This window comes from Microbacterium sp. Soil_C_42, assembly GCF_057656735.1.
The window spans coordinates 1-97,954 of record NZ_JBDGJU010000014.1; the positions used below are offsets into that span (position 1 = coordinate 1).

The window sequence follows — 97,954 nt, forward strand, 5'->3', positions numbered from 1 at the left end:
GCCCTCCGCTCAACGAGCGGGGGTGAAGTACCGGTCGTTGAGCGAGCGAGGAACGAGCGAGTCGAAACGCGCCGAACCCGCGAGTAACACCGACCCGAGGCATCCGCTCAACGACCGGGACTTGGCGCCCGCCTATCAGTTGCGCAGGGTCAGCGAGATCGTCGGGCTGTACCCCGTGTTGCCGGCGGCGTCGACCGCCCGTGCGTGCACGGGGTAGGTGGCGTTCGGGTAGCTGCGCGACGGCAGCGTGCCGGCCCACGAGCCGTCGGACTGCTTCGCCAGCGTGCCGAGCCTGGTCGCGCCCGACCACAGCGTGACCCCGGTGACCGCCACGTTGTCGGCGGCCGTGACCCGCACGGCTACGCTGCCCGACACCGTCGACCCCGAGACCGGCGCCGTGATCGTCGCCGTCGGCGCCTGCGTATCGGGCGTCGGAGTCGGCGTCGGGGTCGGCGTCGGCGTCGGAGTCGGCGTCGGCGTCGGCGTCGGAGTCGGCGTCGGCGTCGGCGTGGGCGTCGGGGTCGGCGTCGGCGTCGGCGTCGGAGTCGGGGTGCTGCCGGTCGGCACCGTCGACGCGAGCCAGCCGGAGTAGCGGCCCGAGATCGGGCTCAGCGGGTCGCCCGCGAAGCGCTTGCCTCGAGCAGTCGCCGCGGCCTGCGCCTGGCCCTCGAGGATCTGGAACACCTCGCGCGGGGTGCGGCCCTCGCACGACCCCTCGGCGAAGCACGCGAGCACGACGCCCGACATCACCGCCGCCGACATACTGGTGCCCGACGCGATGTAGCCGTACCGATTGCCCTTCTTGGTCGTGTACGGGCACGTGCCGGGAGCAGCGATCGTGTGCGCGCGATCAGCCGCGCTCACGGCCCAGTTGCTCTTCGGGTTGATCGTGTCGTCGACCGGGGCGTTGGTCTCGGTGCACGCCTTCGCGCCGCGCGAACCGGGCTTGCCGTCGTAGTCGGCGACGTTGGTGACCGTGATCACCTCGTCGAAGTTGCCCGGCGAGTACTGCGCCAGATCCCGCGTCGAGTTGCCGGCGGCCGCGACCACGACGACCCCGTCCTCCACCAGGGCGCAGATCGCCTGGTGGATGACGTCGCCGTTGGTGTACCCGCAGTTGCCGTCGTCGGCCTGACCGAACTGCATGCTCATGTTCATCACGGCGATGTCGTAGCGCTCGTGGTTCTCCATGACCCACTCGAGGCCGCACATCAGCGTGCCGAGCGTGCCCTGCATCTTGTTGTCGAGCACGCGCACCGAGGTGATCGGGGCGCCCGGCGCGACGCCGAGCAGCCCCACGCTGTTGTTGATCGCCGCCGCGGCTCCGGCGACCCCTGTGCCGTGCCCGTTCCCGTCGGTGCCGTCGCCGCTTCCGAAGCAGTTGATCTGGCGCGCGACGTTCAGGTCGGTGTGCTCGCTCACGCCCGAGTCGATGATCGCGAGCCCGGGGCCGTCCCACGCGCCCGCCGTCGTGGCGCTGGTCGGCGGCAGGTCCGCCTCCACCGTGCCCACCGCCGGCGTCACGGTCTGTGCGGCGCCGCTCACGACCTTGTTCGCCGAGATCCCCCGCACCGTCGACGACACCCGCAGCACGGCGACCTCGTCGGCCGTGAGATACCCGGTGAATCCCTTCACCACGCTGTCGTAGACGGCGTCGGGCTCTGCGGTGATACCCTCCAGCGCAGCATCCAACCCCTCCGCCGTCCGGAAGCTGACGGTGTACACGCCCGCCTCGTCGCCGGCGGCGAACGAGGCCGTGGCCACACCGCCTCCCAGCAGCGACGCCACGACCGCGGTTCCCACCGCGAGTCCGGCGACGCGCATCGCCCTAGTCGACTCTCTCCTTCTGAGCTTCCCCACGGCTCGTCCCCACTTCCTGGCCCGAGGGCCTCTCGCCGATGACCCGCGCCGGAACCCCTCCGACGATCGAGAACGCCGGAACGTCCTTCGTCACCACCGCCCCGGCCGCGACCACGGCGCCCTCGCCGATCGTCACGCCCGCCAGAACCACCACGTTCGCGCCCAGCCAGGAGCCGGCGCCGATCACCACATCGCGCTCGATCTTGGGCTGGTCCATGATCGGGACCGGCCCCCTCTCGACGCCGTAGTTCGATGCCGTCACCATCACGTGCGGCGCGAACAGGCACTTCTCACCGATCTCGATGCGACCGGTCTCGTTGCCCGCCCAGATCAGGCTGAACTCGCCGATGTGCGTGCCGGCGCCGATCGAGATGCGCTCGCCGTTGCGGAACGACACGTTCGGCGCCATCGACACCCCCGGTCCCACCTGGATCAGCGGCACCTGCCGGACGAACGAGTAGCCGTGGAAGTGCGCCAAGCGCAGCGCGTGCAGCAGCGTGCGCGGGTCGAGCACCGACCCGAGCGCACCGCGGAGGCGGCTCATCGCGCCGCCCCCGCAGCATCCGTTCCCGCCGACACGGGGGCGGGCGCGAGCAGCTCGCGGTAGACCGCCATGAGCGCCGGCAGGTCGACCGTCGAGCGTGCCGTCACGCTGACCACGAGCTCGCGGCGATAGGAGCAGGCGAGGCACGCCACCTCGTCGCGCGGATCGCCGGCCGGCCACCCGGTCACCGTCTCGACGGGAGCGGTGCCGAAGAACCGCTCGTCGCGGCCCCACGTCACGGAGGTGGCGTAGCCCACCCAGTCCTCGGCGCCCTCGACGACCGAGCCACCCGAGTCCACGGCCGCCTGCACCTGCGCACGCACGCTCGGCACGATCTCTTCCAGAGGAGCGGATGCTGCGGCAGACACCTTCACGACGCTGATGTCGTTGCGCACGCCGCCGTCACCGGCCCCGCGTCGCGAGATGGGCACGAGGATCGACAGCGTCTCGGCGTCGGGGCGCTGGCGCGCCATCGCGATGAGGGTGGCGGCCGTGACGAGGTCGTTCACCGTGCCGCCGAGCTTGTACGCGCGGCGGGTGGCGGCAGCCAGGTCGACCGCCTCGTACGCGGAGCTGCGCCCTTCCCGCACGTCGGCGAGGAGGCCGGTGCGTGCGATGCGCGCGTTCTTGACCGGGCGCAGCAGCCGCCCGCCCCAGCGCCGCAGCCGCATGCGGAACGACTTGCGCCAGTACGCAGGCCACCCCCGCCGCAGGCCCGGGTTGCGCTCGCGCCACTGGGCGAACGCGAGGGCGAGCACCTCGAAGCCGTTGCGGGGCGGGATGCCGAGCTCGGCGCGCTGCGCATCGCCCGGCTCCGGTGGCTCGGGCGTCGGCGCGGTGCCGGCGATCACGTCGCCGATCCGCAGGCCGTACATCGCGTCGCCGACCACATGGTGGTAGCGCATGACGATCGCCACCCGCCCGGAGTCGAGCTCGACGAACTCGAAGTCCCACAGCGGCCGCGACGGGTCCATCGTCGGGCTGAGGCGCCCCGTGAACCGCTCGACGCGCGTCGGGTCGTCGGGCTCGATCCCATCGTGGAATCGGACGTGGTAGTCGAGGTCGAGGCTCGTCACCGGCACCCACGCCGGCGTCGTGAGACGCAGCGGCGTCGGCACGAGCCGCTGGCGCATCGCCGGCGCGAACCAGCTCAGCCGCTCGACGCGGCTGCGGATCGCGGCGCGGTCGAGGTCGCCGTCGGGCCCGCGCAGCGGTGCGCCGTCGACGATCATCGTGCCGGCGGCGTGCATCGCGGCGAACGTGACCGCGTTCGACACGTACTTCTCGTCGAGCGAGCTGATCAGCTGCGCCCGTCGGGCGAGTCCGGGGTGCGCGCTCATTGCTCTCCTCCGTGCGTCGCGACGCCGAGCGTGATCGGCGCCGGCGGGTCGTCGTCGACGAAGACGCGCCCGTCGAGTGCGAAGCGCACGGCGGTGAAGAACCCGCCGAGGATTCCGCGGAACAGCGCGAGGTCGGCGTCGCGGCGCCGGTGCTCGCGCCGGTTGTGCACCGCGCGCGACAGCGTGCGCTTCGCGACCACTGCGAACAGGCGCAGGCCCACCCCGGAGCGCAGCCGCACCCACTTCGCGGTGAGCGCGCCGAGGCCGAGCCCGTAGCCGTGGTGGAGGGCGGTGTACGCATCGTCGGCACGCGTGTGCACGTGGTGCACGACGCACGACGGGTCGTAGACGATGTGCGCGCCGTCGTCGAGCACGCGGCAGAACATGTCGAGGTCCTCTGCACCCGCGAGGCGCCGCCCCGCCCCCAGCACCGGGTCGAATCCGCCGAGCGCGACGATCCGCTCGCGCCGGAACGCCATGATCGCGCCGTGACCGGCGTCGATGCCCTCGATCGTGCGGGTGAAGCGCCGCGGGGGCGGCGCCTGCTGCGTGCCGACGAGCGTGTGGTCCAGCATCCGTCCCGTCACCGCGCCGACGGTCGGATCGTCGAATCCCTCGAGGATCGGCGCCATCCAGCCCTCGACGGCGGCGCAGTCGTCGTCGGTGAACACCACGATCGGTCGGCGGCTCGTCTCGAGCGCGAGGTTGCGGGCGATCGAGAGCCCTTTGATGTCGCTGCGCACGTAGTCGACGCCCGCGGCGTCGGCCACCTCCCAGGTCGCCGGCGTGGTCGAGGCCGAGTCGACGACCAGGATCTGCACCCCCGGCGGGGTGACCGCGGTGAACGAAGCGAGCGCCGCGGCGAGCATCTCCGGCCTCTCGCGGGTGCAGATCGCGAGGGTCACGTCCTCAGGCCGCGGCATCCGTCGACCCCCTCAGCAGACGCGCGGCCTCTCGGTATGCGGCGAGCGTGGCCTGCGTCGCGGCCGCCCAGCTCAGCTGATCGGCCCGAGCCATCGCGGTGCTCGACATGCCGGCCAGCACCTCGGGGCGCTCGACGAGCAGGTCGAGCTGCGCCGTCAGCACCTCGACATCGCCGACCTCGTGCGTCATTCCGGTCACGCCCTCGTCGATCACCGCGCCCGCGGCGAGAGAGACGAGCGGGACGCACCCGGCGACCTGCGCCTCGTAGGTCACGAGGGCGCTGCCCTCTTCGACCGTGGGCAGCAGCATCACGTCGGCCGACGCGAGCACGCGCATGGGCTCGGACGTGAGGCCCCGCACCTCGACGCTCGGGTGCGCGAGCAGCGGCGCCAGGTGCGCGGCATAGTCCTCGTCGAGCAGTCCGTAGACGAGGAACCTGCCCTCGTCGGAGGCCTTCGACGCCGTCCACGCCACGAGCGCGGTGTGCAGCCCCTTGCGCGGCGATCCGCGGCCGAGGAACACGGCGGTGAACGGCCCGTCGCCGGCCCGCGTGGGCGGCGCGGTCACCGTGCAGCCGTAGCGGTGCCGCAGCAGCCGGTCGTCGTCGAACCCGCGCGCGAGGAACGTGCCGGCGACGGCCTCACTCGGCACGAGCAGCCCCGCCGCCGCGGCGTACTCGCTGTCTTCGATCGCGAGCCGGCGCGGGTCGACGGTGTGGCTCTCGCCGCCCCGCGGCTCGAGGCCGAGCGCCGCGTACTCCCGGGTCACGACCTCGTACGCGTGCTCGGTGTGGGTGTTGGGCACTTCGCGCAGTCCCGGGATGCCGCGCCGCCGCGCCGCCTGGAGCGTCCGGGCCGACGCGAGCGGCCACGCGTGCACGACGTCGTCGGCGTCGCCGTCGAGCAGCCGGCCGACCAGACCCGCGGTGACGGCGTCGTGGATGCGCATCGCGCGCGTGCGCCCGACCAGGCGATGCGGCACGCGACGGCCGGCCACGGTGAGGGTGGTGCGCACGGACGCCGCGCCCTCGACCGGCTTCGCGATCGACGCGGCGACGATGTGCACGTCGACCCCGGCGCGGACCAGTTCGTTCGCCTGATTCCACGCCGTCCAGCCGATTCCTCGCGACCCGAGTGCGAACGGGAAGCTGTACAGGACTGCCAGAACGCCACCTCCCCCAGGACGAGGCCCGCCTCCATAGGAGCCGTGCCGGCTCTCGCTGACCACTCTGTGGGAGCCGTTCGAAGCGGCACAACCCGGGCCGTCGAATGTCGCCCAGTCTTTACACCCGTGCAACAAAGCCACAGGGCGCCGTTAACAATCCGGGGCGACTATTGCAGGGCAAGTCTTGTCGCGACACCTGCGGTTCGGGGATACGGTGCGCGACGCGGACGGCCCGATGACGTGCTGGGGGGTTTCGGGCGGTCTGCGTCCGGAAGCACACGGAGAGAGGTGTCTGATGGAGACTCCGAAGTACCTGCAAGTGCTGTGGAACTACAAGTGGGTGCTGGCTTTCGGCGCCCTCGTCGCCGCGGTGGCGGCCTTCTTCGCCGGCTTCGCGATCGTCGACGGACAGGTCGTCTCGAGAGCTCAGCAGACCTGGTCGGCCGCGACCACCATGCTCCTCACGAGCGAGTCCGACCGGCTCTACCAGGCCCAGGTGCCCGGCGTCCCGATCGAGCAGGGCACGTCCGACCCGCAGGTCATCGACATGTCGTCGACCGCGCTTGTGTACGCGTACATCCTGTCGAGCGACATCATCCAGGACGCTGTCGAGGCCGAGATCGGCCCGCTCGACGACGACACCGAGTCGATCACGGCGCTGCGACGCACGACGCAGCCCACCGGCGATGAGCGCTTCCCGGGCCGGTACAACCTGCCCGTGCTCGAGGCCGTCGGCGCCGCCGAGACCGCGGACCGTGCCGAGGAGATCTCGCGCGCCGCCGCCACGGCCTTCACCACCTACGTCGTCGCGCAGCAGGACGCGCAGCAGCTCGCACCCGAGCTGCGCGTGCTGCTCGAGCCGCTCGGGGCGAGCCCTGCGGTCGAGGGCGACTCGTCGAACCCCGCGATCCCCGTCGTCGTCACCTTCGTCGGCGTCTTCCTCGCGTTCGTCGTGCTGGTGTTCGTCATCGCGGGCCTCCGCTCGCGCTCCGCGAAGCGCAAGGCCGCTCACGCGGAGACCGCGGCGGCGGATGCGGCCGAGGCCGAAGAGCCGGTGAGCGGGACGGATGCTGCGCCCCTCACTCCTGCGGACGCCTCCGACGACATCCCCCTCGACGCCGAAGCCGGCGAGCTGGTGGGCGCCGGGCCGCCGTCGCGCCGATCCGGCCGGTCCCCCCGCGAGGACGAGACCGCGTAGGCGACGGACTCCCTCTTCGGAGCACCGACATGTCGACCGGCACCGCACCGCCCGTCACACCCGCCGACGACACCGGCGTACCACCGGCCCAGGTCGCCCCCGGCGACGGAGCACGGCCTCACTGGGCCGCCGTCGCCGGGATCGCGCTCCTCCTCGCCGCGATCGTGATCGCCGGGGTGATCCTGCTCCCGCCCATCGCGATGGGCGCGGCCCTCCTCGGCATCGCACTCATCGTGCTGCTGCGCCGCATCCTGTTCACGTGGCCCGCGCTGCTGTTCCTGCTCGCGGCGACCATCATGTTCATCCCGGCCCGCCGCTACGCGCTCCCCATCCCGCTGCCGTTCGCGCTCGAGGCGTACCGCCTCATGATCTTCGTCGCGATCGTCGCGCTCGGGCTCGCGTTCCTGTTCGACAGGTCGCGGCGCTGGCGGCCGGTCGCCTTCGGCTGGCCGATCGGCATCTTCCTCGCGACCCTGCTGGTGTCGTTCATCGTGAACGGCATGCGGCTCGTGAACGAGGGCCTCGCCACGACGGCACTGTCGGGCTTCTTCCAGCTCGGCGTCCTGCTGTCGGTGTTCTTCTCGGTGCGCCAGCTGCTCACCAGCGAGCGCATGGTGATGGGCTTTCTCATGGTGCTGTCGTGGATGGCCGTGATCGTGGCCTTCTTCGCCGTCATCGAGCGGGTGGCGCGCACCAACGTGTTCCTCATGCTCGCGAACGTCCTCCCGCTGATGGTGCTGCGCGAAGACGGCGGCGACGCCACGCGGGCCGGTGTGAACCGGGCGTACGGGTCGGCGCAGCATCCGATCGCCCTCGCGGTCATGCTGTGCATGTTCCTGCCGATCCTCATCTACCTGGCCAAGTACGCGATCTGGCCCCGGAACGTCTGGAACCGGCGCATCGCCTACGGGATCGGCACGTTCCTCGTGTTCGGCGGCATCATCGCCGCCATCTCGCGCACCGCGGTCGTCGTGATGGGCGTGATGTTCCTGATCGCACTGGTGCTGCGACCCAAGGTCGCGCTGCTGCTGCTGGCCTTCGCGGTGCCGGGGCTGCTGCTGGCGATGTTCGTGGTGCCGGCACAGGTCGAGTCCATGCTGCTGTCGTTCCTCGACGTCGACACGCTGATCGCGTCGCAGTACACGTCGGCGGGGATGGCGGGGGCCGGGCGCCTGGCCGACCTGGAACCCGCGTTCGTCGAAGTGCGGCAGTACCCGTTCTTCGGGCAGGGATACGGCAGCCGCGTCGTCGTGGGCGACGAGGCGAACTCGTTCATCCTCGACAACCAGGTGCTCGGCATCCTGATGGAGGCCGGCGCCCTCGGGGTCATCGGGTACGCCGTGTTCATGCTGGCGCCGGTCGTCATGCTCATCGTCTACGCGCTGCGCTGGGCGGCCGAACCGCGGCACGCCCTTCTCGCCTTCGCCCTCGCGGTGTCGATCGCGGGGTACAGCGCGGCGCTCTTCTTCTTCGACGCGTTCGGCTTCTTCCAGTCGTTCCTCGTGCACATGATGCTGCTCGCCGTCGCCGCGTGGGTGTACACGGAGGGCTCGCGCAAGACCTCCGCGCCGAAGCCGGCGTGGACGGCGGAGGCGGAATTCCCGCTCGTTGAGCGGAGCGCGCTCTGGCGCGCGCAGTCGAAACGCCCCGGGTATTCGGGATCGCCGGAGGCGGGGCGATGAGCCGGGAGGCGCAATTCCCGCTCGTTGAGCGGAGCGCGCTCTGGCGCGCGCAGTCGAAACGCCCCGGGTATTCGGAATCGCCGGAGGCGGGGCGATGAGCCGGGAGGCGGAATTCCCGCTCGTTGAGCGGAGCGCGCTCTGGCGCGCGCAGTCGAAACGCCCCGGGTATTCGGGATCGCCGGAGGCGGGGCGATGAGCGCGCGCGTGAGCGTCGTCATCCCGGCGCACAACGAGGGCGCGGTGATCGACCGGGTGCTCGGGGCGCTGCGCGCGTCGCCGCGGCGGGACGAGTTCGAGATCATCGTCGCGGCCAACGGCTGCACTGACGACACCGTCGCGCGGGCGCTCTCGTACGAAGGGGTGCGCGTGGTCGAGACGCCGCGCGCGTCGAAGATCGCGGCTCTGCAGGCCGGCGATGACGCAGCATCCGTCTTCCCGCGCGTCTATCTCGACGCCGACGTGCTGATCGACCCCGAGACGCTGGTGGCCCTCGCGGATGCACTCGAGGAGCCCGGTGTCGAGGTCGCCTCGCCGCGGCTGCACGTCGACACGTCGTCGGCGTCGTGGCTCGTGCGCCAGCACTACCGCATCTGGGAGCTCAGCGACTATCGCCGCCGAGGCCACATCGGCTCGGGCGTGTACGCGATGACGGCCGCCGGCCGCGCACGGTTCGACGCGTGGCCCGACGTCATCGCCGACGACAGGTTCGTGCAGCAGCTGTTCGCTCCCGCCGAGCGCGCCACACTCGCCGACCACTCGTTCAGCGTGCACTCGGCTCGCGACATGCGCGCGCACCTGCGCCGCTCCGTGCGCATCGCGCGCGGCAACCGGGAGCTGCCCGACGGCGCGCAGCACGAGGACGCCGCCGGGCCCACGGCCGCGACCCGCGGCGGGCTGGCGAGGCGGGTCGCGACGCGGCCCCGCCTGTGGGTGCCGTTCGCCGTGTACTGCGTGAGCTGGACGCTCCCGAACGTGCTCGCCCGCCGCGACATCGCACGGGCGCGCGCACGGACCTGGAACCGCGACGAGACGAGCCGGGTGATGGCATGAGAAGACGAGCGACCACGACCGCAGCGATCGCACTGCTGCTGGCGGTGCTGACCGCTTGCGCAGCGGCGCCGGCACCCGAGCCGGTCGACCTCGACGAGCTCGAGTCGAGTCCCACGCTCTCAGACGTCGCCACGATCGGCGCGCTGGGCGACTCGATGACCCTCGGCGTGAACGCGTGCGCCGAGCCCGGGCGGTGCACCGCCGCGAGCTGGGCGACCGGCGACGATCCGGCCGTCGGGTCGATCGCGATGCGCATCGGCGCGGCGAGCGGCACCGTTCCCGACACCGTCAACGCCGCGAAGGACGGCGGCACCGTCGCCGATGCCGTCGCCCGCGTCGACGAGGTGATCGCCGCGCAGCCCGAGCTCGTGCTCGTCCTGCTCGGCGGCAACGACGTCTGCGACGCCGACGTCGAGGGCATGACGAGCGCCGACGACTTCCGCGCGTCGTACACGGCCCTGCTCACCGCGCTGCACGAGGGTCTGCCCGAAGCGCAAGTGCTCGCACTGTCGATCCCCGACCTCTACCGGCTGTGGGAGGTCGGCAGCGACGACGAGAGCACGCGGCAGATCTGGGACAGCAGCCCGTCCTGCAGCAACCTGCTCGGCGACGCCGCCGCCGCCGACGCGGCCGCGACCGCCCGGCGCGACGCGGTCGCCGCCCGCACCGACGAGTTCAACGCGATCATCGCCGAGGCGTGCGCCGCCGACAGCGCCTGCACCTCAGACGGCGGCGCCGTCTTCGACTACGAGTTCTCGCCCGCCGAGATCTCCGCGATCGACCACTTCCACCCGTCTGTGGCGGGGCAGCAGGTGATCGCCGAGATCGCCTGGAACACCCTCGTGGAGGCTGCACCATGACCACGCTCCTCGTCGCGATCTCCGGCGGCCACCTCACGCAGCTCACGATGCTCGCTCCGCGGGTCACCGACGGCGACGACGTCGTGTGGCTCACCGACGACACCGCGCAGAGCAGGTCGCTGCTCGAAGGGCAGACGGTGTACCACGTGCCCACCCGACCGCCGCGCGACTACCCGGGTGTCATGCGCGACACGGGCATCGCCCTGCAGGCGATGAAGGACCACCGGATCGACCGCGTCATCAGCACCGGCGCCCAGATCGCGCTGTCGGCCCTCGTGCCCGCGTCGGCACGGCGCCTGCCGTTCACCTACATCGAGAGCGCGACCCGCGTCACCGGCATCTCGGCGACGGGCAAGGTGATGGAGCGCGTGCCGTGGGTCGACCGGTACGTGCAGTACCCGCACGCCGTGAACGCCCGCTGGCGGTACGCGCTGTCGGTGTTCGACGGCTTCCGCGTCGAGCCCGTCGACAACCCCGCGCCGATCCGCCGGGCCGTGGTCACCGTGGGCGGCAACGGCGACTTCGGCTACCGGCGCCTCGTCGACGGAGCCCGGGCCGCGATCGACGACCTCGACTGCGACGTCGAGACGCTGTGGCAGGTCGGCGCGACCGACGTGTCGGACCTTCCCATCCCCGCGGTCGCCTCACTGCCCTCGAGCGAGCTCGGCGAGGCGCTGCGGCGGGCCGACGTGGTGATCGGACATGCCGGCACGGGCACGGCGCTGGCCGCGCTCTCGGCGGGCAAAGTCCCCGTGCTCGCCCCGCGCTCGGTCGAGCACGGCGAGCACGTCGACGCCCATCAGCAGGATCTCGCGCGATTCCTCGGCGGTCGCGGGCTCGCCATCGTGTGCGAGCCCTCGTCGATCCGTCCGTCGACGCTCGACACCGCGCGGCGCTGGCGCGCCGTGCGGTCCTCAGACCTCGCGCCGGTGCCGCTCTGAGCGCCGGCACTCGCCCCGCCCCTGGAGGACAGACCGTGCAGACCCCGGCGCCCGACGTGACCGTCGTCATCGTCAACTACGAGACGCGCGACGACACCGTCGCGTGCGTCGGCTCGGTGCTCGAGCACCTCGGCGGCGTCACCACGCAGGTGGTCGTGGTCGACAACGGCTCGCGCGACGGCAGCGCGGAGGCGCTGCGCGCGGCCTACCGCGGGATCGACGTGATCGAGGCCGGTGAGAACCTCGGGTTCGCTCGCGCCGTCAATCGCGGGGTCGCACTTGCGCGGGGCGAGTTCGTGCTGCTGCTCAATCCCGACGCGGTCATGCTCGAGCACTCGCTGCCGAAGCTGATCGCCTTCGCGCGCGAGAACCCGCAGTACCGCATCGTCGGCGGGCGCACGCTGCGCGAAGACCTCACGCTCGAGCCGTCGTCGTGCTGGGGCGCTCCGACCCTGTGGTCGCTCACGATGTACGCGACGATGCTGTCGACGGTCTTCCGGCGTTCGCGGGTGTTCGACCCGGAGTCGCTGGGCGCCTGGCAGCGTGACACGATCCGCGAGGTGCCGATCATCACCGGCTGCCTGCTGCTCATCCGCCGAGACGACTTCGCCGAGCTGGGCGGCATGGACGAGGACTTCTTCCTCTACGGCGAGGACGCCGAGTTCAGCATGCGGGCAGCCGCTCAGGGCATGGCGCGGGTCGTGTATCCCCCGGCGGCGATCATCCACACCGTCGGCGGGTCATCGGCGGGCTCGTCGAAGGGCTCGATGGTGCTGGCAGGCAAGGTCACCTACCTCGCGAAGACCTGGCCGCCGCGGCGGGCCGCCGTCGGCGTGCTCCTGCTCAAGGCGGGGGTGGCCGTGCGCGCCGGGCTCGAGGCCGTGACCCGGCGGTCGCGCCGGCCGTGGACGACGGTCTGGCGCCGCCGCGCCGACTGGGGCTCGGGCTACCCGCACGCCGAGGCCGCGCTGTTCGGCCGCCCGGTGCCGGAGCCCACCGCCGCGTAGGACTGCCCGGGCCAGGGTTGTTCGTAGGCCCGGGGCGTTTCGACTCGCTCGTTCCTCGCTCGCTCAACGACCGGCACCCTGGGTTCGGTCGTTGAACGGAGGGCGCTCTGGCGCCCGCAGTCGAAACGCCCGGGTGCCCGGGAGCGTCGGGGTCGAGGGACGGATGCCTCGGGTCGGTGTTGCTCGGGGGTTCGGCGCGTTTCGACTCGCTCGTCCCTCGCTCGCTCAACGACCGGCACCCTGGGTTCGCTCGTTCCTCGCTCGCTCAACGACCGGTACTTCACCCTCGGTCGTTGAGCGGAGGGCGCTCTGGCGCCCGCAGTCGAAACGCCCGGGGTGCGCGGGAGAGTCCGGGTCGAGGGACGGATGCCTCGGGTCGGTGTTGCTCGGGGGTTCGGGGCGTTTCGACTCGCTCGTTCCTCGCTCGCTCAACGACCGGCTGAGGGAGGTTCCTCAGCTGTGCGCTTCATGTGCTCTCACCGAGAACACACGATCCGCACGCGCACGACGTGTGATCTCGGCGAGAGCACCCGATGTGGACGCCCACCGCTGCGGTCAGGCCGACACACGCACCGACTGCTCACCCGCGGACGAGGGCGCAGCATCCGTCCCGGCCTCCCCCAGCACCCACGTCCGCACCTGCGCGGTGAAGCGCGAGATGTCGAACTCGGCCGCGCGGGCGCGCGCGGCGGCGGGATCGATGCGGTCGAGGCCGGCCACGGCCGCGGCGAGCTCGACCGGGTCGTCGGGGTCGACGGTGAAGCCGGTAGCGCCATCGACCACCGACTCGGCGGCGCCTCCGACGCGGTTGACGATCACGGGGCAGCCCGCGGCCATCGCCTCGACCGGGATGATGCCGAAGTCCTCCACCGGCGGGAACACGAACGCGAGGGCCCGCTGGAAGAGCGCGCGCATGAGGGCATCCGACACGAACCCCAGCATGTGCACGGGCACCGAGGCCGACTCGGCGAGCGCCTGCAGGTGCTCGCGCTCGGGTCCGGTGCCCGCGACGACCACCGGCACGCCGAGCCGGTCGCCCATGCGGATCACCGCGTCGTGGCGCTTGTACGGCACGAGCCGCGAGGCCGCCATCAGGAAGCCGCGCTCGGGCAGCGCCTCGAGCACCGCGGACTCCTCGGCGGTGAGCGCCTCGGCCCAGTCGCCGCCCGCGATGATCTCGTGCGCCTTCACCGGCGGGTGGATCACCCGGGCATCGCGCCCCCACGAGCGGTGGATGCGCCGGCGCACGAACTCGCTGTTGGCGGCGAGGTCACCGGCGTGCCGGGCCGCCTCGCGATCCACGTGCTTGAGCACGCTGCGGGCGGCCGCGAGCGCGGGAGAGCTGCCGCGCGCGTCGAGCTCGGGCTCCCACAGGTACCGCGCGGGCGAGTGCACGTACGAGAACTTCGGAACACCGCCCCGGCGGGTACCGAAGTCGCAGTGGTGGGCGAACACGTAGCTGCTCGTGAGCACCCAGTCGGGCCGCGCGCCGACCTTCGCCGCGCGCCACGTCGCCGGCATGAGGGGAAGCCCCATCGCCTTGTGGTGGCGCAGCGGGGTGCGGGCCATCCACGACTCGCGCACGGTGCTGCGGGGGAACCGCTCGCCGTCGTCGCTCCACAGGGCGAACATGCGCGAGTCGGGGAGGGCCGTGCGGAACGCGTCGAGCACCTGTTCAGCGCCGCCGGAGCGTTCGATCCATTCCTGGACGATCAGACCTGACATGAGTCATACGACCTCTCGGGTGAGTGTCAGTACGCGCCGTCGCTGTGCAGGACGGCTTTGACGGTCTTGGCGAGCACGACGATGTCGCCCGTGATGGACCAGTTCTCGACGTAGTAGAGGTCCAGCCGCACGCTGTCCTCCCACGAGAGGTTGGAGCGGCCGTTGACCTGCCAGAGGCCGGTGATACCGGGACGCGTGAGCAGCCGGCGACTGACCGGCCCCTCGTACTGCTCGACCTCGCTCGGCAGCGGCGGCCGCGGGCCGACCAGGCTCATGTCGCCCCGCAGCACGTTCCACAGCTGCGGGAGTTCATCGAGCGAGTACGCACGGAGGAAGCGGCCCACGCGCGTGACGCGGGGGTCTTCCTTCATCTTGAACAGCACCCCGTTGCCCTCATCGAGGGCGCGCAGCTGCGCCAGTCGCGCCTCGGCGTCGACGACCATGGAGCGGAACTTCAGCATCGTGAAGCGCATGCCGTGAGCACCGACCCGCTCCTGCCGGAAGATCACCGGTCCGGGGCTGTCGAGCCGGACGGCCAGGGCGATCGCGGCGAACACCGGCGCCAGCAGCAGCAGGGCGACGGTGACGATCGACACGTCGAACAGGCGCTTCACCGCGTGGCTGTAGCCCGAGTAGCGCGGCAGGTCGACGTGCACCATCGGCAGTCCGTTGATGGGCCGCATGTGGATGCGCGGGCCCGCCACGTCGGTGAGCCGCGACATGAGGATGAGTTCGACCTGCGAGTTCTCGAGGTCCCACCCGAGCCGCCGGATCGCGTCGTTGCCGCCCGGCAGGCTCCCCGCCACGATCACCGCGCGCGCCCGGCGCCGCTTCGACACCCGGGCGACGTCTTCCAGCGGCACGAACGGCAGCACGTGATCGTCGGCCTGTGCCGCCCGCGCGCCGGCGCCCGGGTCGGCGGGCATGCTCACGGCGATCGCGCGATAGCCGATGCGGTAATGGCTGCGCAGCTGCGACAGCACCCGCAGCACGTCTTCGCGCCCGCCGACCACGATCGCGCCGGTCATGCACCGGCCCACCCGCCGGAGCGCGTGCAGGTACGTGCGCCACAGCCCGCGCGCCAGGAGCAGCAGCACCAGGCCGAGGGGCAGCGCGATCGCCAGATACCCGCGAGCGGTCTGCAGCTGGAACAGATAGGCGACGACCGCGAAGGCGCCGAACGTGAACAGCGTCGACTGCAGCACCCGCTGATACTCGACCATGCCCGTGCCGATGTTGCGCAGCAGCCTGCTGCGGGTCGCCGCGAGCGCCACGAGCCACACCACCACGAGCGCGAGGCTGGTGAGCGCGTAGGCGATGTCGGCGGTCCATCCCCCGGCGGTCCGCACCGGGTCGCCGAACCTCAGCAGCTGGGCGGTGAACACGGCGACGGCGATGGCCGCAGCATCCGTCGCGAGCATGCCCCACGCGAGGCGCCTTCGCCAGCCGAGCCGGCGCGGCTGAGGCGCGATCTCGGCCACGGTCGAGAAGAGATCGACCGCAGACGCGGGTCGGGCGGTGGAACGAAGATCGAGAAAAGCAGATGACACGGGCGCACCCCCAAAGAACGCAACCGACATGCAGAGGGGCCATCGGCCCCAGTGCCCGTCGATGCGATCCCCGCTCGCGAAGGCCACGCTAGCCCGGGCCCGGGAGCGGCACCAGCGAGGTCACCACCTGTTTACACAGGCTTCGGGCGTGCGTGACACGCGCGAAACACCGCGGGCGTCAGACGCCGCGAGCGAGCGCGATGATCCGCTCGTGGCGCGCGGTCCACGAGTTGGCCTCGACGAAGGCCACCCGCGCCGCCTCGTCCGCCGGTCCCGCCTGCAGTGCGGTATCCACCACGTCGATGAAGTCCGACACCGCGGCCGTGAGCCACACGCGGTCGCTGATGCCCCGCACCGGGGGCAGGTCGATCGACAGCACCGGCAGCCCGGCCGCGAGGTACTCGTAGAGCTTCAGCGGGCTCATCGCCTCGGTCAGCGCCGTGCGCCGGTGCGACACCAGCGCCAGGTCGCAGTTGCGCAGCGTGGCGATCAGCTCGGCGCGTCCGACGCTGCCGTGCACGTGCACGTTGGCGAGCGCGCGCAGCGGCGCGATGTACGAGGCGTCGGGCAGCGGTCCCACCAGCACCGTGTGCACGTCGGGCCGGGCCCGAGCGAAGTCGGCGATGCCCTCGACGTCGAGCCGACTGTCGAGCGTGCCGACGTACACGGCGCGCGACCGCGGCACGCGGGCGAGCCACCCGGGCTCCGGCGGCGGCGCCTGCAGCCACTCGGCGGGCTCGACTCCGTTCGCGACGACCTCGTGGGGGCCGGTGGGCTCGATCCGCTCGAGGATCTGCGCAGACACGGCCACCACACCCCGGCCGGAGGCGGAGATGCGACGGTACGCCTCGCGGAAGGCCGGCCAGTAGTCGCTGCGCCCCGGCGAGCTCAGCCAGTCGTCGCGCGCGAAGAAGGTCACCTGCCGCGCCCAGTCGAAGGGCGAGAAGCCTGCGACGAGCGGGTTGCAGGTGAGCGCCACCGGATCAGCGAGCTCGCGTCGCTGCACCTCACGCCGGAGCGACGCGTCGTACGCCGCGTACTCGGCGGCGACGTCCGGCGGGTCGAGGCGGTCGGCGCGGCGACGGCGGGCGGGCGAGTGCAGCCAGATCCGATCGGATGCCGGGAACCGGGCGTCGCGGTCGAGCACCGGCGACATCGTCACCCGGGGCAGCCAGCGGAACGGGTTCGCGACGACCATGCGACCGACGTTCGGGCTGCGCATGAGGCTCGAGACGATCCGGTCCGGCGGGCGCATCATGCCGCGTCGCACCGCGTCGGCGTAGGTCTCGAACGAGAACGTGAACACGAAGTCGTCGGTGCCTTCGGCTGTGCTTCCGACCGCGGTGCGGCCGATGCGCGACTCCGTCTCGGTCACCCGGGCACCAGCTCTCTCACCACCCGCGCGGGCGCGCCGACGGCGACCGTACGCGGCGGGATGTCGCGTGTCACGACCGCGTTCGCCCCGATCACCGCCTGCTCCCCGATCGTGACGCCGGGCATCACGACGACGTTCTGGCCGAGCCACGCGCCGCGGCCGATCCGCACCGGGCGGGGCTCGGTCAGCGGCTGGTCGCGGATCGGCACGTCGATGCGGTCGAAGCCGTGGCTGTGATCGGAGATGTACACCCCCGCGGCGATGCCGACGGCCTCTTCGATGACGACGCTCTGCACCGCCGAGATCGACGCGCCGCGCATGCGCACCCGGTCGTGCAGCTCGATCACGGGCCCGGGCTCGTCGCGGGACGGGACCATGAGCCATGAGCCGGCACCGATGAGGACGCCCGCCCCGACGGCGATGCGGTCGGGGTTGGCGATGCGCGTGGGCAGCAGGATGCGCGAGCCCGCGCCGAACGACCGGAAACCGCCGGCCACGAGCCGGCTGTATGCCGAATCCCGCAGCCGCTGTGCCCCCAGCAGAACCCCATACCCATTGATCCGCCCCACGCGGCTCAGAGTAGCCGCCGCGATCGGCGCCGCCAGGCGGGTGCCGGAGAGTTAACGAGCGTGTAACAGCGGCGTCGCTTGCGTCAGCCACTCTGGACCACGAGGGTGCCGCAGTGTCGCCGCTGGATCCGTCGGCCGGCACGGCTATGGGCAATTTTGGGGACGGACTCGCGGGAACATACGGCGTCAGGACCGAGGGGAGTCCGCGATGACCGAGATCGAAGTGCACGTGCCGAGGGCTGAGGCGCCCGAGAGGGAGGGCGGCGCAGAGGACCGCGGGAGCGAGTTCGTGCGGCGACTGCGCCTGACGGCGACGACGGCCGAAGGACGCGGCATCCGTTTCCATCGCTCGCCCACCGACTTCACGGAGGCGACGTACGCGCAGCTCGACGCCGACGCCCGGTCGCGCGCCGTGGAGCTGGCCCGCGCCGGTCTGGCACCGGGCGACGTCGCGATCCTCGCCTTCGAGCCGGGCCTGCCATTCGTCAGGGCGCTGCTCGCCTGCCTGTATGCGGGTGTCGCCGCCGCGCCGGTGCCGATCACCGCGATGCGCAACGCGGATGCTGTGCGCCAGCGGCTGCTCGCGATCCTGCAGGACGCGGGCGCCAAAGCCGTGCTCACCGAGACCGGCGCGCTCGACGGGCTCGGCCTCGCGGGCGAGACGTCGGTCGCGGACGCGGTGGTGATCCCGGTCGACGGGCCGTCGTCGGCGTCGCCGGACGACTGGAGCGTCCCCGACATCGACGAGTCGGCGCTGGCGATCCTGCAGTACACGTCGGGATCGACCGGGTTGCCCAAGGGCGTCATGGTGTCGCACGGCAACCTGTACGCGAACCAGCACGCGATCGGCGGTGTCGTCGGCATGACGGCGGACTCGGTCGCCGTGGGGTGGCTGCCGCACTACCACGACATGGGTCTGATCGGTCAGATCCTGCAGCCGGTCTTCGCCGGTGCCAGCCTGCACATGACGTCGCCGTCGCAGTTCCTGCGCAGGCCCGTGCTGTGGCTGCGGCTGATCAGCGAGCACAGGGCGACGCACACCGTCGGGCCGGATTTCGCGTTCGCGCTGTGCAGCCGCCTGGTGACCGACGACCAGCTCGCCGAGCTCGACCTGTCGTCGCTCGAGACGGTGATCACCGGTGCCGAGCCGGTGCGGATCGACACCCTCGACGCGTTCACGGCGCGGTTCGCCCCCGCGGGGTTCCGCGGCGAGGCGTTCGTGCCGGCGTTCGGCATGGCCGAGACGACCCTCCTCATCACCGCGCACCGCGACACCGTGCCGCCGCGCGCGATTACGGTCAGCGCCGAGGCGCTCGAACGCGACGAGATCGCGCCCGCGACCGGCGGCGAGCGCAGCGCGCAGCTCGTGCCGTGCGGGGCACCCGGTGCGGGCATGGACATCGCGATCGTCGACCCGGCCAGTGCGGTGGAGCTGCGCGACGGGCGCATCGGCGAGATCTGGGTGCGCGGCACCAGCGTGACCCAGGGCTACTGGCACCGCCCGGAGCAGACGGCGGAGGACTTCGGCGCGACCCTCGCCGGTGTGCCCGACGAGGTGTACCTGCGCACCGGCGACCTCGGCGCGATGATCGACGGAGAGCTCGTCATCACCGGCCGCCTGAAGGACCTCATCATCGTGCGCGGCCGCAACATCTACCCGCAGGACCTCGAGCACAGCGCCGCCGCGCTGCTCGGAACCGGATGCCTCAGCGCGGCGTTCGAGCGCCCGGGCGCGGCGCCGGAGGTCGGCATCGTCGCCGAGGTCGAACCCGCGACGACCGCCGAGGAGCTCGACGCCCTCACCGCGGCGCTCCGTGCCCGCGTCGGCGGGGAGTTCACCCTGCCGGCGCTGGGTGTGGCGCTCATCCGCAAGGGCACGCTGCCGCGCACCACCAGCGGCAAGGTGCAGCGCGCGCTCACCCGCCGGCTCCTCCACGAGCAGCGGCTGCCGCTCGTGCATCTCGACGGGTTCGAGGCGGTCCCGGCATGACCGCGCCCGCGACCGGCGCGGATGTCGACGTTCTCGGCCCCGTCCGCGCGTTCGACGCGTTCCTCGGCGACCCCGCCGACGACGGGGCCGTGATCTCGACGCGGCGGTCGGTGGTCCTCGACGAGCGATCGGCGTTTCCGGAGGACGAGATCGCGGCCGTCACCGCATTTGGCCTGCAGCGCTGGTACATCCCCGCCGCCCACGGCGGGATGCTGACCGATGCGCTGGTGCCCCTCCTCATGATCCGCCACCTGGCCCGCCGCGACTTCACCGTCGCCGCCGCGCACGGCAAGACGTTCCTCGGCGCGATCTGCGCGTGGGTCGCCGACGGCCCGATGGCGAACCGCATGGCGGACCTCGTCGGCACCGGCCGGCCGGTGTCGTGGGGGCTCACCGAGCGCGGTCGCGGCTCCGACCTTTCACGATCGGCGACGACGGCGCGGATCGGCACCGGGTCGGTGCGCGTCGACGGCGGCAAGTGGCCGATCAACAACGCCGTCCGCTGCCGCGCGATGACGGTGCTCGCCCGCTCCGACGACCGCGGGGGGCCGCGGTCGCTGTCGCTCGTGCTCGTCGACAAGGAGGAGGCCGGCCCGGCCACGATCGCATACGAGCCGAAGGTGTCGTCGCACGGGCTGCGCGGCGCCAACCTCGCCGGCATCCGGTTCGACGGATCGGTGGTGGGTGCCGATGCCGTCGTCGGCCCCGAAGGGCACGGCCTCGAGCTCGTGCTGAAGAGCCTGCAGCTGACCCGCCCGTTCACGACCGGCCTGTCGATGGGCGCGGTCGACCGGGCGCTTCAGACCGCGCTCGATGCCGCGACCGTGCCGGATGGTGCGGGCCGGCGCCTGCTCGACTCCCCTGCCGCTCGGCACGCCCTGGGCGTCGCCATCGCCGACGCGCTGCTCGTCGAATGCCTGATGCTGGTCGGCGTGCGCTCCGCCCACGCCTTCCCCGGCGAGATGGCGCTCGTGAGCGCACTGGTGAAGTTCCTCGGCCCCGACACCGCCGACCTGCTCTTCCGAGACCTCACTCATCTGCTCGGCCCGCGCGCGCTCGTGGTCGGAAGCGAGACCGCGGGCACACTGCATCCGTCCGCCTTCAGCGCGTTCCAGAAGGCCGCACGGGACAGCCGCGTCGTCGGCATCTTCGACGGGAACTCGGTCGTCAACCTCAACATGATCGTCAACGAGCTGCCGAACCAGCTGCGCCCCGCGGCGGCGCCGCCGCTGGCGGAGCTGCTCGCGCCCCTGCGAGCCGACGCACAGTTCGATGCGCTCGACACGACCACCCTGCGACTGGTGACGCGGCACGGCTCCAGGCTGCTGCGGTCGCTCCCCGCCCTCGTCGACGCGACCGACGACGGGCGCACGTCGCCCGCCGCCGTCACGGCGGCGCGTCGCATCGGCGCCGAGTACGCCGCGCTCTTCGGGGAGGCCGAGGCGCTCCCCCGGCAGTCGCAGCCCGATCCCCTCGCCTTCCACCTCGCGGAGCGGTTCGCCCTCGTCTTCGGCGGCGCGTGCGCGCTGGCGGTGCACCTCGCGCGGACCGGCACCGTGCCGGGTCCGCTGGGCGAGACCGACGCGTGGCTGGCGGCGGTGCTCGAGCGCATCGCGAACCGGCTCGGCGCAGAACCCGTCGACCGTTTCGTCGCCGACGCGCTCCTCGACGCCGCGCTGCGCGCGCACGCCGGCGGTGGCGTGACACTCCTGCCCTCGTGGACGGAGCGACCATGAGCATCGCCGAGAGCGTCGAGCGGGCGCGCCCCGCCTTCGGGCGCGACGTCGCGGCAGGCCTCGACGCCCTGGAGCCGCTCATCGGACGCCTCCCGATCGACGACGCCGTGGCCGGAGGCGGCGAGCGCGTCGTGACGAGCGCGCTGCGGGGCTACCGCTTCGAGGCCGGGCGCGGGCTGGAGCCCGGGGTCAGGCTCGTGCCCGATGCCGCCTCGGCCACCACGGTCCGCGCCGCCGTGCCCGCGGGCGCCCTCGGGGCGCTCGACGCCGCGCTGCGCGAGTGCGTGCAGTACGCGCACGCCCGCCACCTGTACGGCGGGACCGTCCTCGACATCCCGCATGCGCGGAGCCTCCTGGCCGCAGCCCTCGCCGATGCGCTGACCGCCGACGCGCTGAGCAGTGCGGCCGTGTGCCTGGCCGACGCGCATGCGCCCGCAGCATCCGTCGCCGTCGCCTTGAGTGCCCATCTCTCGTGCGTGCTGCTCGCCGAGGCGGCGCAGCAGGTGTCGGTGCTGGCCGGCTCGACGTTCTACGCGCGCATCGCGCCGTTCGAGCTCATCGAGCAGCACGTGCGCGATCTGTCGGCCCTCCCTGTGCTCGTGCCCGACCTCTCCGACGCGCTGCCGTCGGCGCTCGCCGAATCGGACGCGTGGTGCGCGAGCACGGATGCTGCCGCCCCGGGCTCGCTGCTGCGCTCCGAGGTCGCGCCGGCGATCGCGTCGGACGCCCCCGGCGCCGTCGAGGTCCACGCCGCGCTGGCCGCTGCGGCGAGCCGGACCCTGGCGGAGGTGGGCGGCGGGGCGACGGAGCCCTACCAGGAGCTGGAGCTCGCTCACCGGGTCGCGCTGCTCACCGCGGGCGCCGCGGTCGTCGACGGCTGGATGCACGCGCGCGGCGGCGAGGCGATCGCCGGCGACCCGCTCGCGCTGGAGGCGTGCCTCCGACGCATCCTCGGGCGGGTGACGCGGCGGCAGCCGCCGCTTCCCGCCGACCTCGTGGCGCGGCTCGTCGCGCACGCCGAAGCCCGCGCCGCGAGCGGCGAGGAGATGGCGATCGGTCCCGCGCGCGCGACCGTTCCGCCGATGTGAGAAGAGAGAGGACGACCCATGCCTGTACAGCTGACCGCCACCGAGATCGAGCAATGGCTCGTCGGACGCGTCGTCGCCTACGGCAAGATCCAGGCCGACGCCTTCACGGTCGACACGCCGCTGGCCGAACTGGGGCTCGACTCCGTCTACGCGCTCACGCTCTGCGGCGACATCGAGGACGAGTTCCAGCTCGAGGTCGACCCGACCATCGTGTGGGACCACCCCACGATCCGGGAGCTCGCCGAGGGGATCCTGCAGCGTGCCGAGGAGTGAGACCGGCGGCGACGCGCGACGGACGCTCGTGTCTGCGCGGGGCGTGCACGTCGTGACGGGCCGCATCCCGACGCCCGCTCGCGGCTTCGACGCCGAGGACGCCGCGGATCTTCTGGGGGCGGATGCTGCTGCCCTGGGCTCGCTCGACGGATCACGTCTCGCCTCGTACCTGACGGCGCGGCGCTGGGTGCGCGACATCGTCACCGTGCGGCTGCGACGCCCGTGGCGAGGCTTCGAGGCGACCCCTCGCGGTACGAAGCCGCGGCTCGCCGCCTCGCCGCTGGACGTGAGCATCGCCCACGCCGGCGACCTGCTGGTGGTCGGCGTCGTCGAGCACGGGCGCATCGGCGTGGACGTCGAGCTCGTCGCGCCCGTGTTCGACCAGCCGGCGCTCGCCCGGCGCCTGTGCACGCTGGTGGAACGCCGCCGCGCCGACAGCCTGCCGCCGGCCGATCGACGGGCCTGGCTCACCCAGCTGTGGACGGTGAAGGAGTCGTACGCCAAAGCTGTCGGCGCGGGACTCGCGCTGGATTTCCGACAGCTCGGCGCCGCGGAGCTGCGTCACAGTGGCACCGTTCGCGGTGTGCTGACTCCCGCATCAGGCCGCACTCATGCGAAGATCGCTGTCAGCTGGGTCGACGCCGCCCCTTCCTCGTCTCCTTTGCCCGTTCGGGCGATCTGATCCCATCCCGGAAGGGCACACTCATGCGTCTGTCTGTCATCGGCTGCGGGTACCTCGGCGCGGTCCACGCTGCCGCGATGGCGTCCATCGGCCACGACGTGGTCGGCATCGACGTCGACGAACGCAAGGTCGCCTCGCTCTCCCGTGGCGAGGCGCCGTTCTTCGAGCCCGGGCTGCAGGAGATCCTCACCGAGGGCATCGCCTCCGGTCGCCTGAGGTTCACCACCGACATGGCCCAGGCGCAGGGCGCGAAGGTGCACTTCGTGGGCGTCGGCACCCCGCAGCAGAAAGACGGCTACGCCGCCGACCTCACCTACGTGAACGCCGCCGTCGACGGCCTGCTGCCCTACCTGTCACCCGGCGACATCGTCGCCGGCAAATCCACCGTCCCGGTCGGCACCGCCGCCGACCTCACCCCCCGCGTCGACGCCACCGGTGCGACGCTGGTGTGGAACCCCGAGTTCCTCCGCGAAGGGTTCGCCGTCAAGGACACCATCGACCCCGACCGGCTCGTGGTGGGCGTGCCCGCCGGCGACGCCGGTGACGCGGCCGCCGACGTGCTGCGCGAGGTGTACCACCCCGCCGTCGCGAAGAACACGCCCTTCATCATCACCGACCTCGCGACCGCCGAACTGGTCAAGGTCGCCGCCAACGCGTTCCTCGCCACCAAGATCTCGTTCATCAACGCGATGGCCGAGATCGCCGAAGTCACCGGCGCCGACGTCACCCAGCTCGCCGACGCCATCGGACACGACGCCCGTATCGGCCGCCGCTTCCTCGGCGCCGGCATCGGCTTCGGCGGCGGTTGCCTGCCCAAAGACATCCGCGCGTTCTCCGCCCGCGCCGAGGAACTCGGCCGCGGCGAGTCCGTCGCGTTCCTCCGCGAGGTCGACGCCATCAACCTGCGCCGCCGCGACCGCGCCGTCGACCTCGTCGTCGACGCGCTCGGCGGATCGGTGTTCAAGAAGAACATCACCGTGCTCGGCGCGGCCTTCAAGCCCTACAGCGACGACATCCGCGACTCCCCCGCCCTCGACGTCGCCGTGCGCCTGCACGGCCTCGGCGCCTGGGTCACGGTCACCGACCCCGCCGCGATCGAGAACGCGCAGCGTCTGCACCCTCAGCTGAACTACGTCGAAGACCGCGACGAAGCACTCCGCGAAGCCGACGCCATCATCATGGTCACCGAATGGGACGAATACCGCCGCGAACTCACCCCCGAACACGCCGCGTCCCTCACCCGCGGCCGCGTCGCCATCGACGGACGCAACGGCTGGGACGCCGCCGCCTGGCGCGCGGCAGGCTGGACCTACTACGGCATGGGACGCCCGTAGACGTCAGAGCGAGTGGACGCTGAGGAGCTGCCAGCCCTCGGGAACCTTCGCCTCGAGCGCGGCCATGTCGTCGGCCTCGATCTGCTCCACGCCGTCGCGGCGGGCCATCGTCGCGGTCGATGTCAGCAGCTGCGAGCCTTTCGGCATCGCCGCCGGGACGTCGGTCACGACCCACCCCTCCGACAGCTGCGCCGTGACAGCGGCACTCAGGGCCTCGAGCGAGGCGCCCTCGACATCGACGGTTCGGGTTTCGACAGGGCGGATGCGGCCGACGAGCATGGATCCGATCCTACGAGCCGAACACCGTGGGGACGGATAGTGGACCCACGCAGCCGACTTCTGTCTCGCCACGGAGGACACGACATGACTCAGCGCCCGCTCGGCGTCACCCTCGTCGCCATCATCGCCTGGATCTCGGGCTTCCTGCAGATCATCGGCTCGATCTTCGTCATCATCGCCGGGCTCTTCATCACGTGGCCCGCGATCGTCGGGTGGATCAGCCTCATCATCGGCATCGTCACGCTCGCCGTCGGTGTCGGGCTCTGGCGCGGCAACCACACCGCCCGCACGATCGCGACGATCGTGTTCATCGCCAACATCGTGCTCGAGGTGCTCGGGATGTTCAACGGCGAGAGCCTCTGGTCGGCCATCAGCGGCAGCATCCTGTCGGTCATCGGTCTGATCCTGCTCTACACCCGCTCCGCGCGGGAGTACTTCGGCAGCTGACGCGGCCGAGGTTCAGAACAAAGTCAGACGAGACGGATTTCCTTCCCTAGAGACAGAAAAGTGTCTCTGGGGATATCGGACCGCCGTGGATCGCGGCCGCGTGGCTTCTACTTGGCGAGGTGGGCGAGCAGCTCCTTGAGGAGGACGTCCAGGCTCTTGTCTTCCGGCTTGTCCGACTCCGGGGCTTCCGGCTTCTTCTCCGTCATCGTGCGGGGCACGAGCACGGTGCCCCGCACCGACGTCATCTCGGGGTCCACCGGGAACCACTCGCGCAACGATTCACTGAGCGCAGCGACGGCGAGGAGGTCGTCGACGTCCTTCAGGTAGACGTCGTCGGTCACCTTGGTTCGCACCGCCGCGTCGACCTTGGCCAGGGCGTCTGTGACCTTTCGGTAGGCCTTCGTGAGCTTCTCGAGCTTCTCGGTCGTCATGGCGAATTCGGCCGTGGCCGTCCTGAGCTCGGCCGCCCCGGCGGTCACCTGCTCCGCAGCCGTCACGAGGAGGTCCGGTTCGGCGGCCTGAAGGGGCGGAGGCGGCGGGGGTGACGGGGGCGGGGGTGGTGGCGGTGGCGGAGGCGGAAGAACGGATGCTGCGCCGCCGGCGTTGGTGCCGCCACTGCCCGCGGGTACGGAGGACGAGACGGTCTGTTCCGCAGACCCTCGTGGTTTCTGGCTCTCGCGATCGCGAGGTTCAGCGGTGCTCATGACGGGCTCCCTCGGTACGAAGCGAACAGGACGGCTCGGTAGCACGCGAGCGAGTACGCGACGATCGGGTCGTGGGCGAAGTCGCCACTCGCCGAGAGCGCGGCCTCCTCGCACGCGAAGCGGTCCGCATCCGTGAATCCGGCGTGCGACGGGGACGAGTCGGCGCCCGGACTCGGCAGCGCAGCATCCCAGGCGGTGCGCTCCGCCGCGAACTCGGGGAGATCGAGCGCGCTCGGCAACTCGGTCGGTTCGTCTGTCAGCCGCGAGGCGCGGAACTCGTCGAGAAGGAGCAGCTGACGCCGCCGCACCGCGAGCTTCGGCGGCTCCCGCTTCGACAACGGACCGCCGAAGGTCTCACGCCGCAGCTTCATATAGCCGGCGTCGTCCGTTGCCTGGCTCGGGTCAGGAACCGCGCCGCTCAGCTTCGCGGCGGCCTCCGCATTCATCGCCGCCACGACCCGGGTCTGCAGCAGGCGCAGGAGCAGGCCGTTCTGGCGCATCTGCGACAGGCGCACATGTTGCTGTGCACGCTCGAAGGCGGACTCGCCGGAGTTCCGGCCGGCATCCGTCCGATGCGGGAACTGCGTGCGCCGCCACACCCATGCGTCGACCCCGCCGACGCGTCCGCGCGTCAGTTCCTCGAGGATCGCGCGGTCGAGGAACTCCCGGTACGCGACATGCGGCAGCGGGTTCCTCGGGTCGTGGATCTTCGGATCGCGGTACGCGTAGTTGGCGAGGGTGGTCCAGGCGGCCCGGTTGTGCGGATCGAGTTCGACGGCACGAGCAAGAATGGGGATGCCTTTCGCCCGGGCCGCTCGGTTCGCCGAGAGTGCGCTGCTGGCGATGTAGTGCAGCGCGATCGACTCGCCGTCGGTCGCGCCAGACAAGTCGGTATCGAACTCCGAGCGGTACCTCGAGCGGAGCGTCGCGATCAGCTCACCACTGATGAGCGCGGCCAGCAGCTCCGCGGCGGTCATCTCGCTCACGTCCGCGAGCGTCTCACCGATCTTGACCCGCTTCGCTCTCATGAGCGCGCCGTTGCGCGAGATCGTGACGGAGGCCGCTTTCTCGCCCTCGTTCTCGATCGTCAAGGTCCACGGCGTCGCCCCGACGATCGCGCTCACGGCGACCTGGAGCGTGGCGACGAACTTGTTGTCGGAGAGCTCGCTGACGGCGGCCGCAGCAGTGGTCAGGTCGGTGCCGACGGGAAACTCGAGACCGCGGTTCGTCGGGCCTGCCATCGCATCCATCGAGGCCATGATGTGCGCGCTGTCGAGGCCGGTGCCGTCGTCCTTGCTCTTCAGCTTGATGGCGACGCCCTGCCTCGTCGCGAATGCGAATGCGAGGACGGCGAGAGTGACGAGCGCGACCAGCAGCACGACCCACCAGGCACCCGAACGCCACAGCACATCGGGCACGAACCGCTCGAAGCCGTAGCCCTCGGCGTCCACGTCGGCATCGCTCTTCGGCCCGCCCTGCGCCATCACCCACATGCCGCGCAGTGCGACGTAGGCGGGCACCACGACAGCGAGAGCCAGCCCGACGATCCAGGCAGCGATGCGCCCACCCCGCGTCGACCGCATGTTGCGCACCTTGGGAAGAAGAGCGAGCAGACGGGCGAGCACGAGCAGCGCGAGGGTGAAGAGAGCGACGAACACCAGGATCGGGACGAGCGCGTCGAGGGTTTCGGCGAATGCCTTCCACAGAGCACCGAGGTCGGCTCCGTCGTACCCCGTCGGTTCCTTCACGGGACGGAGGCACTCCGCGACGTCGTCGGGGTCCCAGCCCGGCTGCGCGTCGAGAAGCTCAGCCGCAACGCGCAGCGCGTCTTCGCCGCCACCGTTCGCGATGGCCACGGCCGCCTCGCACTCAGGCTCCGCTGCGAAGGCTGCTGCGGGCGGCGCGAGCGCTGTCAGGGCAGCGGCTGTGAGGGCCGCGCCGACGCCGGTGCTACCCGATAGACCTCGCCAACCTGGCATAACGGCCCCCACCGCTCGCCGGAAACCCCCGAATAGCGCATATCGTGGCCCTGCGTCGGCGGCGCGTCAAGAGCCCTCGTCGACGGCGGTGCGCAGCATCCGTCGATCCGGAATCCTGCGCCGCTCCATCAGGTGCACGATCGCGAGGCCGATGGCGGCGCCCAGCACGTTGGCGACGATGTCGCGCAGGCTCGGCGTGCGCTCGGTGAGGAGCAGCGCCTGCCCCGACTCGATGACGAGCGTCGTGGCGAGGGCGATCGGCACGACGAGTCCGCGGTGCAGCGGAAGAACGAGCGCCAGCAGGACCCCGAACGGCACGAACAGCGCGACGTTCGCGGTCGTCTCGATGAGGTCGTACGTCAGCCACGGAACGGCGCGCGTGATCGCGTCGAGGAGGGCCGACGCTCCGCGATCCACGGGCGTCGGCCAGAACGCGACGAGCGCGAGCATCACGCCATAGATGACGAGCAGACGGATGCCTCGCCCCTGCGCGCGACGCCGGTGGAGGGTGGCGACGGCCGCGGTGGAGGGCTGCGCGGGCACGACCGTGGGTGCGTCGGTGATGGCGGGCTCCCCTCAATCGGGCGCCGCGACACTGCCGCGCAGTGCGGCGATTCTACTCGGCACCGCATCGGAGCGAGAGTGCGAGATCGATTATCGAATCTCTGTTCTATTTTGCGATCATGTTCGCTTCAAAGCCATCGGCGCGCCAGGGTTGTCGGCACCGCATGCTCGATGACTGCGGCGCAGACGCGGCCGGCGGACCGGTCACCCTCAGCCCATGGGTCCCACTGAAAACTGCCGGGCTTCGGATGTCTTCCTCCCGACTGAGCGAAGAGATGGATCGGGCAGATTCATTCGAACAAAGCTTTGACACTCACGCCCACCTCCGATACGCTGAATCCATGACCAGCGCACTGTCGTCCCTCGCCGAGGCGATCGACGTTGCGCGGGGAATCCTGCCCGACGAGCGCGACATCGCGTCGCTCGCGCCGGCCGAGCTGATCGCGCTCAACGAGCAGATCGGGCGCGGCAAACGTCTCGCCGAGAGCGTTCAAGCGCTGGTGGCATCCGAGATCCAGCGGCAGTCACGGCCCGAGCTCGGGCCTGACAGCCTCGCGAAGGTCCAGGGCTTCCGCAACCCCACGCAGTTCATCGCGGCGACGTTGGGAACGACCACCGGCGACGCCGCCCGGCTCGTAAAGGTCGGCGAGGCCACGACTCCGCGCATGCTGCTCTCCGGCGACAAGGCGCCGGCCCGGCATCCGCACGTCGGACAAGGGTTGAGCGACGGCGGCATCGGCGCACAGGCGGCGGCGGCGATCATCGCGATGCTCGACCGCGTCGCGATCCGCGCCGGCGCTGAGAAGGTCGACCAGGCCGAGAAGCTCCTCGTGTCGCAGGCCGCCGGGCTCCCCCTCGACGCCCTGTCGAAGCTCATTCTCCGCGCCGAGGCCTGGCTCGATCCCGACGGTGTCGAGCCCCGCGAAGCGGACCTGGCGGCCGAGACGGCGCTGACCATCCGCCGCGATCGCTCCGGCATGATCGTCATCAACGGCAAGTTCGACCCCGTGAGCGGCGCGCCGGTCGTGACCGCGCTCGAAGGCATGGTCACCGCGAAGCTCCGCGCCCAGCGTGATGCCCAGAACGCCCAGGTCACGCCCGCGCCCGATGCGCCTTCGACGCCCCTGCTCGATGAGACGACGGATGCTGAGCGCCGCACGATCCCGCAGATGCAGGCCGACGCGCTCGTGAGCATCTGCGAGCACGCCCTCGGCTGTGACGAGAAGGACCTCCCCCTGAACGGGGTGACGGTGGTCGTGCGCATGGACCTCGAGACCCTTCGCGAGGGCATCGGCACCGCCGAGATCGACGGCATCGATGCTCCCATCTCGGCCTCCGCGGCCCGCAAGCTCGCGTCCAGCGCCTCGGTGATCCCGGTCGTGCTCGGCGGCGACAGCGAGATCCTCGACTGGGGTCGCGAACGGCGGCTCTACTCCAGGTCACAGAAACTCGCCCTCGGCGAGCGCGACGGCGGGTGCACCGGGTGCGGACTTCCGCCCCAGTTCACGAAGGTGCATCACATCCGCTGGTGGGCGCGAGACGCCGGCCCGACAGACCTCGACAACGGCGTGCTGCTCTGCGAATCGTGTCACCACCGCATACACGACAACGGGTGGGACGTGCAGGTCGAAGGCACCGGCAGAAGAGCCAAGGTGTGGCTCATCCCGCCCGCCTACGTCGACCCCGCGCGCACTCCGCGCCTCGGCGGGCGCGCCCGCTACGACTTCGCCGCCTGAACCCCCGTTATCGTGGGCCCGTGCCCACCGACGTCTCGACCGACGCGACGGTTCTGCTGCGCCTCGACGAGGCCGACGAGCTCGCTGCCGCCTGGGTGTGCGCGCTTGCCGAGAGGCGAGGCATCCGCGCCGTGCTCATCAAGGGGCCCGCGCTGCACCTCCACGGTCTTCGCGAGGAGCGGGTGTCGGCCGACGTCGACCTGCTCGTCGAGCCATCGCGATTCGAGGAGCTGTGCGAGGTGATCGCCGAGTCCGGGTGGACGAAACGACCCGGCGGGCTGATCAGCGAGCTCACCACTTTGCACTCCGAGACGTTTCTGCACGACGGATGGCCGTGCGATCTGGATGTGCACAGCTTCTTTCCGGGGTTCCTCGCCGACCCCGCCGACGTGTTCGAGGCGCTCTGGCGGCACCGGTGGACGTTGCAGCTCGCGCACCGCGACTGCCTCGCGCTCGACAAGGTCGCCGGCGCACTCGTGCTCGGCCTGCACTCGCTGCGCGGGGCGACGATCCAACCCCGCCACCTCGACGAGCTCGAGCAACTGGTGCGCACACCCTTCACCGACGAGGAGCGAGTCGATCTCGGTGTGCTCGCCCGCGAGACCGGCTGCGTGGCGACGCTCGAGACGGTGCTGCCTCGGCTCGGGGTCGACGTCGAGCCGTCGACGACGGAGCTGGCGTCGCCCGACCTGCGCGACTGGCGCGAGCGCGTGACCGCCGGATCGCACGGCTCGTATTTCTGGATGCTGGCACTCCGGCGCGCGCGGTGGGCTCAGCGCCCGCGCATCCTGTTGCGCGCGGCATGGCCCACCCGGCGTGACCTGCTCGTCGCCCGACCCGAGACGGTCGACACCCTTCGCGGGCGGACGCGTGCGCGGCTCGCGCGTTGGGGACGCGGCATCCGTTCCGCCCCTGCCGGCGTACGGGCCGTCTGGGCTCACCGCCGCTGACTCAGCCCAGGGCGAACCACAGCACGCCGACGCCCACGAGGAACACCGCCGCGATGCAGATCAGCCACATCGGCGCCCCGCCGTATTCGCGAAGCAGCCACGGCTCCTGCCCGATTTCATAGCGCCGCCGCCGGCGTCGTCGTGGTTGTGCCATGTCGAGCCCCCACTCGTCGTTCCGATACACAACGCCATCGTCTGGGCCCGACGGTACGCCCGCCCGGTTGCCGATCGGCGACGCGGATGTTTCGGGCTCGCCGCGGGACGCTCAGGATCGCGTAAAGAAGCGGATGCTCCCACCCCGCGGTAAAGGGACCCCTCTGCCGTTCCACTAGGGTGAGGATCACGTCGGTTACCTGGGGTGACCGCACGGCGGGCGAGGGGTCGCCCGTTCTGTTCACGGCTGTGGGAGCCCGAACGCCCGTCAGCCACGACTGTTCTCTGGGGGAACACAGTGACCGACACGCTCGCGCGCGCCGCCGCATCCACCGCTGACCACACGATCGACCGCCGCAAGCTGCTGAAGGTCGGCGCGTGGGCCGCACCCGTCGTGGTGCTGGCTGCCGCTGTGCCCGCGGCGAGCGCGTCGGGCGCGATTGCGCTGAGTTTCGCACCGGGAGTGATGGCCTACACGTGGGGCACGACCTCCGGGTCGGGGGTCGCCGGCATCGGCGGCGAGTTCCCGATCGCCTTGACGCAGACCACGGGCACGAACGGCGCAGCCAAGAACATCACCGTCATCGTGACAGTCGGCTCCCAGGGCCTCGCTGCGACCGCACCTCAGGTGCCTGCGGGTTGGTCTGCGAGCGCGGGCACGGTCGCCGGTAACAACCTGGTGTTCACCTTCATCCACACAGGAGCGATGTCGGCTGGAGGCGCCACCCCGCCAACGCTCACCTTCACGCTGGCTCCGGCGACAGCGGCTACCGCCACGGCCCCGTCTTCGATCGACCCTTCAGCTACCCGCATCTGGTCGGCATCCGTCTCCGGAACGTCGGACACCGGAACAGTGACCCCGGGCGCGGCAGGCAACCTTTCCGTCGCCCTCGCCGCCTCTGGCGCGGTGGTCGCGGTCCCCGCCACACCGACCATCTCGGCACCATCCACTGGCGAGAACAAGCAGGCGACGGTGTCGATCGCTGTGTCACCCTCCGCCAGCGTCGTTGCGCGTCTCACCGTCAGCCGGGGCCACAACGCCGATATCGGCTTCAGCGGGAGCTTCGGGTCGAATTCACCGACCGGCACCTACGCCAACGGAACCTCCTCGACCGGGGTCAACGTGGCGACGACAGTCCCGTTCACGGGCTCCCAGGTTGTGACCTTCCCGCCGCACACGGCGAAGTCCGGCAGCGGGCGCGGTTACACACTGGAATTCCTCGTCAATGGAGTGGTCTTCGCGCCTGCGACTCGAAACGGGACGCTTTAGCGTGAACGTGTGACTGAGAACGCTGTTCAGGCCCGCCCTCTGTGGCGGCGGCTGATCGGCAGCCCCTGGTTCCATCTCGTCGCGGCATTCGTCGTGGTCGGGCTCGTGCTGTCTTTCGTGGCGAAGCCGTACTGGGTGCCATCCGGTTCCATGGAGACGACGCTGGACCCGGGCGACCGCATCCTCGTCAACCGACTCGCGTACGTCGGCGGGGCGCCAGGGACCGGCGACATCGTCGTATTCGATGCGGACACCGCCTGGGATTCAGCACCTGCGCCGCCGACGGATCCACTGCGTACTGTGCTGCGCCGGCTCGGGGCGGCAACCGGATTCGGGCCCTCCAGCGCCCACACCCTGGTGAAGCGGGTCATCGGTATGCCAGGTCAAACCGTGAAGTGCTGCTCCGTCGAGGGCTCGGTCCTCGTCGATGGAGAGCCCCTCTCGGAGCCCTACGTGACGAACGACCCGCCGTTCGAGCCGGGGACGCTCGACTGCACCACCGAACCGAGATCCATCCGCTGCTTCGACCCGGTCACGGTCCCCGACGATTCCTACCTCGTGCTCGGCGACAACCGCGCCGGCTCGTCGGATTCGGCCGCGCTCTGCCGGAGCCGCGACGCCTCCGCCGACTGCTGGCGCTGGGCCAGCAGGTCGGGAATCGTCGGCAAAGCCTCTCTCATCCTCTGGCCCGTTGACCACTGGGCTTTACTCTGAATCGTTTAAATCAACGGTTGTCCGGTTGCGGGTGGGTCTCATAAGCTGACAGCAGGCCGTCGCGCCGAGACAACGATGTCGCTCAGAAAATGACACTCACCAGAAGTCCTCCGGGGGGAGACCAATGGATCGTCTCGACGCTGTGCCGTACGACGGCGGAATCGACCGCCGCCAACTGCTCCGCATCGGCGCCTGGACGGCACCGGCCCTTGTTGTCGCCGCCGCCGTGCCGGCCGCGGCGGCATCGGTCCAGACCAGCCGCCTCGTCGCGTCATCGTTCACGAACACTATGCAAGACGTCGGCGGCTATATCTTCCACGAACCGCTGACTGGCACCGTGAACCCGACCGGTACGCTCACCATGGTCGTCAGCGTGCCGCCCGGTTACACGTTCACTCGCACCGATGCGGACTCACGATGGCAAGGCCCGGCATCTGTATCGGGAGGGAGCAGCGGCTCATTTATCCATGTCCCGGCGGCCGGACAATACGTCGCCTATGGCGGCACCACAGCGATCCGCGGCGTCTACACCGGATCCGGTGACTTCGTAGGGCAAGGGTCGATCGTGTTCACCGCTGCCGCTGCCTCCGTTCAGGGCACCACCGTGCTCACGGGTGGTAGTACCGCTCAGCACCCCAGCGCGCCGGCAACTCCCTGAGCGAAATCAGCCGGTGAACACCAGGTCCTGATCGCGAAGCGTTCCGAGGAAGGACTCGACGTCGGGACGGATCGCATCGGCATCGACGTCGGCCGACTCAGCGACGCGCGCCACGATGTCATCGGATTGGCCCGGGCCGTCGGCGAGGGCGACCCAGATCAGCGCCGCAGAACCCTCGAGGGCCAGCGGCGAAGCCGCGGGATTCGCCAGCGCCAGCACGACCACGCGCGAGGACTCCCCCGTCCAGGCGACGTCGTCGTGGATGCGCCACAACGCCGGGCCCGAAGCTTTCGCCGGCGACGAGACCTTCAGCACGTCGGCCGCGACCAGCTCATCGACGGCGGCTTCGACGGCGACGGTGGCGTCCTTATCCCCAGGAGTGCCGTAGGCGGAGATCGCAGCATCCACCAACGCCTCGAGACCGACGCCATCGGCGGCGCGCCACAGCGCGGGAGCGATGCCCGCCAGCACGCGCACCGTGCCGGCGTGGGCGGCGTCGACGTGGAGGAGGGCGAGTCGATCGGGGTCGATGAGCGGCAACTCGTCCAGCGGCGCGACGCGACGGAACACCCGATCCGGTGCCGAACTGACAACAGCCGCACCGCCCAGAGACACGGCCTTCGACACCTGCGGTCGCGACGGCGACTCCACGGCCAGCTCGGGGAGGACCGAGACGAGGGCCGCAGCATCCGTATAGGAAACCCGACGTACGCCGCCGACCGACGCGACGTGCGCGGCGATCGTGCGCAGCGGCGCAGGCAGGTTCGTGAGATAGCTCGACTGGGCGACGAGTTCCTCGAGCGCATCGCCGAGGTCGACGTCCGAGACGACCGCCCCTGAGACGCCCTCGCGCCGGTCGAGGAGCACGATCCCCGCGAGCTGCAGTTCACCATCCGGCAGCGGGCCCAGACCCAGCACCGACGGCGAGCGTTGCGCCTTCTCGGACTCGCCGGTCTCGATGATCGACAACGGCTTGCGGTACGGGTGCACGCGACCCGACGAGTCGACGGCCACCGTCTCGTCCGAGACGTACCCGTACGCCTCGCCGAGCACCCGCGACGCCGTCGTCTTGCCCCGCCCACTCGGCCCCACGAGCGCGACCACCCGGCCGTCGGGCAGGGCGATGCCGGCGGCGTGCAGCATCCACAGCCGTCCGCGCTGGGCCTCGATCGCCGCGAGCGTCACGCGCTGAGACAGCGACGACAGCAGAGAACGGATGCTGCCACCCGCGTCCGCGACCACCTCGATGTCGGCGACACCGGTGGTCGCAGCATCCGTCCATGCGTCCTCGACAGCAGTCCGTGCAGCCGCCTCCAGGCCGTCGCACACGATGCCCACCCGCACCCCGAGGGCAGCGATCACGAGGTTGCCGGTCACACGCGGTAGTGTACGGGGGACTGGGAGGGGGCCCATGGAGCTGCGGGATTACCTGCGCATCTTGCGAGCGCATTGGCTCGCCATCGTGATCCTCACCCTCCTGGGCGTGGCCGTGGCGTGGGGGTGGACCGCCCTGCAGCCCAAGGTCTACACGGCGAACGCCAGCGGGATCGTCACGGCGACCAACGCCGGCTCCGACACCGGCTCCTCCCTCGTCGGCGACCAGCTCGCCCGCAGCAAGGTCACTTCGTACGTCGAGCTCGGATCATGGCGCGCCGTCGCGGAGTGCGCGATCGACGAGCTCGACCTGAGCACGACCCCCGAGTCCCTCGTCACCCGCGTCGACGTCTCGAACCCCCTCGACACCGTCATCGTGCGCGTCACCGCGAGCGCGTCGAGCCCCGAAGAGGCCCGCGATCTCGCCGAGTCGTGGCTCGGATGCATGGTCGAGCAGATCAACAACGTCGAGGGCACCGACGAGACCGGCACGGCCGCCGTCACACTCGTCACGGGCGACTCCGCCCGCCTTCCCACGGCGCCCTCGTCGCCGAACGTGCGCCTCGCGCTCGCCCTCGGCGCACTCGTCGGACTCGCCCTCGGCATCGGCTACGCGGTCGTGCGTCACGTGCTCGACCGGCGCCTGCGCGACCCGCGCGACATCGAACGCGAGACCGGCGTTCCCGTCGTCGGAACGCTTCCCGTCGACAAGGGCCTCAGCGTCGAGCGCGGCCTCGCCGACTTCGAGAGCCAGCACTCCTCCTCCGCCCCGCTCGCCGAGGCGATGCGCGAGCTGCGCACGAACCTGCAGTTCATGGACGTCGACAACCCGCCCCGCGCGATCGTCGTCACGAGCCCCCTGCCCGGCGACGGCAAGTCGACGATGGCCGCGAACCTCGCCGTGAGCCTCGCGGCCGCCGGCCGCCACGTCGTGCTGCTCGACGCGGATCTGCGCCGTCCGATGGTCTCGACGGTGTTCGGCCTGCCCGACGGCGCCGGCCTCACCGACGTGCTCGCGGGACGCGCCGAGCTCAACGACGTCGTGCACAACGTCGGCGCGAGCAGCAACCTCGCCGTCATCACCGCCGGCCGCGTTCCGCCGAACCCCAGCGAGGTGCTCGGCTCGAACCGCATGCAGGCGCTCGTGCGCAGCCTCACCGAGCACGCCCTCGTCATCATCGATTCCCCGCCTCTCCTTCCGGTGACGGATGCTGCGGTCCTCACGACCGCCGCGGACGGAGCGCTCATCGTGGTCAGCGCCGGCAAGACGACGTACGACATGCTGCACAAGGCGCTCGCGAACCTCGGCAAGGCCAACGCCCGTGTGCTCGGCGTCGTGCTGAACCGCGTGCCCCGCAAGAACGGCGGCTACTACGGCTACCAGTACCAGGGCGACTACGCGGGGGCGGACACCCGCTGAGCTCGCAGCGACTGCTCGGACCGGCCCCGTAGGGTGGAGCGGTGACCGACTCTCCCCTGCCCCGCTCCGTGCGCCGCGGGGGAGTCGTCTTCGCCGCCGTCCTGGGCGGCCTGCTCATCCTCGCCGTGATCGCCACCGTGTGGATCGGGGTGCGCGGAGCCCTCGCCTACGGCCATCTCCGCGACGCCCAGCAGACCGCGGCCGCGGTGCGGGAGAACCTCGCCGACCCGGCGGCCGCGAGTGACGCGATCGCCGCCCTCGCCGCCGACACCGGCGCCGCGCACGCGATGACCTCCGACCCGGTGTGGAACCTGGCCGAAGGCCTTCCCTGGGTCGGCCCGCAGCTGGCCGCTGTCGCGACGGTGGCAGAGTCGCTCGACGGCGTCACGAGCATGGCGCTGCGTCCCCTCTCCGAGGTCGCCGCCTCGTTCCAGGTCGACGCCCTGAAACCGCAGGACGGGCAGCTCGACCTCGCGCCGCTGCAGCAGATCAGCGGCGCCGCGCAGACCGCGAGCGAGGGGGTCGGGGCGGCGGCAGCATCCGTCTCGTCCATCGATCGCACCGCGCTCATCGCGCCCGTGCGCGCAGCCGTGGACGAGGTCGACGCGCTCCTCGTCGAAGCGGGAACGGCCACCGACGCCCTCGCCCGGGCGACGCAGCTCATCCCCTCGATGCTCGGCGCGGACGCCCCCCGCGACTACCTCGTGCTGTTCCAGAACAACGCCGAATGGCGGTCGCTGGGCGGCATCCCCGGCGCGATGGCGCTGATCCACACCGAGGGCGGTGCGATCAGCCTCGCCGCGCAGGAGTCCTCGAGCGACTACCCCCGCTACGACGCCGCCGTCCTGCCCCTCGGGGACGAGATCACCGCGATCTACGGCGAGCGCCCGGGCCGCTGGATCCAGAACGTCACGCAGGTGCCCGACTTCGCGGTCAGCGGTGCGCTCGCCCGCGAGATGTGGGCACGACAGCACGGCGGACAGCAGGTGGACGGCGTGATCGCCCTCGACCCGGTCGCGCTCTCATACCTGCTCGAGGCGACCGGTCCGATCGCCCTCCCCACCGGCGACGTGCTCGCCCCCGACAACGCCGTGCAGCTGCTGCTCAACGACGTCTACTCGCGGTACACGCGCCCTGCCGACCAGGACGCCTTCTTCGCCATGGCGGCGGCCGCCGTGTTCGAGAAGCTTTCCGGAGGCGACGTCGACCCGGCCGCGCTCGTCGGCGCACTCACCCGCGCCGGCGATGAAGACCGCCTGCTGCTGTGGAGCGCGCACGAGAACGAGCAGAGCGTGCTCGCCGACACGACCCTCGCGGGCGGCCTGCCGGTCTCGGACGACGAGGCCGCGCGCTTCGGCGTCTACGTCAACGACGGCACCGGCTCGAAGATGGACTTCTACCAGAACGCGACGACGACGCTCGAGTGGTCCAGCTGCACGCTCGACGCCGCGGGAAATGCGACAGGCGACGCCGTGCTCACGGTCACGATCGGCAACACGGCGCCGGCGGATGCCGCATCCCTGCCCGCGTACATCACCGGCGACAGCGCCTTCGGCGTGCCGGCAGGCGTCACCCGCACCATCGGCTACCTGTACCTGCCCGAGGGCTTCGAACTGGTGGATGCGACCATGTCGGACGGCACCGGATTCGGCGGCGGCACGCACGCCGGGCGCCGGGTCGTGAGCTTCGCGATCGACCTCCCGCCGGGCGGATCGGCGACAGCGACGCTCACCGCACGGGCGAGTGCGCCCGTCGCGGCGACGCTCGAGGCCGTGACGACCCCGACGCTCACCCCGCCCGCCGCAGTTGCCGTGGTGTGCGGCGCTTCGTAGACTGCTCTCGATGCCCCACATCACTCGATCGACCACGCCCCGGCTCCTCCCCCGAGCCGCCTTCGCTGCGACGCTAGCCCTCGGAGCGGTCCTCGCGGTACCCGCCGCCGCGAGCGCCTCGACGATCTATCCGCCCTCGGGCTCGTGCACCACGACGCCGACGGCGCAGGCCGGCGGCACCATCTCGTTCGAGTGCGCCGCCGAGACGTTCTCGGCCGACGAGGCCATCACCATCACCGTCACCGGTGAGAACGGCGCCGCTGCGCGCATCGGCATGGTGAAGTTCGCGATCACCACCGCGAGCGGCACCGCCTCATCGGAGGCCGACGGGTCCCTCGCGGGCGTCGACATCACCCTCCCCTCGAACGCGACGGGCACGTACAACATCGCCGCAGTGTCGTCGACGTCCGCCGGCGGCACCGCCGCCGTGACCATCACCGGCGCTGACGGCCTCCCCGCGACGGGCCTCGACCAGGGCCAGACCATGGGCCTGTGGATCGGCGGCGGCGCGCTCCTGCTCGCCGGGGCCGCCCTCGCGGTCGTCGCGGCGGTGCGCCGCTCGCGCGACTCGCACTGACCCGCGAGTCCGGTCGGCGCCGCCGTCGGGGCCGACCGCTATCGTGATCGCCATGGTCTCCGCTGCGTCGACGTCGCTCGAGCGCACCTACCGCTACCTGCGCATCGGGCTGGCCGGCACCGTCATCGCGATCTTCGTCGCCATCGGCCAGGCGGCGACGACGTACGGCTGGCTCACGTCCATCAGCGACTACTTCTACACCCCGGCACGCGACGTGTTCGTCGGGGCGCTGATCGCGGTCTCCCTCGCACTGTTCGCCCTGTCGGGGCGCGGAGCGGAGCGGGCTCTCCTCGATGCCGCCGCACTGTTCGCGCCGCTCATCGCCCTGGTGCCGACGACTCTCGCACCCGGCACCGTGCCCGGCGTCGACGTCCCGCGCACGGGACGCTGCTTCCCGCCCGCGTACGAGGCCGACGTCGCGAACGGCGTCGTCGTCTACCTCGTGCTCGGGATGCTGCTGCTCCTCGTCGCGCTGCTGCTCGGTGCGCTCGGCCAGGTCTCGCTCGCGGCGGTGTGGCCGTCGCTGCTGATCGCGGCCGTCGTGCTCGCCGTCACGGGGCTCACGTGGGCATTCGCGCGAGACGCGTTCCTGCAGAACGCGCATTTCGTCGCGACGACGGCCTTCTTCGCGCTGTTCGCGGCGGTCGCCGTGCGCAGCGCGTTCCCCCGGCAGGGCCCGCCGCCGGCCCCGGTGTTCCGCGTGCTCTACACCGCGATCGCGCTGGGACTCGTGCTGGTGCTCGTGGCGTATGTCGCGCTGCTGCCGCAGGCGAGCGGCTCCGCCGTCCCCATCGTCCTCATCGTCGAAGCGATCGCCCTCGCGCTGTTCTTCGTGTTCTGGGTGGTGCAAGGGATCGAGAAGTGGAGCGACCCCGACCCGTCGCTTCTCTAAGCGGCGCCGCTGTCCGCCGCGGCCGTCTCGGGATCGGCGATCCCGACCTCGCGGCGCACGCCGGCAGCGGGATGCGCGGTCACGAGGATCGGCAGGTGGTCGCTGAGTCCCTGCGGCAGCGTCCGCACGCGGTCGATCTCGAAGCCGATCGAGGTCGCGAAGTCGTAGTGGCCGCGGAAGAAGCGGTAGCGCGTGTACGTGCGCGAGTCCGACAGATTCAGCTCGTACCCCTGCTCGCGGATGTGCTGGCCCAGCCGCTCCTTGAACACCGGGTAGTTGTAGTCGCCGACCATGAGCGCCGGCAGCCCCTCGCCGAGCTGCTGCAGCTCGCCGAGCGCCGTGCGGATCTGGTGGCGGCGCAGGGAGTTCAGCGCCGTGAGCGGCGCGGCGTGGAACGAGGCCACGATGAGGTCGGTGTTCTCGTCGATGTCGTGCAGGCGTACGCCGAGCAGCCGCTCCTCCGCGGGCTTGAGCACGCGGTCGTGCAGCGACTTCTTCAGCGCCAGCGCCCGCACCTCGACCGCGCGGTAGGTGTTCTCGCGGTAGTACACGGCGAGCCCGAGGCGATTGCGCTGCGTGGAGTCCGCGAGCCGCAGCCCCGAGATCTCGTCGGGGATGTCGGACGTGTCCGCTTCCTGCAGGCACAGCACGTCGGCGCCATGGCGCTCCACCAGGTGGGCGAGCTCCCCCGCAGCCCGGTGCTTGCGCAGGTTGTACGAGATGACCTTCATGACGACCACAGCCTATTCCGCCGACGTGGCGAGCGGATGGCCTTGACAGGAAGCTCGTATGTACGAAAACCGGATGCTGCTGCTCTTCAGTGGTGTGCCGGTTCACGGCATCCGAGCGTGAACCCGCACCCCGATCCTGGAGGAACCCATGACCGCTGCATCCCCGAAGACCGTCCGTGCCGAGCTCGCCGACGCTCTCGACGCGAGCCGCCTCGCCCGTGAGACCGCGGAGCGCGAGCTGCACCGCAGCATCGCACTGCGCTCCCGCGCCGCCGAGGCCCTCGAGCGCACCGCGCGGCGAGCCGGGCTCGACGAGTCCGAGCGCGAGCGCCTGCGGGCCGAGTACGCCGCCGCCGACCGCGTCGTCGCCGAGCGCCGCGCGGCCGCCGTGAAGGCGCAGGAGTTCGAGCGCGCCGCATCCGTCGTCGCGAGTGCTTTCGAGGCCGAGGCGACGTCGGCGAGTCCGCTGGCGGCCGCCCTGCTGCAGCTCGTCGGGTCGAAGCGCGGCAGCACCACCCGCCGTGGCGCGCTCGCGACCGGACGCACCGCATCCACCCCGCGCGTACGGAGTCCCCGCCCGCGCACGGCCTGAGCACGACACGCCGCGGCACGTCGCCGCGGTGGAGGTCTCGTAGGCTCGCCTTCGTGCCCACTTCGCGACGGACCATCACGATCCTGGCGATCACGGGCGTGGTCGCGGTCGTCGCCGTCGTCGCCGCCGTCGCCCTCCTGCGAGGCCAGTCGCCCGAGGCGCCCGCCCGCGGCACGAAGATCGTCGCCTCCGGCCTCTCGACGGCGACGGATGCTGCGACCCGCGCCGCCGACGGCAGTCCCGAGCAGGCCGCGGCGAGGTATCTGAGCGAACAGCCCACGGCCGTCTGGCTCACGCCGGAGGGCGAACCCGTCGGCGTGGTGGGCGAGCGCATCGCGGGCCTCGCCGCGGAGGCGCGCGACCAATCCGCGCGTGTCGCGGTCGTCGTGTACGGCCTGCCCGAGCGCGACTGCGGCGGGCACTCCGCCGGCGGCCTCGACGGCGACGCGTACCTCGAGTGGACGCGCGCGATCGGCGACGCCTTGGGCGACGCCGCCGACACGTCACCGATCGTGATCCTCGAACCCGACAGCCTCGCCCTCGCGCCCGAGTGCGGAAACGCCGGCGAGCGGGTCGAGCAGCTGAGCGCGGCGGTCGAGGCGCTCGCCGCCGAGAGCACCTGGATCTACGTCGACGGCGGCCACTCGAACTGGCTGGCCCCGGCGGAGATGGCCGACCTCATCGACCGCGTCGACCGCGCGACCCGCGGCGACGGAGACCGAGGCATCCGTGGCTTCGTCACCAACGTGTCGAACTTCGAGGCGACCGACGACGAGGTGGACTACGCCCACGACGTCGCGGGACGCCTCGACGGGCTTCACGCGATCATCGACACCGGCCGCAACGGCGCGGGCTCGAACGGCGAGTGGTGCAATCCGCCCGGGCGTCTCGTCGGCGAACCCGGCGGCACGGTCGGCGACGACGTCGTCGACACGAACCTGTGGATCAAGCCGCCGGGTGAGAGCGACGGCGACTGCAACGGCGGCCCGGCGGCCGGACAGTGGTGGCCGGAGGCCGCCGTCGAGCTCACCCGCGACGTCATGACGGATTGAGCTCCGACCAGGCCTTCCCGGGGTTGTGTAGCATCGGGAGTACTTTGCGCATGCGTCGGGGGCCGCGGCTGGGGTCGGTAATCGGCGCATGTCCGGTTCCACCGTCCCAGAGAGCACGCACGCATGAGCACCCCTTCTGACGAGCTGAAGACAGCGGTCATCATCGAGGACGACAAGGAGATCCGCCACGTCCTGGCCGAGGTCCTCGAGTCGTCGGGGTTCTCCACGGTCTCGGTCGGCAACGGCATCGACGGCGTGCGGGCGGTGCTCACCTACCAGCCGGTACTGACCACGATCGACGTCAACATGCCCGGCATCGACGGCATCGAGGCGGCCAAGCGCATCCGCGCCCAGTCCGACACGTACATCATCATGCTCACCGGCATGAACGATGAAGCCGATGTGATCGCCGGGCTCGGCGCCGGCGCCGACGACTACCTCCTCAAGCCCTTCCGGCCGCGCGAGCTCCGCGCTCGCGTCGAGGCGCTCATGCGGCGGCGGACCACCGACGTGGAGCGCGCCGTCGCAGCGCCCGCCGCGCCCTCGCAGGGGAGCGTCGGCCCGTCGTTCCCCGGCACGCGGCCGACCACCACCGCGACGCCCACCGCACCCGCGATCGAGGACCGCGACCTCACGACACCCGCGACCGTGATCGTGCCGGCGGGCGCAGCATCCGTCCCCGCCGTCGTCGATGCGGACGGCGAATGGCTGACGCACCGCGACCTGCGGCTGCACCCCGAGAACCGCATCGTTCTCATCGGCCGTGAGGAGCTCGACCTCACGCGCACCGAGTTCGACCTGCTCGCGACCCTGCTCGAGTCGAAGCGGCGCGTGCGCAGCAAGGCCGACCTCACCCTGGTGCTGCGGGGCGAGTCCTACGTGACGAGCTACTTCGTCGGCGATGCCGACAAGCGTGCGGTCGAAGCGCACATGACGAACCTGCGACGCAAGCTCGGCGAGAGCGCCGCCAACCCGCGCTACATCGAGACGGTGCGCGGCGTCGGATACCGGCTGACCTCGGAGGGCTGACACCCTCGCGGAGGACCGACGGCGGCGGAGGCATCCCCTCTGCCCCAGACAGAGCGGATGCCTCCGCCGTGCGATGTCGGTGAGGGTGCCCGCCTCTCCCCCAGGCGGGCCCCTCACCTCCTCCCCCGCGCCGTGCTCCCCAGCCCCGGCGCTCTCCCCAGTTCCGACCCGATTCGGGTTCGGGTCAGACCTTGTATCCGTGCTGACGACGGATGAGCTTGAAGAACATGGACAGCGTCTGCAGCACCGTGACGACGCCGACGATCGGCCAGCCGATCCACAGGACCGTGGACTGCACCATCACGGGCAGCATCATCCAGATCGCGACCATCGCGGCGATGACCCCGACCGCGAGGATGAGCGGCGTCCAGTGGCCGAAGCCGCCGCCGCGCTCGGCCTTGGCCTGCATCGCCCAGTTGTCGACCTTCTTGCGCGACAGGAATCGCGTCCATGACCGCACGAAGTGGCTGCAGCGGATCCACATGTAGATCTCGGCGGGCACCAGCGTGAGGCCGAAGAGCACATCCCGCGTGTTGCGGTTGTGCATCGTGAGCGCCATGCGGGTGTTGAGCGCGATGGCGACCACCGGCGGGATGAGCCACCAGTACGAGAAGACGAACGCGCCGATCGACAGCGACGCCGCGAGCAGCGTGACGAACGCGATGCGCACGAACATGTTCATGAGCATGTCGAAGTGCTCGAGCCAGCGGACGCGCAGGTTCGGGTGGAACGGCTGCCCTTTGGTGTCGCCGCGCTGGCCGGGCCACATGAGCTCGATGGCGCCGTAGGTCCACTTGACCTGCTGCGCGTCGAGCGCGCGGAGGGTCGTCATGCCGCCGACATCGGCCCGGGCGAACGGGCTGATCTTGGTGAGGTAGCCGGCGCTCTTGATCTGCAGCGAGAGCAGCGAGTCCTCGACCTCGGAGTCCTTCACCCACGGCGTCGACTGGTGGTTCTCCTTCATGACGTCGCGCAGGGCGTGCGTCGAGAAGATCGAGAACTGCCCGCCGAGCACCGCCATGTTGCGGCCGCGCAGCAGGTTGTGCAGGTTGAACGCCGCGAACTGCGAGCGCTGGCCGGTCGTGAGGAACTTCGCGAGAGCCCCCTTGATCGGCTTGTCGTCGATCGAGTAGATCGCCGAGATGCCGCCGATGCGGGTGTCGCTGGTCGCCTCGGCCTCGAGGTATTCGACCGCCTTCGCGTCCGCGACCGTGTCGCCGTCGACGCCGAGCAGGTAGTCGTAGCCCTCGACGAGCGTGTAGCCGTAGTTGAGCGCGCCGACCTTCTTGTCGGGGTTCTTGCCGATGTCGTGGACGAACACCTCGGTGAACTGCTCGCCGAGCTCGGTGACGACCTCGTGCGGGCCGGCGTACTGCGACGCGATCTTGACGGTGGCGTCGGAGGTGTTGTTGACGACGACGTGGATCACGTCGGGCACGCGGGTCTGACCGAGCAGCGACTCGATCACCTGGGCGATCGACTCCTCCTCGTTGTACGCCGGGATGACGCAGCCGATGGTCGAGCGGTGCACCGAGGTGTCGTCGAGGACGGCCTCGAAGTCGTCGGCGAATCCGTGAACGGTCGTGACATCCTCCAGCGCAGCGGCCGGCTCCGCGCGGTGCGTGCGCTGGCTGCGGGTGAGGGGGACGATCTCGGTCACGTTCGTCGCCTTTCGGATCCTCGGCCGGTGTCTCCGGCACATGAAGAGCTTCTCCCACCGACCGCAAGGCCCCTTCGAGAGACCGCGAACGCCACCGCAAGGTTTGCGCAAGGCATCCGCAAGAGAGCGTTTGCCGGCTGTCGGCTCGGCGCCGAAATGCCAGGTGGCCGGGTCAATAGAATCGGCCTATGGCTACCGGGGCTGCACGATCGACCTTCGTCGTGAGCGCGCCCGACAGCCGCACCCGGTCGATCTGGCTCACGCAGCTCGTGCTCGCAGCGTCCGTGCTCATCACCGCGATCCTCGTGATGGCGCTGCAGCCCGAGATGTTCGGCCGCTGGAACTTCCTGCTCGGCACGCTCCTCGTCGTCATCCTCACGCTGGCGACCCTGGCTCTGCCGTGGTCGCGCCTGCCCGCATGGGCTGTGCTCGCGGTGCCGTTCGCCGACGCGATCGCCATCGGCCTGATGTCGAGCGGGACCGAGCTGCGCCTGGGCTACCTCTGGGCGTTCCCGGTGATGTGGGTCGCGATGCATTTCCGCACGATCGCCCTCGCCGCGATGCTCGCGATGATCGGACTCATCCTCCTCGTCGACTCCGCGATCGCATCCAGCAATCTCGCGGCGCTGCGGGTGTTCGTCGTCCTGCTGTCGCTGACCTTCATCGGCATCACCGCCCATCTCGCCCTCCGGCGCACTCGCGCGCTGCGACACCTGCTGCGACGTCAGGCGGCGCGTCTCACCGCGACCTACACGCGCCGCGCCGATCAGGAGCGCCGCACCAGCGAGATCCTCAACGGCGTCGACACCGGCATCGCGCGCATCTCCGAGGACGGGTCCGTGCTCGCCGTCAACGACGCGTACTCGCGCCTGTACGGGCTCGACCCGCTCGACCCGACGCTGCCCGCCCGCTCGGTCGAGTACACCGGGCGGCGCGGCATGCCCGTGCCGTTCTCCGAGCGGCCCTTCGCACGCGCGGCACGCGGAGAGACCTTCACGGATGCCTCGGTCTGGCTGTTCACCGCGGACGGCGAGTGGCGTGCGCTCTCGGTGACCGCCAAGCGCCTCGCCGCCGGCGGAGACGAGGGATCCAGCATCCTTCTCCTCGTCCACGACGTGACGGCCCTCACCTACGCGCAGCGCGAGCGGGAGCGGTTCACCGCGATGGCGTCGCACGAGCTGAAGCACCCCCTCACTGTGATGATCGGCAATGCGGAGCTCGCCCTCGAACTCGACGACCTCACCCCGCGCACGCGCGAGCGGTTCGAGTCGATCGTGGCGGCGAGCGACCGCATGCTGACGATGGTCCAGAGCCTGGGGACGACCTCGAAGCGCGGCTTCACGGCCCGCGACGAAGTCGACGACATCGACCTGCGCCAGATCCTGCTCGAATCGGTCGCCTCGTTCCGCCCGACCGCGGTCTCGGGCGACATCTCGATCGACGTGCGCGCCGATGAGGCCCTTCCGATCACGGCCGACGGTTTCCGGCTCCGGCAGGTCGTCGACAACGTCGTGAGCAACGCGATCAAATACACCCCGCGCGACGGCCGCGTGCGCATCACCGGTGCCGTCGAGGACCACCACGTCGTGCTGTCGGTCGCCGACACCGGCATCGGCATCGCCGCGGACGACCTCCCGAACATCCTGACGCCGTACTTCCGCACCGAGGAGGCGAAGAAGAAGTCCGGCGGCACCGGGCTCGGACTCGGCATCACCAACGACATCGTGCTCGCCCACGGGGGCACCCTGTCGATCGACAGCGAGCCGGGCGCGGGCACGACCATCACGATCCGCCTGCCCCTGGCGGGCGAGCTGACCGAGGCTCCCGCCGCGCGGCAGGACGACCGGCGCGACACAGAAGGACGAGCATGACCGACCTCACCGCCGGAGCCGGCGTGGACCTCGGCATCGCCCAGGCGGTGATCACCACCCTGGCGACGATGCTCACCATCGGCATCGCGTTCCTCCTGCGGCCCGGACTGCCGACGCTCTACTGGAGCATCGCCTTCACCCTCGCGATGCTCGCCACCTACGGCGTCGTCGCGGGCGACGTCGCCGGCATCGAGCAGCTCCGTCGCGCATCGCTCGGCGCACTGATGGGCGCACCGGCATTCCTGTGGTCGGGCTTCCGCGCGGCATGGGGGCTGCGTCCGCACATCTGGGCGGGAGCGGCCATGGCCGCGGTGTCGGCGTTCTCGCTGGCGATCGTCGACGACCTGGCATGGTTCACCGTGGCGTACCGCACCGTCTTCTTCGCGGCATCCGTGTTCGCGGGCCTCTTCGTGCTCGATTGGGCGCGCGCCTCATCGCGGCGCCACGACCGCCTGCTGCTGCCGCTGGTGATCGTGTCGATCGCGTTCTTCGTCACCGGCGTCGGCATCTTGATCGCGGGCTTCGTCTACCCGCCGTCCGGTGGTGACGACTTCGCGCTCGTGCGGCTGATCTCGTCGGTCGGGATGCTGGTGTACGTGGCCTGCGCGCTGATCGCGGTGGTCGGCACCACCGCTCGCGACGGCGGGCTGGGCCGCACCGCAGCCGTCTCGACGGCGTGGCAGCAGTTCGAGCGGACCGCCGGCGACCGCCTCGCGCGGGCGCAGAAGACCTCGGAGCCGTGGTCGGTCGTCTATCTCGGGCTCGACGACGCCGCCGACATCCGCCAGACCGCGGGAGCCGCCGCGTTCGCGACCCTGTCGGAGCGGCTCGAGGACGAAGTGCGCGCCGCCTTCCCGGCCGAATCCGACGTCGGGTCGCCCTCTGCGGGCGCCGTCGTGGTGCTCGTGCCCCGACCCGACGCCGTGGTGCGCGATCTGCTGCGCACGACGCTCGAGCGCGTGACCCTCATCGACGTGCACGGCGCGCTTCCCATCCGGCCCACGGCGAGCGCCGGCTGGGCGCCGGTCTCGGTACTCGGCTACGACCTCGACACCCTCGTGTACACCGGCCGGGAGGCCGCGCGCGTCGCGAGCGGCAAGGGCGGCGACCGATGGGAGCGCGTCGGCGCCACCATCGTCAACCGCCTGATCAGCCAGTCAGAGCTACCGTGAGCGTGTCGGTCGCCGTCTGCTTGGCGTACTCGCTCGAGGTCGGCGTCGTCTGCACCAGGAAGTCGTAGCTGAACTGCAGCGTCACGTACGTCGCCTCGGCCGGCACCGGGCCGACGTTGAACGTCTGAGAGTAGCTGTACGGGTCCAGCACGAGGTAGCCGGGGCTCACCGTCGCGGCGTCGACCTGGGGCGGGAGGGCATCGAGCGCGCCCGTCGGCGTCGAGGGGATCGCCGTCATGGTCGCGCGCTGCAGGTACACCTTCTGGCCGTCGTTCGGTGTGACGGTCGTGATCAGCGAGATGCTGACGGGTTTGACCGCCTCGGCCGTCCACTTGTCCATCGACAGCGTCGACCAGTAGTCGATCGTCGCCGCGACGGCGCCGGCGGTGAGCTGGCGCTCGGTGGCACCGCCTGACAGGTCATTGGGCACGGGGGTCGGGACGGCGGTCGATGTGGGGGTCGGCGTACTCCCGCCGGCGCCCTCTTCCCACGGGGCGGGCCCGCAGCCGGCGAGCGCCGCCATGCCCACGAGCGAGATCGTCACGACACCGGCGAACCGGTTCCACCTGCGCATAGAACCCCCGAGTCGCGCCGGAAAACGTCCGGTCAGTCTAGCTGGGCGGTGTCACTCGCGGTCGCGCCGCGCGCGCGTCTGCTCTGCCCGCTGTGCGAGCAGATCGTCGGCCGGGTAGCCCACCTCGGTGAGCGTGAGCCCGCGCGCCGCGAGCACCTTGACCTCGGGCACGCGCTCCTGCGCGTCGCGGATGTCGACGACGTCGTCGACGTCGAGGCGCCCCTCGCCGACCGCGACGCACGCGCCGACGAGCGCGCGCACCATGCTGTGGCAGAACGCGTCGGCCTTGACGTTCGCGACCAGTACGCCGGCGTCGTCGCGGTGCCAGTCGAACTCGAGCAGCGTGCGGATCGTCGTGGCCTCTTCGCGCGGCTTGCAGTACGCGGCGAAGTCGTGGAGTCCGATGAGGGCGCGAGCGGCAGCATCCATCGCCTGCGCATCGAGGGATGCGCGCACCGAGGTGGTGCGATGGCGCTCGAGCGGGTCGTAGCCGGTCACGGTGTCGCCGATGCGGTACTCGTAGCGGCGCCAGACCGCCGAGAACCGCGCATCGAAGCCCTCGGGCGCGATGCGCGAGCCCGTGACCGCGACGTCGGAGTACGCACCCACCACGCCCGTCATGCGCGCAGCGAGCGCCGCGGCGCGATCTTCGGCGGTGGGGGCGCCGGCGCCCGGACGCGCGTGCCTGGCGAGCATGCGCTGCTGCTGCGCCTCGTCGAGGTCGACGTGAGCGGCCTGACCGGTGGCGTGCACCCCCGCATCGGTGCGGCCGGCGACCACGAGCCGGGGGTCGCCGCCGACGACGCGTGCGAGGGACGACTCGAGCGTCTCCTGCACCGTGCGCAGCCCGGGCTGACGCGCCCACCCGCGGAAATGCGTGCCGTCGTAGGCGATGTCGAGGCGGATCCGCACGGACTCCAGCCTACCGAGGCGCCCTCACCCGACGACGACGCAGCCCCGGGGCAGCGCCTCGCCGACCGTCGCGAGCGCCGCGTATGATTGCCGTTTCCCCTCCTTCGTTCGCGAGAACCCATGACGTCGACTGCGCCCTCCCTCACCCCGCCCTCCCGGTTCGCCGGGCTGGACGGCATGCGCGCGATCGCCGTCCTGCTCGTGGTCGTCTACCACCTGTTCCCGCCGGCGGTGCTCCCGGGCGGGTTCGTCGGGGTGGACGTCTTCTTCGTGATCAGCGGATTCCTCATCACGAGCCTGCTGCTGCGGGAGCAGGTCTCGACCGGACGGGTCGCCCTCGGCCGGTTCTGGCAGCGGCGCGCGCGGAGGTTGCTGCCGGCCCTCGCGGTGGTGGTCGTGGTGGGCTCGGCGCTGGCCTGGATGGTGGGCGGCGACGTTCTCGTCGACCTCGACGAGCAGGTGCTGGGCGCGGCGACCTTCAGCTACAACTGGGTCTCGCTCGCGGGCGGCGGCGGGTACTTCGCCGCGGCGGCGCCCGAGCTGTTCCGCAGCTTCTGGTCGCTCGCGGTCGAGGAGCAGTTCTATGTGCTCTGGCCGCTGATCTTCCCGCTGTTCCTTCTGCTGCCGCGGCCGTGGGCGCGCACAGCCGCGGCTTTCGCCCTCGCGGCCGCATCGGCCGCCTGGATGGGCGTCGTGGTCTCGGGCGGCGGCGACGTCACGCGCGCCTACTTCGGCACCGACACGCACGCGTTCGGCCTGCTGCTCGGCGTCGGCCTCGCGTTCCTGCCGGCACCACTCCCGCGCCTGCAGTGGGCCGTGTCGCGCGTGGCGCGGAACGTGACCGGCGTGACCGGCGTGCTCGCTCTCGGCGGCCTCGTCGCCCTCGCGATGCTGCCGCCGAGCTCCTCCCTCCTGACGTTCCCCGGCGCCCTCCTCGCCGCGAGCCTGCTCGGCGCCGTCGCGATCGTCGCGGGCGTGTGGCCCGGCTCATGGTTCGCACGCGCGATCGACGTGCGGCCGATGCGCTGGATCGGCGACCGCTCCTACGGCCTCTACCTGTGGCACTGGCCGCTGCTCGTACTCGCGGTCGCGGCCTTCGCGCCCGACGCGACGGTCGCCACCGCGCCGGTGTGGATCGGCCTGGGCGTGCTCGCGGCGACGGTCGCAGCATCCGCCCTGTCGTTCCGCTGCATCGAGACGCCCGTGCGCCGGCACGGGTTCCGCGCCTCGGGGCGCACGCTCGCCGCACGCCTTCGGGGCGGGCCCGGCGCACGGCTCCGCGCCGTCGGCGTCGCACTCAGCGGCGCGCTCGTGCTCGCCGGTGCGGGCACCGCCATCGCGGTCTCGCCCGACGAGACCCGCGCCGAGGCCGCCGTCGCGGCGGGTCGCGCCGCCCTCGAGAAGACGCTGCGCGAGGCCCCCGCGCCGATCGCCCCCACCCCTTCGGCGACGGATGCCGCCACCACCCCCGCCGACATCCCGGGCGACCAGATCACCGCCGTGGGCGACTCCGTCATGCTGGCGTCCGCCGGCGGTCTCGTGGAGCGCCTGCCGGGCATCGACGTCGACGCCGAGGTCTCGCGCTCCATGTGGGCCGGACCCGAGATCGTCGACGACCTCGACGCCACCGGCCGGCTGCGGCCGTACGTCGTCGTCGCCCTGGGCACGAACGGGGAGGTCGACCCCTCGACGCTGGAGCAGCTCGCCGAGACGGTCGGCCCGAAGCGGGGCCTCGTCCTCGTGAACGCGTACGCGCCCCGCGACTGGATCCCCGGTGTCAACGCCGAGCTCGCCGCGTTCGCCGAGGACCACCGCAACGTCATCGTCGCCGACTGGTCGGGCGCCATCGCGCCCCACCAGGACCTCCTCGCCGGCGACAGGATCCACCCCGGCGCCGCCGGCGGGCGCATCTTCGCCGACACCGTCGCGGCCGCCGTGGACGAGCTCGCCGACGAGCGCCGGGCCTACGCCGCGGACCGCGCCAACCGACTCGCCGAGATCCTCAGCGCCGACCTCACCCCCTGAACCCCCCTGAACCGGGCCCCCTGCACCGCGGCACGAGACGGGCACACGCAGCGAGGCCCGTCACCCAGGGGGTGACGGGCCTCGCGGTGCAAGGGGTGCCGGGCTGCTGCGCCCGGCGGGATCCGAATTACTCGGACTTCTCCTCGGCGGGGGCCTCGACGGCCTCCTCGGCGGCGGCCTCAGCGGCAGCGCCCTCCTCCTGCGACTCGGCGCCGGCCTCGGCGGCCTCGTCCGTGGCGGGGGTCTCCTCGGCGGGAGCCTCCTCGGTCGGAGCAGCCTTCGCGGCGGCGGCCTTCTTGGCCGACGGCTTCTTCGTCACGGGCTCGAGGACGAGCTCGATGACGGCCATGGGGGCGTTGTCGCCCTTGCGGTTGCCGACCTTCGTGATGCGGGTGTAGCCGCCCTCACGGTCCGCGACCAGCGGAGCGATCTCGGTGAACAGGACGTGCACGACTTCCTTGTCACCGATGACCGACAGCACGCGACGACGCGCGTGCAGGTCGCCGCGCTTCGCGAACGTGATGAGACGCTCGGCGAGCGGACGCAGGCGCTTCGCCTTGGTCTCGGTCGTCTTGATCGACTTGTGGGTGAACAGCGCGGCGGCCAGGTTCGCAAGCAGCAGGCGCTCGTGGGCGGGGCCGCCTCCGAGGCGGGGACCCTTGGTGGGCTTGGGCATTCTCAGTTACTCCAGGATGAAATTCGGTCAGGGGATACGGGATGCCGGGAGTCCCGGCATCCGATCACACGGTCTCGTCGTCGTAGCCGCCGTAGAAGTGCGCGCCGTCGAACCCGGGGACCGAGTCCTTCAGCGACAGGCCGAGCGAGATGAGCTTGTCGCGCACCTCGTCGACCGACTTCTGACCGAAGTTGCGGATGTTCATGAGCTGCGTCTCCGAGAGGGCGACGAGCTCCGACACGGTGTTGATGCCCTCGCGCTTGAGGCAGTTGTACGAACGCACCGACAGGTCGAGGTCCTCGATGGGCATCGACAGCTCGTTCGAGAGGACGGTCTCGACCGGCGCGGGGCCGATCTCGATGCCCTCGGCCTCGACGTTGAGCTCACGGGCCAGGCCGAAGAGCTCGGTCAGGGTGCGGCCGGCCGAAGCGACGGCGTCGCGCGGGGCGATCGAGGACTTGGTCTCGACGTCCAGCACGAGCTTGTCGAAGTCGGTGCGCTCACCGGCACGCGTCGCGTCGACGCGGTACGAGACCTTGAGGACCGGCGAGTAGATCGAGTCGATCGGGATCTGACCGGCCTCGGCGTACTCGTTGCGGTTCTGGGTCGCCGAGACGTAGCCGCGGCCGCGCTCGATGGTGAGCTCGAGCTCGAACTTGGCGGTGTCGTTCAGCGTCGCGATGACGAGCTCGGGGTTGTGCACCTCGACACCGGCGGGCGCGGAGATGTCGGCGGCGGTGACCTCACCGGCGCCGGTCTTGCGCAGGTACGCGGTGATGGGCTCGTCGCGCTCGCTGGAGACGACCAGCTGCTTGATGTTGAGGATGATCTCGGTGACATCCTCCTTGACACCGGGAATGGTGCTGAACTCGTGGAGGACGCCGTCGATGCGGATCGACGTCACGGCTGCGCCGGGGATGGACGACAGGAGGCTGCGACGCAGCGCGTTGCCGATCGTGTAACCGAAGCCGGGCTCCAGCGGCTCGATGACGAAACGGCTGCGGAACTCCCCGATCTTCTCCTCGGTCAGAGTGGGACGCTGTGCGATGAGCACTATGTGTTCCTTTCGATCACGTGCCCGCTATATGACACGTGCGGTGGGTGAGGTGTTGAGTTTTGCTCGGGATGCTGCGGCCGACGCGCGGGCGAGCGGTCGCGGCATCCGTGGGAAACGTGCCGGAGCCGGGGCACCGACCAGCGGCGCCCCGGCTTACGGGATGTCAGACGCGGCGGCGCTTGGGCGGACGGCAGCCGTTGTGGGCCTGCGGCGTCACGTCCTGGATCGAGCCGACCTCGAGGCCTGCGGCGGTCAGCGAACGGATCGCGGTCTCGCGGCCCGAGCCCGGGCCCTTCACGAACACGTCGACCTTCTTGACACCGTGCTCCTGCGCCTGGCGGGCAGCGGACTCCGCGGCCATGCCGGCGGCGTACGGCGTCGACTTGCGCGAGCCCTTGAAGCCCACGCCACCCGACGACGCCCAGCTGATGACGGCGCCCGACGGGTCGGTGATCGAGACGATCGTGTTGTTGAACGTCGACTTGATGTGGGCCTGGCCCAGCGCGATGTTCTTCTTCTCCTTGCGGCGCGGCTTGCGCGCGGCGGACTTGGCCTGTGCCATTGCTCTTGCTCTCCTAAACCCTGGGGGCCGCGCCTTAGCGCGCCTTCTTCTTGCCGGCGACGGTGCGCTTCGGGCCCTTGCGGGTACGGGCGTTCGTCTTCGTGCGCTGACCGCGCACCGGGAGGCCGCGGCGGTGGCGCAGGCCCTCGTAGGAACCGATCTCGACCTTGCGGCGGATGTCGGCGGCAACCTCACGACGGAGGTCACCCTCGACCTTGTAGTTGCCTTCGATGTAGTCGCGGAGCGCGACGAGCTGGTCGTCGCTGAGGTCCTTGACGCGGATGTTCTCGTCGATCTCCGTCGCGGCGAGGATCTCGTTCGAGCGGGTACGGCCGACGCCGTAGATGTACGTGAGGGCGATCACCACGCGCTTGTCGCGCGGGATGTCAACGCCGGCAAGACGTGCCATGCGATTCTCCTGAGAGTTGGTGGAGGTGTGGAGCAGTGTCGGTGCCCGGGCCCCCAGCCCGAGGTGTCCCCCGCTCGATGCGGGTTCTGACGCTGCCTGTAGTCGTATTCAGTTGTGGGCCTGCGTGCGTCGCGGGGTTTCGACTCGCTTCGCTCGCTCAACCTTGAGCCGATCGCGCATCAACGCTCGCTTGCGCTCGCATCGATCCGCATCGGCTCAACCCTGGCGCTGCTTGTGACGCGGGTTGCTCTTGCAGATCACCATGACGCGACCGTGGCGACGGATGACCTTGCAGTGGTCGCAGATGGGCTTGACGGAGGGGTTGACCTTCATGACTTCTTCTCTTCGCTGTCTTCACCGGGCAGGCCGGAGCCTGGGGTGTTACTTCTCGACCGGTCTAGCGGTAGCGGTAGACGATGCGCCCGCGGGTGAGGTCGTAGGGCGACAGCTCCACGACGACACGGTCCTCGGGAATGATGCGGATGTAGTTCTGCCGCATCTTGCCGGAGATCGTCGCGAGGACCTTGTGGCCGTTGCTGAGCTCAACGCGGAACATCGCGTTGGGCAGCGCCTCGGACACGACGCCCTCGATCTCGATGACACCGTCTTTCTTCGCCATACGCTCGCTAACACTTGTGCAGACCGGTAGATCTGCGGTGGATGGGATTCGGTGCGGCGACACGCCAATACAGGCGCAACGCACCAAAGATCAAGCATACGTGATAGTGGATGCCTCGGCAAATGACCGCGGTGCGGTCACGGCTCGCACTCAGGATCGCCGGCGACGCACCCCGGTGCTGAGCACCACCGCGGCTCCTCCGCCGAGCAGCGCCCCGCCCACCGCGACGGCCCACCACGGCACCGTGGTGCCGGTGGCCGGCAGCGCGCCGCCGCCGGTCGCGGGCGCGTCGGCGGTGAGCGTGTTGGTCACGGTCACGGTGACCCGGGTCTCGGCGTCTTCGACGACGAAGCTCGCCGGTGCGATCTCGACGTCACCCCATGTGCCGCCCGCCGGGTCCGCGGGCGCATCCTCCGTCACGCTGCAGGTCGCCCCCACGGCGATGTCGTCGACCGCGAAGGGCTCCGTCGTCGTAGCCGTCCACGAGCCGCCGGCGACCTCACTGCCCTCCGCCGTGCACGACCAGGTGCCGCCGAAGGAATCGTCGAAGCCGACGCCGTCCGGGTCGTCGACGACTTTGACGATGTCGAACCCGCCGAGTACCGGGTCGGGGACGAACGTGTTGGTGACCACGAACGTCAGCGGCTCCTGGGCGGACGCTGCCGTGATGGTCACGGATGGCGGATCGATGACCGGGGCCGACCAGCTGCCGCCGTCGGGATCGCTGGGCGCGATCTCGGCGACGGTGCATGTCGCGCCGACGAGCGCTTCGATCGGCTCCGTCGTCTGCCCCGCCTGCAGCGACCACTCGCCGTCGCCGACCGCCTCGCCGGCGAGAGTGCACGACCAGGTGCCGGTGAAGGCCGCATCCGGCGCGCCCTCGCCCTGAACGACCTTCTCGATCGTGAACGCACCGCGCACGAGCGCATTGCTGACGGCGAAGGTGAACTGCACGGGATCGTCCGAAGCCGGCACGACGAACTCCGGAGGCGACGGATCCCAGACCGGCGTCTGCCACAGGAGGTAGGTGGGAGCGAGCACCGGACCGACGAGCGCCAGCGGCGCGACCGCGCGGGCGCCGACGCCGATCGACTCCTGGATGACACAGGACGCGTCGACCGGCAGCCCGCCCACCACCACGGACTCGCCGGGTGCGACGTACCACTCCTTCACGACCTCGCCGCCGTCTTCAGGCAGCTCGCACACGACGGTGCCGTAGAACAGCACGCCGTCAGGGAGGAATGCAGCATCCTCGGGCGAGATCTCCTTGGCGATCGTGACCGATCCCGTCGCCAGCGGCTCGATCGGCTCAGGGATGCAGTCGAACGGCGGGTCGATCCACGGATAGTTGTGGTGCTCGTTGCCCACGCCGTCCATGACGATCGTGCCGTTCGTGTAGAGGCGGCCGTTGGTGCTCGCGGTCACGCGCAGCGCGGGCTGGTCGGCGGCAGGATCGGCCGCGGGCAGCAGGATGGAGCCGAGCACCTGCGACGGCCCGGCGACGTGCAGCGAGGTCGCGGAGACGAAGTTCCACAGGGTGCGCTGCGCCACGGTCCCGAAGTCCGCGGAGTCCGGGGCGTCGACACGGACGCCGTTGTCGCTGAAATAGTAGGGCGCCCAGGTCGCGGGGCCGGAGCCTGTCACATTGATCACGACGGACGCCCCGTCAGGGATGCCGGTGAAGTGGATCTCGGGATTGGCGGCGAGGTCGGCCGACGTGACCGTGAACACCTGCTGGGCGGCCACCCCGTCGCCGACGAAGTCGATCACGGTGAACGCCGGGGCCACCGTGCCGGTCGGAGCGAGCGCCGCGTACTCCGCCGACATCGTGGTGATCTCTGTGCCCCACGTCGACCAGTTCGCCGTCGCGTCCGCGCCGAGGTCCTGTGTGAGCGTGCCGTTGTTGAGCCGGTAGCGCGAGCCATCGGTCTCGTAGTCGGGAGTCGTGATGCCGCCGACGTCGACGTTGCCGCCGACGAGCTCGTTCTCGGCGTTGCGTGCGTTCGCGCCGACGTCGAGCACGGTGCCGGCGCCGACCGACACGTCGCCCCCGACCGCGAGCATGGTGTCGCCGGGAGTGGGGACCACACCCGACCCGACCCCGACCCAGCCGACGTTGAAGGTGCCGCCTGCCGACTTGGTGAAGTCGGCGTCGCCCTGCACCACCAGAAGGCCTTCGGCCTCCGCCGCGCCGGCCGCGGCGCGGAAGTCCTGCCCCGCGTAGATCGCGACGTTGTTGTCTGTCCAGATCGGGTTCGTGTTGCCCGGTCCCGGGATCGTGCCGGGTGGGCACTCCCCCACGGCGGCGACAGCAGCCGGCGGGTCCGCGAGCGGTGCGACCGCGACCACCCCGGCACCGGCCAGCGCGCCGATGGCGACAACCATCCCGATCCGACGAACACCTGTCTGCAGCATCCGCGCTTCTCCACTTCGCCCGTCAGTGCGACTCTATTGGCCCGGCGCCGACGTCGCACGGAATATTCGGCGCGCCGACGCGACCTCGTGGCGAGCCCGGGTCGGCGGACGTGATCGGGGGACGGATGCTGCGACCGCAGCATCCGTCCCCCGGGAGCTTCTTCTACTCGAAGAGCGTCGCGAGCGAGCCGGCGGGCGGCAGCGCCGAGTTCGCGATGACCTGGCCGTTGACCGTGATGGTCGGGGTGCCGATGCCGGAGGAGCCGGGTTGGATCGGAGTCTGCTCGGTCATCGTCGTCACGTAGCCGGCGTAGGTGCCGTCGTTGACGCACGAGTCGATGCCCGTGACGCCCACGCCCGAGGCGATGTCGAGGATCTCGTTGTTCGTGAGGCCCTTCGAACCTTCGGAGGGCTGGTTCTCGAACATCGCCTGCTGGAACGGCAGCGACGCGTCGGCGTCGGCGACGGCTACGCAGTAGGCGGCGTTCGCGGCGCGGGTCGAGTACTGGGTGCCGCTCGACTGGCCGTCGAGGATCGAGATCGGGTGGATCTCGAGTGTCATGCTGCCGTCGTCGACCATGCTCTGGATCTCGGCGCCGTAGACCTGCTCGAACTGGTTGCAGACGGGGCACATGAAGTCGACGTAGGTGCCGAGGGTGTCCTCGCCGGTGCCGACGACGATCGCGCCGGTCTCGCTGTCGATGTTCGACGCCGACGGCGTGTTCACCTCGGTCGGCAGGGGCTTGGGCGTCGCTGCGTTGTTCAGGGTGACCACGAGCACCGTGACGAGCACGAGCGCCACCACGACACCCAGGGTCACCCAGATCGCGAACCAGTTGGTCTTGCGTGACGTCTGTGCCATGGGGAGCCTCCTAGGCGATCTCGCGCGGGGTCACGCCGAAGGGCGCAAGGCCCGCGGCGCCGCCGTCGGGTGCGGTGAGCACCCAGATTCCGTCTTCGTGGACGGCGACGCTGTGCTCCCAGTGGGAGCCGGCGGTGCCGTCGATCGTGGAGACCGTCCATCCGTCGTCCTCGACGAACGTGGCCTGGTCGCCGATGACGACCATGGGCTCGATGGCGAGCACGAGTCCGGGCCGCACCTCGGGGCCCGGGTCGGCGACGCGGTAGTTGAACACCGAGGGCGACTCGTGCATCTTGCGCCCGATGCCGTGGCCGACGTACTCGCGCAGGATGCCGTACGTTCCGGCAGACCCGTCCGAAGAGCGCGGCGAGTTGGCTTCGATGTACTCCTCGATAGCCGTGCCGATCTCGCCGATGTGCTTCGCGGTCGCGAGCGCGGCGATGCCCGCCCACAGCGACCCCTCCGTCACGTCCGAAAGGTGCTGTCGCTGGGCGACCACCTCAGGACGGCTGTCGTCGGGCAGGACGAACGTGAACGCGGAGTCCCCGTTCCAGCCCTTGTACTCGGCGCCGGCATCGACGGACAGGATGTCGCCGGGCGCGAGCACCCGGTCGCCGGGGATGCCGTGGACGACCTCCTCGTTGACCGAGGCGCAGATGGTGTGGCGGTACCCGCGCACCATCTGGAAGTTGGACTTCGCGCCTCGGCCGGTGATGAGAGCGGATGCCGCGGCATCCAGCTCCGCCGTCGTCACGCCCGGCGCGATCAGGCTGCGGGCGGCGTCGAGCGCCGCTGCCGTGATGAGCCCGGGCTCCACCATCGCCCGCAGCTGGGCGGGCGACTTGTAGATCGAACGGCGGAGGGACACGGGATCAGGCAGCAGCGGTGCGACCGAGGCCGCGACCCTTGAGCGCCGCGATGATCCGGTCGGTGATCTCGTCGAGGGTGCCCACACCGTCGACCGGCACGACGAGGTCGCGCGTCTCGTAGACGCCGAGGATGGGCGCCGTCTCGCGCTCGTAGATCGCCAGGCGGTTCGCGATGACCTCTTCGGTGTCATCGCTGCGTCCCTGCTCGGCAGCACGGCCCGCGATGCGCGAGATGCTCTCCTCACGCGGCACATCGAGCAGGATCACGGCGTCCAGCTCCTCGTCGCGCCCCTCGAGGAACTCGTCGAGGTGCATGACCTGAGCCACGTTGCGCGGGTAGCCGTCGAGCAGGAAGCCGCCCTCGGCGTCACCCTGCGAGAGACGCTCGCGCACCACGGCGCTGGTCAGCTCGTCGGGGACCAGGTCGCCCGCCTCGATGATGGCCTTCACCTGGCTGCCGAGGTCCGAGCCATCGGCGACGGCGGCGCGGAACACGTCGCCGGTCGAGATGGCCGGGACGCCGAACGCCTCGGCGATGCGGATGCCCTGCGTGCCCTTGCCCGACCCCTGCGGGCCGACGATCAGAAGTCGCGTCATCGGAGGAGCCCTTCGTAGTGGCGCTGCTGCAGCTGCGCGTCGATCTGCTTCACCGTCTCGAGACCCACGCCGACGATGATCAGGATCGAGGCGCCGCCGAACGGGAAGTTCTGGTTGGCGCCGACCGTCGCGAGGGCGATGAGCGGCAGGAGCGCGATCAGACCGAGGTAGATCGAGCCCGGGAGGGTGATGCGCGTGAGCACGTAGTCCAGGTACTCCGCCGTGGGACGCCCGGCACGGATGCCGGGGATGAAGCCGCCGTACTTCTTCATGTTGTCGGCGACCTCGACCGGGTTGAACGTGATCGCCACGTAGAAGTACGTGAAGCCGACGATGAGGAGGAAGTACAGCGCCATGTACAGCGGGTGGTCGCCGCGCACGAGGTACAGCTGGATCCACGCTACCCAGGCCGGAACCTCTTCGCCCGCCTGCGGCTGGTTGAACTGCGCGATGAGCGCCGGGATGTACAGCAGCGAAGAGGCGAAGATGACGGGCACGACGCCGGCCATGTTGACCTTGATCGGGATGTACGTGTTCGTGCCGCCGTAGGTGCGGCGTCCGACCATGCGCTTGGCGTACTGGACCGGAATGCGGCGCTGCGACTGCTCGACGAAGACGACGAGCGCGACGACGACGATGCCGACGGCCAGGACGAGCAGGAAGACCTCGAAGCCCTTGGACTGCCAGATCGCCCACATCGAGGCGGGGAACGCGGCGGCGATCGAGGTGAAGATCAGCAGCGACATGCCGTTGCCGATGCCGCGCTCGGTGACGAGCTCGGCGAACCACATGATGAGGCCGGTGCCGGCGGTCATCGTGATGATCATGAGCAGCTGAGCCCACCACACGTCGTTCGTGAGGAGGTTCTCGCACTCGGGAACACCGGTGGTCCCGAAGAGCTGGCCGCTGCGGGCGACGGTGACGAGCGTGGTCGACTGGAGCAGTGCGAGCGCGATCGTGAGGTAGCGCGTGTACTGCGTGAGCTTGGCCTGGCCCGCCTGGCCCTCCTTGTAGAGGGTCTCGAAGTGCGGGATGACGACGCGCAGCAGCTGCACGATGATCGTCGCCGTGATGTACGGCATGACGCCGAGGGCGAAGATCGACAGCTGCAGGAGGGCGCCACCGGAGAAGAGGTTCACCAGCGAGAGGAGGCCCTCGGTGCCGGCGGACTGCCGCAGACACGACTGCACGTTCGGGAAGTCGACGAACGGCGCAGGAACATGCGCGCCGAAGCGGTACAGGGCGATGATCGCCAGGGTGAATGCGATCTTCCGCCGAAGGTCGGGGGTGCGGAAGATCCGCGCGATGGCGCTGAACAAGAGGATTCCTCCAGAGGGGGCGTCGGCACGCAGACGTACCGACGTCCAGGGTAACCCAGTGGGGGCCGGAGCAAGCTCCGGCCCCCACTGTGTGCGTATTACTTGACGGCGCCGCCCGCGGCGACGATCTTCTGCTCAGCCGAAGCCGAGACCTTGTCGACCGACACGTTGAGCTTCACCGAGATGTCGCCGGTGCCGAGCACCTTGACCTTCTCGTTCTTGCGCACTGCACCCTTGGCGACCAGGTCGCCGATGGTGACGTCGCCACCCGCGGGGTACAGCTCCGCGAGCTTGTCCAGGTTCACGACCTGGTACTCGACGCGGAACGGGTTCTTGAAGCCGCGGAGCTTCGGGGTGCGCATGTGCAGCGGCATCTGGCCACCCTCGAAGCCGACCTTGACCTGGTAGCGGGCCTTCGTACCCTTGGTACCGCGACCCGCCGTCTTGCCCTTCGAGCCCTCACCGCGACCGACACGGGTCTTCGCGGTGTTGGAGCCGGGGACCGGACGAAGGTGGTGCACCTTGAGCACGCCCGGGCGCGAAGCCGGAGCGTCCTTCTTGGGAGCAGCCTTCTTGGCCGGAGCCTTCTTGGCCGGAGCCTTCTCAGCCTTGTCCGCCTTGGCGGCGGACGCCTTGGCGGGGGCCTTCTTCTCGGCGGCAGCCTTGGGAGCAGCAGCCTTCTTCGGGGCCTTCTCGGCCTCGACGGCGTCGTTCTTCTCAGCCATCAGTCGATCTCCTCAACCTTCACGAGGTGTGCGACGGTCCGGACGTAGCCGCGCGTCTGCGCGTCGTCGGGGCGGACGACCGAGTCGCCGATCCGCTTCAGACCGAGCGAACGCAGCGTGTCACGCTGGTTCTGCTTCTCGCTCACCTTGGACTTGACCTGCGTAACCTTCAGGCGCGCAGCCATCAGACACCTGCCTTCGCAGCGGCCGCGGCCTCAGCCTCGGCACGGACGAGACGGGCGGGGGCGACCTGGTCGAAGTCGAGACCGCGACGCGCGGCGACCGCACGGGGCTCCTCGAGCTGCTTCAGGGCCTCCACCGTCGCGTGGACGATGTTGATCGTGTTCGACGAGCCGAGCGACTTCGACAGCACGTCGTGGATGCCGGCGCACTCGAGGACGGCACGCACCGGGCCACCGGCGATGACACCGGTACCGGCGGCGGCGGGGCGCAGCAGCACCACACCGGCAGCGGCCTCACCCTGCACGGGGTGCGGGATGGTCGAGCCGACGCGCGGCACGCGGAAGAAGTTGCGCTTGGCCTCTTCGACACCCTTCGAGATCGCCAGCGGCACCTCACGGGCCTTGCCGTAGCCGACGCCCACCACACCGTTGCCGTCGCCGACGACGACGAGCGCGGTGAAGCTGAAGCGACGACCACCCTTGACGACCTTCGACACGCGGTTGATGGTGACGACGCGCTCGAGGAACTGGCTCTCGTTGCGATCGCGACCACCGCGGTCACCGCGGGTCTGGTTGCGCTCGCGCCCACCGCGGCGCGGCTCGCGCTCGCGCTCGGCGGGAGCCGTCGCGGCGGCGTCGGCCGGAGCCTCGGCAGCAGCCTGCTCGGTCACGATGTTCTCCTTGTTGTCACTCACAGGTTCAGACCTCCCTCACGGGCGCCGTCGGCGATCGCCGCGACACGGCCGGCGTAGCGGTTGCCGCCACGGTCGAACACGACGTCCGAGACGCCGGCGGCCTTCGCGCGCTCGGCGACGAGTTCGCCGACCTTGCGGGCCTTGGCGGTCTTGTCACCGTCGAACGTGCGCAGACCGGTCTCGAGCGTCGAGGCCGATGCCACGGTGTGGCCCTTGCTGTCGTCCACGACCTGCACGAAGACGTGGCGGGCCGAACGGGTGACGACGAGGCGCGGACGCAGCTCGGTGCCGACGACCTTCTTGCGGAGGCGGGCATGACGGCGCGAACGCGCCTGGGTCTTTGTCTTGACAGCCATGGTTACTTACCACTCTTTCCGGCCTTGCGACGAACGACCTCGCCGGCATACCGCACACCCTTGCCCTTGTACGGCTCGGGCTTGCGGATCTTGCGGATGTTGGCGGCGACCTCGCCGACCGCCTGCTTGTCGATGCCGCTCACGGTGACCTTGTTGTTGCCCTCGACGGTCAGCGTGATGCCGGCGGGCGGGTCGACCAGCACCGGGTGCGAGAAGCCGAGGGCGAACTCGATCGAGCTGCCTTTCTGCGCGACGCGGTAACCCGTGCCGACGACCTCGAGACCCTTGGTGTAGCCCTGGGTGACACCGATGATGTTGTTGTTGATGAGCGTGCGGGTCAGGCCGTGCAGCGAACGCGAGGCGCGCTCGTCGTCGGGACGGGTCACGACGACCTGTGCCTCTTCGACCTTGACTTCGATGGGACGGGCCACGGTGAGCACGAGCTCGCCCTTGGGGCCCTTGACGGCGACATCCTGGCCATCGACCGAAACGGTCACGCCGGCGGGGATGTCGATCGGAAGACGACCGATTCTCGACATGTCAGATCACCACACGTAGGCGAGGACTTCCCCACCCACGCCCTTCTGCTCTGCCTGGCGGTCCGTGAGAAGACCGGAGGAGGTGGACAGGATCGCGACGCCGAGGCCGCCGAGGACGCGGGGGATCTCGGTCGACTTCGCGTACACGCGCAGGCCGGGCTTCGAGACGCGCTTGATGCCGGCGATCGACCGCTCGCGGTTCGGGCCGTACTTGAGCGTCAGGGTGAGGGTCGAGCCGACGCGGGCGTCGCTGACCTCCCACGCGGAGATGTAGCCCTCCTGCTTGAGGATCTCGGCGATGTGGGTCTTGAGCTTGGAGCTCGGCAGCGACACGGAGTCGTGGTGCGCCGAGTTCGCGTTGCGCAGACGGGTCAGCATGTCTGCGACCGGGTCTGTCATTGTCATTTCTTGATTCCTTTGTTCACGAGGTATCGGCAGGCGTTACACGCCGGACGACCTTCCATGATTGCCATGTTCAGTTATCGGATCCGGATGCCTCGACCCGCGCGCACGCGCCCGGGTCGAGGCATCCGATTCAGGAATTACGCCTGCGCGTCGTCCGACTTGAACGGGAAGCCCAGGGCGCGCAGGAGTGCGCGGCCCTCGGCGTCCGTCTTCGCGGTCGTCACGATGGTGATGTCGAAGCCGCGGACGCGGTCGATCTTGTCCTGGTTGATCTCGTGGAACACGGACTGCTCCTGGAGACCGAAGGTGTAGTTGCCGTGACCGTCGAACTGGGCGCCCGACAGGCCGCGGAAGTCGCGGATGCGGGGCAGCGCCAGGTTGACGAGGCGGTCGATGAACTCCCACGCGCGGTCACCACGGAGGGTGACGTGCGCGCCGATGGCCTGACCCTCACGCAGCTTGAACTGCGCGATGGACTTGCGGGCCTTGGTCACGACCGGCTTCTGACCGGTGATCTTGGTGAGGTCGTCGACCGCACCATCGATCACCTTGCTGTCGCGAGCTGCCTCGCCGACACCGGTGTTCACGACGACCTTGACCAGGCCGGGGATCTGCATGACGTTGGCGTAGCCGAACTCGTCCTGCAGAGCCTTCTTGATCTCGCCGTTGTACTTCTGCTTCAGGCGGGGCTGGATCTTGCCAGCCTCCACGGCAGTGGTGCTGCTCATGTTCAGAGGTCCTTGCCTGACTTCTTCGCGTAGCGCACGCGGACGGTGCGCTTCACGCCGTCCTTGGTCTGCTCCTCGACACGGTGGCCGACACGGGTCGGCTTCTTGGTCGAGGGGTCGACGACCTGGACGTTGGAGATGTGGATGGGGGCTTCCATCGTCTCGATGCCGCCCGTCTTGGTGCCGCGCTGCGACTGACCGACACGGTTGTGCTTCGTGACGTAGTTCACGCCCTCGACGATGACGCGGTTCTGCTCGGCGAGGATCTCGAGGACCTTGCCCTGCTTGCCGCGGTCGCCGCCCTTGTCCTGCTTCTTGCCCGTGATGACCTGAACCAGGTCACCCTTCTTGATCTTGGCCATGGGGTCAGATCACCTCCGGTGCGAGCGAGACGATCTTCATGAACTTCTTGTCACGAAGCTCACGACCGACCGGTCCGAAGATGCGGGTGCCGCGGGGCTCCCCGTCGTTCTTCAGGATGACGGCGGCGTTCTCGTCGAACTTGATGTACGACCCGTCGGGACGACGGGTCTCCTTCTTGGTGCGAACGACGACGGCCTTGACGACGTCGCCCTTCTTGACGTTGCCGCCCGGGATCGCGTCCTTGACGGTGGCCACGATGATGTCACCCAGACCCGCGTAACGGCGGTTCGAGCCGCCGAGAACGCGGATGGTGAGCAGCTCCTTGGCGCCCGTGTTGTCGGCGACCTTGAGGCGGGACTCGTTCTGAATCACTTGGCCTTCTCCAGGATCTCGACCAGACGCCAGCGCTTGGTGGCGCTGAGCGGGCGGGTCTCGTTGATGAGGACGAGGTCGCCGATGCCGGCGGAGTTCGTCTCGTCGTGCGCCTTCACCTTGGAGGTGCGGCGGATGACCTTGCCGTAGAGCGGGTGCTTCACGCGGTCCTCGACCTCGACGACGATGGTCTTGTCCATCTTGTCGCTGACGACGTAGCCACGGCGGGCCTTGCGGTAGCCACGGGCGTCGGCGTCGCGAACGTCGTGCTCGCCGTGCTCGACCTCTGCGGCCTGCTTCTTGTCAGCCATCACTCGGCCTCTTCCTTCGCGGCCTCGTCAGCGGCATCCGCCTTCTTGGCCTTCGTCTTCTTCGCCTTCGTCGCGGTCTCCAGCGGCGCGGGCGTGGCACGGATGCCGAGCTCGCGCTCACGGATCACGGTGTAGAGCCGCGCGATGTCGCGCTTGACCGCACGGATGCGGCCGTGGCTCTCGAGCTGGCCGGTCGCCGACTGGAAGCGCAGGTTGAACAGCTCTTCCTTGGCCTTGCGCAGCTCCTCGACGAGGCGCTGGTCTTCGAACGTGTCGAGCTCGCTCGGGGCGAGCGTCTTGGTGCCGATCGCCATTACGCGTCGCCCTCCTCGCGCTTGATGATGCGTGCCTTCAGAGGCAGCTTGTGGATGGCACGGGTCAGGGCCTCACGAGCGAGTTCCTCGTTGACGCCGGCGACCTCGAAGAGGACGCGACCCGGCTTGACGTTTGCGACCCACCACTCGGGCGAACCCTTGCCGGAACCCATGCGGGTTTCGGCCGGCTTCTTGGTGAGCGGACGGTCGGGGTAGATGTTGATCCACACCTTGCCGCCACGCTTGATGTGACGGGTCATCGCGATACGAGCGGACTCGATCTGACGGTTCGTCACGTAAGCGGGCGTCAGGGCCTGGATGCCGAACTCACCGAACGACACCTTCGTGCCACCGGTGGCCTGGCCGGAGCGGCCGGGGTGGTGCTGCTTGCGGTACTTGACCTTGCGGGGGATGAGCATTACGCCGACGCTCCTTCTGCCACGGGGGCCTCGTTGCGGCGGTCGCCGCCACGCTCGCCGCGGTCGCCACGCGGGCCGCCACGACGGTCGTCGCGACGACGGTCCGACTTCGGCGCGTTGGCCTGCTCGCGAGCGAGCTCCTTGTTGGTGAGGTCGCCCTTGTAGATCCAGACCTTCACGCCGATGCGGCCGAAGGTGGTCTTCGCCTCGTAGAAGCCGTAGTCGATGTTCGCGCGCAGCGTGTGCAGCGGCACACGACCCTCGCGGTAGAACTCCGAGCGGCTCATCTCGGCGCCGCCGAGGCGGCCGGAGACCTGGATGCGGACGCCCTTGGCGCCGGCGCGCTGAGCGCCCTGCAGGCCCTTGCGCATCGCGCGACGGAACGCCACGCGAGCGGTGAGCTGCTCGGCGATGCCCTGCGCGACGAGCTGAGCGTCGGCCTCGGGGTTCTTGACCTCGAGGATGTTCAGCTGGATCTGCTTGCCGGTGAGCTTCTCGAGGTCGGCGCGGATGCGCTCGGCCTCGGCGCCGCGGCGACCGATCACGATGCCCGGACGGGCGGTGTGGATGTCGACGCGAACGCGGTCACGGGTGCGCTCGATCTCGATGTTGCTCACGCCGGCCCGGTCGAGCTGGGTCTGCAGGAGCTTGCGGATGCGGATGTCCTCGGCGACGTAGTCGGCGTAACGCTGGCCGGGCTTCGTCGAGTCCGAGAACCAACGCGACACGTGGTCGGTCGTGATGCCGAGGCGGAAGCCGTACGGGTGGACTTTCTGTCCCATTACTTGCTCGCCTTCTTGCTCTTGGCAGCCGGTGCCGTCTCCGCGACCTCGGGGGTCGAGAGCACGACGGTGATGTGGCTGGTGCGCTTCTTGATCTGGAAGGCACGACCCTGCGCGCGGGGCTGGAAACGCTTGAGCGTCGTGCCCTCGTCGACGTACGCGTTCTTCACGTACAGGTCCTGCTCGTCCAGGTACTCGCCGTCCTTGTCTGCCTTGACGCGAGCGTTCGCGATCGCGGCGGCGACGAGCTTGTAGATCGGCTCGCTCGCACCCTGCGGTGCGAACTTGAGGATGGCCAGGGCCTCCTCAGCCTGCTTGCCCTTGATGAGCGCAACGACACGACGAGCCTTCTGAGGGGTCACGCGGATGTGTCGCACGCGTGCGATGGACTCCACCATTTCTCTCTCCTCTGCCCCCGCGTCAGCGGCGGCGGCCCTTCTTGTCGTCCTTCACGTGGCCGCGGAAGGTGCGGGTGGGCGCGAACTCGCCCAGCTTGTGGCCGACCATGGTCTCGGACACGAACACGGGGATGTGCTTGCGTCCGTCGTGCACGGCGATGGTGTGACCCAGCATGGCCGGGATGATCATCGAACGGCGCGACCAGGTCTTGATGACGTTCTTGGTGCCGGCTTCGTTCTGGACGACGACCTTGCGAAGCAGGTGCTCGTCGACGAAGGGGCCCTTCTTAAGGCTGCGAGGCATCTTCCTCTACTCCTACTTCCGCTTCTTGCCGGCGTTGCGACGACGGACGATGTACTTGTCGCTTTCCTTGTTCGCGTGACGGGTGCGGCCTTCGGCCTGACCCCACGGCGAAACCGGGTGACGACCACCAGAGGTCTTACCCTCACCACCACCGTGCGGGTGGTCGACCGGGTTCATGGCGACACCGCGGACGGTCGGGCGGATGCCCTTCCAGCGGTTACGGCCGGCCTTGCCCCAGTTGATGTTCGACTGCTCGGCGTTGCCCACCTCGCCGACGGTCGCGCGGCAGCGCGCGTCGACGTTGCGGATCTCGCCCGAGGGCAGACGCAGCTGGGCGTAGGGGCCGTCCTTCGCCACGAGGCGAACCGACGCGCCGGCCGAGCGGGCCAGCTTCGCGCCGCCGCCGGGGCGGAGCTCGATCGCGTGGATCACGGTACCGGTGGGGATGTTCTTCAGCGGCAGGTTGTTGCCCGGCTTGATGTCGGCCGACGGACCCGACTCGACGATGTCGCCCTGCGACAGCTTGTTCGGCGCGATGATGTAGCGCTTCTCGCCGTCGAAGTAGTGCAGGAGCGCGATGCGCGCGGTGCGGTTGGGGTCGTACTCGATGTGAGCGACCTTGGCGTTGATGCCGTCCTTGTCGTTACGACGGAAGTCGATGACGCGGTACTGACGCTTGTGGCCACCACCGATGTGACGCGTGGTGATGCGGCCCTGGTTGTTGCGGCCACCGGTCTTGCTGAGCGGGCGGAGGAGCGACTTCTCAGGCGTCGATCGGGTGATCTCGGCGAAGTCGGCCACCGACGAGCCGCGGCGACCCGGGGTCGTGGGCTTGTACTTGCGAATAGCCATATCTCTAGTCCTCTATCCCGACCGTCAGCCGACTGCCGTGAAGATGTCGATGGTGCCCGACTTCAGGGTCACGATGGCGCGCTTGGTGTCCTTGCGCTTGCCCGTGCCGAAGCGGGTGCGACGGGCCTTGCCCGTGCGGTTGAGCGTGTTGACCGCTGCGACCTTGACGCCGAAGATCTTCTCGATGGCGAGCTTGATCTCGGTCTTCGAGGCACGGGGGTCGACGAGGAAGGTGTACTTGCCCTCGTCGATGAGCCCGTAGCTCTTCTCCGAAACGACCGGCTTCAGGATGATGTCGCGCGGGTCCTTGTTGACGGCGGTCATGCCGAGGCCTCCTCGGTGACGGCGCTCTTCGACGCGACGAACGCGTCGTAGGCGGCCTTGGTGAAGACGATGTCGTCCGAGACGAGCACGTCGTAGGCGTTGAGCTGGTCAGCGGGCAGCACGTGGGCGAACGCGATGTTGCGGACGCTGAGGACGCTGATGTCGTCCGAGCGGTCCACGACCACGAGCACGTTCTTGGTGGCGCCGAGACCGGCCAGGACCGCAGCAGCGGCCTTGGTCGACGGAGCACCCTCGATGCCGAACGACTCCACGACGTGGAGGCGCTCGCCGCGAGCACGGTCGCTGAGCGCGCCCAGCAGGGCGGCCGCGATCATCTTCTTGGGGGTGCGCTGCGAGTAGTCGCGCGGCTTCGGGCCGTGCACGATGCCACCGCCGGTCATGTGCGGCGCGCGGATCGAGCCCTGGCGGGCGTTACCCGTGCCCTTCTGCTTGAAGGGCTTGCGGCCGGCGCCCGAGACCTCACCGCGACGCTTGGTCGAGTGGGTGCCCTGGCGAGCCGCCGCGAGCTGCGCGACGACGACCTGGTGGATGAGCGGGATGTTCGTCTTGACGTCGAAGAGATCGGCGGGCAGCTGGACGGAACCAGCCTTCTTGCCGTCTGCCTTCACGACGTCGAGCGCGAGAGTCGAGTCAGCCATGAGATCAGGCACCCTTCACTGCGTTGCGGACGTAGACGATGCGGCCGCGAGCACCGGGGACGGCGCCCTTGACGAGCAGCAGACCCTTCTCGGCGTCGATGGCGTGCACCTTGAGGTTGAGGACGGTCACGCGCTCGCCACCCATACGGCCGGCCATGCGCATGCCCTTGAAGACGCGGCTCGGGGTCGACGAGGCGCCGATCGAGCCGGGCTTGCGGTGGTTGCGGTGCGCACCGTGCGAAGCGGAGACACCCTTGAAGTTGTGACGCTTCATGACACCCGCGGTGCCCTTGCCCTTGCTGGTGCCGACGACGTCGACCAGCTGGCCGGCCTCGAACGTGCCGTCCACCGTGAGCTCCTGACCGAGTGAGTAGTCAGCGGCGTCCGCGGTGCGGATCTCGGTGAGGTGACGGCGCGGGGTGACACCCGCGGCCTCGAAGTGGGCCGTGAGGGGCTGGTTCACCTTGCGGGGGTCGATCTGCCCGTAGCCGATCTGCACGGCCTTGTAGCCGTCCTTCTCGGGGGTGCGAACCTGGGTGACCACGTTCGGGGCGATCTCGATGACGGTGACGGGAACGAGCTTGCCGTTCTCATCCCAGACCTGGGTCATGCCGAGCTTCGTGCCCAGCAGGCCCTTGGAAACCTTGTTGTTGATGTCAGCCATGTCGAACCTCAGAGCTTGATCTCGATGTTGACATCGGCCGGGAGGTCGAGACGCATGAGCGAGTCGACAGCCTTGGGCGTCGGATCGATGATGTCGATCAGACGCTTGTGGGTGCGCATCTCGAAGTGCTCGCGGCTGTCCTTGTACTTGTGGGGAGAACGGATCACGGCGATCACGTTCTTCTCCGTCGGAAGGGGCACGGGGCCCACGACCGTCGCGCCCGCACGGGTCACGGTGTCGACGATCTTGCGCGCCGACGAGTCGATGACCTCGTGGTCGTACGACTTCAGGCGAATGCGGATCTTCTGTCCCGCCATTGTCTGCTCACTCTCTTTCTCGCGTCATACCCCTGTGGCATTGGACGCACGTGGCGCAAAGCGCCATGGCACTTCTGCACCGCTTACGCAGTGCGTGCTGCACCGCTGTTCTGCTGTCAATCCGGGTGCCGCGCCGAAGCGCCGCGTCCCGGCATCCGTCCTCCCCCGCGCGCGAAGCAAAGCTCCGCCCGAGGTGGATTCGTGATGTGGTGGTTCTGCTGCCCGCGGCCTAGGACCCTGCGCGTCTGCGCTGCCTATGCACTGCCCTGGCAGTGATCCGACGCACGCCAAGAGGGGCGTCGGAATGTGGAACCTCACTAGTCTACGTGCACCCCGGGCGTGTCGCAAACTCGGGCGTGTCGCGACGCGGGTATGCTCGGGCGTTTCTCAGGAGGGTTCGCAGGAGGGATGCTGCGCCCCTATGCGAGAGGGCGGTCGCGCTGTGCGCGACCGCCCTCTCTACCTATCTATTAATGCGTCACTCCGCGCTCGCGCGGCGGCGACGGGAGGCCGCGAAGGCGACCGTCGCGATGCCGGCGAGGAGCACGGCACCACCCGCGACCGCGAACATCGGGCTGATGCCGCCACCCGTGACCGCGAGCGCCTCGGGGCCGGTCGACGCCGGCGTGCCGGTTGCCGGGGTCGACGGTGTGTCGGTCGGGGTGGTGGGGTCGGTCGGGTCGTCCCCGCCGCCGATGGGCGGGTTGGCGCAATCGGCTGAGGCCTCCGGGTAGAAGACCTCGGTCGCGTACGACGGGTTCACCTCGAAGCGCACCGTGACGCCCTTGCGGGTCCAGTCGTAGTTGCCGTCGGTCTTCACGTACTCCCCGTCGACGAGGTCCCAGCCGGGCCACATCTTCGGCGTGCCGTTCGACGCGCCCGGCCACAGCAGGGTGCCGGTGAGCGACTGATTCTCGGCCACGAAATCTTCGCCACCCTCGGTCGGGTTCACGAATGTGATGGTCACGGGGGTCGGGCTCTCGGTCTCGAAGCCCTCGGGCAGCGAGACCTCGTAGCCGAGGAACGGCACATCGCTCACGCAGACCGAGTCGATCTCACCCGGGATCAGGTCGCAGGCCTCGCCGATCTCCTCGCTGGTGAGGTCACGGGTCTGGGTCTCCTCCGTCTTGGTGACGGTGGGCACCGCGGTCCCCTCGCCGTTGTAGGCGTAGGTCGTCGTGGTCTTCTCGCGCGTCTGCGTGACGGTCCTGTCACCGCACACCCACTCGCTGTCCTTCCACTCGGAATGCGTCGGGTCCTCGACGGGCAGCGGGCATTCCTTCTTCTCCGCCGCCGTCATCGGGCGCTTCTCGTCCTTGGTCGTGGTCTCGGGCGTACCGAGCACCCACTTCTCGCCGTTCCAGACGAAGGGGGTGATGGTCGTGGTGGTGGTCGTGCTGACCGAGGTGCTGGTGCAGTCGTAGGTCGACGCCGGGGTGACCGTCTTCACCGCGTCGGGCTGACCCGGTCGGCAATCCTCGCTGCTGGGCGAGAGCTTCGTCAGACTCGGCACCTTCCACGTGATCTGAGCGCCCTCGGGGAAGACCGTGCGGTCCTCGGGGGCAGCGGTCCAGGTCGTCGAGCCGTCCTGGTTCTTCGTGGAGATCCAGGTGGCGTCGTCGCTCGGGGTGACCGAGCCATCGGCCGCGCACGACGGCGCGGTGTACGACAGCGAGGGGGTCACGACCGCCGGGGGCGCGTCCTCTTCGCCGCACGCAAGGTCGGGCCACGTGTCCGTCTCGTTCGTCTGGACGAAGGAGATCGTGTACGCGTCGGTCGGGATCAGCGCCGAGTACTTCCAGTTGATGACACCCGACTTCACCTCGGCCTTGGTGAGTGGCCGCGTCGATCCGTCGGAGAAGCGCAGGCCCAGCGTGTTCCAGCCACCCTGGATGTTCTGGTCCACGTAGGCGTTGACCTGCTTGTCCTTCGCGTAGCTGATGTTGATGTGGTCGCCGTTCTTCAGCGCGCGGTGGTAGTCGACGACGATCGCGGTGCAAGTGAGATCCTGCGACGGCGCCTCAGGCTGCGGGGTGTCGGGTGTCTTGCCCTTGCAGACGATCCAGTGAGACACGTCCGCCTGGTTGTTCTTGTTGGGCGGCGACGCGTACGCGACCCCCGCCTTCGGGTGCACGATCACATTGTTGTAGTCGGATCCGCCCTTGATGACGAGCAGCTCCCAGTGATCGCCGTACCAGTCCTTGCCGTAGGCGTTCACCGTGACGGTCGTGCCGCCGTCGGTGATCTTGCCGTGGCTCGTGCTCCCGTTGGACGAGTAGCACACCGCGCCGTGGTCGGCGTAGAGCTTGGCCCAGTAGTCCGTGTGGTTCGTCTCGGGGCTCCACGGCTCCAGCGTTCCTACCTCGCCCGCGAGCACCGGCTCGGTCGCCGTTGCGCCGGCGGTCACCAGAGGTGCCACCACGAGTGCGGCGGCGACCAGCGCCCCAGCGAGTGCTTTCCATGTTCGCTTGCGCAATGCAGGCACAGCGTTCCTCCCCTATTCGGCGCCGAAGCGCCGTCCCAGCGGCGCACCGAAGCGCGCCGTTCATCCCAGCGGCACGCCGGAGCGCGCCGTTCATCCCAGCGACGCGCAGAGCGCGCCGTACATCCCAGCGACGCGCGGGGGCACGTCGGTACTTCTGCGGTACGGGGGTACCGCACTACTACGGTGCGCGGGGGCGCACCATTCACCCGTCGGGGGAACGAGCGTCAGATCCTCACCCGGTTCGGGCCGAAGGGGATCCGGTTTTCCGCGATCTTCCCCAAGGCCGCGGGACAGGCGGATGACCGCCCGTTCGTGCAGGCTATCGCGGCGCGCCCCGATGAGCGAAATCGACGCGCGACGGGATGCTGCGGGCCGAGGCGCACCGCCCTCGTCCAGGTCCCGACGCACGAACGAGCCCCTCGCCTTTGGGGTGCGAGGGGCTCGTTCGTCCGGCACCAAGAGGCGGGCCGGAGTCGGGTGAGAGAGCGGGCCTTGGGGCGGTCCCGCTCTCTCACACGGTCGGTCAGATGGTGGCCTTGGCCTCTCCGCGCCGGCGGCGGGTGACGATCAGCATCGTCGTGCCTCCGAGCAGAGCGAGCAGGCCGAGGAGCACCAGGAGCGGCGGCAACTCACCACCGGTCGCCGGCAGTGCCGAGAGGAGGACGACAGCGTCGTCCGAGTCCCGGCCCGGATCGTCCGGGTCACCGAACGTGTGGTAGTCGACGACCGCCACGTTGGTGATCGAGCTGGCCTTCGACCCTGGGTTCACCGTCGCGGCCAGGGTGATGGTCGGAGCCGCGGTGGCTCCTTCCGTCGCGCCCTGGGGCTGCAGCGGTCCGAACAGCTCACAGGTCAGCATTCCGCCGTAGCCGGCGCTGTTCTGGCCCGTGACCTCGCAGGAGGTCCAGTTCGGGAACACCGTGTCGTCACCCTTGCCGGTCCAGGTCACGTTCGTGATCTTGATGTCGGCGGGAATGGCGTCAGTGACGACCACGGCGTCGGCGGCGGAGTCGGCACTCTTGTTCTCCACGGCCAGGCTGTAGGTGAACGAGGCCCCCGGATCCGTCTTCTCCACGCTCGCCGTCTTCTCGATCTGGACGTCGGACTGACGAGCCTGCTCGCAGGCTGCCGTCGACTCCGGGTACTCGATGTCGAAGGCGATCGTCGGGTTGACCGAGAAGGTGACAGTACTCTGACCACGCCAGGCGAAGTCGAGCTCGCTCGGGTCGAGGATCAGACCGTTGAAGACGAAGAACCCCGCGTCCTCCGGTGCATACTCCAACCCGTCCTCGGGGTTGATGTAGCCGCCGTTGGGTCCGTAATCCGACGCCTCCAGTGCGCGCCAACCCGGGTAGTCCACCGCGACCGGCGGGTTGCCGACGAACTGGCTGCCCGGCCACTGCACCGTTCCGGTGACACCGGCAGGGTTCGAGAAGAACTCGTCGATGGACACACGGTGGCTGGGGTCCTGCGGATCCTCAGCCGTGACCCACTCGCCGCTCACCGGGAGCTGCGCCAGCGCGGACGAGACGCGGATGTCGTACACGAGCTGAGCCGTGTCGCTGACGCACGCGGTGTAGACCACGCCCGTCATCTCCCGCACCTCGATGGTGAGGTCATCGCAGTTCGGGGCGAACTCGCCGCCGTCGAACGGGCCCTCGATCTGGTCGGCCGCGGTGTCGACACATGCCTCGTTCTCGAGCTCGTCGAGCGGCTCGGGTGCCGACGGCACCGGTGCGCCCGGATCGCTCGACGAGACCGCCGGCTGCGGGTTCAGCACGACCGTGATCGTGACCTCCACCGTCTCGCCGACGGCGATCGACGCGATCTCGAGGTCGAGGACGTCGTTCTCCTGCTCGCCGGCATTCTCGGTCCAGCCCGGTTCGGGACCCCAGTCGACACCCTCAGGCAGCGAGACCGACTGGATGTCCAGGCGCGCGTTGAAGTCCGCATCACGGACGTGGACGTCAGTCGCCGTGCGGGTGCCGTGGTTCGTCACTTCGAGGATGTAGTCGAACGGAACTCCCGGCTCGACAGACTCGGAGCTCGCCGCCTTGACGATGCCGACGTCGTCGACGTGGATCGTGCCACAATCCGCGTCGGTGTCGGAGTCCTCGCCGATGGTGACCGTCGCCGAGTTCACGATTCCGATGCCGTCATCCTCAGGGCAGCTGTCCGCGGTCGTGGGCGCCTTGTCGATCACGACGTGCACGACCACGGTGTAGACCGCGTCGCTGTCGCTCTCGGCGTACGGCGGCAGCTCCGCACCGGTCGCGAGGTCGGCCGTCAAGCTCTCCTCGAGATCGAACTCCCCCTCGGTCGGACCGGTCCACGAGGCATCCAGGTAGCGGACACCGTCAGCCGGCTCGTCCAGCGTGTCGGTGAGGTCGTACTCGATGGGCACCACCACGCTGTTGTTGTGCACGGTGATCTTGTAGGTCACGTCCCACGTGCCATCGGGGCGCTGCACCGAGCTCACCGCCGTCTTGTCGAACTCAAAGCCCTGGTCGACGTGCGAGTTGACGATCGTGCAGACCACGTCCTCGCCCTTGTCCAGGCCTCGCAGACCGGCGACACCCGGCGAGCTGTTGCTCAGGGTCACCGCCCCGGCCTTGTCAGAGGTGCACGACCACAGACCGGCGCTGAACTCGTTCAGCCCGGCCACTTGGCCGACCACTGCCTCCGAGAGCCCGAACGGAACGTCCGCCGTGACGAGCGTCTTCGGCACATCGCCGCCGGCACTGGTCACCGTCGGGTTCGCTCCGACCGTCGGCGTCGCGCTGAGCTTCCAGTTGGCGTCTGCGACCACCGCCGGCGACACCACCTTCAGCAGTGTGATCGTCGGTCGCTCGGCGGTGTTGGTGAACTCGCACCAGACGGGCTCGTTCGGCATAGTGAACGAACCGCTGCGCGCGTCCGCAGCAAGCACGACCTCTTCATCGGCCGTCGTGCAGACCAGCGTGCTGGTGTAGTCGGATGCCGCGCCCTTGAGCACGCTCACCGTCTCCTTCACCGTCACCTGGGCGCCGATGAGTCCCTCCGCCGTTGCCTCGTTGTCGACGTCGGTGAACGAACCCACCGCGCCGTTCGACGTGGACGTGGCGGTGTCGCTCGTCTGTGCGGTGATGTCGAGCTTCGCGGTGTCGCCCGCCTGGCCGTTCACCCACGTCTTGAGCAGGTGCACGGTCGCCGTCTGCGACTGGTTCACGAAGCGGCACCAGATGCCGTCACCGGTCACCTCAAGGGTGAACGCCCGGCCGTCGGTGCCGACCGGCGTCTTCTCACCGCCGGTGCAGACCGAGGTCGACGCGTACACCCCGGCCCCTGTCACGACCTCCTTCATCGGGATGACGGCGCCGATGCGGACGTCAGCCTTCACGAAGTGCGTCGTGTCGTCGAAGTCCTTCGGCGACGCCTCCAGGTAGCTCGACACCGTGTCGAGGAGCGGCCCGCTCTCGGGCGTGATCGACAGCGTGGCGCTGTCGCCCGGGAGAGCGTCGATCCACCGCTTGCTCAGCACGACGGGAACCTTGATGGCGGTGTTGGTGAAGGTGCAGACCACGTTCGAGCCCGGCGCCACGAAATCGAGCGCGCGGCCCGTGCCCGCAGCATCCACGCCCTCACAGGCGTAAGTGCTGGCGTACCGGCCGGTGTTCACCGCATCATCGATCGCCTCGGCGATGTGGACGGCCTCGCCGACCCGCACCGTCTTGGTCACGACGTTCGCGTCGAGCTCGTTCGGCGTCGCGGCAGAAGAGACACTCTCGGTGACGCCGATCGACAGCTTCGCCGAGTCGCCGACGAACGCGTTGCTCCACTGCTTGGCGACGGTGATGTCGATCTTCTTCGCGGTGTTCGTGATCGTGCAGACCACGTCACCGGTGACGGTGATCTCACCGACGGTCCGGCCGTTGCCGCTCGTCTGGTTGTCGCACGACCAGGTCGAGTCGTAGCGTCCCTGGTTGTCGGCATCGGTGATGGTCTCCTTGAGGGTGACCTTCTCGCCGAGACGGACGCTCACCTGCGAGTACGTGTCGTCGAGCCCGTCGGTGCCAGAGGCGACCGAGGTGTCGGAGTCCGTCGCAGCTCCCGTGATCGAGAGGTGCGCTTCATCGCCCTCGAAGGCGCCGACCCAGTTCTTCTTCAGCGTGACGACCGCCCGGCCGGCGGTGTTCGTGAACGTGCAGACCACGTTGGCGTCCGGAACGGTGAGACCGAAGGACTGCACCGCCCCCGTCGCGCCCGTCGTGCACTCGTACGCCGTCGAGTAGGAGCCGACTCCGGTCACCGCCTCGGAGAGCGTCACAGCGTCACCGACGCGAACCTGCGTGGTCGCGGTGTGCCCGTTGTCGGTGAAGGTGGGGCCGGACTGCGCGGTGACCGTCGACGTGTTCGTCGGCGTGCCGCCGTAGAGCTTGCCACCCTGGCCGGCGGCGATCGTCAGATCGGCCTTGTCCCCGGTGATCGCGTCGACCCACGCCTTCTTCAACGTGACGTCGTGCTTGCGAGCCGTGTTCGTGAAGGTGCACGACACGTTCGGTCCCTCCGCGGCCGTGAACGTCGCCGTGCGCTGATCGACGGAGAGTTGCTCTTCGACGGTCGTGCAGCTGGCTGTGGTGTCGTACGTCCCCTTGTTCTGACCGAGGGTCTCCTTCACGGTCACCGTCTCACCGACACGGATGGTCTTGACGACGACGTTCGGAATCGTCTGCGTCGCGGTTCCATCAGCCGTCGCGGTCGCAGCCTGCCCGTTGATCGAAAGGGAGGCGGTGTCGCCCGCGAAGGCGTCCTTCCACACCTTGTTGACGGCGACAGCGATGGTCTTCGCCGTGTTGGTCACGGTGCAGACCATGTTGCCGGTCACCGTGATCTGCGTGTCGTGCTCGCAGTCCCAGGTGGCGATGTAGCGGCCGTCGTTCGACGTCGGCAGCTCTTCCGAGAGGGTGAGCTTGTCGCCGACGCGGACCACGACCTGCGCGAACTGCGACGACGTGCCGTCTCCCTCAGGAGCCACGGCATCTGCTGTCGACGTCTTCGCACCGTCGATCTTCAGCTTGGCGATGTCGCCCTCGAAGGCGTTCACCCAGTTCTTCTTGAGGGTGACCGTCGCCTTGGCCGTCTCGTTCTTGAAGGTGCAGATCACGTTCTGGTCGGGCATGCGGTCGAGGGTGTAGGCGTACACCGTCGCGCCCGGCGTGACACTCACGGTCGGCGTGCACGAGAACGTCGTGGAGTACTGCCCGTTGCTCGGCGTGGTGAGGGCCTCGCCGAACTGCACCGTCTCGCCGACGCGAACCGTGGCCGTCGCAACGTTCACGCCGTCGAGCTGCGATCCGGCGGCGCCGGTCGCGGTGCTCTTCGCACCATCCGCGTCACCGGTCAGCGACAGCTGCGCCGAGTCGCCCTGGAAAGCGTCGACCCACTGCTTCTGCAGCTTCACCTCGCGAGTCTTCGCGGTGTTCGTGAACGTGCACTGCACGCCGTTCGCGGACGCGGGGTACTGCGGCACGGTGACCGAACCGGCCAGCCCGGTGTTGTTCGACACTGTTGCGCCCACGCACGAGAGCGTCGACGAGTACTCGCCGGTGTTGGCGTCCGACAGGACCTCGGCGAGTGTCAGCGCGGACCCTGGTGCGACCGAGACCTCGATGACGGGACCGTTCGTCGGAGCCGTCGACATACCGTTCGCCGAGGCGGTGCCGCCGATCGAGATGTCGGCCTTGTCGCCCGGGAACGAGTCGACCCAGTTCTTCGTGAGCGTCACCTTCGCGAACGGGATGTTCACGAACGGCTTCGTGATCGATGGGTTCGGCGTCGCGTCCGAGATCGTGAAGGTCTGCGGCGTGCCGTCCAGGACGTATCCCGCCGGGGCCGCTGTCTCCTTGACGGAGTAGCTGCCGGTCGGCAGGTTCACGACCTTGATCTGCCCGGCGACCGGGTCTGCGTCGTTGGCGCCGTTGTCGACCACTGTCTTCGGGAACGTGCTCGCCCACGGAGCGGCGGCGGCGTCACCACCGGTCGCGGACAGCTCGAACGTGGCGCCGCCCAGCAGCGCGCCCGAAGCGTCGTGCTTGAGCCACGTCACGCTCCCGAGCGGGTCGACGAACGTGAGGTTCTTCTCTTCGTTGAGACCGATCGTCACCTGCTGGCTGGTCTGTGCCGGCAGCAGGTACCCCGGAGGAGCGTCGGTCTCCGTCACGGTATAGGTGCCGGGCTTGACGTTGTTCGAGAAGGAGAACGTGCCGCCTGCGCCGGTGACGACGCTCGTGCTGCCGGAGCCGGTCGTCGGGTTCGGCGAGACGCTGAACGCCGCGCCGGCAAGACCGGCTCCGTTCGTGTCGGTCTTCTTAATCGTCAGCGAGCCGCAGGTCGAAGGAGGCTCGACCTCCAGCGGACCTACCCAGCCCTTCGGGTTCGAGCCCGGTCCTGTCGACTCTCCGGTGAAGCTGCGCAGGTAAGCGGTCGCCGCCGAAGGCGCGGGGCAGCCCGGCTGCACGACGCCGCCGGTCAGCTCGGTCACGTTGAGGCCGATCTCGAAGAATGCACCGGCCGGGATCGTTCCCCCTTCGGGGCTCGTCAGCGGCTCGTTGCTCGCCGCCGCGAGGAACGCGCCCGCGACCGGCGCCTGACAGTTCGGAGCGCTGCCGGATGTCGGGTAGTCGGCCTGCGACGTGTAGGTGCACGTCAGTTCGAGCACGGGCAGGCCGTTGCCCTGCATCGTGAAGTAGAAGACATAGCCTCCCGCGCTGCGGTCGGGCTGCGGTACGCCGTTGCCCATTCGCGCACCGGTGTTCGTGACCTCGATGGCGAAACCGCCGGTGCCGGAGTTACTCGGGCGCTCCCACGCCATGTTGAGCAGGTAGTCGCCTCCGACCGTCTCGGCGAACGAGTAGACGCGGTCGAACTGGACCTTCGGCGGGGTTCCACCGCCCTCCGTCCAGGTCTCGGTGGGGTCATCGTCCTTGCGGCCGGTGTTGTAGGTGCCGCCCTGAGTCGTCGTCGAGTAGTCGACGCTGGTCCAGTCCTTGTTGCCGCCGCAGTTGCCGGGCTCGTAGTTGCCGTCGATCTCGAATCCGCCGTTGAGTCCGGCGCAGACCACGGCGAGTGCCGAAATCTCGTCCACGGCGGGCGCGACCAGCGAGAACGGTGCGAGCGACTCGGGATCGGCCGCTTCGGGCGCGACCTCCTTCGGAGCCGCAGCAGGCGGGTCGGCCGGCGCAGCCGGCTCTTCGACCGCGGGCTCCTCCGCGGCCGGTTCCTCCGCAGGCGGCGGGGGCGCAGCATCCGTCGATGTCGTGTCTGTCGTCGTCGCCTCAGTGGTGGCGGCGGGGTCGGGGGTGGTCACCTCCTCCGCCGATGCCGGGGACATCCCCGAGAACACAAGAGAACTCGCCACGATCGTGGCGAGTCCTCCCACGTACCAGCGGTTCTGGAGCGCGATACGTCGCTCCTCAGTCCGCTCCTGACGCATGCGGCGGCGCGGACCCTCAGACTTCGAGGCGCGCACGAAAGTACGACTGAACATCAACTTCACCCTTGGTCGAAACGACACAGGGTGCCCCAGTAGAGGCCCCTCCCAGCACGTCACGACTCGCTGCGAGTTGATGAACCCCAGAACCCAGGGATCCCAAATCCCCGAGGTTCGGCTATCTCCCCAAACACGAGCCGAAACGTGTTCCCGCTGGCAAAGGTATGCCCGGCATCCGTGCGCGTCAAGTAACGCACTGAAAAAGGCCGCCGGGCGGCTGGAGAGGACGGGCCCTTGGGGGTTCCCCGTCCTCTCCAGGGATCACAGTGTCGGCTTGGCCTCTCCGCGACGGCGGCGCGAGACCGCGACCACGGCAGCGCCCGTGAGCATCACGACCAGGCCGAGCAGGATCATCGGCAGCATCGGGCTCCCACCCGTCGCCGGCAGCGACGACAGCAGCACGGTGGCGTCGTCCGAGTCGCGGCCCGGGTCGTCCGGGTCGCCGAACGTGTGGTACTCCACCACCGCGATGTTGTTGATCGTGTTCGCCTTCGACGCCGGGTTCACCGTCGCCGAGAGCGTGATCCGCGGAGCGACCGATGTACCGCCGTTGTCGGAGTTGATCGGCTGCAGGGGTCCGAACAGCACGCACGTGAGGGTGCCCCCGTAGCCGGAGCCGCTCTGACCCGTCACCTCGCAGGACTGCCAGTTCGGGAACGTGTTCGCGTCACCCTTGCCGGTCCAGTTCACCTCGGTGATCTTGATGTCGGCCGGGATCTGGTCGGTCACGACCACACCCTCGGCGGCGGCGTCGTCACTCACGTTCGCCACGTCGAGCGTGTAGCTGAACGACTTGCCCGGCTCGGTCTTCTCGACGCTCGCCGTCTTCTCGATCTGCACCTCGGTGTGGCGTGCCACGAAGCACTCGGGCGTCGCCGGCGGGTACGCGGCCGAGAACGTCTCGCTCGGGTTGACCGAGAGCGTGACCTCGGTGTTGCCGCGCCAGGCGAAGTCGAGCTCGCTCGGGTCGAGGATCAGGCCGTTGAAGATGAACTCGGCCTGCTGCGCCGGCGTCATGACGTTGCTCGTTCCCGGCAGGTAGTACTGCGTGGGGTTCGAGCCCGGCACGATGTCGGTCACCTCGATGGCGCGCCATCCGGGGTAGTCGATCGAGATGCCGGACGGCGTGAATGCCGCACCGGGCCACGAGATCTCGTCAGCCCACGTCAGGGTCCCGCCCGGCTGGGAGAGAGTGACGTTCGCAGGCGTCGTGGTCGGCTTGACGTCGGGGTTGACCGGCTCCCAGAAGAAGTCGATCGGTTCGGCGAGCAGCGTCTGCGACTTCGAGACCGACCACCCGAGGAACGGGGCGTCGCCCACGCACTTGGTATAGACGATCACGGAGATGTCGCGGACCGGGATCTCGTTCGTGTCGCAGTTGTTCGACTCGACAGCGTCGATGTCGGCCTCGACACACGCCGTGTTGACGAACTCCTCGATCGCCGCCGGCGTTGCCGGCGGCTCGCCGGTGCCGACGTCGATCACATCGGACTCGACCTCGGTGAACGTGACGTTCACCTTGATCGTCGCCGATGCGCCGACCGCGAGAGTCGGAGTGCTCACACTGAGCTCACCGTTCTCATCGACCAGGCTGGGCGAGTTGTCGTTGACCCAGCCCGCAGGCAGCTCGATTCCGGTCACCTCGAGACGATCCGGGATCGGGTCCGTCACGACGACGTTCTTCGCGACTCGCGTGCCCAGGTTCGTCACCGTGAGCTCGTAGGTGAAGATGTCACCCGGCTCGACGCTGCCCTCCTCGGGCAGGTTCGAGGCGGTCTTCTCGATCTTGACGTCGTCGTAGTGCACGACCTGGCAGCCGTCGTCGGACTTGACGTACTCGCCCGACGTGACCGTACCGACGTTCGGGATCAGGATGCCGCTGGACTCGGTGTCGCGGCACGCCTGCGGCGCGCCCGCCGGCGGCTCCGCGACCTCGACCGTCGCGAACACCCGGTAAGTGTGCACCTTGTTCTCGGGAGTGAGCTCGCCGTCGTCGACGACCGTCCACGTGCCTGAGCCGTTCCACGTCGGGTTGGTCGGGTCGGGGGTGACGTCGGTCCACGCCTCGGCGTGCCAGTCACCGTCGAGCTCGACACCCGCCGGCAGCGCCGGGGCGTCAGTCAGGTCATAGGCCACCGATTCGGGCAGCGGGTCGGAGTCGGACACCGGGTAGCTCACCGTGACGATGTACTCGATGTCCCACGTCCCGTCACCGTTGTCGGTCGTCTGGCCGCCGTGCTTCTCGATCGTCGGGAAGACCGGCTCGGAGCAGGCGTCCACCGGCGTCTCGGAGCCACCCGACGTCAGCAGCGCGGTGTTGAGGAAGCCGCCGGCCTCCGGGCCCTCCCCGCTGATGCAGTCGGTGGTGCGACCGTCGATCGCCTCCTTTGTCACCGAGGCCACGACCGTCACCGTGTAGGTGTGGGTCTCACCCGCGTCGATCGTCCGGTCGTTCGCGAGCGTCTCGGTCGAATCGGGTCCCGCGAAGTCGTGCGACGTGCCGTCGAACTCCCACTCGGCGCTGCCGATGTTGATGTCGCCGCCGAAGTCGAGGGTGTCGGTGAGGTCGTACTCGGCCGACAAGCCCTTCGGATTCTGCGGACCTTCACCGGCCAGCGTGACGTCGATCTCGTAGACGATGGTCCAGTCACCCGTCTCGGGGTCCTGGGTCGTTGACGTCACGGTCTTCGTCGGCACCGGGTAGACGCGCTCCTCCACCGGGATGCAGTCCTCCCCGGGGATCTCGATCTCACCGATCGACAGCACCGCGGTGTTGAAGAATCCGGTGCCCTCGCCCTGGCAGGCTGCGAGATCGGGGTCGAACGTGTCGGAGATGTCGACGAGCCACGCGATCGTGTACACGTGGGGCTCGTCCGTCGCGCCGAGCGGCTCGTCGGTCACGAAGTCCGTGCCGGCCGTCACCGGGATGGGAGTACCCACCGGGTCGGTGTCGGTCCGCTGCGCCACACCCGAGATCACGTCGATCCCCGGAGCGAACGCCGGCGTGTCGGACAGCGAGTAGAACGTGTCATAACCGCTGCCGGTGACCCGGAGTTCGTATGTCACAAGCCACCTCGAGGCGTCGTCCTCGTCCTGTGCGGCCGAGACCCCGATCTTCTGGAACGTGGGCAGCTTAGGCTCGGAGCAGTCGTCGGCGGGGATCGCCTCGCCGTTCACCGTGACGGTCGCCACATTGAGGAAGCCGCCGGCCGACGGGCCCTCGTCGTCCTTGCAGACGAGGGTGTCGCCGTCCCACGCTTCCGCGTCGATGTTCGCGTGCGCCGTCACCGTGTAGGTGTCGACACCGGCCGCGTCGACCTTCGGCGCAAGCGCCTGGTCGGTCGCAAGGGTGGCGCTCCAGGCCGGCCCCGCGAAGTCGCCGAGTCCGGTAGGACCGGTCCACGATGCATCCACGATCTCGATGTCGCCACCGAACTCGAGGGTGTCGTCGAGGCTGTACACGGCCGCCAGCGTGGTCGAGGAGTTCGTGACGACGACGTCGTACGTGATCTCCCACGTCCCGTCCTCGAGCTGCTTCGTGCCGGTCACCGTCTTGGCGATGTCGACCGTCGGACGGTCGATCTGGGCGCAGTCCTCACTGGTGTTCCCGCCGACGCCGTTGGTCACGGTCGACGAGTTCCAGATGCCGCCGCCTTCGTTCTCGCAGTCGAGGGCGGAGTCTTCGACGGATGCCGCGACCGATACCGTGCGCGACACCGTGTAGGTGTGCGTGGCACCGGTCGGGATCAGTCCCGTCGCGAACTGCACGACTCCGTCGCCATCCCACGCCGGGTTCAGCGTTCCCGAACCGCCGCCGGTGGCCACCGGCCCGGTCGCCGCCCACTCTCCGCCGCTCACGCCCGCAGGCAGGACGTCAGGAGTGTCGGTGATCGAGTACCAGAGGTCGACACCGGTGCCGTTGGTCACCGACACCTCGTAGCTGAGCGTCCACTTACCGGTCTCGGTGTTCTGGACCGACTCGAGCGCGGTCTTCTGCACCGTCGGCTTCGCCGGGATCGCGCAACCGCTGTCACTGTCGCTGCCTCCCGGGAACGTGACGGTCGCCACGTTGAAGAAGCCACCGCCGTTCTCGGTGCAGCGCAGGCCCGAGGGCGGAACCGGATCGATCTTCGACTTGGCCGTGACCACGTAGGTGTACACGTGGGCGTCCGCTCCCGTCGCATTCGCTGCGATCGGCACGTCGGTGGTGTCCGGCGAGCCTTCCCAGCCCTGCGTGAGGATCTCGAAGCTCGTTGCGTCGAACTGCGGCGCGTCGGTCAGCGTGTAGACGCTTGGGAGGGGGTTCGGGTTCGACACCGTCACCTCGTACTCGATCGTCCAGACGCCGTCGACACCCTGCGAGACGACGCCGTCCGACTTCTCGATCTGGACAGGCCGCGGGTTGACCGAGGCGCAGCCGTCGTCGTTCGTGGTGCTGACGCCGTTGGTCACCGTCGCCGTGTTGACGATCGCGACACCTGTCGCGGTGCCCTCACCGCAGGCATTCGCCACCGGGCTGAGCGTTCCCGTGATGGTGACCGTCGCCGTGATCGTGAACGTGTGCGTCGCACCATTCGCGATCGACTGCGCCGCGATGACGTTAGGAGTCGGCCATGCGGCCGAGGCGTTCGGCCCCGTCACCTTCCAGTTCGAGAGCGCGGTGCCCGCCGGCGCGGCCGGCGGCGTGTCGGTCAGCGAGTAGTACAGCGTCTTCCCGCTGGCGTTCGACACCGCGACCTCGTACGAAATCGTCCAGGTGCCGTCCTCGTTCGCGGTCGCCGGCTTGCCGGTCTTCACGACAGTCGGGGTTCCCGGAGTCGCGCAGCCGGTGTCGGTCGCCGTTCCACCCGGGAACGTCACCGACGCCCGGTTGAAGAAGCCGCCACCGTTTGTGAGGTCACAGGTCAGCGAAGGGTTCTGCACCTCCGCGTCGCGGTTCACGACCATGCGGTACTTGAACGTGTGCGATGCGCCTGCCGCGATCGGCGTGTTCGGTGCCGGCACGGGCGGCTGGTCAGCCGTCGGAACCCATCCGCTGGAGGGGTCGGCAGTCCAGCCCGCGCCCGGCTGCGGGGTGTCGGTCAGGGTGTAGACCGTCGCCGTCGTCTGGCTCGAGTTCTGCACGGTGACGTCGTACAGGATCTCCCACTGGGTGAGCGAGATCTGCGTCACGACGCCTGCGTTCGACTTCACGACCGTCACCGGCGGGAGCACGATCGACACACAGCCCGTGGCATCCTTCACCACCTGGCCTGAGGTGACGGTCGCCTTGTTCTTGAGGCCCGCTTCAGCCGCGCAGTCGCCGATCGAGGTCGCCGACGTCGAGGGCACGAGCTTGCCCGTCACGGTGTACGCGTAGCTCGTGTTCGCGGGCAGCGTGCCCGTCCAGATCGTCGCCGATCCGGGTGCGTAGGGCGATGCCGCGGGAGCCGGCGCACTGCCGACCGCGGTGACCGTCCAGCTGTTCGGGTCGAGCGTCCAGCCGGCCGGAGCCGCGGGGAACGCGTCGCTCAGCGTGGCCTGCAGCGCCGTGGTGGCGCTGGGGTTGCCGACCGTGACCGTGTACTGGATGTTCCACGAGGCATCCGGGTTCTGCGATGCGGGGTTCGTCCCCACCTTGACGATCGTCGGGAACACCGGCTGGGCGCAGTCCTGCACCGTCGTCGGCTTGCCGTCGACCGTCAGCGTCGCGGTGTTGAGGAACGCGCGCTTCGGCTCGGTCGAAGTGCAGACCGAGGAGGTCGCGCCTGCCGCGCTCGGCGCGACATCGGCGATCACCGTCACCGTGTAGACGTGGGTCGCCAGCGGCTGGTTCACGTTCGTCTGCGGTGCGAGCGACCCGCTGGGCGCCAGCGTCGCGGTGCCGGCCGGCAGAGTGAAGGCACCGCTCGTGCCGTTCGGACCGGTCCAGCTCGCGGCCGAGGCCGTGATGCCGGCGCCGAGCTGCAGCGCGTCGGTGAGCGAATAGAAGAGCGTCGACGTGCGCGACTGGTTGGTCACCGTGATGTCGTACACGATCTGCCACTTGCCCGCGTCTGGGCCGGCAGCGATCTGCTGCGGCGAGCCGGCGCGCACCTTCTTGACGATGCCGCCTTCGGCCGGGATCGCGGTGTTCGTGATCTCACACGTCACGTTCTTGCCGACCACCGGAACCACGACGTCGTCGTCGACCGGGAACGCCACCCGCGGGTCGCTGCCCGTGATGTAGCAGCTCCAGTCGCCGGCGGTGTAGCCGGAGACGTTCTGGCTCTCGGAGAGGGTATATTCCGCTCCGGGCATGACCGCTCCGGATGCCGTTCCCTGCCCCGTCACCGACGTCTGCCCCTGGGCGGCCGCCGTGAGCGTCCACTGGTCGGGCGTGGCAGAGCCGGCGCCGTTCTTGTTGTCGACGATCTTGACGAGGTTCAGCGTCGGCTTGATCGCGCGGTTGGTGAAGGTACAGGTCACGTTCGCGCCGTTGGCGACCGTCACCGTCTTGTCCTGCAGCGAGGTGCCGCCGGTCGAGCAGACGAGGTTCGTCCACTCGTAGCCGGTGATCTGGTTGATCTCGTTGAGCGTGTAGACGCCCGCCGGGACATCCTTCGTCTCGTTGTGGTTGAACGTCAGGGTCGCGTCCTGGCCGCGCTTGGCCGTGAGCTTCTGGTTCCAGTCGCTCGGGACCGCGGAGCCGCCGTTGCTGTCATCGACGACCTTGACGAGCGTGAGCTTGCCCGGCTTGTCGTCGTTGGTGAAGGTACACGTGACGTTGTCGCCCGGCTTGAGGGTCAGCGTCGGGCTGTCCTTGGTGGTGTTCGCGTAGCCCGTGCAGGAGAGCGTCGTCCAGTCGTAGCCGGCGATCACCGACTCCGAGAGCGTGTAGACGACGCCGGCCTTGACGTTCTGGTTCGAGACCGCCGGAGTGCCCGTCACGCCGCTGAGGCTCGGACCACCGGGGGTGTTCGCCTCGAGTGTCCATGCGGTGTTGGCCGCGGTGCCGCCGTTGTTGTTGACGACCTCCTTGACGAGGGTCAGCTTCGGCGCCACGTCGTCGTTGACGAAGCGGTACACCGGCGTGTCGAGGCCGGCGACCTGGACCATCCAGTTGCCCTGGCCGTTCTGGCGCGGGTACCCGTTCGGGTCGGCGCTGGCCACGACATCGACCCACGACCCGTTCACCAGCTGCTGCAGCTTCTGGAACTGGTAACCCGCCACGCTCGACTCGGTCAGCGTGTAGGTGTGACGCGGGCGAACCTGGAAGGTGCTTTCGGCGACCGGCGTCTCAGAACCGTCCACCGTGGTCGCTGACAGCCCGGCGAGGATCGCCGGCGTTCCGGTCAGCTTCCAGTCGTCGGCCTCCGCCGAGCCGCCGTTGTCGTTGACGACGTGCTTGAGCAGCGTCAGCGAAGCGGTCTGGTTCACCAGCGTGCATCGCACGTTGTAGCCGAGCGGCACGTTGACACCGCCGTTGATGCCGTCCGAGTAGCCGCTTCCCTGCACCGGGTTGCCGTTGCCGTCGACCTGGATACAGGTGGCCGAACCGCTCGAGAGCGGGTTCGACTGCAGGTTCGTGCGGTTGTCGGTCTGCGCGTACAGCGGGCTGCCGTTCGTCTCGAACAGCTGGTAGCGGGCGTCCGGCGTGACGTCGTGCTTGACGCCGGTGGTGCCGGGCGCGAAGGCGATCGGCGCGGGAACGTCGGTGCTCTGCGCGTTGAGGGTCCACGACGACGCCTGAGCGTTGCCGCCCTGCACCTGCTTGACGAGGGTCAGCGTGCTGCGGCAGGTCACGTTGTTGGTGATCGTCGCGGTGTTGTGCTCCTGGCTCAGCGCGACCTGATAGCCCGAGCCCAACGCGGTGTTCATCGACGCGCCGTTGACCTCGGTCACGCGGGCGTCATTGGTGCACAGCTGCGGATCGATCAGCCCGACCGTCTCGGTGAGGGTCGTCGAGTCGCCCTGCGTATAGCCTCCGCGGGTGACCCCCCACCCCTGGGGGGTGGCGCCTGCGGCCCCAGGTCCGGTGAGGCTCAACTGCGAGGTGAGTCCGCCCGGCTGCGCGCCGTTGGCGTAAGCGGTGCCGTTGACGACCCACTTCTTGGTGACCGTGACGTCGACCTCCGGACTCGGCGCCCGGTTGTAGACGATGCAGTTGACAGCCTGCGTGTTCGGCACGTCGACGGAGAAGCCCAGCGGTCCCTGGTTCGTGACAGTGACGCCTGCACCCGTGTTGAGGTTCGTGCAGACGGCGTTCTTCGAGTTCACCTGCGTGAGAGTGAAGCCCTGCTGCTGTGTCTCCGTCACCGTGACGTTGCCCGAGTTGATGCCACCCCCGAAGTTCAGCGGGTAGGTCACGGTGCCGGTGCCGTCGGCGGTTGTGGTGCGGTTCGCCGTGGGCGTGGTCACACCCGCGGTGTTCGAGACACCGGCGAACTGCCAGCCGGCGCCCGCGGGAGTGGCGCCCGCGATCGAGCCCGCCGGAGCGGTGTTCGGAACGATCTGCTTGGTGACCGTGAGGTTGCCCTGGCAGTTGCCGAGCGCGAGGTTGCGCAGCGCCGCGCCGACGGCGCTGTAATCGGCCGTCTGGTAGTAGTCCGCGACGGCGCCGTTGCTGCCGGTGTACGCGGTCGGGCCGGAGATGGCGCGGATGTTCAGCGCGTTGTTCGCGCCCGTCGCACCGGCGCCGACGCCGAACGCAAGGACGCGGGTGCCTGCGGCCTTGAGCGCGTTGGCAGAGAAGACGCCGTTCTCCGTCTCACGGAAACGGTTGTCGCTGCCGCTGCCCTGGTAGGGCTGGTTGTAGGTGGTCGGGTTGCCGTCGGTGATGATCACCGCGACATCGAACTTGTTCGCGCCGGTGTTCGACGAGGCCGCGATGCCGAGACCGCGGTCCCAGTTGGTGCCGCCGGACGACGTCCAGCCCGAGTACCGGTTCTTGAAGGTCGTCCCCTGGCCGGCGGTCGAGACCGACACGAGGTCGGGGTAGTTCTGCGACGCGCCGGCGCCCGGCGTCTGCCATGAGAACGAGAACAGTGACATGCGCGAGGGCGTTCCCTGCAGCGCGTCGACGAAGGTGTTGGCAGCCTGCTTGAGGTTCGGGAGCGCGTCGCCGACCGAGCCCGAGATGTCGAGGATCAGCGCGACGTCCAGACCACACGCCGGGGCGAGCGTGGGGTTGTTGCGCGACTGCTGCCAGATGCCGCCCGATGCGTTGTCCGCGTCGCCGGAAGCCAGCATGAAGTCGTTCGCGTTCTGCGACGAGTAGGTGTTGCCCGCGCGCAGCAGCGAGCCGGTGCGGAACTGGTAGGTCAACTGCGAACCGGCGCCACTCGCCCCGCCGACGCGAAGCACGGGGTTCATGTAGTAGCCGGACGGGACGCTCGACTGGACGACCCAGTAGCGGGCGTCGCGGTTCGCGCCGTTGTTGCCCGTGTTGGGCACGACGAACGAACAGTCGCCGTCGGCGTCGGAGGTGCACTTGGCCCATCCGTCAGCCGTGCCGGCGACGCCGTCGGGACGGGTCCCGCTCGGCGAGTTCACCCCCGTGTTGAGCAGCAGCACGACACCCATGAGGTTCGTCACGCCGGTGATCCCGGTGCGGTCGGATCCGACCTTCACCGTGATCACGGCCTGGCCGGCACCCGGCTCAGGCACCGAGAGAACGCCGACGCCGGCGTCCTCGGTCGACGGCGCCACGCGCGACTGCGACTGGTCGGTCTTCGACTCGTCGCTCTGCGTCTCATCCGCCGGCGGCTCGGTCGCCTCCTCCGACGGCGCCGGAGCAGGCTCCGCGGGCGCAGGTTCGGCCGGAGCGGGCGCGGGTTCGGCCGGGGCGGGCGCCGGGTCGGACGGTGCCGGCTCAGCCGGCGTCTCCTCGGCAGGAGGAGTCGATTCCTCCGGAGGAGTCGTCGCCTCGGTCGACGGCGAGGGCGTCGGAACGACCTCCGCGATCGCCGGAGTGACCCCCGTGAAGATCAGCGCGCCCGACAGCAGTGTCGCGATGCCGCCGGCGTACCACCGGTGCCGCATCGTCAGCTTGCGGTCGCGCTCACGCGCCTCCCGCAGCCTCCGCCGCACTCCCGAGCGTGCCGAACCGTCAATTCCCCAGTGCCCAGACATCAAGGTTTCCCCTTCTCGCTGATGTCAGCTCAAGGGGACCCCGAATTTCCCGGTCGGACTCCCCAAGTGTGCGTTCCCATCCGGTGTTAACTCCCCAGTCGCACCGGACGCACGTAGCCCACGGTCAAGCTATCGGCGCTTCGGGCGGGACGTCAAGTCTCAATGTTCACGCGCCGATCACCGATCACCTCAGGAGACACGAAGCGGCCCGGGTCTCCCCGGGCCGCTTCTCGATGATTCCGCTACTGGTTGCCGACTGCTCCGTCGACGTTCCCGCGGACGTCGTCGACCGTGTCGTGGTGCTCCTCCGGCACGACCTTCTTGGCGAGACCTGAGGCACCGTCGAGCACCTTGTCGCTGATGTCCTCGGCCTGTTCGGACTTGAGGAACTCGCCGATCTTGTCCTTGTTCTGCTCGTACAGGCCCTTGCCCTGGTTCACGAGGTCGTCGAAACCGCCCATGCTCACTCCTTCGCGCACCCCCGGCGAGGCGCCCAGACCCATCCTGTCGGGACGGATGCTGCGGCGGAACCCCTGCGCACGGTCGGTCTCGTGCGCATCTCGGACGCCCCGCAGACGCGGAGAAGCCCCCGGGATCACTCCCGGGGGCTTCTCGCAGCAGTTGCGCCGAAGAACCTTACTTGAGGATCTTCGTGACCGTGCCGGCGCCGACGGTGCGGCCACCCTCACGGATGGCGTAGCCGAGGCCCTCCTCCATGGCGATCGGCTGGATCAGCTCGACCGTCATGTCGGTGGTGTCGCCGGGCATGACCATCTCGGTGCCCTCGGGCAGCGTGATGACGCCGGTGACGTCGGTGGTGCGGAAGTAGAACTGCGGACGGTAGTTCGTGAAGAACGGGTTGTGACGGCCGCCCTCCTCCTTGGACAGGATGTACGCCGTGCCCTCGAAGTTGGTGTGCGGGGTGACCGAACCGGGCTTCACGACGACCTGGCCGCGCTCGACGTCGTCACGCTTGGTGCCGCGAAGGAGCAGACCACAGTTCTCGCCGGCCCAGGCCTCGTCGAGCTGCTTGTGGAACATCTCGATACCGGTGACGATCGTCTTCTGCGTCGGGCGCAGACCCACGATCTCGACCTCGGAGTTGATGGCCAGCGTGCCACGCTCGGCGCGGCCCGTGACGACCGTGCCACGGCCGGTGATGGTGAAGACGTCCTCGATGGGCATGAGGAACGGCTTGTCCTTGTCACGCACCGGGTCGGGGATCGACTCGTCGACCGCCTCCATGAGCTCGAGGATCTTCGCGGTCCACTCGGCGTCGCCCTCGAGAGCCTTGAGGCCCGAGACGCGGACGACCGGAGCGTTGTCACCGTCGAAGTCCTGCGACGAGAGGAGCTCGCGAACCTCGAGCTCGACGAGCTCCAGGATCTCCTCGTCGTCGACCATGTCCGACTTGTTCAGCGCGACGAGCAGGTAGGGCACGCCGACCTGCTTGGCGAGCAGCACGTGCTCACGCGTCTGAGCCATCGGGCCGTCGGTGGCGGCGACCACGAGGATCGCGCCGTCCATCTGAGCGGCACCGGTGATCATGTTCTTGATGTAGTCGGCGTGACCCGGGGCGTCGACGTGAGCGTAGTGACGCTTCGGGGTCTCGTACTCGACGTGCGAGATGTTGATCGTGATACCGCGCTGACGCTCCTCGGGAGCCGAGTCGATCGACGCGAAGTCGCGCTGCACGTTGGTGGCCGACGGGTACGTGTCGGCGAGCACCTTCGAGATTGCGGCGGTGAGCGTGGTCTTGCCGTGGTCGACGTGACCGATCGTTCCGATGTTCACGTGCGGCTTGGTGCGCTCGAACTTGGCCTTAGCCACTGGGTCCTCCTCAGGACGTTCGTGTAGAGGTTCCGGGCGCTGGTGTGCGCCGGTCGTCTACGGGGATATCTCCACCTTAGTAGAGACGGTTCTGTTGATTCTGTGTGAAGTTGTGCCGTCGGGATGCCGCGTCACCGAGGCATCCCGACGGAAAAGGGTTACTCGCCCTTGACCTTCTGAACGATCTCGTCGGCCACGTTGCGAGGAACCTCGGCGTAGCTGTCGAACTCCATCGAGTACACGGCGCGGCCCGAGGTCTTCGAGCGCAGGTCGCCGATGTATCCGAACATCTCGGACAGCGGGACCAGCGCGCGGACGACCTTGACACCCTGGGCGTCCTCCATCGACTGGATCTGGCCACGACGCGAGTTCAGGTCGCCGATGACGTCGCCCATGTACTCCTCGGGAGTACGCACCTCGACCGCCATGAGCGGCTCGAGGATGACGGGGTTCGCCTTGCGGACGGCCTCCTTGAAGCCCATGGAACCCGCGATCTTGAACGCCATCTCGGAGGAGTCGACGTCGTGCGACGCACCGTCCATGAGGATGGCCTTCACGCCCACCATGGGGTAGCCGGCGAGCACGCCGACGTTCATGGCGTCCTGGAAGCCCTGGTTGGTCGGCTCGATGTACTCGCGCGGGATGCGGCCACCGGTGACCTTGTTCTCGAACTCGTACGTCTTGTCGGCCGTGACCTCGAGGGGCTCGAGCGCGAACTGGATCTTCGCGAACTGACCCGAACCACCGGTCTGCTTCTTGTGCGTGTAGTCGTGACGCTCGACGGTCTTCTTGATCGTCTCGCGGTACGCCACCTGCGGCTTTCCGACGTTGGCCTCGACCTTGAACTCGCGCTTCATGCGGTCCACGAGGATGTCGAGGTGCAGCTCGCCCATGCCCTTGATGACCGTCTGGCCGGTCTCGGCGTTCTGCTCGACGCGGAACGTCGGGTCCTCCTCGGCGAGCTTCTGGATCGCGAGACCCAGCTTCTCCTGGTCGGCCTTGGTCTTCGGCTCGATGGCGACCTCGATGACCGGCTCCGGGAACGTCATCGACTCGAGGACGACCTGGTTGGCGCTGTCGGCCAGGGTGTCACCGGTGGTGGTGTCCTTGAGGCCGATGACCGCGTAGATGTGACCGGCGGTGACCGAGTCGACCGGCATCTCCTTGTTGGCGTGCATCTGGAAGATCTTCCCGATGCGCTCCTTCTTGCCCTTGGTCGCGTTGACGACCTGGGCGCCCGAGTCGAGGTGACCCGAGTAGACGCGGATGTAGGTGAGGCGACCGAAGAAGGGGTGCGTGACGATCTTGAACGCGAGCGCCGCGAACGGCTCGTCGCGGTCGGCGTGACGCTCGATGATGACCTCTTCGTCCTTCGGGTCCTTCGCCTCGATGGCGGGGACGTCGAGGGGGGACGGGAGGTAGTCCACGACGGCGTCGAGCATCGGCTGCACGCCGCGGTTCTTGAACGCCGAGCCGCAGAGCACGGGGTAGAGCTCCGAGGCGATGGTGAGCTTGCGGATCGCGGCCTTGATCTCGGCGACCGTGAGCTCCTCGCCGCCGAAGTGCTTCTCGAGAAGCTCCTCGTCGGACTCGGCGACCGTCTCGAGAAGGATCTCGCGGTACTCCGCGGCCTTGTCGGCGAGGTCGGCCGGGATCTCCTGGATCTCGTACTTGGCGCCCATGGTCACGTCGCCCTTGGCGTCGCCGGGCCACACCAGTGCACGCATCTCGACGAGGTCGATGACACCCACGAAGTCGCTCTCCGAGCCGATGGGCAGCTGGAGCACGAGCGGCTTGGCCTTCAGGCGGTTGACGATGGTGTCGACCGTGAAGTAGAAGTCGGCGCCCAGCTTGTCCATCTTGTTGACGAAGCAGATGCGGGGCACGTCGTACTTGTCCGCCTGGCGCCAGACGGTCTCGGACTGGGGCTCGACGCCCTCCTTGCCGTCGAAGACGGCGACCGCGCCATCGAGGACGCGCAGGGACCGCTCGACCTCGACCGTGAAGTCGACGTGGCCGGGCGTGTCGATGATGTTGATCTGGTTCTTGTTCCAGAAGCACGTGACGGCGGCCGACGTGATCGTGATGCCGCGCTCCTGCTCCTGCTCCATCCAGTCGGTGGTCGCAGCGCCGTCGTGCGTCTCGCCGATCTTGTGGTTGACGCCCGTGTAGAACAGGATGCGCTCGGTCGTCGTCGTCTTGCCGGCATCGATGTGCGCCATGATGCCGATGTTGCGGACCTTGTTGAGGTCGGTGAGCACTTCTTGTGCCACGGGGTGTCCTTAGCTGTTGAAGGTGGTTCTGGGCGGGCGGCCCTTCGACAGGCTCAGGGACCGGCGAACCGGTCGCCGAGCCTGTCGAAGCGGCTTACCAGCGGTAGTGCGCGAAGGCGCGGTTCGACTCGGCCATCTTGTGGGTGTCTTCGCGGCGCTTGACCGCGGCACCGAGGCCGTTCGAGGCGTCCAGGATCTCGTTCTGGAGGCGCTCGGTCATCGTCTTCTCACGACGACCCTTGGCGTAGCTCACGAGCCAGCGGAGGGCGAGCGTGTTGGCGCGGTGAGGCTTGACCTCGACCGGCACCTGGTAGGTCGAGCCACCGACGCGGCGGCTCTTGACCTCGAGGGTGGGGCGCACGTTGTCGAGCGCCTTCTTGAGCGTGGCGACGGCGTCCTGGCCGTTCTTCGCCTCGACACCCTTGAGAGCGGTGTACACGATCGACTCGGCGAGCGACTTCTTGCCGTCGACGAGGATCTTGTTGACGAGCTGGCTGACGATCGGAGCGCCGTAGACCGGGTCGTTGACGACGGGGCGCTTCGGGGCGGGTCCCTTACGAGGCATCTTTCTCAGCCCTTCTTCGCGCCGTAGCGGCTGCGAGCCTGCTTACGGTTCTTGACTGCCTGGGTGTCGAGCGCACCCCGGACGATCTTGTAGCGGACACCGGGGAGGTCCTTCACACGGCCGCCGCGGACGAGCACGAGCGAGTGCTCCTGCAGGTTGTGGCCCTCGCCGGGGATGTACGCCGTGACCTCGGTGCCGTTGCGGAGCTTGACACGGGCGACCTTGCGCATCGCCGAGTTCGGCTTCTTCGGGGTGGTGGTGTACACACGGGTGCAGACACCCGCCTGCTGCGGGTTCGCCTTGAGCGCCGGCGCCTTGGTCTTCGAGACCTTGGGCGAGCGACCCTTGCGAACCAACTGCTGAATGGTTGGCACGTTCTCTCCTTGTTGTGCTGCACGGTGACAGCGTCGTGGTCTCCCCCGCGGCCTCCGGATCTTGCGATTCGTGACGCTGCGGGCTCACGCGGACCCACCGACGCGCCAGAATGACTGACACGCTTTCGTTGGTGGGTATGCCGTGGGGGTGGCCTGTTCGCAGGCCGTTCCCTGAGATGCGGCGCTCGCACCGGTTCCCGCACCGAGGCACGGTCGACGGCGCGCGTGAGCGCACACCCGATCCATGATACGTGGGTTTCGGGGGTCGGGCAAACGCGCAAGCACGTTGCCGCCCCAACCGGACGACGACACGCCGCAGCACGGTCGAGATCGCCTGCGGCCGTCCGGGTCAGCCGCTCGTCAGGAGGACGACGAGCGCCAGCGCGACGACGATGACGAGGACGGATGCCGCGGCCACGACCGCGATCATCCGCCGGCGTCGGCGACGCCTGCGGGTCGCCTCGGCGGCAGCCGTGTCGACGTGATCCTGCGGCGTGCGGCGTGCCGGCTCCGCACGCACCGCGGTGACGGGAGGCACGGCACGGGCGCGGTAGGCGTCCGCCGCCGATGCGGGCGGAGCCGCGACCCGGCCGGGCACCGCCGATGCCTGCCCGGCGGGCTCCGGGGCCACAGGCGACGGGGAAGCGGCGCGCCATGCGCCGGTGGAGGGACCGCCGGCCTCGGGTGCCGGTGGATGGGCGGTCCGGCGGGGGCCGGCAGGCGCCGACTCGGTCGCAGCCTGCGTGGGAACCTCGGAGTCGGAGTCGGAGTCGGAGTCGGAGTCGACCGCCGACCTCGCCGAGATCGCGGTGTCGTCGACGGCGTCGATCTGGGTCGAGGAGCGCCGCGACGGCAGCGTGCGTTCGTCGAACGCGTCGTGGTCGTCGGGCGCGGGCGCCGCGGTCCTGCGTCGGGAGAAGGCGGTGCGCTCGTCGTCGGGATCGATCACCCGTCGCTCCGGCGCAGCCGGACCTCGGCGTCGCCCAGCAGGAACCGGTCGCCGGCCTCGACCTCCTCACCCGGAGGGGCCTCGACCTCGGTGCCCATCACGGTGGCGAACAGCACCCCGTTGGTGGAGTCGAGGTCCGTCACGTACCACTTGTCGTCGCGCAGCCGCAGGCGCGCGTGCGTCTTCGACACCGTGCCGTCCTGGATCGAGACGAGCTGCGCGTTCGGGTGGTCGGGATCGGCGGCGGGCCGGCGGCCCAGGATGACGATCTCGGACGAGAGCGCGACGGGCTCGCCGGTCGGCGGCACGAGCGCCCAGTCGGTGCGCTTGCGGCGGGCGATGATCGTCTGCTCGAGGATGTCCTCCTCGTCCGGGATCTCGGGCTTGCTGTGGAACGCCGACACCGATGACCGCGCCGAACGCGGTGAGCCGGCGTCGGGCGCGCCGTAGATCGCCGACACAGGTCCGGAGTTCTCGGGGAAGGCGTCGGCCTCGCTCATCGGCGAGCGCGCGGGAGCCCAGGGCTCGCGCTCGTCGCCCGCCGAGGAAGCTGCCGGCACGCGGGTGACGGGCGGCCGGGTGATGCCCTCCTCGCCGGTGGTGGCGGCGTCGGGCACCGTGAACGACTCGGCGGCGGTGCGGGCGGGGCCGGCGGGCGCGGGCGACGCAGCGGCTGCCGGGAGCGATGCGAGCGGCGTCGCGGGC

88 protein-coding genes are annotated in these 97,954 nt (G+C 69.6%); 28 read left to right on the forward strand and 60 right to left on the reverse strand.

The genetic code is table 11. The features are described from left to right. Positions 1 to 135: 135 nt before the first annotated feature. The 5 genes from AC3A46_RS10265 to AC3A46_RS10285 are packed head-to-tail and all read right to left on the reverse strand — an operon-like array spanning position 136 to position 5,895. Entirely contained in the window at positions 136 to 1,824 is a 1,689-nt protein-coding gene (locus tag AC3A46_RS10265; protein WP_487665101.1) for a S8 family serine peptidase, read from the reverse strand. A gap of 4 nt (positions 1,825 to 1,828) precedes the next feature. After that, positions 1,829 to 2,404, reverse strand: a complete 576-nt coding sequence (locus AC3A46_RS10270; protein ID WP_487665102.1) for an acyltransferase — start codon at positions 2,402 to 2,404, stop codon at positions 1,829 to 1,831. Beyond that, the gene (locus AC3A46_RS10275) at positions 2,401 to 3,744 is read right to left on the reverse strand and encodes a wax ester/triacylglycerol synthase domain-containing protein (RefSeq protein ID WP_487665103.1); all 1,344 of its coding nucleotides are present in this window, start codon (positions 3,742 to 3,744) and stop codon (positions 2,401 to 2,403) included. The genes AC3A46_RS10270 and AC3A46_RS10275 overlap by 4 nt, the downstream gene beginning before the upstream one ends. Continuing rightward, positions 3,741 to 4,667 carry a glycosyltransferase family 2 protein gene (locus AC3A46_RS10280; RefSeq protein WP_487665104.1) on the reverse strand — a complete coding sequence of 309 codons (927 nt, stop codon included), beginning with the start codon at positions 4,665 to 4,667 and terminating at the stop codon, positions 3,741 to 3,743. The genes AC3A46_RS10275 and AC3A46_RS10280 overlap by 4 nt, the downstream gene beginning before the upstream one ends. After that, positions 4,654 to 5,895: a glycosyltransferase family 4 protein gene (locus AC3A46_RS10285; RefSeq protein WP_487665105.1), complete on the reverse strand. Its 1,242-nt coding sequence runs from the start codon at positions 5,893 to 5,895 to the stop codon at positions 4,654 to 4,656. The genes AC3A46_RS10280 and AC3A46_RS10285 overlap by 14 nt, the downstream gene beginning before the upstream one ends. 232 nt (positions 5,896 to 6,127) lie before the next feature. On the opposite strand from AC3A46_RS10285, the gene AC3A46_RS10290 reads away from it, so the two are divergent. The 6 genes from AC3A46_RS10290 to AC3A46_RS10315 all read left to right on the forward strand — a co-directional run bounded on the left by AC3A46_RS10290 (position 6,128) and on the right by AC3A46_RS10315 (position 12,570). Further along, positions 6,128 to 7,030, forward strand: a complete 903-nt coding sequence (locus tag AC3A46_RS10290) for a hypothetical protein (RefSeq protein WP_487665106.1) — start codon at positions 6,128 to 6,130, stop codon at positions 7,028 to 7,030. 29 nt (positions 7,031 to 7,059) lie between these two features. Continuing rightward, complete coding sequence (locus AC3A46_RS10295; protein ID WP_487665107.1) at positions 7,060 to 8,712, forward strand: O-antigen ligase family protein; 1,653 nt, start codon at positions 7,060 to 7,062, stop codon at positions 8,710 to 8,712. A 192-nt stretch (positions 8,713 to 8,904) separates the two neighbouring features. Continuing rightward, a complete protein-coding gene (locus AC3A46_RS10300) occupies positions 8,905 to 9,762 on the forward strand; it encodes a glycosyltransferase (protein ID WP_487665108.1) in 858 nt (285 codons plus the stop codon). Then, the gene (locus AC3A46_RS10305; RefSeq protein WP_487665109.1) at positions 9,759 to 10,622 is read left to right on the forward strand and encodes an SGNH/GDSL hydrolase family protein; all 864 of its coding nucleotides are present in this window, start codon (positions 9,759 to 9,761) and stop codon (positions 10,620 to 10,622) included. The genes AC3A46_RS10300 and AC3A46_RS10305 overlap by 4 nt, the downstream gene beginning before the upstream one ends. Continuing rightward, entirely contained in the window at positions 10,619 to 11,563 is a 945-nt protein-coding gene (locus AC3A46_RS10310; protein ID WP_487665110.1) for a glycosyltransferase, read from the forward strand. Before AC3A46_RS10305 ends, AC3A46_RS10310 begins: the two co-directional genes overlap by 4 nt. A gap of 35 nt (positions 11,564 to 11,598) precedes the next feature. After that, positions 11,599 to 12,570 (forward strand): glycosyltransferase family 2 protein, encoded by a 972-nt coding sequence (locus tag AC3A46_RS10315; protein ID WP_487665111.1) that lies wholly within the window; start codon positions 11,599 to 11,601, stop codon positions 12,568 to 12,570. Positions 12,571 to 13,125: 555 nt separating this feature from the next. Here the strand turns inward: AC3A46_RS10315 and AC3A46_RS10320 are convergent. The 4 genes from AC3A46_RS10320 to AC3A46_RS10335 form a co-directional block, all read right to left on the reverse strand. Then, the gene (locus tag AC3A46_RS10320) at positions 13,126 to 14,295 is read right to left on the reverse strand and encodes a glycosyltransferase (protein ID WP_487665112.1); all 1,170 of its coding nucleotides are present in this window, start codon (positions 14,293 to 14,295) and stop codon (positions 13,126 to 13,128) included. Between the two features lie 26 nt (positions 14,296 to 14,321). Continuing rightward, positions 14,322 to 15,776 carry a sugar transferase gene (locus AC3A46_RS10325; protein ID WP_487665113.1) on the reverse strand — a complete coding sequence of 485 codons (1,455 nt, stop codon included), beginning with the start codon at positions 15,774 to 15,776 and terminating at the stop codon, positions 14,322 to 14,324. A 247-nt stretch (positions 15,777 to 16,023) separates the two neighbouring features. Further along, positions 16,024 to 17,220 (reverse strand): glycosyltransferase, encoded by a 1,197-nt coding sequence (locus AC3A46_RS10330; protein WP_487665114.1) that lies wholly within the window; start codon positions 17,218 to 17,220, stop codon positions 16,024 to 16,026. Further along, the gene (locus AC3A46_RS10335) at positions 17,217 to 17,789 is read right to left on the reverse strand and encodes an acyltransferase (RefSeq protein WP_157549754.1); all 573 of its coding nucleotides are present in this window, start codon (positions 17,787 to 17,789) and stop codon (positions 17,217 to 17,219) included. The genes AC3A46_RS10330 and AC3A46_RS10335 overlap by 4 nt, the downstream gene beginning before the upstream one ends. A gap of 208 nt (positions 17,790 to 17,997) precedes the next feature. Here AC3A46_RS10335 and AC3A46_RS10340 point away from each other — a divergent pair, with 208 nt between their 5' ends. Genes AC3A46_RS10340 through AC3A46_RS10365 form a run of 6 tightly spaced genes read left to right on the forward strand, consistent with a single transcriptional unit; the run spans position 17,998 to position 24,892 of the window. Then, on the forward strand, positions 17,998 to 19,779 hold the full coding sequence (locus AC3A46_RS10340; RefSeq protein WP_487665115.1) for a fatty acyl-AMP ligase: 1,782 nt from the start codon (positions 17,998 to 18,000) through the stop codon (positions 19,777 to 19,779). Continuing rightward, positions 19,776 to 21,515, forward strand: a complete 1,740-nt coding sequence (locus AC3A46_RS10345; RefSeq protein WP_487665116.1) for an acyl-CoA dehydrogenase family protein — start codon at positions 19,776 to 19,778, stop codon at positions 21,513 to 21,515. Before AC3A46_RS10340 ends, AC3A46_RS10345 begins: the two co-directional genes overlap by 4 nt. Continuing rightward, positions 21,512 to 22,603, forward strand: a complete 1,092-nt coding sequence (locus AC3A46_RS10350; RefSeq protein ID WP_487665117.1) for an acyl-CoA dehydrogenase family protein — start codon at positions 21,512 to 21,514, stop codon at positions 22,601 to 22,603. Before AC3A46_RS10345 ends, AC3A46_RS10350 begins: the two co-directional genes overlap by 4 nt. Before the next feature lie 18 nt (positions 22,604 to 22,621). Continuing rightward, positions 22,622 to 22,876, forward strand: a complete 255-nt coding sequence (locus tag AC3A46_RS10355) for an acyl carrier protein (RefSeq protein WP_310248727.1) — start codon at positions 22,622 to 22,624, stop codon at positions 22,874 to 22,876. Continuing rightward, positions 22,863 to 23,558, forward strand: coding sequence for a 4'-phosphopantetheinyl transferase family protein (locus AC3A46_RS10360; protein WP_487665118.1), 696 nt, complete (start codon positions 22,863 to 22,865; stop codon positions 23,556 to 23,558). Before AC3A46_RS10355 ends, AC3A46_RS10360 begins: the two co-directional genes overlap by 14 nt. A gap of 23 nt (positions 23,559 to 23,581) precedes the next feature. After that, positions 23,582 to 24,892, forward strand: coding sequence for a UDP-glucose dehydrogenase family protein (locus tag AC3A46_RS10365; protein WP_487665119.1), 1,311 nt, complete (start codon positions 23,582 to 23,584; stop codon positions 24,890 to 24,892). Positions 24,893 to 24,895: 3 nt separating this feature from the next. Here AC3A46_RS10365 and AC3A46_RS10370 read toward each other — a convergent pair whose 3' ends face one another. Next, the gene (locus tag AC3A46_RS10370; RefSeq protein ID WP_487665120.1) at positions 24,896 to 25,171 is read right to left on the reverse strand and encodes a hypothetical protein; all 276 of its coding nucleotides are present in this window, start codon (positions 25,169 to 25,171) and stop codon (positions 24,896 to 24,898) included. 84 nt (positions 25,172 to 25,255) lie between these two features. Between AC3A46_RS10370 and AC3A46_RS10375 the strand changes: the two genes are divergently transcribed. Then, entirely contained in the window at positions 25,256 to 25,618 is a 363-nt protein-coding gene (locus AC3A46_RS10375) for a hypothetical protein (protein WP_487665121.1), read from the forward strand. Between the two features lie 107 nt (positions 25,619 to 25,725). Here the strand turns inward: AC3A46_RS10375 and AC3A46_RS10380 are convergent, their stop codons facing one another. From AC3A46_RS10380 to AC3A46_RS10390, 3 genes are all read right to left on the reverse strand, one after another. Then, positions 25,726 to 26,115 carry a hypothetical protein gene (locus tag AC3A46_RS10380; protein WP_487665122.1) on the reverse strand — a complete coding sequence of 130 codons (390 nt, stop codon included), beginning with the start codon at positions 26,113 to 26,115 and terminating at the stop codon, positions 25,726 to 25,728. Between the two features lie 203 nt (positions 26,116 to 26,318). Next, positions 26,319 to 28,178: a hypothetical protein gene (locus AC3A46_RS10385; RefSeq protein WP_487665123.1), complete on the reverse strand. Its 1,860-nt coding sequence runs from the start codon at positions 28,176 to 28,178 to the stop codon at positions 26,319 to 26,321. Positions 28,179 to 28,367: 189 nt separating this feature from the next. Further along, positions 28,368 to 28,844 carry a VanZ family protein gene (locus AC3A46_RS10390; RefSeq protein ID WP_487665124.1) on the reverse strand — a complete coding sequence of 159 codons (477 nt, stop codon included), beginning with the start codon at positions 28,842 to 28,844 and terminating at the stop codon, positions 28,368 to 28,370. Between the two features lie 362 nt (positions 28,845 to 29,206). Between AC3A46_RS10390 and AC3A46_RS10395 the strand changes: the two genes are divergently transcribed. Both AC3A46_RS10395 and AC3A46_RS10400 read left to right on the forward strand, forming a co-directional pair. Beyond that, positions 29,207 to 30,601 (forward strand): HNH endonuclease, encoded by a 1,395-nt coding sequence (locus AC3A46_RS10395; RefSeq protein ID WP_487665125.1) that lies wholly within the window; start codon positions 29,207 to 29,209, stop codon positions 30,599 to 30,601. Between the two features lie 20 nt (positions 30,602 to 30,621). Further along, a complete protein-coding gene (locus tag AC3A46_RS10400; protein ID WP_487665126.1) occupies positions 30,622 to 31,551 on the forward strand; it encodes a nucleotidyltransferase family protein in 930 nt (309 codons plus the stop codon). 1 nt (position 31,552) lies between these two features. On the opposite strand, the gene AC3A46_RS10405 is transcribed toward AC3A46_RS10400, so the two are convergent. After that, positions 31,553 to 31,705 (reverse strand): hypothetical protein, encoded by a 153-nt coding sequence (locus AC3A46_RS10405; RefSeq protein WP_487665127.1) that lies wholly within the window; start codon positions 31,703 to 31,705, stop codon positions 31,553 to 31,555. A 297-nt stretch (positions 31,706 to 32,002) separates the two neighbouring features. Between AC3A46_RS10405 and AC3A46_RS10410 the strand changes: the two genes are divergently transcribed. The 3 genes from AC3A46_RS10410 to AC3A46_RS10420 all read left to right on the forward strand — a co-directional run bounded on the left by AC3A46_RS10410 (position 32,003) and on the right by AC3A46_RS10420 (position 34,346). Further along, positions 32,003 to 32,974 (forward strand): hypothetical protein, encoded by a 972-nt coding sequence (locus AC3A46_RS10410; RefSeq protein WP_487665128.1) that lies wholly within the window; start codon positions 32,003 to 32,005, stop codon positions 32,972 to 32,974. 9 nt (positions 32,975 to 32,983) lie between these two features. Continuing rightward, a complete protein-coding gene (lepB, locus tag AC3A46_RS10415; RefSeq protein ID WP_487665129.1) occupies positions 32,984 to 33,688 on the forward strand; it encodes a signal peptidase I in 705 nt (234 codons plus the stop codon). A 124-nt stretch (positions 33,689 to 33,812) separates the two neighbouring features. After that, positions 33,813 to 34,346, forward strand: coding sequence for a hypothetical protein (locus AC3A46_RS10420; protein WP_487665130.1), 534 nt, complete (start codon positions 33,813 to 33,815; stop codon positions 34,344 to 34,346). A 6-nt stretch (positions 34,347 to 34,352) separates the two neighbouring features. Here the strand turns inward: AC3A46_RS10420 and AC3A46_RS10425 are convergent, their stop codons facing one another. Further along, positions 34,353 to 35,723 (reverse strand): PqqD family protein, encoded by a 1,371-nt coding sequence (locus AC3A46_RS10425; RefSeq protein ID WP_487665131.1) that lies wholly within the window; start codon positions 35,721 to 35,723, stop codon positions 34,353 to 34,355. A 34-nt stretch (positions 35,724 to 35,757) separates the two neighbouring features. Between AC3A46_RS10425 and AC3A46_RS10430 the strand changes: the two genes are divergently transcribed. From AC3A46_RS10430 to AC3A46_RS10445, 4 genes are read left to right on the forward strand one after another with little or no spacing between them, the layout of a single operon-like run. Next, positions 35,758 to 37,140: a tyrosine-protein kinase domain-containing protein gene (locus tag AC3A46_RS10430; RefSeq protein ID WP_487665132.1), complete on the forward strand. Its 1,383-nt coding sequence runs from the start codon at positions 35,758 to 35,760 to the stop codon at positions 37,138 to 37,140. A 41-nt stretch (positions 37,141 to 37,181) separates the two neighbouring features. Beyond that, entirely contained in the window at positions 37,182 to 38,972 is a 1,791-nt protein-coding gene (locus tag AC3A46_RS10435; protein ID WP_487665133.1) for a DUF4012 domain-containing protein, read from the forward strand. 10 nt (positions 38,973 to 38,982) lie between these two features. Next, positions 38,983 to 39,549, forward strand: coding sequence for an LPXTG cell wall anchor domain-containing protein (locus AC3A46_RS10440; RefSeq protein ID WP_487665134.1), 567 nt, complete (start codon positions 38,983 to 38,985; stop codon positions 39,547 to 39,549). Positions 39,550 to 39,601: 52 nt separating this feature from the next. Then, positions 39,602 to 40,441 carry a hypothetical protein gene (locus tag AC3A46_RS10445; RefSeq protein WP_487665135.1) on the forward strand — a complete coding sequence of 280 codons (840 nt, stop codon included), beginning with the start codon at positions 39,602 to 39,604 and terminating at the stop codon, positions 40,439 to 40,441. On the opposite strand, the gene AC3A46_RS10450 is transcribed toward AC3A46_RS10445, so the two are convergent. Then, a complete protein-coding gene (locus AC3A46_RS10450; protein WP_487665136.1) occupies positions 40,438 to 41,172 on the reverse strand; it encodes an endonuclease/exonuclease/phosphatase family protein in 735 nt (244 codons plus the stop codon). The genes AC3A46_RS10445 and AC3A46_RS10450 overlap by 4 nt on opposite strands. A gap of 148 nt (positions 41,173 to 41,320) precedes the next feature. On the opposite strand from AC3A46_RS10450, the gene AC3A46_RS10455 reads away from it, so the two are divergent. The 3 genes from AC3A46_RS10455 to AC3A46_RS10465 all read left to right on the forward strand — a co-directional run bounded on the left by AC3A46_RS10455 (position 41,321) and on the right by AC3A46_RS10465 (position 43,845). Beyond that, a complete protein-coding gene (locus tag AC3A46_RS10455; RefSeq protein ID WP_487665137.1) occupies positions 41,321 to 41,764 on the forward strand; it encodes a hypothetical protein in 444 nt (147 codons plus the stop codon). A gap of 53 nt (positions 41,765 to 41,817) precedes the next feature. Beyond that, complete coding sequence (locus AC3A46_RS10460; RefSeq protein WP_487665138.1) at positions 41,818 to 42,816, forward strand: glycoside hydrolase family 6 protein; 999 nt, start codon at positions 41,818 to 41,820, stop codon at positions 42,814 to 42,816. Positions 42,817 to 42,939: 123 nt separating this feature from the next. After that, positions 42,940 to 43,845: a response regulator transcription factor gene (locus tag AC3A46_RS10465; RefSeq protein WP_487665139.1), complete on the forward strand. Its 906-nt coding sequence runs from the start codon at positions 42,940 to 42,942 to the stop codon at positions 43,843 to 43,845. Between the two features lie 184 nt (positions 43,846 to 44,029). Here AC3A46_RS10465 and AC3A46_RS10470 read toward each other — a convergent pair whose 3' ends face one another. Beyond that, positions 44,030 to 45,505, reverse strand: a complete 1,476-nt coding sequence (locus AC3A46_RS10470) for a glycosyltransferase family 2 protein (RefSeq protein ID WP_487665140.1) — start codon at positions 45,503 to 45,505, stop codon at positions 44,030 to 44,032. A gap of 188 nt (positions 45,506 to 45,693) precedes the next feature. Here AC3A46_RS10470 and AC3A46_RS10475 point away from each other — a divergent pair, with 188 nt between their 5' ends. Both AC3A46_RS10475 and AC3A46_RS10480 read left to right on the forward strand, forming a co-directional pair. After that, the gene (locus AC3A46_RS10475; RefSeq protein WP_487665141.1) at positions 45,694 to 47,376 is read left to right on the forward strand and encodes an ATP-binding protein; all 1,683 of its coding nucleotides are present in this window, start codon (positions 45,694 to 45,696) and stop codon (positions 47,374 to 47,376) included. Continuing rightward, on the forward strand, positions 47,373 to 48,548 hold the full coding sequence (locus AC3A46_RS10480) for a hypothetical protein (protein WP_487665142.1): 1,176 nt from the start codon (positions 47,373 to 47,375) through the stop codon (positions 48,546 to 48,548). The genes AC3A46_RS10475 and AC3A46_RS10480 overlap by 4 nt, the downstream gene beginning before the upstream one ends. On the opposite strand, the gene AC3A46_RS10485 is transcribed toward AC3A46_RS10480, so the two are convergent. Together AC3A46_RS10485 and truA are read right to left on the reverse strand one after the other, a co-directional pair. Continuing rightward, positions 48,526 to 49,122, reverse strand: a complete 597-nt coding sequence (locus tag AC3A46_RS10485; RefSeq protein ID WP_487665143.1) for a hypothetical protein — start codon at positions 49,120 to 49,122, stop codon at positions 48,526 to 48,528. The genes AC3A46_RS10480 and AC3A46_RS10485 overlap by 23 nt on opposite strands. A gap of 51 nt (positions 49,123 to 49,173) precedes the next feature. Then, on the reverse strand, positions 49,174 to 50,034 hold the full coding sequence (gene truA / locus AC3A46_RS10490) for a tRNA pseudouridine(38-40) synthase TruA (RefSeq protein ID WP_487665144.1): 861 nt from the start codon (positions 50,032 to 50,034) through the stop codon (positions 49,174 to 49,176). Between the two features lie 120 nt (positions 50,035 to 50,154). Here truA and AC3A46_RS10495 point away from each other — a divergent pair, with 120 nt between their 5' ends. Next, positions 50,155 to 52,059 (forward strand): acyltransferase family protein, encoded by a 1,905-nt coding sequence (locus AC3A46_RS10495; RefSeq protein ID WP_487665145.1) that lies wholly within the window; start codon positions 50,155 to 50,157, stop codon positions 52,057 to 52,059. 127 nt (positions 52,060 to 52,186) lie between these two features. Here AC3A46_RS10495 and rplQ read toward each other — a convergent pair whose 3' ends face one another. From rplQ to AC3A46_RS10700, 41 genes are all read right to left on the reverse strand, one after another. Then, positions 52,187 to 52,735, reverse strand: a complete 549-nt coding sequence (gene rplQ, locus AC3A46_RS10500; RefSeq protein WP_487665146.1) for a 50S ribosomal protein L17 — start codon at positions 52,733 to 52,735, stop codon at positions 52,187 to 52,189. Positions 52,736 to 52,799: 64 nt separating this feature from the next. Further along, the gene (locus AC3A46_RS10505) at positions 52,800 to 53,789 is read right to left on the reverse strand and encodes a DNA-directed RNA polymerase subunit alpha (protein ID WP_056371361.1); all 990 of its coding nucleotides are present in this window, start codon (positions 53,787 to 53,789) and stop codon (positions 52,800 to 52,802) included. Between the two features lie 166 nt (positions 53,790 to 53,955). Next, positions 53,956 to 54,354 (reverse strand): 30S ribosomal protein S11, encoded by a 399-nt coding sequence (gene rpsK, locus AC3A46_RS10510; protein ID WP_018171470.1) that lies wholly within the window; start codon positions 54,352 to 54,354, stop codon positions 53,956 to 53,958. Positions 54,355 to 54,388: 34 nt separating this feature from the next. Continuing rightward, positions 54,389 to 54,763: a 30S ribosomal protein S13 gene (gene rpsM, locus AC3A46_RS10515; protein ID WP_056371363.1), complete on the reverse strand. Its 375-nt coding sequence runs from the start codon at positions 54,761 to 54,763 to the stop codon at positions 54,389 to 54,391. A gap of 216 nt (positions 54,764 to 54,979) precedes the next feature. Further along, the gene (gene rpmJ, locus AC3A46_RS10520) at positions 54,980 to 55,096 is read right to left on the reverse strand and encodes a 50S ribosomal protein L36 (RefSeq protein WP_005050492.1); all 117 of its coding nucleotides are present in this window, start codon (positions 55,094 to 55,096) and stop codon (positions 54,980 to 54,982) included. 64 nt (positions 55,097 to 55,160) lie between these two features. Next, positions 55,161 to 55,382: a translation initiation factor IF-1 gene (infA, locus tag AC3A46_RS10525; protein ID WP_018171468.1), complete on the reverse strand. Its 222-nt coding sequence runs from the start codon at positions 55,380 to 55,382 to the stop codon at positions 55,161 to 55,163. A 150-nt stretch (positions 55,383 to 55,532) separates the two neighbouring features. Then, positions 55,533 to 57,767: a choice-of-anchor A family protein gene (locus AC3A46_RS10530; RefSeq protein WP_487665147.1), complete on the reverse strand. Its 2,235-nt coding sequence runs from the start codon at positions 57,765 to 57,767 to the stop codon at positions 55,533 to 55,535. Positions 57,768 to 57,960: 193 nt separating this feature from the next. Next, the gene (locus tag AC3A46_RS10535; protein ID WP_487665148.1) at positions 57,961 to 58,659 is read right to left on the reverse strand and encodes a DsbA family protein; all 699 of its coding nucleotides are present in this window, start codon (positions 58,657 to 58,659) and stop codon (positions 57,961 to 57,963) included. Positions 58,660 to 58,669: 10 nt separating this feature from the next. Further along, positions 58,670 to 59,527, reverse strand: coding sequence for a type I methionyl aminopeptidase (map, locus tag AC3A46_RS10540; protein WP_487665149.1), 858 nt, complete (start codon positions 59,525 to 59,527; stop codon positions 58,670 to 58,672). Between the two features lie 4 nt (positions 59,528 to 59,531). After that, on the reverse strand, positions 59,532 to 60,125 hold the full coding sequence (locus AC3A46_RS10545) for an adenylate kinase (protein ID WP_487665150.1): 594 nt from the start codon (positions 60,123 to 60,125) through the stop codon (positions 59,532 to 59,534). Then, positions 60,122 to 61,444: a preprotein translocase subunit SecY gene (secY, locus tag AC3A46_RS10550; RefSeq protein WP_045301508.1), complete on the reverse strand. Its 1,323-nt coding sequence runs from the start codon at positions 61,442 to 61,444 to the stop codon at positions 60,122 to 60,124. Before secY ends, AC3A46_RS10545 begins: the two co-directional genes overlap by 4 nt. A gap of 98 nt (positions 61,445 to 61,542) precedes the next feature. Further along, positions 61,543 to 62,169: a 50S ribosomal protein L15 gene (gene rplO / locus AC3A46_RS10555; protein ID WP_487665151.1), complete on the reverse strand. Its 627-nt coding sequence runs from the start codon at positions 62,167 to 62,169 to the stop codon at positions 61,543 to 61,545. Next, positions 62,169 to 62,354, reverse strand: coding sequence for a 50S ribosomal protein L30 (gene rpmD / locus AC3A46_RS10560; RefSeq protein ID WP_018171461.1), 186 nt, complete (start codon positions 62,352 to 62,354; stop codon positions 62,169 to 62,171). The genes rplO and rpmD overlap by 1 nt, the downstream gene beginning before the upstream one ends. Next, entirely contained in the window at positions 62,354 to 63,046 is a 693-nt protein-coding gene (gene rpsE / locus AC3A46_RS10565) for a 30S ribosomal protein S5 (protein WP_056371379.1), read from the reverse strand. The genes rpmD and rpsE overlap by 1 nt, the downstream gene beginning before the upstream one ends. Further along, on the reverse strand, positions 63,043 to 63,402 hold the full coding sequence (rplR, locus tag AC3A46_RS10570; RefSeq protein WP_056371381.1) for a 50S ribosomal protein L18: 360 nt from the start codon (positions 63,400 to 63,402) through the stop codon (positions 63,043 to 63,045). Before rplR ends, rpsE begins: the two co-directional genes overlap by 4 nt. A 2-nt stretch (positions 63,403 to 63,404) precedes the next feature. Then, positions 63,405 to 63,941 carry a 50S ribosomal protein L6 gene (rplF, locus tag AC3A46_RS10575; protein WP_487665152.1) on the reverse strand — a complete coding sequence of 179 codons (537 nt, stop codon included), beginning with the start codon at positions 63,939 to 63,941 and terminating at the stop codon, positions 63,405 to 63,407. Between the two features lie 6 nt (positions 63,942 to 63,947). Beyond that, positions 63,948 to 64,346, reverse strand: coding sequence for a 30S ribosomal protein S8 (gene rpsH, locus AC3A46_RS10580; protein ID WP_045301501.1), 399 nt, complete (start codon positions 64,344 to 64,346; stop codon positions 63,948 to 63,950). Positions 64,347 to 64,483: 137 nt separating this feature from the next. Further along, a complete protein-coding gene (rplE, locus tag AC3A46_RS10585; protein WP_056371384.1) occupies positions 64,484 to 65,074 on the reverse strand; it encodes a 50S ribosomal protein L5 in 591 nt (196 codons plus the stop codon). A gap of 2 nt (positions 65,075 to 65,076) precedes the next feature. Next, entirely contained in the window at positions 65,077 to 65,436 is a 360-nt protein-coding gene (gene rplX / locus AC3A46_RS10590) for a 50S ribosomal protein L24 (RefSeq protein ID WP_056371387.1), read from the reverse strand. Between the two features lie 4 nt (positions 65,437 to 65,440). Continuing rightward, positions 65,441 to 65,809 carry a 50S ribosomal protein L14 gene (rplN, locus tag AC3A46_RS10595; RefSeq protein WP_056371389.1) on the reverse strand — a complete coding sequence of 123 codons (369 nt, stop codon included), beginning with the start codon at positions 65,807 to 65,809 and terminating at the stop codon, positions 65,441 to 65,443. Continuing rightward, complete coding sequence (rpsQ, locus tag AC3A46_RS10600; protein WP_056371390.1) at positions 65,806 to 66,120, reverse strand: 30S ribosomal protein S17; 315 nt, start codon at positions 66,118 to 66,120, stop codon at positions 65,806 to 65,808. Before rpsQ ends, rplN begins: the two co-directional genes overlap by 4 nt. Beyond that, complete coding sequence (gene rpmC, locus AC3A46_RS10605; protein WP_045301493.1) at positions 66,120 to 66,434, reverse strand: 50S ribosomal protein L29; 315 nt, start codon at positions 66,432 to 66,434, stop codon at positions 66,120 to 66,122. Before rpmC ends, rpsQ begins: the two co-directional genes overlap by 1 nt. Further along, the gene (gene rplP / locus AC3A46_RS10610; protein WP_018171451.1) at positions 66,434 to 66,853 is read right to left on the reverse strand and encodes a 50S ribosomal protein L16; all 420 of its coding nucleotides are present in this window, start codon (positions 66,851 to 66,853) and stop codon (positions 66,434 to 66,436) included. The genes rpmC and rplP overlap by 1 nt, the downstream gene beginning before the upstream one ends. Continuing rightward, the gene (gene rpsC / locus AC3A46_RS10615) at positions 66,853 to 67,635 is read right to left on the reverse strand and encodes a 30S ribosomal protein S3 (RefSeq protein ID WP_045301490.1); all 783 of its coding nucleotides are present in this window, start codon (positions 67,633 to 67,635) and stop codon (positions 66,853 to 66,855) included. The genes rplP and rpsC overlap by 1 nt, the downstream gene beginning before the upstream one ends. Continuing rightward, entirely contained in the window at positions 67,635 to 68,033 is a 399-nt protein-coding gene (rplV, locus tag AC3A46_RS10620; protein WP_045301488.1) for a 50S ribosomal protein L22, read from the reverse strand. The genes rpsC and rplV overlap by 1 nt, the downstream gene beginning before the upstream one ends. Positions 68,034 to 68,055: 22 nt before the next feature. After that, positions 68,056 to 68,337 carry a 30S ribosomal protein S19 gene (gene rpsS / locus AC3A46_RS10625; RefSeq protein WP_045275479.1) on the reverse strand — a complete coding sequence of 94 codons (282 nt, stop codon included), beginning with the start codon at positions 68,335 to 68,337 and terminating at the stop codon, positions 68,056 to 68,058. Between the two features lie 12 nt (positions 68,338 to 68,349). After that, positions 68,350 to 69,189, reverse strand: a complete 840-nt coding sequence (gene rplB, locus AC3A46_RS10630; protein ID WP_045301487.1) for a 50S ribosomal protein L2 — start codon at positions 69,187 to 69,189, stop codon at positions 68,350 to 68,352. Positions 69,190 to 69,213: 24 nt separating this feature from the next. Continuing rightward, positions 69,214 to 69,513 carry a 50S ribosomal protein L23 gene (gene rplW, locus AC3A46_RS10635; RefSeq protein WP_045301485.1) on the reverse strand — a complete coding sequence of 100 codons (300 nt, stop codon included), beginning with the start codon at positions 69,511 to 69,513 and terminating at the stop codon, positions 69,214 to 69,216. Continuing rightward, the gene (gene rplD / locus AC3A46_RS10640) at positions 69,510 to 70,172 is read right to left on the reverse strand and encodes a 50S ribosomal protein L4 (RefSeq protein ID WP_056371392.1); all 663 of its coding nucleotides are present in this window, start codon (positions 70,170 to 70,172) and stop codon (positions 69,510 to 69,512) included. Before rplD ends, rplW begins: the two co-directional genes overlap by 4 nt. A 4-nt stretch (positions 70,173 to 70,176) precedes the next feature. Next, positions 70,177 to 70,836: a 50S ribosomal protein L3 gene (rplC, locus tag AC3A46_RS10645; protein WP_045301481.1), complete on the reverse strand. Its 660-nt coding sequence runs from the start codon at positions 70,834 to 70,836 to the stop codon at positions 70,177 to 70,179. Between the two features lie 8 nt (positions 70,837 to 70,844). Further along, positions 70,845 to 71,153 carry a 30S ribosomal protein S10 gene (gene rpsJ / locus AC3A46_RS10650; RefSeq protein WP_018171443.1) on the reverse strand — a complete coding sequence of 103 codons (309 nt, stop codon included), beginning with the start codon at positions 71,151 to 71,153 and terminating at the stop codon, positions 70,845 to 70,847. Between the two features lie 478 nt (positions 71,154 to 71,631). Continuing rightward, positions 71,632 to 73,638: a hypothetical protein gene (locus tag AC3A46_RS10655; protein WP_487665153.1), complete on the reverse strand. Its 2,007-nt coding sequence runs from the start codon at positions 73,636 to 73,638 to the stop codon at positions 71,632 to 71,634. 523 nt (positions 73,639 to 74,161) lie between these two features. Then, on the reverse strand, positions 74,162 to 81,163 hold the full coding sequence (locus AC3A46_RS10660) for a SpaA isopeptide-forming pilin-related protein (RefSeq protein WP_487665154.1): 7,002 nt from the start codon (positions 81,161 to 81,163) through the stop codon (positions 74,162 to 74,164). 264 nt (positions 81,164 to 81,427) lie between these two features. Beyond that, on the reverse strand, positions 81,428 to 91,258 hold the full coding sequence (locus AC3A46_RS10665) for a VWA domain-containing protein (protein ID WP_487665155.1): 9,831 nt from the start codon (positions 91,256 to 91,258) through the stop codon (positions 81,428 to 81,430). Positions 91,259 to 91,500: 242 nt separating this feature from the next. Then, positions 91,501 to 91,719 carry an Rv0909 family putative TA system antitoxin gene (locus AC3A46_RS10670; RefSeq protein WP_056371400.1) on the reverse strand — a complete coding sequence of 73 codons (219 nt, stop codon included), beginning with the start codon at positions 91,717 to 91,719 and terminating at the stop codon, positions 91,501 to 91,503. Between the two features lie 175 nt (positions 91,720 to 91,894). Beyond that, positions 91,895 to 93,088: an elongation factor Tu gene (gene tuf / locus AC3A46_RS10675; protein WP_056371402.1), complete on the reverse strand. Its 1,194-nt coding sequence runs from the start codon at positions 93,086 to 93,088 to the stop codon at positions 91,895 to 91,897. A 158-nt stretch (positions 93,089 to 93,246) separates the two neighbouring features. Then, positions 93,247 to 95,361 carry an elongation factor G gene (gene fusA, locus AC3A46_RS10680; protein WP_045301474.1) on the reverse strand — a complete coding sequence of 705 codons (2,115 nt, stop codon included), beginning with the start codon at positions 95,359 to 95,361 and terminating at the stop codon, positions 93,247 to 93,249. A gap of 94 nt (positions 95,362 to 95,455) precedes the next feature. Further along, a complete protein-coding gene (rpsG, locus tag AC3A46_RS10685; RefSeq protein ID WP_056117669.1) occupies positions 95,456 to 95,926 on the reverse strand; it encodes a 30S ribosomal protein S7 in 471 nt (156 codons plus the stop codon). A 5-nt stretch (positions 95,927 to 95,931) separates the two neighbouring features. After that, entirely contained in the window at positions 95,932 to 96,300 is a 369-nt protein-coding gene (gene rpsL / locus AC3A46_RS10690; protein WP_018171438.1) for a 30S ribosomal protein S12, read from the reverse strand. A 349-nt stretch (positions 96,301 to 96,649) separates the two neighbouring features. Continuing rightward, on the reverse strand, positions 96,650 to 97,249 hold the full coding sequence (locus AC3A46_RS10695) for a hypothetical protein (RefSeq protein WP_487665156.1): 600 nt from the start codon (positions 97,247 to 97,249) through the stop codon (positions 96,650 to 96,652). Beyond that, a partial coding sequence (locus AC3A46_RS10700) for an FHA domain-containing protein (protein WP_487665157.1) occupies positions 97,246 to 97,954 on the reverse strand: 709 nt, incomplete at its 5' end. The genes AC3A46_RS10700 and AC3A46_RS10695, both read right to left, overlap by 4 nt.

What these genes read in the sequence shown, in the direction of transcription:
- AC3A46_RS10265 (WP_487665101.1), bottom strand. Translation starts at nt 1,824, where the DNA reads ATGCGCGTCGCCGGACTCGCGGTGGGAACCGCGGTCGTGGCGTCGCTG.
- AC3A46_RS10270 (WP_487665102.1), bottom strand. Translation starts at nt 2,404, where the DNA reads ATGAGCCGCCTCCGCGGTGCGCTCGGGTCGGTGCTCGACCCGCGCACG.
- AC3A46_RS10275 (WP_487665103.1), bottom strand. Translation starts at nt 3,744, where the DNA reads ATGAGCGCGCACCCCGGACTCGCCCGACGGGCGCAGCTGATCAGCTCG.
- AC3A46_RS10280 (WP_487665104.1), bottom strand. Translation starts at nt 4,667, where the DNA reads ATGCCGCGGCCTGAGGACGTGACCCTCGCGATCTGCACCCGCGAGAGG.
- AC3A46_RS10290 (WP_487665106.1), top strand. Translation starts at nt 6,128, where the DNA reads ATGGAGACTCCGAAGTACCTGCAAGTGCTGTGGAACTACAAGTGGGTG.
- AC3A46_RS10295 (WP_487665107.1), top strand. Translation starts at nt 7,060, where the DNA reads ATGTCGACCGGCACCGCACCGCCCGTCACACCCGCCGACGACACCGGC.
- AC3A46_RS10300 (WP_487665108.1), top strand. Translation starts at nt 8,905, where the DNA reads ATGAGCGCGCGCGTGAGCGTCGTCATCCCGGCGCACAACGAGGGCGCG.
- AC3A46_RS10305 (WP_487665109.1), top strand. Translation starts at nt 9,759, where the DNA reads ATGAGAAGACGAGCGACCACGACCGCAGCGATCGCACTGCTGCTGGCG.
- AC3A46_RS10310 (WP_487665110.1), top strand. Translation starts at nt 10,619, where the DNA reads ATGACCACGCTCCTCGTCGCGATCTCCGGCGGCCACCTCACGCAGCTC.
- AC3A46_RS10320 (WP_487665112.1), bottom strand. Translation starts at nt 14,295, where the DNA reads ATGTCAGGTCTGATCGTCCAGGAATGGATCGAACGCTCCGGCGGCGCT.
- AC3A46_RS10340 (WP_487665115.1), top strand. Translation starts at nt 17,998, where the DNA reads ATGACCGAGATCGAAGTGCACGTGCCGAGGGCTGAGGCGCCCGAGAGG.
- AC3A46_RS10345 (WP_487665116.1), top strand. Translation starts at nt 19,776, where the DNA reads ATGACCGCGCCCGCGACCGGCGCGGATGTCGACGTTCTCGGCCCCGTC.
- AC3A46_RS10350 (WP_487665117.1), top strand. Translation starts at nt 21,512, where the DNA reads ATGAGCATCGCCGAGAGCGTCGAGCGGGCGCGCCCCGCCTTCGGGCGC.
- AC3A46_RS10355 (WP_310248727.1), top strand. Translation starts at nt 22,622, where the DNA reads ATGCCTGTACAGCTGACCGCCACCGAGATCGAGCAATGGCTCGTCGGA.
- AC3A46_RS10365 (WP_487665119.1), top strand. Translation starts at nt 23,582, where the DNA reads ATGCGTCTGTCTGTCATCGGCTGCGGGTACCTCGGCGCGGTCCACGCT.
- AC3A46_RS10370 (WP_487665120.1), bottom strand. Translation starts at nt 25,171, where the DNA reads ATGCTCGTCGGCCGCATCCGCCCTGTCGAAACCCGAACCGTCGATGTC.
- AC3A46_RS10375 (WP_487665121.1), top strand. Translation starts at nt 25,256, where the DNA reads ATGACTCAGCGCCCGCTCGGCGTCACCCTCGTCGCCATCATCGCCTGG.
- AC3A46_RS10395 (WP_487665125.1), top strand. Translation starts at nt 29,207, where the DNA reads ATGACCAGCGCACTGTCGTCCCTCGCCGAGGCGATCGACGTTGCGCGG.
- AC3A46_RS10405 (WP_487665127.1), bottom strand. Translation starts at nt 31,705, where the DNA reads ATGGCACAACCACGACGACGCCGGCGGCGGCGCTATGAAATCGGGCAG.
- AC3A46_RS10420 (WP_487665130.1), top strand. Translation starts at nt 33,813, where the DNA reads ATGGATCGTCTCGACGCTGTGCCGTACGACGGCGGAATCGACCGCCGC.
- AC3A46_RS10430 (WP_487665132.1), top strand. Translation starts at nt 35,758, where the DNA reads ATGGAGCTGCGGGATTACCTGCGCATCTTGCGAGCGCATTGGCTCGCC.
- AC3A46_RS10440 (WP_487665134.1), top strand. Translation starts at nt 38,983, where the DNA reads ATGCCCCACATCACTCGATCGACCACGCCCCGGCTCCTCCCCCGAGCC.
- AC3A46_RS10445 (WP_487665135.1), top strand. Translation starts at nt 39,602, where the DNA reads ATGGTCTCCGCTGCGTCGACGTCGCTCGAGCGCACCTACCGCTACCTG.
- AC3A46_RS10450 (WP_487665136.1), bottom strand. Translation starts at nt 41,172, where the DNA reads ATGAAGGTCATCTCGTACAACCTGCGCAAGCACCGGGCTGCGGGGGAG.
- AC3A46_RS10455 (WP_487665137.1), top strand. Translation starts at nt 41,321, where the DNA reads ATGACCGCTGCATCCCCGAAGACCGTCCGTGCCGAGCTCGCCGACGCT.
- AC3A46_RS10465 (WP_487665139.1), top strand. Translation starts at nt 42,940, where the DNA reads ATGAGCACCCCTTCTGACGAGCTGAAGACAGCGGTCATCATCGAGGAC.
- AC3A46_RS10475 (WP_487665141.1), top strand. Translation starts at nt 45,694, where the DNA reads ATGGCTACCGGGGCTGCACGATCGACCTTCGTCGTGAGCGCGCCCGAC.
- AC3A46_RS10480 (WP_487665142.1), top strand. Translation starts at nt 47,373, where the DNA reads ATGACCGACCTCACCGCCGGAGCCGGCGTGGACCTCGGCATCGCCCAG.
- AC3A46_RS10485 (WP_487665143.1), bottom strand. Translation starts at nt 49,122, where the DNA reads ATGCGCAGGTGGAACCGGTTCGCCGGTGTCGTGACGATCTCGCTCGTG.
- AC3A46_RS10495 (WP_487665145.1), top strand. Translation starts at nt 50,155, where the DNA reads ATGACGTCGACTGCGCCCTCCCTCACCCCGCCCTCCCGGTTCGCCGGG.
- rplQ (WP_487665146.1), bottom strand. Translation starts at nt 52,735, where the DNA reads ATGCCCAAGCCCACCAAGGGTCCCCGCCTCGGAGGCGGCCCCGCCCAC.
- rpsK (WP_018171470.1), bottom strand. Translation starts at nt 54,354, where the DNA reads ATGGCACAGGCCAAGTCCGCCGCGCGCAAGCCGCGCCGCAAGGAGAAG.
- rpsM (WP_056371363.1), bottom strand. Translation starts at nt 54,763, where the DNA reads ATGGCACGTCTTGCCGGCGTTGACATCCCGCGCGACAAGCGCGTGGTG.
- rpmJ (WP_005050492.1), bottom strand. Translation starts at nt 55,096, where the DNA reads ATGAAGGTCAACCCCTCCGTCAAGCCCATCTGCGACCACTGCAAGGTC.
- infA (WP_018171468.1), bottom strand. Translation starts at nt 55,382, where the DNA reads ATGGCGAAGAAAGACGGTGTCATCGAGATCGAGGGCGTCGTGTCCGAG.
- AC3A46_RS10530 (WP_487665147.1), bottom strand. Translation starts at nt 57,767, where the DNA reads ATGGTTGTCGCCATCGGCGCGCTGGCCGGTGCCGGGGTGGTCGCGGTC.
- AC3A46_RS10535 (WP_487665148.1), bottom strand. Translation starts at nt 58,659, where the DNA reads ATGGCACAGACGTCACGCAAGACCAACTGGTTCGCGATCTGGGTGACC.
- AC3A46_RS10545 (WP_487665150.1), bottom strand. Translation starts at nt 60,125, where the DNA reads ATGACGCGACTTCTGATCGTCGGCCCGCAGGGGTCGGGCAAGGGCACG.
- rplO (WP_487665151.1), bottom strand. Translation starts at nt 62,169, where the DNA reads ATGGCTGAGAAGAACGACGCCGTCGAGGCCGAGAAGGCCCCGAAGAAG.
- rpmD (WP_018171461.1), bottom strand. Translation starts at nt 62,354, where the DNA reads ATGGCTGCGCGCCTGAAGGTTACGCAGGTCAAGTCCAAGGTGAGCGAG.
- rplR (WP_056371381.1), bottom strand. Translation starts at nt 63,402, where the DNA reads ATGGCTGTCAAGACAAAGACCCAGGCGCGTTCGCGCCGTCATGCCCGC.
- rplF (WP_487665152.1), bottom strand. Translation starts at nt 63,941, where the DNA reads ATGTCGAGAATCGGTCGTCTTCCGATCGACATCCCCGCCGGCGTGACC.
- rpsH (WP_045301501.1), bottom strand. Translation starts at nt 64,346, where the DNA reads ATGACAATGACAGACCCGGTCGCAGACATGCTGACCCGTCTGCGCAAC.
- rplE (WP_056371384.1), bottom strand. Translation starts at nt 65,074, where the DNA reads ATGAGCAGCACCACTGCCGTGGAGGCTGGCAAGATCCAGCCCCGCCTG.
- rplX (WP_056371387.1), bottom strand. Translation starts at nt 65,436, where the DNA reads ATGGCCAAGATCAAGAAGGGTGACCTGGTTCAGGTCATCACGGGCAAG.
- rpsQ (WP_056371390.1), bottom strand. Translation starts at nt 66,120, where the DNA reads ATGGCTGACAAGAAGCAGGCCGCAGAGGTCGAGCACGGCGAGCACGAC.
- rpmC (WP_045301493.1), bottom strand. Translation starts at nt 66,434, where the DNA reads ATGGCGATCGGCACCAAGACGCTCGCCCCGAGCGAGCTCGACACGTTC.
- rplP (WP_018171451.1), bottom strand. Translation starts at nt 66,853, where the DNA reads ATGCTCATCCCCCGCAAGGTCAAGTACCGCAAGCAGCACCACCCCGGC.
- rpsC (WP_045301490.1), bottom strand. Translation starts at nt 67,635, where the DNA reads ATGGGACAGAAAGTCCACCCGTACGGCTTCCGCCTCGGCATCACGACC.
- rplV (WP_045301488.1), bottom strand. Translation starts at nt 68,033, where the DNA reads ATGGTGGAGTCCATCGCACGCGTGCGACACATCCGCGTGACCCCTCAG.
- rpsS (WP_045275479.1), bottom strand. Translation starts at nt 68,337, where the DNA reads ATGCCTCGCAGCCTTAAGAAGGGCCCCTTCGTCGACGAGCACCTGCTT.
- rplB (WP_045301487.1), bottom strand. Translation starts at nt 69,189, where the DNA reads ATGGCTATTCGCAAGTACAAGCCCACGACCCCGGGTCGCCGCGGCTCG.
- rplW (WP_045301485.1), bottom strand. Translation starts at nt 69,513, where the DNA reads ATGACCGCCGTCAACAAGGACCCGCGCGACATCATCCTGAAGCCGGTC.
- rplD (WP_056371392.1), bottom strand. Translation starts at nt 70,172, where the DNA reads ATGGCTGACTCGACTCTCGCGCTCGACGTCGTGAAGGCAGACGGCAAG.
- rplC (WP_045301481.1), bottom strand. Translation starts at nt 70,836, where the DNA reads ATGGCTGACATCAACAACAAGGTTTCCAAGGGCCTGCTGGGCACGAAG.
- rpsJ (WP_018171443.1), bottom strand. Translation starts at nt 71,153, where the DNA reads ATGGCGGGACAGAAGATCCGCATTCGCCTGAAGTCGTACGACCACGAG.
- AC3A46_RS10660 (WP_487665154.1), bottom strand. Translation starts at nt 81,163, where the DNA reads ATGTTCAGTCGTACTTTCGTGCGCGCCTCGAAGTCTGAGGGTCCGCGC.
- AC3A46_RS10665 (WP_487665155.1), bottom strand. Translation starts at nt 91,258, where the DNA reads ATGTCTGGGCACTGGGGAATTGACGGTTCGGCACGCTCGGGAGTGCGG.
- AC3A46_RS10670 (WP_056371400.1), bottom strand. Translation starts at nt 91,719, where the DNA reads ATGGGCGGTTTCGACGACCTCGTGAACCAGGGCAAGGGCCTGTACGAG.
- rpsG (WP_056117669.1), bottom strand. Translation starts at nt 95,926, where the DNA reads ATGCCTCGTAAGGGACCCGCCCCGAAGCGCCCCGTCGTCAACGACCCG.